This is a genomic window from Candidatus Woesearchaeota archaeon (assembly GCA_016214075.1).
GTDB lineage: Archaea > Nanobdellota > Nanobdellia > Woesearchaeales > DSVV01 > JACRPI01.
The window spans coordinates 56,778-146,453 of the sequence record JACRPI010000020.1; the positions used below are offsets into that span (position 1 = coordinate 56,778).

110 protein-coding genes, 2 tRNA genes and 1 other RNA gene (1 of these 113 cut by a window edge) are annotated in these 89,676 nt (G+C 38.7%); 61 read left to right on the forward strand and 52 right to left on the reverse strand.

Features of this window, described 5'->3' with window-relative positions; translation table 11 throughout:
* Positions 1–595, forward strand: the 3' end of a protein-coding gene (locus HZC31_04130; GenBank protein ID MBI5002549.1) for a hypothetical protein. Its footprint begins 1,055 nt before the window's first position; 595 of the gene's 1,650 nt are visible here — the last part of the coding sequence; its start codon lies off the left edge, out of view; the stop codon is at positions 593–595.
* 85 nt (positions 596–680) lie between these two features.
* Here HZC31_04130 and HZC31_04135 read toward each other — a convergent pair whose 3' ends face one another.
* Entirely contained in the window at positions 681–1,259 is a 579-nt protein-coding gene (locus HZC31_04135; GenBank protein ID MBI5002550.1) for a type II toxin-antitoxin system VapC family toxin, read from the reverse strand.
* On the reverse strand, positions 1,259–1,498 hold the full coding sequence (locus HZC31_04140) for a hypothetical protein (protein ID MBI5002551.1): 240 nt from the start codon (positions 1,496–1,498) through the stop codon (positions 1,259–1,261). The genes HZC31_04135 and HZC31_04140 overlap by 1 nt, the downstream gene beginning before the upstream one ends.
* A gap of 146 nt (positions 1,499–1,644) precedes the next feature.
* On the opposite strand from HZC31_04140, the gene HZC31_04145 reads away from it, so the two are divergent.
* The 4 genes from HZC31_04145 to HZC31_04160 are packed head-to-tail and all read left to right on the forward strand — an operon-like array spanning position 1,645 to position 3,702.
* Complete coding sequence (locus tag HZC31_04145; GenBank protein MBI5002552.1) at positions 1,645–2,163, forward strand: hypothetical protein; 519 nt, start codon at positions 1,645–1,647, stop codon at positions 2,161–2,163.
* Between the two features lie 56 nt (positions 2,164–2,219).
* Positions 2,220–2,639, forward strand: coding sequence for a hypothetical protein (locus HZC31_04150; GenBank protein MBI5002553.1), 420 nt, complete (start codon positions 2,220–2,222; stop codon positions 2,637–2,639).
* A complete protein-coding gene (locus tag HZC31_04155) occupies positions 2,639–2,989 on the forward strand; it encodes an EamA family transporter (protein ID MBI5002554.1) in 351 nt (116 codons plus the stop codon). The genes HZC31_04150 and HZC31_04155 overlap by 1 nt, the downstream gene beginning before the upstream one ends.
* Before the next feature lie 20 nt (positions 2,990–3,009).
* Positions 3,010–3,702, forward strand: coding sequence for a UMP kinase (locus tag HZC31_04160; protein ID MBI5002555.1), 693 nt, complete (start codon positions 3,010–3,012; stop codon positions 3,700–3,702).
* A 27-nt stretch (positions 3,703–3,729) separates the two neighbouring features.
* Here HZC31_04160 and HZC31_04165 read toward each other — a convergent pair whose 3' ends face one another.
* Positions 3,730–4,419, reverse strand: coding sequence for a CPBP family intramembrane metalloprotease (locus HZC31_04165; GenBank protein MBI5002556.1), 690 nt, complete (start codon positions 4,417–4,419; stop codon positions 3,730–3,732).
* A 107-nt stretch (positions 4,420–4,526) separates the two neighbouring features.
* Here HZC31_04165 and HZC31_04170 point away from each other — a divergent pair, with 107 nt between their 5' ends.
* Positions 4,527–4,934 carry a hypothetical protein gene (locus HZC31_04170; GenBank protein MBI5002557.1) on the forward strand — a complete coding sequence of 136 codons (408 nt, stop codon included), beginning with the start codon at positions 4,527–4,529 and terminating at the stop codon, positions 4,932–4,934.
* Between the two features lie 455 nt (positions 4,935–5,389).
* A complete protein-coding gene (locus HZC31_04175; GenBank protein ID MBI5002558.1) occupies positions 5,390–7,663 on the forward strand; it encodes a CDC48 family AAA ATPase in 2,274 nt (757 codons plus the stop codon).
* A 146-nt stretch (positions 7,664–7,809) separates the two neighbouring features.
* On the opposite strand, the gene HZC31_04180 is transcribed toward HZC31_04175, so the two are convergent.
* Positions 7,810–8,601 carry a hypothetical protein gene (locus HZC31_04180; GenBank protein ID MBI5002559.1) on the reverse strand — a complete coding sequence of 264 codons (792 nt, stop codon included), beginning with the start codon at positions 8,599–8,601 and terminating at the stop codon, positions 7,810–7,812.
* A 230-nt stretch (positions 8,602–8,831) separates the two neighbouring features.
* On the opposite strand from HZC31_04180, the gene HZC31_04185 reads away from it, so the two are divergent.
* From HZC31_04185 to HZC31_04245, 13 genes are all read left to right on the forward strand, one after another.
* Positions 8,832–8,937: transfer RNA gene (locus tag HZC31_04185), tRNA-Asp, on the forward strand.
* An 86-nt stretch (positions 8,938–9,023) separates the two neighbouring features.
* Positions 9,024–9,098 (forward strand) — tRNA-Lys (locus HZC31_04190).
* An 86-nt stretch (positions 9,099–9,184) separates the two neighbouring features.
* Positions 9,185–9,430, forward strand: a complete 246-nt coding sequence (locus HZC31_04195; protein ID MBI5002560.1) for a DNA-directed RNA polymerase subunit H — start codon at positions 9,185–9,187, stop codon at positions 9,428–9,430.
* Complete coding sequence (locus HZC31_04200) at positions 9,423–10,907, forward strand: DNA-directed RNA polymerase subunit B'' (GenBank protein ID MBI5002561.1); 1,485 nt, start codon at positions 9,423–9,425, stop codon at positions 10,905–10,907. The genes HZC31_04195 and HZC31_04200 overlap by 8 nt, the downstream gene beginning before the upstream one ends.
* 12 nt (positions 10,908–10,919) lie before the next feature.
* Positions 10,920–12,722 (forward strand): DNA-directed RNA polymerase subunit B, encoded by a 1,803-nt coding sequence (gene rpoB, locus HZC31_04205; GenBank protein ID MBI5002562.1) that lies wholly within the window; start codon positions 10,920–10,922, stop codon positions 12,720–12,722.
* 16 nt (positions 12,723–12,738) lie between these two features.
* The gene (locus HZC31_04210; GenBank protein ID MBI5002563.1) at positions 12,739–15,342 is read left to right on the forward strand and encodes a DNA-directed RNA polymerase subunit A'; all 2,604 of its coding nucleotides are present in this window, start codon (positions 12,739–12,741) and stop codon (positions 15,340–15,342) included.
* Between the two features lie 5 nt (positions 15,343–15,347).
* Positions 15,348–16,499, forward strand: a complete 1,152-nt coding sequence (locus HZC31_04215; protein MBI5002564.1) for a DNA-directed RNA polymerase subunit A'' — start codon at positions 15,348–15,350, stop codon at positions 16,497–16,499.
* 30 nt (positions 16,500–16,529) lie between these two features.
* Positions 16,530–16,811, forward strand: coding sequence for a 50S ribosomal protein L30e (locus tag HZC31_04220; GenBank protein MBI5002565.1), 282 nt, complete (start codon positions 16,530–16,532; stop codon positions 16,809–16,811).
* 15 nt (positions 16,812–16,826) lie between these two features.
* Positions 16,827–17,246: a NusA-like transcription termination signal-binding factor gene (locus HZC31_04225; protein MBI5002566.1), complete on the forward strand. Its 420-nt coding sequence runs from the start codon at positions 16,827–16,829 to the stop codon at positions 17,244–17,246.
* A 65-nt stretch (positions 17,247–17,311) separates the two neighbouring features.
* Complete coding sequence (locus HZC31_04230) at positions 17,312–17,731, forward strand: 30S ribosomal protein S12 (GenBank protein ID MBI5002567.1); 420 nt, start codon at positions 17,312–17,314, stop codon at positions 17,729–17,731.
* A gap of 27 nt (positions 17,732–17,758) precedes the next feature.
* Positions 17,759–18,349: a 30S ribosomal protein S7 gene (locus HZC31_04235; protein MBI5002568.1), complete on the forward strand. Its 591-nt coding sequence runs from the start codon at positions 17,759–17,761 to the stop codon at positions 18,347–18,349.
* Positions 18,350–18,636: 287 nt separating this feature from the next.
* Positions 18,637–19,254, forward strand: a complete 618-nt coding sequence (locus tag HZC31_04240) for a hypothetical protein (protein MBI5002569.1) — start codon at positions 18,637–18,639, stop codon at positions 19,252–19,254.
* Positions 19,255–19,332: 78 nt separating this feature from the next.
* A complete protein-coding gene (locus HZC31_04245) occupies positions 19,333–20,430 on the forward strand; it encodes a 50S ribosome-binding GTPase (GenBank protein MBI5002570.1) in 1,098 nt (365 codons plus the stop codon).
* A gap of 12 nt (positions 20,431–20,442) precedes the next feature.
* Here the strand turns inward: HZC31_04245 and HZC31_04250 are convergent, their stop codons facing one another.
* Entirely contained in the window at positions 20,443–20,787 is a 345-nt protein-coding gene (locus HZC31_04250) for a hypothetical protein (GenBank protein MBI5002571.1), read from the reverse strand.
* A 36-nt stretch (positions 20,788–20,823) separates the two neighbouring features.
* Complete coding sequence (locus HZC31_04255; protein MBI5002572.1) at positions 20,824–21,225, reverse strand: hypothetical protein; 402 nt, start codon at positions 21,223–21,225, stop codon at positions 20,824–20,826.
* Between the two features lie 120 nt (positions 21,226–21,345).
* On the opposite strand from HZC31_04255, the gene HZC31_04260 reads away from it, so the two are divergent.
* Entirely contained in the window at positions 21,346–21,564 is a 219-nt protein-coding gene (locus tag HZC31_04260) for a hypothetical protein (GenBank protein ID MBI5002573.1), read from the forward strand.
* A 1-nt stretch (position 21,565) separates the two neighbouring features.
* Here HZC31_04260 and HZC31_04265 read toward each other — a convergent pair whose 3' ends face one another.
* From HZC31_04265 to HZC31_04315, 11 genes are all read right to left on the reverse strand, one after another.
* A complete protein-coding gene (locus HZC31_04265; GenBank protein MBI5002574.1) occupies positions 21,566–22,006 on the reverse strand; it encodes a putative toxin-antitoxin system toxin component, PIN family in 441 nt (146 codons plus the stop codon).
* Entirely contained in the window at positions 22,003–23,205 is a 1,203-nt protein-coding gene (locus HZC31_04270; GenBank protein MBI5002575.1) for a tripartite tricarboxylate transporter permease, read from the reverse strand. Before HZC31_04270 ends, HZC31_04265 begins: the two co-directional genes overlap by 4 nt.
* Before the next feature lie 128 nt (positions 23,206–23,333).
* On the reverse strand, positions 23,334–24,716 hold the full coding sequence (locus tag HZC31_04275) for an amidohydrolase family protein (protein MBI5002576.1): 1,383 nt from the start codon (positions 24,714–24,716) through the stop codon (positions 23,334–23,336).
* Between the two features lie 53 nt (positions 24,717–24,769).
* Complete coding sequence (locus HZC31_04280; protein MBI5002577.1) at positions 24,770–25,300, reverse strand: GNAT family N-acetyltransferase; 531 nt, start codon at positions 25,298–25,300, stop codon at positions 24,770–24,772.
* 78 nt (positions 25,301–25,378) lie between these two features.
* Entirely contained in the window at positions 25,379–26,257 is an 879-nt protein-coding gene (gene pyrF, locus HZC31_04285) for an orotidine-5'-phosphate decarboxylase (GenBank protein MBI5002578.1), read from the reverse strand.
* A gap of 11 nt (positions 26,258–26,268) precedes the next feature.
* A complete protein-coding gene (gene pyrE / locus HZC31_04290) occupies positions 26,269–26,934 on the reverse strand; it encodes an orotate phosphoribosyltransferase (protein MBI5002579.1) in 666 nt (221 codons plus the stop codon).
* 24 nt (positions 26,935–26,958) lie between these two features.
* On the reverse strand, positions 26,959–27,894 hold the full coding sequence (locus tag HZC31_04295; GenBank protein MBI5002580.1) for a dihydroorotate oxidase: 936 nt from the start codon (positions 27,892–27,894) through the stop codon (positions 26,959–26,961).
* 45 nt (positions 27,895–27,939) lie between these two features.
* Complete coding sequence (locus HZC31_04300; GenBank protein MBI5002581.1) at positions 27,940–28,848, reverse strand: M48 family metalloprotease; 909 nt, start codon at positions 28,846–28,848, stop codon at positions 27,940–27,942.
* A 234-nt stretch (positions 28,849–29,082) separates the two neighbouring features.
* On the reverse strand, positions 29,083–29,631 hold the full coding sequence (locus tag HZC31_04305) for a LemA family protein (protein ID MBI5002582.1): 549 nt from the start codon (positions 29,629–29,631) through the stop codon (positions 29,083–29,085).
* Between the two features lie 43 nt (positions 29,632–29,674).
* A complete protein-coding gene (locus tag HZC31_04310; protein MBI5002583.1) occupies positions 29,675–30,448 on the reverse strand; it encodes a citryl-CoA lyase in 774 nt (257 codons plus the stop codon).
* A 61-nt stretch (positions 30,449–30,509) separates the two neighbouring features.
* Positions 30,510–30,668, reverse strand: a complete 159-nt coding sequence (locus tag HZC31_04315; protein MBI5002584.1) for a hypothetical protein — start codon at positions 30,666–30,668, stop codon at positions 30,510–30,512.
* Positions 30,669–30,744: 76 nt separating this feature from the next.
* On the opposite strand from HZC31_04315, the gene HZC31_04320 reads away from it, so the two are divergent.
* The gene (locus HZC31_04320; GenBank protein ID MBI5002585.1) at positions 30,745–31,122 is read left to right on the forward strand and encodes an NUDIX hydrolase; all 378 of its coding nucleotides are present in this window, start codon (positions 30,745–30,747) and stop codon (positions 31,120–31,122) included.
* A 6-nt stretch (positions 31,123–31,128) separates the two neighbouring features.
* Here HZC31_04320 and HZC31_04325 read toward each other — a convergent pair whose 3' ends face one another.
* The 7 genes from HZC31_04325 to HZC31_04355 all read right to left on the reverse strand — a co-directional run bounded on the left by HZC31_04325 (position 31,129) and on the right by HZC31_04355 (position 37,810).
* Complete coding sequence (locus HZC31_04325; GenBank protein MBI5002586.1) at positions 31,129–32,019, reverse strand: CoA-binding protein; 891 nt, start codon at positions 32,017–32,019, stop codon at positions 31,129–31,131.
* Positions 32,020–32,176: 157 nt separating this feature from the next.
* Positions 32,177–33,370: an acetate--CoA ligase family protein gene (locus HZC31_04330; GenBank protein MBI5002587.1), complete on the reverse strand. Its 1,194-nt coding sequence runs from the start codon at positions 33,368–33,370 to the stop codon at positions 32,177–32,179.
* Positions 33,371–33,483: 113 nt separating this feature from the next.
* Positions 33,484–34,536, reverse strand: a complete 1,053-nt coding sequence (locus HZC31_04335; protein MBI5002588.1) for a hypothetical protein — start codon at positions 34,534–34,536, stop codon at positions 33,484–33,486.
* Positions 34,533–35,612, reverse strand: a complete 1,080-nt coding sequence (locus HZC31_04340; protein MBI5002589.1) for a hypothetical protein — start codon at positions 35,610–35,612, stop codon at positions 34,533–34,535. Before HZC31_04340 ends, HZC31_04335 begins: the two co-directional genes overlap by 4 nt.
* Positions 35,613–35,622: 10 nt before the next feature.
* Positions 35,623–36,117, reverse strand: a complete 495-nt coding sequence (locus tag HZC31_04345) for a DUF3368 domain-containing protein (GenBank protein ID MBI5002590.1) — start codon at positions 36,115–36,117, stop codon at positions 35,623–35,625.
* Positions 36,117–36,413 carry a hypothetical protein gene (locus HZC31_04350; GenBank protein ID MBI5002591.1) on the reverse strand — a complete coding sequence of 99 codons (297 nt, stop codon included), beginning with the start codon at positions 36,411–36,413 and terminating at the stop codon, positions 36,117–36,119. The genes HZC31_04345 and HZC31_04350 overlap by 1 nt, the downstream gene beginning before the upstream one ends.
* Positions 36,414–36,445: 32 nt before the next feature.
* A complete protein-coding gene (locus HZC31_04355; protein ID MBI5002592.1) occupies positions 36,446–37,810 on the reverse strand; it encodes a hypothetical protein in 1,365 nt (454 codons plus the stop codon).
* 76 nt (positions 37,811–37,886) lie between these two features.
* On the opposite strand from HZC31_04355, the gene HZC31_04360 reads away from it, so the two are divergent.
* From HZC31_04360 to HZC31_04375, 4 genes are read left to right on the forward strand one after another with little or no spacing between them, the layout of a single operon-like run.
* Positions 37,887–39,296: an HIT domain-containing protein gene (locus HZC31_04360; protein MBI5002593.1), complete on the forward strand. Its 1,410-nt coding sequence runs from the start codon at positions 37,887–37,889 to the stop codon at positions 39,294–39,296.
* Complete coding sequence (locus tag HZC31_04365; GenBank protein MBI5002594.1) at positions 39,293–39,865, forward strand: HIT family protein; 573 nt, start codon at positions 39,293–39,295, stop codon at positions 39,863–39,865. The genes HZC31_04360 and HZC31_04365 overlap by 4 nt, the downstream gene beginning before the upstream one ends.
* Positions 39,866–39,875: 10 nt before the next feature.
* Positions 39,876–41,219 (forward strand): hypothetical protein, encoded by a 1,344-nt coding sequence (locus HZC31_04370; GenBank protein MBI5002595.1) that lies wholly within the window; start codon positions 39,876–39,878, stop codon positions 41,217–41,219.
* Positions 41,216–42,334 carry a hypothetical protein gene (locus HZC31_04375; protein ID MBI5002596.1) on the forward strand — a complete coding sequence of 373 codons (1,119 nt, stop codon included), beginning with the start codon at positions 41,216–41,218 and terminating at the stop codon, positions 42,332–42,334. The genes HZC31_04370 and HZC31_04375 overlap by 4 nt, the downstream gene beginning before the upstream one ends.
* A gap of 7 nt (positions 42,335–42,341) precedes the next feature.
* On the opposite strand, the gene HZC31_04380 is transcribed toward HZC31_04375, so the two are convergent.
* The 4 genes from HZC31_04380 to HZC31_04395 form a co-directional block, all read right to left on the reverse strand.
* On the reverse strand, positions 42,342–43,106 hold the full coding sequence (locus HZC31_04380) for an ABC transporter permease (protein MBI5002597.1): 765 nt from the start codon (positions 43,104–43,106) through the stop codon (positions 42,342–42,344).
* A gap of 7 nt (positions 43,107–43,113) precedes the next feature.
* Positions 43,114–44,043 carry an ABC transporter ATP-binding protein gene (locus HZC31_04385; GenBank protein MBI5002598.1) on the reverse strand — a complete coding sequence of 310 codons (930 nt, stop codon included), beginning with the start codon at positions 44,041–44,043 and terminating at the stop codon, positions 43,114–43,116.
* Positions 44,044–44,096: 53 nt separating this feature from the next.
* Complete coding sequence (locus tag HZC31_04390; GenBank protein MBI5002599.1) at positions 44,097–44,693, reverse strand: hypothetical protein; 597 nt, start codon at positions 44,691–44,693, stop codon at positions 44,097–44,099.
* Positions 44,694–44,758: 65 nt separating this feature from the next.
* The gene (locus tag HZC31_04395; protein MBI5002600.1) at positions 44,759–46,048 is read right to left on the reverse strand and encodes a hypothetical protein; all 1,290 of its coding nucleotides are present in this window, start codon (positions 46,046–46,048) and stop codon (positions 44,759–44,761) included.
* Between the two features lie 212 nt (positions 46,049–46,260).
* Between HZC31_04395 and HZC31_04400 the strand changes: the two genes are divergently transcribed.
* Positions 46,261–46,419 (forward strand): hypothetical protein, encoded by a 159-nt coding sequence (locus HZC31_04400; GenBank protein ID MBI5002601.1) that lies wholly within the window; start codon positions 46,261–46,263, stop codon positions 46,417–46,419.
* A gap of 7 nt (positions 46,420–46,426) precedes the next feature.
* Here the strand turns inward: HZC31_04400 and HZC31_04405 are convergent, their stop codons facing one another.
* From HZC31_04405 to HZC31_04435, 7 genes are all read right to left on the reverse strand, one after another.
* A complete protein-coding gene (locus HZC31_04405; protein ID MBI5002602.1) occupies positions 46,427–46,705 on the reverse strand; it encodes a hypothetical protein in 279 nt (92 codons plus the stop codon).
* A gap of 18 nt (positions 46,706–46,723) precedes the next feature.
* Entirely contained in the window at positions 46,724–47,656 is a 933-nt protein-coding gene (locus HZC31_04410) for a DMT family transporter (GenBank protein ID MBI5002603.1), read from the reverse strand.
* Positions 47,657–47,668: 12 nt separating this feature from the next.
* Complete coding sequence (locus HZC31_04415; GenBank protein ID MBI5002604.1) at positions 47,669–48,190, reverse strand: hypothetical protein; 522 nt, start codon at positions 48,188–48,190, stop codon at positions 47,669–47,671.
* Between the two features lie 62 nt (positions 48,191–48,252).
* Positions 48,253–48,696 (reverse strand): hypothetical protein, encoded by a 444-nt coding sequence (locus tag HZC31_04420; protein ID MBI5002605.1) that lies wholly within the window; start codon positions 48,694–48,696, stop codon positions 48,253–48,255.
* Positions 48,697–48,701: 5 nt separating this feature from the next.
* Positions 48,702–49,391, reverse strand: a complete 690-nt coding sequence (locus tag HZC31_04425) for a DUF2391 family protein (GenBank protein ID MBI5002606.1) — start codon at positions 49,389–49,391, stop codon at positions 48,702–48,704.
* 42 nt (positions 49,392–49,433) lie between these two features.
* Positions 49,434–49,799, reverse strand: coding sequence for a type II toxin-antitoxin system VapC family toxin (locus HZC31_04430; GenBank protein ID MBI5002607.1), 366 nt, complete (start codon positions 49,797–49,799; stop codon positions 49,434–49,436).
* Positions 49,792–49,986, reverse strand: coding sequence for a hypothetical protein (locus HZC31_04435; protein ID MBI5002608.1), 195 nt, complete (start codon positions 49,984–49,986; stop codon positions 49,792–49,794). The genes HZC31_04430 and HZC31_04435 overlap by 8 nt, the downstream gene beginning before the upstream one ends.
* A gap of 129 nt (positions 49,987–50,115) precedes the next feature.
* On the opposite strand from HZC31_04435, the gene HZC31_04440 reads away from it, so the two are divergent.
* On the forward strand, positions 50,116–51,417 hold the full coding sequence (locus HZC31_04440) for a hypothetical protein (protein ID MBI5002609.1): 1,302 nt from the start codon (positions 50,116–50,118) through the stop codon (positions 51,415–51,417).
* On the opposite strand, the gene HZC31_04445 is transcribed toward HZC31_04440, so the two are convergent.
* Positions 51,414–52,277 carry a hypothetical protein gene (locus HZC31_04445; GenBank protein ID MBI5002610.1) on the reverse strand — a complete coding sequence of 288 codons (864 nt, stop codon included), beginning with the start codon at positions 52,275–52,277 and terminating at the stop codon, positions 51,414–51,416. The genes HZC31_04440 and HZC31_04445 overlap by 4 nt on opposite strands.
* Before the next feature lie 162 nt (positions 52,278–52,439).
* Between HZC31_04445 and HZC31_04450 the strand changes: the two genes are divergently transcribed.
* Both HZC31_04450 and HZC31_04455 read left to right on the forward strand, forming a co-directional pair.
* Positions 52,440–52,883: a hypothetical protein gene (locus tag HZC31_04450; GenBank protein MBI5002611.1), complete on the forward strand. Its 444-nt coding sequence runs from the start codon at positions 52,440–52,442 to the stop codon at positions 52,881–52,883.
* Positions 52,884–53,008: 125 nt separating this feature from the next.
* On the forward strand, positions 53,009–54,190 hold the full coding sequence (locus tag HZC31_04455; protein ID MBI5002612.1) for an ATP-binding protein: 1,182 nt from the start codon (positions 53,009–53,011) through the stop codon (positions 54,188–54,190).
* On the opposite strand, the gene HZC31_04460 is transcribed toward HZC31_04455, so the two are convergent.
* Together HZC31_04460 and HZC31_04465 are read right to left on the reverse strand one after the other, a co-directional pair.
* Positions 54,180–54,968, reverse strand: coding sequence for a P-loop NTPase (locus HZC31_04460; protein MBI5002613.1), 789 nt, complete (start codon positions 54,966–54,968; stop codon positions 54,180–54,182). The two genes, HZC31_04455 and HZC31_04460, sit on opposite strands and share 11 nt — an antisense overlap.
* A 15-nt stretch (positions 54,969–54,983) precedes the next feature.
* A complete protein-coding gene (locus HZC31_04465) occupies positions 54,984–55,430 on the reverse strand; it encodes a hypothetical protein (protein MBI5002614.1) in 447 nt (148 codons plus the stop codon).
* 236 nt (positions 55,431–55,666) lie between these two features.
* Here HZC31_04465 and HZC31_04470 point away from each other — a divergent pair, with 236 nt between their 5' ends.
* From HZC31_04470 to rnpB, 9 genes are all read left to right on the forward strand, one after another.
* Positions 55,667–55,834 (forward strand): hypothetical protein, encoded by a 168-nt coding sequence (locus HZC31_04470; protein ID MBI5002615.1) that lies wholly within the window; start codon positions 55,667–55,669, stop codon positions 55,832–55,834.
* Between the two features lie 52 nt (positions 55,835–55,886).
* Positions 55,887–56,054 carry a hypothetical protein gene (locus HZC31_04475; protein ID MBI5002616.1) on the forward strand — a complete coding sequence of 56 codons (168 nt, stop codon included), beginning with the start codon at positions 55,887–55,889 and terminating at the stop codon, positions 56,052–56,054.
* A gap of 15 nt (positions 56,055–56,069) precedes the next feature.
* A complete protein-coding gene (locus tag HZC31_04480) occupies positions 56,070–56,240 on the forward strand; it encodes a hypothetical protein (protein ID MBI5002617.1) in 171 nt (56 codons plus the stop codon).
* A gap of 28 nt (positions 56,241–56,268) precedes the next feature.
* Complete coding sequence (locus HZC31_04485) at positions 56,269–56,442, forward strand: hypothetical protein (protein ID MBI5002618.1); 174 nt, start codon at positions 56,269–56,271, stop codon at positions 56,440–56,442.
* Positions 56,443–56,450: 8 nt separating this feature from the next.
* Entirely contained in the window at positions 56,451–56,633 is a 183-nt protein-coding gene (locus HZC31_04490; protein ID MBI5002619.1) for a hypothetical protein, read from the forward strand.
* Between the two features lie 66 nt (positions 56,634–56,699).
* The gene (locus tag HZC31_04495; GenBank protein ID MBI5002620.1) at positions 56,700–57,863 is read left to right on the forward strand and encodes a hypothetical protein; all 1,164 of its coding nucleotides are present in this window, start codon (positions 56,700–56,702) and stop codon (positions 57,861–57,863) included.
* Positions 57,864–58,224: 361 nt separating this feature from the next.
* Positions 58,225–58,551: a hypothetical protein gene (locus HZC31_04500; protein MBI5002621.1), complete on the forward strand. Its 327-nt coding sequence runs from the start codon at positions 58,225–58,227 to the stop codon at positions 58,549–58,551.
* A gap of 45 nt (positions 58,552–58,596) precedes the next feature.
* Positions 58,597–59,436: a hypothetical protein gene (locus HZC31_04505; protein MBI5002622.1), complete on the forward strand. Its 840-nt coding sequence runs from the start codon at positions 58,597–58,599 to the stop codon at positions 59,434–59,436.
* Between the two features lie 44 nt (positions 59,437–59,480).
* Positions 59,481–59,801, forward strand: an RNA gene (gene rnpB, locus HZC31_04510) — RNase P RNA component.
* Between the two features lie 7 nt (positions 59,802–59,808).
* On the opposite strand, the gene HZC31_04515 is transcribed toward rnpB, so the two are convergent.
* Positions 59,809–60,294 (reverse strand): hypothetical protein, encoded by a 486-nt coding sequence (locus HZC31_04515; GenBank protein ID MBI5002623.1) that lies wholly within the window; start codon positions 60,292–60,294, stop codon positions 59,809–59,811.
* Between the two features lie 95 nt (positions 60,295–60,389).
* Between HZC31_04515 and HZC31_04520 the strand changes: the two genes are divergently transcribed.
* Both HZC31_04520 and HZC31_04525 read left to right on the forward strand, forming a co-directional pair.
* Positions 60,390–60,563 carry a preprotein translocase subunit Sec61beta gene (locus HZC31_04520; protein MBI5002624.1) on the forward strand — a complete coding sequence of 58 codons (174 nt, stop codon included), beginning with the start codon at positions 60,390–60,392 and terminating at the stop codon, positions 60,561–60,563.
* A gap of 9 nt (positions 60,564–60,572) precedes the next feature.
* Positions 60,573–60,932 carry a nascent polypeptide-associated complex protein gene (locus tag HZC31_04525; GenBank protein ID MBI5002625.1) on the forward strand — a complete coding sequence of 120 codons (360 nt, stop codon included), beginning with the start codon at positions 60,573–60,575 and terminating at the stop codon, positions 60,930–60,932.
* Positions 60,933–60,996: 64 nt separating this feature from the next.
* Here HZC31_04525 and HZC31_04530 read toward each other — a convergent pair whose 3' ends face one another.
* Positions 60,997–61,269, reverse strand: coding sequence for a PRC-barrel domain-containing protein (locus tag HZC31_04530; GenBank protein MBI5002626.1), 273 nt, complete (start codon positions 61,267–61,269; stop codon positions 60,997–60,999).
* Between the two features lie 139 nt (positions 61,270–61,408).
* Here HZC31_04530 and HZC31_04535 point away from each other — a divergent pair, with 139 nt between their 5' ends.
* Positions 61,409–62,122, forward strand: coding sequence for a TraB/GumN family protein (locus HZC31_04535; protein ID MBI5002627.1), 714 nt, complete (start codon positions 61,409–61,411; stop codon positions 62,120–62,122).
* 8 nt (positions 62,123–62,130) lie between these two features.
* Here HZC31_04535 and HZC31_04540 read toward each other — a convergent pair whose 3' ends face one another.
* Complete coding sequence (locus HZC31_04540) at positions 62,131–63,027, reverse strand: hypothetical protein (protein ID MBI5002628.1); 897 nt, start codon at positions 63,025–63,027, stop codon at positions 62,131–62,133.
* Positions 63,028–63,123: 96 nt separating this feature from the next.
* Here HZC31_04540 and HZC31_04545 point away from each other — a divergent pair, with 96 nt between their 5' ends.
* From HZC31_04545 to HZC31_04555, 3 genes are all read left to right on the forward strand, one after another.
* The gene (locus HZC31_04545; protein ID MBI5002629.1) at positions 63,124–63,861 is read left to right on the forward strand and encodes a hypothetical protein; all 738 of its coding nucleotides are present in this window, start codon (positions 63,124–63,126) and stop codon (positions 63,859–63,861) included.
* Positions 63,862–63,866: 5 nt separating this feature from the next.
* Positions 63,867–64,205 carry a hypothetical protein gene (locus HZC31_04550; protein ID MBI5002630.1) on the forward strand — a complete coding sequence of 113 codons (339 nt, stop codon included), beginning with the start codon at positions 63,867–63,869 and terminating at the stop codon, positions 64,203–64,205.
* Between the two features lie 69 nt (positions 64,206–64,274).
* The gene (locus HZC31_04555; GenBank protein ID MBI5002631.1) at positions 64,275–64,943 is read left to right on the forward strand and encodes a hypothetical protein; all 669 of its coding nucleotides are present in this window, start codon (positions 64,275–64,277) and stop codon (positions 64,941–64,943) included.
* On the opposite strand, the gene HZC31_04560 is transcribed toward HZC31_04555, so the two are convergent.
* Complete coding sequence (locus HZC31_04560) at positions 64,944–65,423, reverse strand: NUDIX domain-containing protein (protein ID MBI5002632.1); 480 nt, start codon at positions 65,421–65,423, stop codon at positions 64,944–64,946.
* Positions 65,424–65,676: 253 nt separating this feature from the next.
* Between HZC31_04560 and HZC31_04565 the strand changes: the two genes are divergently transcribed.
* The gene (locus HZC31_04565) at positions 65,677–66,252 is read left to right on the forward strand and encodes an MBL fold metallo-hydrolase (protein MBI5002633.1); all 576 of its coding nucleotides are present in this window, start codon (positions 65,677–65,679) and stop codon (positions 66,250–66,252) included.
* A 44-nt stretch (positions 66,253–66,296) separates the two neighbouring features.
* A complete protein-coding gene (locus HZC31_04570) occupies positions 66,297–67,211 on the forward strand; it encodes a hypothetical protein (protein ID MBI5002634.1) in 915 nt (304 codons plus the stop codon).
* A gap of 17 nt (positions 67,212–67,228) precedes the next feature.
* On the opposite strand, the gene HZC31_04575 is transcribed toward HZC31_04570, so the two are convergent.
* Complete coding sequence (locus tag HZC31_04575) at positions 67,229–67,927, reverse strand: hypothetical protein (protein ID MBI5002635.1); 699 nt, start codon at positions 67,925–67,927, stop codon at positions 67,229–67,231.
* A gap of 77 nt (positions 67,928–68,004) precedes the next feature.
* On the opposite strand from HZC31_04575, the gene HZC31_04580 reads away from it, so the two are divergent.
* From HZC31_04580 to HZC31_04595, 4 genes are all read left to right on the forward strand, one after another.
* Positions 68,005–70,380, forward strand: a complete 2,376-nt coding sequence (locus HZC31_04580) for a DEAD/DEAH box helicase (GenBank protein MBI5002636.1) — start codon at positions 68,005–68,007, stop codon at positions 70,378–70,380.
* Positions 70,381–70,473: 93 nt separating this feature from the next.
* Entirely contained in the window at positions 70,474–71,565 is a 1,092-nt protein-coding gene (locus tag HZC31_04585; protein ID MBI5002637.1) for a hypothetical protein, read from the forward strand.
* A gap of 76 nt (positions 71,566–71,641) precedes the next feature.
* Positions 71,642–72,196, forward strand: a complete 555-nt coding sequence (locus tag HZC31_04590; GenBank protein ID MBI5002638.1) for an inorganic diphosphatase — start codon at positions 71,642–71,644, stop codon at positions 72,194–72,196.
* Positions 72,197–72,231: 35 nt separating this feature from the next.
* Complete coding sequence (locus HZC31_04595) at positions 72,232–73,323, forward strand: calcium/sodium antiporter (GenBank protein MBI5002639.1); 1,092 nt, start codon at positions 72,232–72,234, stop codon at positions 73,321–73,323.
* Positions 73,324–73,353: 30 nt separating this feature from the next.
* On the opposite strand, the gene HZC31_04600 is transcribed toward HZC31_04595, so the two are convergent.
* Positions 73,354–73,806, reverse strand: coding sequence for a hypothetical protein (locus tag HZC31_04600; GenBank protein MBI5002640.1), 453 nt, complete (start codon positions 73,804–73,806; stop codon positions 73,354–73,356).
* 147 nt (positions 73,807–73,953) lie between these two features.
* Between HZC31_04600 and HZC31_04605 the strand changes: the two genes are divergently transcribed.
* Entirely contained in the window at positions 73,954–74,148 is a 195-nt protein-coding gene (locus tag HZC31_04605; GenBank protein ID MBI5002641.1) for a DNA-directed RNA polymerase, read from the forward strand.
* A 111-nt stretch (positions 74,149–74,259) separates the two neighbouring features.
* Here HZC31_04605 and HZC31_04610 read toward each other — a convergent pair whose 3' ends face one another.
* Together HZC31_04610 and HZC31_04615 are read right to left on the reverse strand one after the other, a co-directional pair.
* Positions 74,260–74,643 carry a toprim domain-containing protein gene (locus HZC31_04610; GenBank protein MBI5002642.1) on the reverse strand — a complete coding sequence of 128 codons (384 nt, stop codon included), beginning with the start codon at positions 74,641–74,643 and terminating at the stop codon, positions 74,260–74,262.
* A 152-nt stretch (positions 74,644–74,795) separates the two neighbouring features.
* On the reverse strand, positions 74,796–75,242 hold the full coding sequence (locus tag HZC31_04615; GenBank protein ID MBI5002643.1) for an NUDIX hydrolase: 447 nt from the start codon (positions 75,240–75,242) through the stop codon (positions 74,796–74,798).
* Between the two features lie 64 nt (positions 75,243–75,306).
* Between HZC31_04615 and HZC31_04620 the strand changes: the two genes are divergently transcribed.
* Positions 75,307–76,413, forward strand: coding sequence for a class I SAM-dependent methyltransferase (locus tag HZC31_04620; GenBank protein MBI5002644.1), 1,107 nt, complete (start codon positions 75,307–75,309; stop codon positions 76,411–76,413).
* 79 nt (positions 76,414–76,492) lie between these two features.
* On the opposite strand, the gene HZC31_04625 is transcribed toward HZC31_04620, so the two are convergent.
* A complete protein-coding gene (locus HZC31_04625) occupies positions 76,493–76,915 on the reverse strand; it encodes an HIT family protein (GenBank protein MBI5002645.1) in 423 nt (140 codons plus the stop codon).
* A gap of 213 nt (positions 76,916–77,128) precedes the next feature.
* On the opposite strand from HZC31_04625, the gene HZC31_04630 reads away from it, so the two are divergent.
* Both HZC31_04630 and HZC31_04635 read left to right on the forward strand, forming a co-directional pair.
* On the forward strand, positions 77,129–77,983 hold the full coding sequence (locus HZC31_04630; protein MBI5002646.1) for a Bro-N domain-containing protein: 855 nt from the start codon (positions 77,129–77,131) through the stop codon (positions 77,981–77,983).
* A 22-nt stretch (positions 77,984–78,005) separates the two neighbouring features.
* A complete protein-coding gene (locus tag HZC31_04635; protein MBI5002647.1) occupies positions 78,006–79,622 on the forward strand; it encodes a hypothetical protein in 1,617 nt (538 codons plus the stop codon).
* A 42-nt stretch (positions 79,623–79,664) separates the two neighbouring features.
* On the opposite strand, the gene HZC31_04640 is transcribed toward HZC31_04635, so the two are convergent.
* A complete protein-coding gene (locus HZC31_04640; protein MBI5002648.1) occupies positions 79,665–79,892 on the reverse strand; it encodes a DUF1653 domain-containing protein in 228 nt (75 codons plus the stop codon).
* A gap of 213 nt (positions 79,893–80,105) precedes the next feature.
* On the opposite strand from HZC31_04640, the gene HZC31_04645 reads away from it, so the two are divergent.
* Genes HZC31_04645 through HZC31_04655 form a run of 3 tightly spaced genes read left to right on the forward strand, consistent with a single transcriptional unit; the run spans position 80,106 to position 80,840 of the window.
* The gene (locus HZC31_04645) at positions 80,106–80,342 is read left to right on the forward strand and encodes a DUF4258 domain-containing protein (GenBank protein ID MBI5002649.1); all 237 of its coding nucleotides are present in this window, start codon (positions 80,106–80,108) and stop codon (positions 80,340–80,342) included.
* Positions 80,339–80,668 (forward strand): hypothetical protein, encoded by a 330-nt coding sequence (locus HZC31_04650; protein ID MBI5002650.1) that lies wholly within the window; start codon positions 80,339–80,341, stop codon positions 80,666–80,668. The genes HZC31_04645 and HZC31_04650 overlap by 4 nt, the downstream gene beginning before the upstream one ends.
* A 7-nt stretch (positions 80,669–80,675) precedes the next feature.
* Positions 80,676–80,840 carry a hypothetical protein gene (locus HZC31_04655; GenBank protein ID MBI5002651.1) on the forward strand — a complete coding sequence of 55 codons (165 nt, stop codon included), beginning with the start codon at positions 80,676–80,678 and terminating at the stop codon, positions 80,838–80,840.
* Here HZC31_04655 and HZC31_04660 read toward each other — a convergent pair.
* The gene (locus tag HZC31_04660) at positions 80,818–81,798 is read right to left on the reverse strand and encodes a winged helix-turn-helix transcriptional regulator (GenBank protein MBI5002652.1); all 981 of its coding nucleotides are present in this window, start codon (positions 81,796–81,798) and stop codon (positions 80,818–80,820) included. The two genes, HZC31_04655 and HZC31_04660, sit on opposite strands and share 23 nt — an antisense overlap.
* Before the next feature lie 99 nt (positions 81,799–81,897).
* Between HZC31_04660 and HZC31_04665 the strand changes: the two genes are divergently transcribed.
* Positions 81,898–82,500 (forward strand): hypothetical protein, encoded by a 603-nt coding sequence (locus HZC31_04665; GenBank protein ID MBI5002653.1) that lies wholly within the window; start codon positions 81,898–81,900, stop codon positions 82,498–82,500.
* A gap of 3 nt (positions 82,501–82,503) precedes the next feature.
* Here HZC31_04665 and HZC31_04670 read toward each other — a convergent pair whose 3' ends face one another.
* Both HZC31_04670 and HZC31_04675 read right to left on the reverse strand, forming a co-directional pair.
* Positions 82,504–83,601 (reverse strand): DNA topoisomerase IV subunit A, encoded by a 1,098-nt coding sequence (locus HZC31_04670; protein ID MBI5002654.1) that lies wholly within the window; start codon positions 83,599–83,601, stop codon positions 82,504–82,506.
* A 26-nt stretch (positions 83,602–83,627) separates the two neighbouring features.
* Positions 83,628–85,340, reverse strand: coding sequence for a DNA topoisomerase VI subunit B (locus HZC31_04675; GenBank protein ID MBI5002655.1), 1,713 nt, complete (start codon positions 85,338–85,340; stop codon positions 83,628–83,630).
* A 222-nt stretch (positions 85,341–85,562) separates the two neighbouring features.
* On the opposite strand from HZC31_04675, the gene HZC31_04680 reads away from it, so the two are divergent.
* Together HZC31_04680 and HZC31_04685 are read left to right on the forward strand one after the other, a co-directional pair.
* Positions 85,563–86,675 carry a hypothetical protein gene (locus tag HZC31_04680; GenBank protein ID MBI5002656.1) on the forward strand — a complete coding sequence of 371 codons (1,113 nt, stop codon included), beginning with the start codon at positions 85,563–85,565 and terminating at the stop codon, positions 86,673–86,675.
* Between the two features lie 79 nt (positions 86,676–86,754).
* Positions 86,755–88,698: a hypothetical protein gene (locus tag HZC31_04685; protein ID MBI5002657.1), complete on the forward strand. Its 1,944-nt coding sequence runs from the start codon at positions 86,755–86,757 to the stop codon at positions 88,696–88,698.
* A 12-nt stretch (positions 88,699–88,710) separates the two neighbouring features.
* Here the strand turns inward: HZC31_04685 and HZC31_04690 are convergent, their stop codons facing one another.
* On the reverse strand, positions 88,711–89,454 hold the full coding sequence (locus tag HZC31_04690; protein MBI5002658.1) for a hypothetical protein: 744 nt from the start codon (positions 89,452–89,454) through the stop codon (positions 88,711–88,713).
* Positions 89,455–89,676 lie beyond the last annotated feature (222 nt).

Below are 89,676 nucleotides of genomic sequence, written 5' to 3' on the forward strand. Positions count from 1 at the left end.
TGCTCTTAACATGAAAAAACTTCAGACACTCCTTATTACAGGAAGCCTTCCAGTGAAATTAACCATTGTCAAAGTTGATTCTATTTCTCCAGCACTAGGAGAAGCATTTGTCAAGAATGTTCTTTCTGTTGTGCTCTACGCAATTCTTGCAGTGGGCATTGTTCTTGGCATTCGGTATAGACATGTTTCTATTCTTGGTTTGATTATGGCTACGATGCTTTCTGAAGTGTTTATTATCCTTGGTTTTGCAGCATTCATTGGCTGGAACATTGATCTTGCAGCTATCGCAGGTATTCTTGTCGCAGTAGGAACTGGTGTTGATGATCAAATCGTTATTACTGATGAGGTTTATGGACGAAAGAAAACAAGCCGACATCTTTCTTGGAAAGATAAATTGAAACGCGCGTTCTTTATTATTATGGCAGCGTATCTGACAACTGTTGTCGCGATGTTGCCTTTATTCTGGGCAGGCGCTGGCGCATTGAAGGGATTTGCACTGACGAGTATTCTTGGCGTTACTATTGGTGTCTTTATCACTCGACCAGCATACGCTGTCGCTGTTGAAGCGGTGCTGAAGGAAGAAGGAGATGAGTAAGAGATTTTCTGAAGCTTTTCCCTCTCTGAGAACCTCTACTCTTCAGGATTATTAAAAAGTGGGCAAGAAAACCACGACCTTCAGGTCAGTGGATGAATTGCTCACAGCACGCCCACTTTTTAATTCCACAGACGCGCCAACAAGAGTTTGCGAGCCGTAAAACCCATGCCTTCAGGCATGGGATAGGTGAGCATAATAACATTGGCGCGTCTGTGTTATATACATTTATTTTTTCTTTTTTTACTGCTTCAATAAACTGTTTATCAGAGCAGATAAACTCTTTTACAATCGATTTGTATGTTAACATTGTATGAAAATGTATGGCATCATTTATCGGAATGTGATATTTTTGAATTAATTCAAGAGATGATAATATAGTGAGATGATTTATTGTTTCTAAAATAAGTACATCATTCTCCGTTAGTTCAATAATATCATGGATAAACTCACTTATTATCTTTTTTCCTTCATCTTCATCAATAATCTTTTTTCGAATCCACTTGTCAAAAACAGAAATCGCTTCACCAACAAGAAATATTGAGGATATAAGAATTATTTCCCCTTTCTTTGCTTGTTCAATAACTTCTGCTACCTTTGTCGCACCTTTTTCAGTTTCTTCAGAAGCATAGTATTTTACAAAAGCAGAAGTATCTATATATTTCATTATGCTTCATCTCTTATTCCTCTTACTGCTTCTGAAAGACTTTGTTTTGCTACTTTTGATGCTTTTGTGACAATTTTTCTTACTTCTCTCTTTGTTGTTGTTCGTACCCCATATTTGAAGGCGAGTTGCCTAATTGCATCTCGCACTACTTCAGACTGTGATTTATACATCCCTTTTTTTACAAGCTCCTGTGTCAGGTGCTTGACTCCACTAGTGACATCAGCTGTTAAGGTTACCATAGTATTTGCCTCCATGCTCTAATAGCCCACTATTAGTATACTGTTATTTAAATTTTTCTCTGGTTTGTCAAATCTTATTGATCTTTTTTATTTTGTAGTGAGATTTGAACAGAAAATTAATAAACAAACACATTTGAATGTGGACAATGGAAAAAAGAAATGTCGCATATTTAATTGTCTTTTTACTTTTATTCTTGTCACTTATTGTTTCTCTTGTATATATCTCTTTATTAAAAGATACTCTTTATCGACAACGTACATTCAATAGTATCAATGAAGATATTCTTCAAGCAGAATTATCTGGACTTTATGAAACACAATTACAAGAAGATGGTTTTTATGTTTCTCCTACACTTGTTGGTGATGCTTCTACTGGTGTCAATGGAGTTATTCATTTCTATAATTTCTTTGATACTCCTAAAACTTTTAGCTTTCAACTTATTTCTGGTTCAACAACAGACTTTCCTTATGATTCTCTTGAAATTGTTGCTCTTTCTTCAGAAGTTATAGATCCTGGTGAAGAATCAAATGCATTTTTCGTGTTCCAGATAATTGACGAAGATTCTTTTCTTCAACGAAGGGAGTCTGGTCAATACACTGTTCAAATTATTGTTGATGGTGAAGTGATTGGGGAGGATACTCTTGAGGTTATTGTTGTAAATTGATACTTGCTATTCTCCAAACAACAACCTTTTAATATCCGCACGCTTTTTTGTTTCTTATGAATGTGCATACAACCAAAACACATCCGCTCGCGATTATTTCTGTCATGCTTGCGACGTTGCTCACCGCGACTGGACAGTTCTTGTTTAAACTTGGCACAGCAAATCTTACTCTTGGCTGGGACCTTCTTCACAACTGGTATCTCATTGGTGGGTTTGCGATCTATGGGATCAGCGCGGTAATTCTTGTGATCTCTTTGAAGTATGGAGAGCTTTCTGTTCTTTATCCTGTTATTTCTTTGAGTTTTGTCTGGGTTAACATTATTTCTTTTGAATTTTTAGGAGAACAATTGACCACATTCAAATGGGTAGGAGTCAGTCTTATTATTTTGGGCGTCACTTGCATTGGGTTTGGCAGTAAAAGTGGTATTGGAGATGAAGCTTCTAAAACAGTTGCCTCAATAAAAGGTGAGCAATAATGACCACAGCTCCTTTCGCAATAGGTCTTGTCCTTATCGCAACATTTATCGGCGCGTTTGGCGCGCTGTTCCTGAAATACGGCGCAGAAAAAATGACGCGGAAAAGCAAGCTTTCATTTTTGAACACACGATTGCTTTTTGGTACTTTTTTATATGGATTTAGCAGTATCTTTTTCCTTATCGCTTTAAAGAACGGAGAACTTTCTGTTCTTTATCCTATCACTTCCTTATCTTATGTTTGGATTAGTTTATTGTCCATCAAAATGCTTGGAGAAAAAATGAACTTTTTCAAATGGCTTGGCATTACCGCGATTTTGCTTGGGGTAAGTTTAATTGGATTTGGAAGTTAGTTGGAGTTTTGGTGAACACTATGATTGCAAATACAAATAATACCATTGTGCTTTCTCTTGGTGGGTCTCTCATTTATCCAAAAGAAATCGATGTTCCTTATTTGAAGAAGTTTCGCGCATTAATTCTTTCTTATATCGCGAAAGGAAAAAAATTTGGCATTATTACTGGCGGTGGCGCTATTTGTCGAGAATATCTTCATAAAGCAAATGAAGTTGTTCCTCTGCAGCCATTTCAGAATGATATGATTGGTATCTTAACAACTCGCACTAACGCGCAGCTTGTTCGCGAAATTTTTGCGGAGTCTGCATACAAAGATGTTATTATTGACTATAGCAAAAAAATAGAGACAGACAAGCCCATTATTGTTGGCGCGGGATGGGTTCCTGGTTCTAGTACTGATAAAGATGCTGTCCTTCTTGCGCACATGTATGGCGCAAAGACTATTATTAACTTAACTAATGTTGATTATGTCTATGACAAAGATCCACGAAAGAATCCTGACGCAAAAGCAATCAAAAAAATATCCTGGAAAGATTTCAAAGCAATTGTTGGTGGCGAATGGAAGGCAGGGATGAATCTTCCTTTTGATCCCATCGCAGCTAGCCTCGCGGAAAAAGAAAAACTTCGTGTTGTTGTTCTCAATGGAAATAATCTTGACAATTTAGAGAAGTATTTGGCTGGCAAAGAATTTGTTGGAACTGTTATTGAATAAATAAAATCTTTTTTTCTTGGTTATGCTTTAAAGAATTCCAAAAAGGTATAACGCAATTCCAATCTGCACGACATCAACCAACGCATGGATTATCCAACAAGTAAAAAGATCACGATATTTCTGGAAAATCATGCACATAAATAAAGAATAACAAAATAGTCCAATGCACGCAAGCGCAAAAAGCGCTGGATAAGAAAACCATTGATAAAAATAAACAACATGGTAGAGGGTAAACCCAATTCCTGTCAAAATATATCCTACAAACCATCCGCATAATGTATGCACTTCATCAAAAAAGAATCCTCTCCAGAAGAATTCTTCGAGCAGTGAATTTAGGAAAATAATATACAAGCCAATCCAAATGATGTTTGCCGGGGTAATCGCCGCAGCCGTGTTGAGTTGCGCGATAATTTCTTCAATAGGAAGAAAATCCTTGAAAAGCAAGAATGCTCCAGCATAGATTGCGGAGAATAAAAGTCCCCAGCCAAGCGCGTGGGTGATTGATTTCTTGAATTTTGTAAAAGAGAAGTCGTGTGTTACTGCATTTTTCCATGACTTTTTATAGAAAAAAACTCTGTACACTATTGGAAGCAGAAAAATTATTTTATAGAGCGAAGAAGTAATGTATGTCGCTTCAAAGAAATACTGGATCAAGAAGAGAATAACTGCGGGGAGAAATGCTGCGAGGAGTAAAAGGGATATTTTGAGTGGTTTCATTTCTTCTCTCATTAAAGTCAGGATAGATTTAAATCTATCGAAGGAAACCATTATTTTTATAAATCCACAGAAATTTCTCTTCTTTACATATATTGGAGGATGACACTATGGCAGTAGTAGGATTTAATTTTACAAAAATGATCGGCGAGAAGAACGCTGATCCAACAAAGAAGTTGAACATTGATCGATCAGTGAACATTCAGTCTGTTGAAGAAACACATCTTAATGTCGGGACACAAAAACAGCAGGCAATGATTGTTTCTTTTGTCTACGCAGTCACCTACGCGCCTGGACTCGGCAAGCTGGAATTACAAGGAAATCTTCTCTACATCGCGCCTGAAGAAAAACTTATGGACGCAGTCGCATATTGGAAGAAAAATAGTACCCTTCCTGTTGATGTGATGAATCCCGTGTTGCACTCTGTTTTTACACGATGCAACATTCAGGCACTTATCATGAGTAGAGATTTGGCATTACCACCACCATTCGCATTGCCATCTCCGAAAGTTAGATAAATTTATTTTCTAATTTTTTACTTTGCTTTTTTCTTCTATTTTTTCAATAATAAAAATTTTACACTTTCACAATAAAAATATCTGTGCGTCATTAATAGACGCACAGATCAGGCACATGCTCACCAAAAAAAGGTTCGCACGCGCCTGTTTCTAATTGCTCTTTACTTCACTACGCACCAGCAACACCTCATGTCAGGGGGACCCATTGCGGAGCAATGGGGTCTTTATTCTTTTTTTATTCATTGAATACTATTTTTCTAAAATAAGCTATAGTAAATAACATTAATTTTCGGATATATAACCAGAGAATGTAATGTTATTTCCTAATAAGTGAATCACTTTTTGCTAGGAACTAAGTTCCGATTATTAAAGTGATTCACTATAATATAAACTGACTCAATCCTCATGCACAAAATATTTAAAGCGACCAGCGTTTACCAGAAACTGTGGAACCCATGACAGGAAAGACAACCAAACTCAAAGTTGCGGAAGCTATCCAAGACGATGTTAACAAAGGAATTGTCAGAATCGATTCTAATTTTATGCATGAGCTAGGGATACGTCCAGGCGATATTGTTGAAATCAAAGGAGAGCGCATTTGCTATGGTATCGCAGATCGCGCGTATCCTGGTGACATTGGTTTGAACATTATGCGTATGGATGGTATCATGCGTCGAAACGCAAAAACAGGTATTGGTGAAATTGTTCATGTTAAACGCGGTATTGTCAAAGAAGCAAAACGCGTTACTATCGCTCCTGCACAAAAAGGAATTCTTATTCGCGCATCTCCTGCTATCTTCAAACAAGGATTGCTAGGACGACCTGTTTTGAAAGGAGATATTGTTTCTCTTGGCGGCACTTCCAGACGACGAAACACGATGAATAATTCTCCATTCTTCAACGATATTTTTTCTGTTCTTGATGAAGGTATGGCTGGCTTTGGTTTCAGCGATATTCGTTTTATTGTCATTGAAGCAGAACCAAAACAGGCTGTCATCGTTACTGAGGCAACAGAAGTTCGCTTTAATCCAGAAGCTGTTGAATTTGATGAAGAAAAAGTTCTTGATGTTACTTACGAAGATATTGGTGGACTTACTGATGAAATCAAAAAGGTTCGTGAAATGATTGAACTCCCTCTCAAATATCCAGAAATTTTTGAACGTTTAGGTATTGAGCCACCAAAAGGGGTCTTGTTACACGGTCCACCAGGAACTGGAAAGACGTTGCTCGCGAAAGCTGTCGCAAACGAAACAAACTCCCATTTTATTTTAATCAATGGTCCAGAAGTTATGAGTAAGTTTTATGGTCAAAGCGAACAAAATATTCGCAAGAAATTTGAAGAAGCAGAAAAGAACGCTCCTTCTATTATTTTTATTGACGAAATTGACGCGATCGCTATCAAACGAGAAGACAGTCATGGTGAAGTGGAGCGACGTGTTGTCGCGCAATTGCTTGCATTGATGGATGGTTTGAAATCTCGAGGGAAAGTTGTTGTCATTGCGGCAACAAACATTCCTGACGCGATTGATTCCGCGCTCAGACGACCTGGTCGTTTTGATCGCGAACTTGAAATTGGTGTTCCTGGTAAAGAAGCACGCCTCAATATTTTGAAAATTCACACGAGAAACATGCCGCTCACTAAGGGGTTTGATCTCAAACGCTTTGCAGATATTACGCACGGATTTGTTGGTGCTGATCTTGCATCACTCACGAAAGAAGCCGCGATGGTTGTTTTGCGTCGCTTGCTTCCTGATCTGAAATTAAAAGAAAATGAACCTATTCCAAAAGAATTTTTAGAAAAACTGAAAATTGGCACTGAAGATTTTATTGAAGCACTGCGAACTGTTCGCCCAAGCGCAATGCGCGAAGTGCTTGTTGAAGTGCCCAACATTAAATGGGATGATGTTGGTGGTCTCGGAAACGTCAAACAAGAATTGCGTGAAGCAGTCGAGTGGCCACTCAAATTTCCTGAAGCATATGGTAATTTAGGAGTAAAACCTCCACAAGGTATTCTCCTTTATGGTCCTCCTGGCACAGGGAAAACATTGCTCGCGAAAGCAGTCGCAAAAGAATGCGAAGCAAATTTTATTTTAGTGAAAGGTCCTGAACTGTTGAGTAAATGGGTTGGAGAAAGTGAAAAAGCTGTCCGTAAAGTTTTCAAACGCGCGCGACAAACAAGTCCCACTATTATCTTTTTTGATGAGATTGACGCACTTGCGCCAAAGCGTGGTCCAGCTTCTTCAAGCAATGTGACTGAGCGCGTTGTCAATCAATTATTGACGGAAATTGATGGGCTCGAAGACTTGACTAATGTTGTTGTTGTCGCTGCAACCAACAGACCAGATATTTTAGACACCGCGCTTTTACGCCCAGGGCGATTTGATCGAATTATTTTAGTTTCTGTTCCTGACCTTGAAGCAAGGCGAGCAATCCTCGGGGTTCACGCAAAAAATATGCCGCTCACTCCTGACGTTGATCTTGACGATATCGCGAAGCGAACAGAAGGATATGTTGGCGCGGACATTGAAGCTGTTTGTCGAGAAGCAGCAATCTTTGTTTTGCGCGAAGATATTAACGCGAAGAAAGTCACAATGAAAGCGTTTAATCAGGCGCTTGAAAAAGTGAAACCTTCTGTGACGAAAGAAATTGAAGAATCGTATAAACAAATGGAAGGCTACTTCAAACAAGCGCACGCGAAGGAAATGGATAAGCAGACATATTATGGGTAGTGTTTTATTTTGTTGTCTTAGATTCGCTTCGTTGCTTTTGAATCACTATTCTTTCTTTTTTAATAAAGTATTTTCTTTTAATAAAATAAAATGATAAGTTGTGTATGTGAACTTACTGGGCGATGTTTGTTTTGGAAGGTGCGTGTTTAGGGACAAACTGTTCTCTCTTTCATCTCAGCATATCTTCTTTCCACAATTTCTCTGAAGAAATCTGGAACGCCATCGCGGTTTGCGAAACGATATTGTGAACCTCTTTTTGTTATTCTTCCCATTGCTACAGCAAATCCTGAATTAGGTTTGTAGAAGTCTGCAAGTTCATGGCCTGTTCCCATAAATAAAATGCTTTTTTGAGCAGCATTTCTTTTCATATTCTGGTAAATATATCTATCTCGCATTCGTGCCGTAATCGGATAAACTCCTGTAACCATTTGCAGCCATGCTTCTATAACTACTATTGGTTGATATAATAAGCGTGTTATTTTAGGGTCTAATAATTCTGTTTCAGTTGCTTGCATTTTCGTTTCAATCTCTCTAAAATTACATTCTGCTAAAATTGCAATTATTGTAGCTGAACCCTCTTCTAAATCTGATTCTGTAAATGCTAATTCTTCTAAATCTTTGCCTTCTACACCTTCTTGGTAAAGTGCTTCGCATTTTCTTTGAATTTGTGGCGTTCTATAATTTAATGATGCGGCTCTTCCTCTTGTCATTCCGTCAGAATACATTTCTGTTATCTTTTCTCTTAAGATAATATCTTTACTTATTTGGTGTGCACATCTGAACATATCTTTTGCTTTTTCCTGTATTCTCTTTCCTCTTTTTATCATTTCTTCTGCTTCACTTCGATCTTTTTTTAGTCTAGAAAAAAATTGGTAAACCTTTTCTATATTCTGGTTTGGGTGATTACTTTGCACAATATACACTTCTCTTTCTTCCATTTTCTAGAGAATCACTTTTCTTCTTTTAAACTTTTCTAAAGTGTAGTCACTAAGTAGTGATTATGCTCTCGTCGACAAAAACGCATATCCCAACATAACATTTAAAAAGGAGGACAAATTCGTTCAATGAATGTGGATGCTGGCTCAAATACTTTCTTTTGGTTAAACTGTGTTAAACGACGTAGTTATAGCTATAAGAAGCCAATTTTAGCCTGCGTTTGCAAAACAATGCCTAGGTAGTGTAGTCTGGTCTATCATGAAGCCCTGTCGAACTGCCTTTTGCAAAAAAGGTGGTAAAGAAAGGCTTCGACCCGGGTTCAAATCCCGGCCTGGGCGTTTACACGCTAGCAGCGGGATTTGAACAGTTACGTTCAATTCCAACTTTGGCGTTTTAGCTCCTCGTCGGGGCGTCCATTCACATTGGGCCGTTAGCTCAGCCTGGCTAGAGCACAACACTTTTAATGTTGGGGTCACGGGTTCGAATCCCGCACGGCCCGTTTCATAATAATAGTAGGCGTGCGAGATATGAAGTCTGCACGGTGTCATATTAAAAAAACAGCATCACAATCGAAGGTGGGGAAGCATGGCAAAAAAAACATTTGATGTTAACACGCACGCACTTGTGCCAGAACATATTGTTCTTTCTGAAAAAGAAAAGAACCAAATCTTTGAAAAATATTCTATCTCTTTCAAAGAACTTCCGAAAATTCTTGCAAATGATCCAGTTATCAAACAGTTGAAACTTAAATCCGGCGATGTTATCAAGATCGTCAAAAAAAGCCCAACTGCAGGTATTGCAGAATATTACCGAGGTGTTATCAGTGAATAAATACTCCAAGCTTTTAATTGAAAAGTATTTCGAAGAGCACTCTCTTGTCGCGTCTAACATTGTTTCTTTCAATAATTTTATTGATTTTGAACTGCAAAATGTTATTGAACAAAACAAAATTGTCGAGCCAACAATTATTCCTCACAACATTGATGAATTTAAAATTCGCTTTGACAAAATCTGGGTCACAAAACCAGAAATTACTGAAGCAGATGGTTCCAAACGACCAATTTATCCTGCAGAAGCTCGCTTGAGAAAACTCAGCTACGCAGCCCCTATTTTTATTGAAGTTAGCGCACACATCAATGGTATTCAGCGAGAATCTTTTGTCACGCAGGTAGGAAGTCTTCCTATTATGCTTCGCTCTAAATATTGTCATCTTTCCGGATTAAGCAAAGAAGACTTAATCGCGAAAGGAGAAGATCCGAACGACCTCGGTGGTTATTTCATTATCAATGGAACAGAGCGTGTTCTTATTAACATTGAAGATCTTGCAGCAAACAAGTTTCTTGTTGAAGAAGATTCCCTCACTGCAAATAAATTTGTCGGAAAACTTTTTTCAGAGTACGGATCCTATAAAATCCCGCATTCTATTGAGAAACTCAACGATGGGCTCTTTTATATTACATTTACACGCGTCAAACGTATCCCTATAATTCCAATCATCAAAGCATTGGGCTTAACGAAGGATGAAGAGATCATGCGCCACATTACTGGTGGCGAACAAAGTGACGCGGTCTTCGTCAACCTCTACGAATTCGTTGACATCAAAAATGAAGAAGAAGCTCTTGATTATGTCGCGAAAAAAATAGGCATTACGCAGGCAAAAGATATTCGTATCGAGCGTATGAAAGAAGTTGTTGACAAATATTTATTGCCACATCTCGGCATCACGGAAAAAGACCGTCCTGCAAAAGCATACAATCTTTGCAAATACATTCGAAAATACTTGCAGGTCGCGGCAGGAGAATTGCCTGTTGACGATAAAGATCATTACATGAACAAGCGCGTTAAAATGAGTGGAGATCTTCTCGCAGATCTTTTCCAAGTGAATCTTAAAGTGCTTATTGGAGATCTTCTCTATAACTTCCAGCGCATTGTCAAGCGAGGAAAGTTCCCTTCCATTAAAGTGGTTATCAGAGAAAAATTATTGACGAGTAGAATTTACAGCTCCATGGCAACAGGATCTTGGGTTGGTGGACGAATGGGAGTAAGCCAGCGTATTCAACGTATTAACTTCCTTGAAACACTCAGCCACTTGCAGCGAGTTATTTCTCCGCTCAGCGCGAGCCAAGAGAACTTCGAAGCACGTGAGTTGCACGCAACACACCTTGGGCGATTATGTCCTATTGAAACTCCTGAAGGAACGAACATTGGGTTGCGTAAAAATCTTGCACTTGTTGCAGAGATTTCCCATGATTCAGATGAACAAGTAGTGCTCAAGCAGCTCAAGATGCTTGGCCTTAAGTCAGCGTAATGGTGATTAAAAATGGTTGATGTCTATCTTAACGGAAAATATGCAGGCGCAGTTGATAACGCACAGGACTTTATTGATCAAGTCATCTCTGAGCGAAGACGAGGAAAGCTTTCCGCAAATATTAATGTCTATCATCCGAAAGAATACAATCAGGTTTTTATTGAAGCATCCAAAGGTCGTGTGCGACGACCGCTTATTGTCGTGAAAGACGGAAAATCAACGCTTACTGAAAAACAAGTTGCACAGCTTGAGAAAAATGAACTTTCCTGGAGTGATCTTGTGAATCAGGGAGTTATTGAATATGTTGACGCAGCTGAAGAAGAAAACATTCTTGTTGCATTTAGTCCTGAAGATTTGACTCCATCTCACACCCATCTTGAAATTGCTCCAATGGCTATCTTAGGATTATCCACTTCTCTTGTTCCATTTGGAAATTACAACCAGAGCACGCGTCTCAACGCGGGAAGCAAAAACCAGAAACAATCTCTTGGTTTTTACGCAGCAAATTATCACGTGCGCATGGACATGGACGTCAACATTCTTGACAACCCGCATCAGCCACTCTGTAAAACAGTCATGCATGATATCGTTGGTTACAATGAACATCCTTCTGGACAGAACATTGTTGTCGCTGTCATGAGCTACCGCGGATATAACATGGAGGATTCGGTTATTCTCAATAAATCCTCTATTCAACGAGGATTTGGACGATCTACATACTTCAGACCTTGCGTGAGCGAAGAACTTCGCTACAGTGGCGGTCTTGTTGATCAGATTGGGGTTCCTGACAAAGAAGTCAAAGGATACAAATCAGAACGCGATTACCGCTTCCTTGAAGAAGATGGTATTATTTATCCAGAATCTCAGGTTGCTGAAGGCGATGTTGTTATTGGAAAAACATCCCCTCCTCGATTCTTGAGCAGCATGGATGAATTTAATCTTAACTCTAATCTACGACGAGAATCTTCTGTTTCCATCGCGCATGGAGATCAGGGAGTCGTTGACTTTGTTTTAGTTACTGAGAACGAAGAAGGAAACAAACTTGTTCAGGTACGACTCCGCGACCTTCGCATTCCGGAAGTAGGAGATAAATTTACCTCCAGACACGGACAGAAAGGGGTTGTTGGAATGATTGTTGAACAAGAAGACATGCCATTTAGCGCATCTGGAATTACTCCAGACCTTATCTTCTCGCCGCACGGTATCCCGTCTCGTATGACTATTGCGCATCTTATTGAACTTGTCGGCGCTAAAGTTGGCGCGCTTTCTGGACGATACATTGATGGTACAACATTTGAAGCAGAAACAGAAGAAGGATTACGTCATGAACTTGTTTCTCATGGATTCCGTGAAAATGGAACAGAAGTTATGTACAATGGTTTGACTGGTGAAAAATTCCAGGCACGTATTTATGTTGGAAATATGTATTATCTCAAACTCAGGCACATGGTCGCGAACAAATTGCACTCCCGTGCTCGTGGTCCAGTACAACTCTTGACACGACAGCCTACAGAAGGTCGCGCGAAAGAAGGAGGATTGCGACTTGGAGAAATGGAGAAAGATACTTTCGTCGCGCATGGCGCGGCACTCCTCTTGAAAGAACGCTTCGATTCTGACAAGACTGTGCTTGCAGTGTGTGAAGATTGTGGTCTTCTCGCAATCCATGATGAATACAAAAATAGATCCCATTGTCCTGTTTGCGGAGAAAACTCCAACATTTCGCAGGTTGAAATTGCGTACGCGTTCAAACTCCTGCTCGATGAGTTAAAAGGACTTTGCGTCTATCCTCGCATTGAATTAAAAAATAAATACTAACCAAAAGGTGAACTGCATGGATCAATACATTCACAAACAAGTAAAGTCAATTAACTTTGGCGTTTTGAGCCCAAAGATGATTATGAAAATGGCGAGCGCAAAAGTCGTTACTCCAGAACTCTATGATAAAGAAGGGTATCCTGTTGATGGTGGTCTTATGGATATTCGTCTCGGTGTTATTGATCCGGGATTAAGCTGTAAAACCTGCGGCTCCAAATTAAAGGAATGTATTGGTCATTTTGGATACATTGAACTTGCTCGTCCAATCATTCACATTAAATTTGTTGATTTGGTTGTGACGTTGTTAAAATGCACTTGCCGAGAATGCGCTCGTATTCTTATTCCGAAAAATAAAATGGATATTGCGCTTGCAGGGTTAGTTGTCGCTGAAGAAGAAGCAGGTCTTGCAGGACGACGGGAACAAATTCGTGAAATTATTGCTTCACTTAAAACCATTAACAAATGTCCACATTGTAAAGCACGCCAATTTAAAATTGGTCTTGAAAAACCATCCACTGTTATTGAAAATGAAAAACGATTAACACCTATCGAAATCCGAGCACGCCTCGAAAAGATTTCTGATGATGACTGCAGCGTGTTTGGTATTAATCCCGCATTCATGCGTCCAGAATGGGCAATCCTTACTGTTCTTCCTATTCCCCCTGTAACAATGCGTCCAAGCATTACATTAGAATCTGGTGAGAGAAGCGAAGACGATTTGACGCACAAATTGGGCGATATTGTTCGTATCAACCAGCGTCTTTTCGAAAACATTAACGCAGGAGCTCCTGAAATTATTATCGAGGATTTGTGGGACCTTCTTCAATATCACATCACGACGTACTTTGATAACGAAGTCGCGCAATTACCTCCTGCACGACACCGTTCTGGTCAGCCATTGAAAACACTTACTTCACGAATCAAGAGTAAGGAAGGACGTATTAGACACAATCTCGCAGGAAAAAGAACAAACTTTTCCAGCAGAACAGTTATCAGTCCAGACCCAATGATCGCATTGCATGAAGTTGGAGTTCCATTTGTTGTCGCGATGAAACTTACTGTTCCTGAAGTTGTTCAGCCATGGAACATGGAATATCTCAAAAAATTTGTCCAACGTGGACCAAAAGAATACCCTGGAGCGAATTACATTGTTCGACCAGATGGAAGAAGAAAAAAGATTACTGATGAAATGAAAGAACAGCTTCTTGAAGAACTTCAACCAGGATATTATGTTGAACGCCATCTTCTTGACGGCGATGTCGCAATCTTTAACCGACAGCCATCGCTTCACAGAATGAGCATGATGTGTCACCGTGTTCGTGTCTTGCCAAGCAAAACATTCCGCTTAAACCCAGCTGTATGTGTTCCTTACAACGCAGACTTCGATGGGGACGAAATGAACCTCCACATTCCTCAAACAGAGGAAGCTCGCGCAGAAGCAGAAATGCTTATGCAAGTTCACACGCAGCTTATTTCTCCGCGATATGGATTAAGCATTATTGGTTGCGTTCAGGACGCGATTTCAGGAAACTATATGTTAACTCGATACATGAAAATGTCTCGTGAAGACGCAGTTGAACTTCTTCTCTCTGCACGAATTTTTGACATTAGCAGATTACCAAAGAAAGAAGTTGTTACTGGTAAAGAAATTTTTAGTGTTGTTCTTCCACAGGATTTTAGTTTCGAAGGAAAAACACGTATGTACAGCGGCGATGAGAAAAAAGACAAAGCAAATGACGCTGTTGTCGCTATCAAAAACGGAAAACTTCTTTCTGGTGTCATGGACAAGGCAAACCTAGGAGAAGGTTCTGGACTTATGTTGAAGAACTTGCACCAGCAATATGGCGCAGAACAGACCCTTGACCTTCTTGGAAAAATGTTCCGTCTTGGTATTGAATCATTATTGAAATACGGATTCACGACAGTAATCTCTGATACAGATATTCCTGAAGATTCTCGAAAACGTATTCGAACTATCTTGGATGATTCTTATGCTGCAGTTGATGAATTCATTGAATCCTACAGACAAGGTAAATTCGAAGCATTCCCTGGGCGAACTATTGAAGAAACACTTGAACTTCGTATTCTTGAACGCTTGAACATTGCTCGTAACGAGACAGGAAATATTGTCCAGCAGCAATCCAACGAAGGAAGTCACACAGTTATCATGACCACTTGCGGATCCAGAGGAAACGCACTCAACCTTGCGCAGATGGCTGCGTGTGTCGGTCAGCAAGCTATGCGTGGAAAACGTATCCAAAAAGGATACAGAGGACGAACACTCTCCTGCTTCCAGCGCGGCGACTTATCACCGTCTGCACGTGGATTTATCCGAGGCAGTTTCAAATCAGGATTAGCTCCTGCTGAGTTCTTTTTCGGAGCAATGACAGGACGAGATTCGCTTATGGATACCGCGCTTCGTACACCAAAATCTGGGTACTTATACAGACGACTCGCAAACGCGCTTCAGGATATGCGTGTCGCGTATGATGGATCTGTTCGTGACGCGAATGGCACTATTGTTCAATTCAAATATGGAGAAGACAATGTTGATGTTTCCAAGAGTGAGAAGGGAAAACTCAATGTCCAGCGTCTATTCTCCAAAGTTATGGAGGATTAATTACCATGGAAGAACTTTACGCTGAATATAAGGACTTATTGCCTGTCTCTATCATTGAAGACGTTAAAACAAGCGCACCAAAAGGAATCGCGAAATCAAAACTCAAGAAAGTTCTTGACCTTGCAGTTGAAGAATATAATAACATGCAGGTTGAAGCAGGAGAATGCGTAGGCATTATCAGCGCTGAATCTATCGGTGAACCAGGAACACAGATGACGCTGAACACATTCCACTTCGCAGGGGTTTCTGAGATGAACGTTACGACAGGTCTCCCTCGTATTATTGAAGTTCTCGATGGTTCTCAATCTTTGAAAACACCGATGATGGAAATTTATCTTCAAGCACCATACAAAAATGGAACTGATATCAAAAAAGTTGCGCAGCTTATCAAAGAAACAACATTGCAAGATATTGCAGCAGAATTTATGATTAACATCGCGGATTCTGTTATTGAAGTCAAGCTTGATAACGCAAAAATGGATCCACTCAATCTTACCGCAGACAAAGTTCACAAACTTTTGGACGCAACATTGAAAGGCATTGGCGTTAAAATGAAAGATGGTTCTCTCATTGTCAAGCCGAAAGGAAAAGAGACTACTGTTAATGAACTTTACAAATTAAAAGAAAAAGCAAAGTCTATTTACGTTACAGGTGTTAAAGGAATTAAACAAGTTCTTCCTGTCAAACGAGGCGATGAGTTTGTTATTGTCACCGCGGGAACAAACCTGAAAACAGTCTTTGAACTTGAATTTGTTGACGCAACACGAACTATCTGCAACGATATTTTTGAAGTGTACGCAGTTCTTGGTATAGAAGCAGCACGAGAAGCAGTTGTTCGAGAAGTTTACAAGATTATTACAGAACAAGGATTGAACGTTGATGTTCGACACCTTATGCTTGTTGCTGACGCAATGTGCGTGACTGGAAAACTTCGCGGTATCACTCGATATGGTATTATTAGCCAGAAATCCAGCGTTCTTGCAAAGGCATCTTTCGAAACACCAATCAAACATATTTTCAACGCAGCACTTGTTGGAGAAAAAGATCACTTGAACAGTGTTGTTGAGAATGTTATGATCAATCAGCCAGTGCCTGTTGGAACAGGACTTTTGCGCCTTGTGACCAAAGAAGTCAAGAAAGCAGCAAAAGCTGAATAAAAAAGCATCACGATACGGAGTTGATTATGTATGGCAGTAAAAGAAATGGACGCAAACATTAGTGAATTAAAGAAACTACTCAAATCAGACAAGATTATTCTTGGAACAGATCGCACGCTCAAACTTTTGAAGCTTGGGACAACAGATCGTGTTTTTCTCTCCAGCAATTGTCCTGAAGAAGTCAAGAAGGATATTGAGTATTACGCAAAACTTTCCAATGTTCCATTAATTTATCTCAAACAGCCAAATGATGAATTGGGCATTCTTTGTAAAAAACCATATCCGGTTTCTGTCCTCAGCGTGACCCAATAATTTTTTGTGAATGTCATGGTAAAAATCACCTATACACAGGAACTCATGGGAACCATGGCTCTTTTTGATAAGATTACGCACGTTTCGCTCAAAGACTGCTTTGAAGACAAACACGGATTACTCACTTTTGTTGTTGATGCGCAGGATCTTGGGAAGGCAATTGGCAAAGGCGCTGTTTGTGTCCGACGATTAGAACAGCTCCTGAAACGGCGTATTCGTGTTATTGGATTTCATCCAGATCTTCTGGAATTCGTGAAATATGTTATTCATCCACTACAAGCTCTTGTCGAGCAGGAAGACACTGTTCTCATCCTCAAAAATGAGGACAGAAAAACAAAAAGTTTATTAATAGGCAGAAACGCCCAGAACCTACGCAATACAGAATCTATTATTCAGCGATATTTTCCAAATATCGTCGAAGTTAAGGTTGTTTGATTGTGATAATAACTGTTAAAACTGACAAAAAATAAATAAAAAAAACAAGATAAAAGTGAACAAACATGGGAAAAAAAGCACGCGGAATTAATGCAGGAAAAAAATTGAAAAAAAGACGACATACATTCAAAAAAATCAGTAGAACAGTTCTTCGACTTCGCTCTGATCCATTAGGAGGATCTCATCAAGCAAAAGCAATTGTTCTTGAAAAGCTTCAGCTTGAAGCAAAACAGCCAAACTCAGCAATGAGAAAGTGCGCTCGTGTTCAGCTCATCAAAAACGGAAAACAAGTTACCGCTTTCCTTCCAGGAGACGGCGCAACAAAGCTTGTTGATGAACACGATGAAGTACTCATTGAATGTATTGGTGGAAAATCCGGCCGAGCAAAAGGAGATATTCCTGGTGTTCGATGGCAGGTTATCAAAGTCAATGATCAGTCTCTTAACGCACTACGACGCGGTAAGCTTGAGAAAGCTCGTAAATAAAAATAGAAGGTATCGACAATGGCAGAAATCAAACTTTTTAACAAATGGTCTGTTCAAGGCATCACAGCACAGGATCCAGGATTGCAGTCTTACATTAGTCTGCGTCCAGTTTTCGCACCAAAGACCGGTGCACGCTACGCTGGCAACAAATTTCATAAATCCAAGATTAATGTTGTTGAACGACTCATTAACAAGATTTTGATTCCAGGTCATAAAGCAAGAAAACACTTTAAGTCCAGCGGGCACATTACAGGAAAAGCTTCTCACGCGTACACGCTTGTTGAAGAATGCTTCAATATCATCGAACAACGCTTGAAGAAAAATCCTGTAGAAGTGTTTGTCAAAGCAATTGAAAACGCAGCTCCTCGTGAAGAGATTATCACTATCGAATATGGTGGCGCTCGTTATCCAAAAGCAGTTGAGTGCGCTCCACAGCGACGTATTGACATTGCATTACGATACTTTACGCAAAGCAGCTATCAAAAATCGTTCAATACAAAGAAACCATTTGTTCAATATCTTGCAGATGAACTTATCGCAGCATACCAATGCAGCAGCAACTCTCTTGCAGTTTCCAAGAAAAACGAACTTGAACGACAGGCGGATAGCAGTAGATAGGGTTTGACTTTTTTTACTTCTTTTTTTAGTATATTTTTTCTTTTCTTTCATCCTATCTTTATTTTATCTTTTTTCTTTATTTGTGTTTGGCATAAACTTTACTAATAACCCCATTGCTGCGGCAATGGGTCCCCCTGACATTTCTTTTTCACTGAGCGAATATTTTATTTGTGGGTGCGTGTTGTTGTCCTTCGTTTCTTTGGTTGGTGTTGTAAAACTTATACTCAAAGAAGTAAAGTTGTTTCTATTTCAAAAACTATTTATACTCTAATGACTTACTTCATACCATGTGGACCTTCAAAAAATCGTGGAAACTTATTCTTGACAACCCTGAGCTTATTTCTTATGAACTTGCTTCAAAGGAACTTCGGGTTAGAATTGAAGCACGCCAGACAGACGAGAATATGTGGACTATTTTCAAGACATATCATGATGACGCCTCATTTACTTATACACAGGAATATCGCGCGTCAACCCGTGATGAAGCACAAAAAATAATTGCTTCTCTCCAAAATGAAAAGGTGTTGTCTAAAATAGAATTGCATGATCTCAAGCTTGTGCAGGCAAAAAAAGTTGCTGTCAAAGTTAAACGACAGTTTAAAGATTACAATGTTGAAAAATGGAACTTTGCAGTCAATGATGAAGCGTATGAAAACGTCGTGTACGTTCGTGACGCTGATGTGAGTGACGTGAGCATTATCATGCATGAAAAAAATAAGCAATTTGAAGCAAATATTCTGTATGAACTCAAAAATGTGTTAGGTTTTGAGACGTCTGATCTTGACATTAAGCAAGAGTTGTACTATTATTCGACAAAATCTGACGACTACAAGAAAAACAATAAATTCAGTTTTGTTTTTGGCAATGTTGAAATGGGATTTGACACGCCAAATGATGAGAAGTAGTTCTTTTGTCTTCTTTCTCTTTGAATAGTGCCTTTCAAGCCATAACCATTATAAATTTCCTCACACTTTTGTTCTTTTATGGCTGATTATTCGACGCAAATTTTAGATCTTGAAAAAGAACTTTCCAATACAAAATATAACAAACGAACGCAGGGACATATTGGACTTGTTAAAGCAAAACTTGCTATGCTCAAAGAGAAAGAGCGCGCGCGTTCCAGCGGTGGCGCAAAAGGGCAAGGTTTTTCTGTTCGTAAAACAGGAGACGCTTCTGTCATCATGATCGGTTTTCCTTCCGCGGGAAAATCGACGCTTCTCAACGCAATCACCAACGCAAACTCTCCTGTTGGCGCGTATGAGTTTACCACCCTTGATGTTATTCCTGGTTTGCTTGAACACAAACACGCAAAAATTCAAGTTCTTGACGTTCCTGGGATTGTCCGTGGCGCAGCAATGGGTCGTGGACGCGGGAAAGAAGTTCTCGCAGTCATGCAAAACGCAGACGCAGTGTTGTTTATCGTTGATGTTAATAGACCAGAAGCGCTCGCTGTTCTTCAGCAGGAAGTATACGACGCAAATATTCGAGTCAATCAACGAAAACCTGACGTGAAAATTGTTCGAAAAACACGAGGCGGTGTGAGTATTGGTAAGACTGTGCAGTGTCCTGATTTAGATAATAAAACCATTGAAGCGATTTTCAAAGAAATGCGTTTGAATAATGTTGATGTTGTTATTCGAACCCCAATTGGTCCTGATCAACTTATTGACATTATTGAGGGAAATAAACATTACCTGCCCGGCATTGTTATTTTGAACAAAATGGATATGGTTACTCTAGATGAGTTGGAGATTATTAAGAAAAATATCCACGCAGATGTTTGTATTAGCGCTGATAAAAAAATGAATACTGAACTCGTGAAGGATTTAATTTTTGACAGACTTGATTTGATTCGTTTGTATTGCAAGCAGATTGGGAAAAAGGCAGACATGGATGTTCCGCTCATTATGCGACGGGGAACAACGCTTCATGACATGTGCCAGAAATTGCACAAAGATTTTGTTGAGAAATTTCGCTTTGCGAAAATTTGGGGAACATCTGTTAAATTTAACGCGCAGCCTATTCTGAAATTAAAGCATACATTGCATGATAAAGATGTTGTTGAATTGCATATGAAGTAGATAATTTACTATTCATCTCTTCGATCTTGTATAGTAAGAAAATGGTACAACACCAATGACCCCAAAAATAATGAATCCCCAATGATAATTACTTCTTTCTGTATCTGCTTCTGTGATTTCAGGATTACTTTCTAATGTACTCTTTCTTGCTTCAAGCTGTTTCATTGCAGTTTCTCTTACCGTGTCATCTAGGTACTGCAATCCTTTAGTAGCGTTTAATGTTTCTCTCACTGCATAAAGTTCTCTCAAGTCTTCTCTTTGATCTAATTGTGTGACTTGCTGACCACAGTAATACGCACTGCCTAATCCTATAATTGTTGCTGCGACTCCTGCATACGTGAGTATTTTGCTTGTCATTGTTTTTCCCCCGTGGTTAGGTTGTTCTTTCCTGTTTTAATAGTTTACTGTTTTTTCTCTTCTTCTATACGCATTTTCATATTCTTTTATACTCAGGAGTGTTATAAATGGTCCAAATAAAGCAAACATTAATGCCAGTACTCCTCTATCTGTGTGGTAATCTAATTCTTCTCTCGCTTCTCTTATTTCTGCTTGCTCAGGATGAAGTTCTTTTAACTTTCCTTCAATAGAAGCATATAACTCTGCATTTCCTTGCGCAACACGATTTTGATACGCTCTTCTTTCTCTAATCCTTTCTAGCTTATTTATTTCACTTATTTCAGGATACCGTTCATGAATTCTTATTGTTTCAGCTATTTCATATGCAGCAAGGCTCGCACTACTTATTCCTACCATTGCCACTACCAGTAAACCTATATTTCTTACTGTTCTTGTCATTTTTCTAAGAGACTGCTCTCTCCTTTAATAGTTTTCTTGTTTCTTTTTTTTCTCTATTTCACTTTCGAAACATTTAAATACTTCTACATGTTAACACGTAGAATACGTGAGGTGTTGACTGTGGCTCATAATATGACTGTTACCGTTGAAGATAATTTATGGGGTGAGATGCAACAGCATCCAGAGATTCGCTGGGGTACTGTTATGAAAGAAGCAGCTCGGGAAAAATTAAAAGCGCTTTTCATCCTTCAAAGGCTTGCTGCGAAATCATCGTTTACTGAAAAAGAGATTGAGGAGATTTCAGTAAAGCTTGGAAAAAAAATAACTGGAAGAAAATAACTTATTTATTGTCTTCAATGAATTCATTTGTGTTCTTTGTCTTTACTATCTTTTGTTCTCTAAAATCTTTATCATTTGTCCATATAAAATTCGCATTTATTCTAAGCGCAGTTGCAATATACGTAGCATCTTTTATATCTCTCTTTTTCATTATTTCTTCTGCTTTGTTCATGCAGTTACCATAATCACTTTCATTTACAATGGTAACATATCTTAGCAATGCACGTATTTCATTCTCAAACTCTTCTGGCATCTTTCTTGCTTCTTTACAAATAGCTTCTTTATGTTTTCTTATCTCTTCTATAATATATTGCGGTGCATAAAAAGAGTAGTTTTGCGCTGTTAGAATTATTAGTGTTGCTCTTGATCCAAAGAGTGCTGCGATTATAATGTTTGCATCTACTACTATTCTTGCTCTCTTCGGTCTTATCCATCCTCTCATAAATAATACCCCAACGTTGGCACGAGCAAACAACCCATTGCCTGCGTTCTTGTGACTTTCACAATTCCTGGAATAATTCCTATCGCTGTTGTGGTTATGAGAACAAGAAGACCAAGCCATCCAGAAAAGAGGATGGTTAAAAGAATGATCACCGCGATAATGATTCCCGTGAGCAGTTTGTAATTTATCTTTGTCACTATTTTACAAAACATCTTTCCTGTTTTGAGTGTGATCATTGCTGCAATCGCTGCTGTGATAAGGATCGCTGCTGTAAAAAGGAATACTTCTTTCATTCCGATTGTGCCGAGGAGTTCTTCTATCCCAACAATTGCTCCATTTCTCGCTTTTTGGATTGTGTAGAGGGTGATAATGCTCATTAAGAACCCTGTCGCGTTGATACATCCTTGCAGAATCATATATCCATGATCTCCAATGTTCTTCGCGAACTGCATGCCAAACAACGCGCCGATGTTTGGGCTTAACCCAGGAAACAGCGAAATAAATGCTGCGCTGAGCTGCCCTGCAATAATTGCTTTTCCTGCTGCTTTTTTGTCTACGTTAATCATTTCTGTGTCATATTGCATAGGGATATTTTCTTTTTCAAACAAACTCATGATCAGTGTCGCAATTCCAAAAAGACCGCTGAGCAGCGGAAATAGTGGATCTTTGATAGGTAATGCAAAAACTAACAGTCCTGTTATTCCTGCAAGAAGAAACACCACTGCTGCCCATATTCTTTTTTTATTTTGTAGGAGCATCGCAATGATGATGAGAATCAGTAAAAATGCCATGTATTCTTTGATGATATTGTATATTTTTGGAATTAGATATATTAGTGGATACATACAGAGTACTCCACCTATAATTCCAAAAAAACAGCCAATAATACTGAGTTTTACTGCCATTAATCCATTTCCTGTAATAAGATAGCGATGTCCAGGAAGTACACTCAGTGCTGTTTCTGGATTTGGGCATCCTAAGAAAATACTTGGAATGATCTCTAAGAAAATATGCGTGACAGAGAGCGCGACAATGAAAACGCAGAGCGTTATTGGTTCTGCGTATTGAAGGAGTGTTGCTGCTATGGTGACTAAAAGCGTGACCACAAGATTGACGTGGATCCCTGGCGCAAGGCCTGTTCCAATGCCGCAGATAATTCCTGCAGTTATTGCAATGATCAGTTCTATGAAAAGTTCCATTGCTTTTTTTAGAACGTTAGTTAATAAATCTCTATCTTCTGTTTTTCCGAATATCTTTCGGACTATCCGAAAAAAATAGGAGAAATTGCATTATTTTTTCGGCAAAATCGCTTTTTTCCGAAAATCTTTCAGATATACCGAATGCCCTTTATGAATGTTCCAACAACACTTCCTGGGAATGTCACTCCTTCAAATGGAGACCATCCTCCTTTTGTTCTTAGGTCTTCGCGTCGCACTGTTGTTGGCTTTGTTGTATCGAGAAGCGTCAGTGAGCCATAATATCCTGCTTCTATTCTTCCAAACTTACCAAGACCTGTATGTAGTTGGTTGACAAAATTACCTGGATTTTCTGCGCAAACTCGCGCAATATCTTGTGGCATGAATCCATGCTCTTTCATGAGCCATGTAGCGATAAGACCATAGGTATCTAATTGCGGTGTTCCTGATGTTCCATCATGACATGCAAGCGCTCTACATCGTTCTAGATCAGTTTCTTTCAGATGCCTGTAATATTGTTCAGGAGTCATTCCCAATCCTTCTTGTTCTTCTGTTTTGAATTGTTTGAATTTTTCCTCTAATGTGTGCGGCGCGTGATCTGTCGCAAGATGTTGAATGAATCCGCTTTTGAGTGCTTGAATCAATGCAAGCCTGTGTTCTCTTCCTTGCAACGCAGGATTCATCTGTACATACGGCCAGAATTCTGGTCTTTCTTGGAGCATATCTGCGTCATAGAAGAGGTGGAGTGGAGAAACTTCTAACGCGGTGTTGTATCCTCTTGCTCGATGTTTTGCGATCATCTCAAAACTTTTTCCACCGACAGGCCAATGACAGAGTTTCGCGTCAAGTTCATACTCTTCGATAATTTGTAGGACATATTCCAACGCTTTTTCCACGCATGCTACAGGTCTTCTTGCTGCGTGTGTTGCTTGTGTTTTATGTGTTTCTAGAACATCAAAATCTTCTACATGAAAACTCACTCTTTTTCCCTTATAATGTTGGAGTGTGTTTCTTAGTTCTTGTTCGTTTCTAAAAAAAAGCGTTCCGACAGATGGACCTGTAAACACTTTGTACGCGACTTCTTCTTCTAATGGTCTTGTCTCTGGACCAATTCCTACATAATGGAACATGGTGACTTCGTACTCATTGCAGCGGTGCTGATGCCAGTGGAGTTGTGCAGAAGTGATCAGTGGCGCAGGGGTGTTTGGCATGTCACTTGTATGAACGACACCTCCATGAAGCGCTGCTGCGTTAACTGTTGCGTAGTCTTCTTTGTAGCATTGCTTTTCTGTTTCATCTTCTCGCGCGTGAATATGGATGTCTCCAAATCCTGGAAATATAAGAACGCTTTCAGGGAATATATAATCTGGCTTCCCTATTGATCTTTGTTCGAAAAGTCCTGCTCCTTTTTCTACTCTTGTAATAAGTCCTGTCTTTGCGTCAATTGCAATTTGTCCAAAGAATACGTCGTCAGGTCTTACTATTTGCCCTTCAATGATAACATTATTTACCATGCTTTTCGGTGTTTTTTTAGGAATTATAAAGCTATTCTTTCCTCTTTTCTGTCCTATTCTTTTTTTTCAAATTCGTTTTTGAGAATACTGTACATTCGTAAGTTACCATATTGATTGAGTCCATTTAACGCTGCCATCCGCTGTGTTCCTTCATAGACAAATCCACATTTCTTAATTACTGTTTGCGACGGGATGTTTTGCTCTAACGCGGTTATATCTATGCGCACGACCCCTTTTCTTCTGAAGCCATACTCAATCATCTTTTTTACTGCTTCAGTCATATACCCTTTATTTCGATAATCTCTCCCCAGCCAATATCCTATTGCTCCGCTGTTACTCTTTTTTCTATACAGAAAATTAATGGATCCCATAACCTCTCCTGTTTTGCTTTTTATTATGAAAATACTATCGTCATTCCTCTTTCCTTCGTGATAATACTCTCTTATTTTTTTCTTTGTTATAGGAAATGGAATTGTTGTCCAACTCGAGAGTTCTTTGTTTTCTTCTTTAATGATCTTGTACACTGCGTTGACATATTTTGGATGTACGGGAACAAGTTCTAGGTTTTTTGTTCTTATTTTCATTGTTATTATGATATTTTTTAGAAAGATTCTATATTAATGTTTTGGAAAATAAGAAAAAAAACAAAATCAAAAATGTTTTTACAATCGAACTGTCTCATTCATTTTTTGTAATGCCCGCACAGCTGCTCCTGCGTAGTCATTTGGATTTCCTTCTTTTTCATATGCCCAATTAATATCTGAGGATGCATTTATTCTATGGATTCTTAGATCTGTACCACTTCTTCTTAATGCAGCAACAACTTCTTCTAAGCTTCCTCCCTGTTTTCCGATTCCTGGAATTAAAAAGGGAACTTCTACTCTGCAGTTGACATAAAACCTACTTACTTCTTCCAGTTCTTCTGTGCCGCCTGTTCCGCCAAACACTGCGCCTATGCCTTGTTTGTACCACCGCTTTCCTATGAGTTCTGCAACATGTCCATATGTGTTGTTGACATCTTGAATATCTTTTCTTCCTGGATTTGATGTTCGCAAAAGAATGTAGACCCCTTTTCCTGTATCACAGTACTTTACAAAAGGCATTATGGAATCTTCTCCCATGTATGGCGCGACAGTAATTGCGTTAAAGTTCCATTCTTCAGAATTGAACAGCGCTTCTGCATACGCTTCACTTGACGCGCCAATGTCTCCTCGTTTCGCGTCTCCTATAATTGGAATGTTTAGTCTTCTGCACTCTGCGTTGATCGCATCCAATGCTTCAAGCAATCCGTAGCGTTTTCTTCCTCTCTCAAAATACGCGAGATTTGGTTTCACTGCCGCGGGGAAAATTCCTTGTCTTTCACATTCTTGTAAAATGTTGATATAAAATTCTTTTACTGCTCTTTGCACATCTTTGTCTTCTAATCTTTGATCGGGTTGGACTTTTGCTATCTTATCGAGTTGTGGATCAATGCCCATGCAGATGATTGATCTTGTTTCATCCGCACGCTGTTTCAGTTGGTCGAGGTAGTTCATTGTCATTGTTTCACCCTTTATTCAAAGCCGTGTTTTTTGCCCCAGCCTTTTGGGTCTGCTTTCCAGTCCATAACAATTGCTTCATGGTCAGCTGCTATTTTTTCTAATGCTCTCGCTTCTTCTACCATTGCAGTAAAGACTGTTCCTGTGTATAAACTACAGTTTGCTTCTCTAAATGCTTGTTCTGCTTCTGCCATTTCATAGGTTGAGATTGCTAAACATGCTTCGACAATTCCTCCTGCTTCTCGCACTGGTTGAATTGCTCGAACACTGCTTCCTCCTGTGCTGATGTGATCTTCAATGATCAGTACTCTCTGTCCTTGTTCAAATCTTCCTTCTATCTGATTCTTTCTTCCGTGCTCTTTAGGTTTTTCTCGAATGTAAATCATTGGTTTTCTTGTTCTGTCTGCAATGATTCCTGCCCATCCTATTCCCGCAGTTGCAATACCTGCAATTACATCATATTCTATTCTATGTTCTTGGATCATGTCTAGATATACTTTTACAATAGCTTCTCTTGCATCTACATTAGAAAGTAATGCTCTGTTATCGCAATAGATTGGGCTTTTAATTCCAGATGCGTAGGTGTATGGTTCTGTTGATCGAATAATAACGCATGCTGCTTCTAGTTGTACTCGTGCCACTCTTCTTTCTCTGCTTTCTGCTGCATACAATGTAGTCATAGTTTTCACCTTGTTTCTTCCTTCTTACAAAATCTTTAGTTTTCCTTTCGCGTCATCAATACTCGCGTATCCTTTCTTCTCTAAGAATAATCTTAATTCATTATCCAATCGTTCAAAACATGTAGGACCTTCTTTTTGCAATGTTGTGCCGACTTGCACTGCGCTTGCTCCCGCTAACAAGAATTCAAACGCGTCAACTCCTGTCTGAATTCCTCCAACGCCAATGATGTCGATGTCTGCTCTGAGGAGTTCTCTAAATTTTCTGACATTCGCGAGCGCGATTGGTTTGATATATGCGCCTCCTAAGCCACCGAACCCTCCTTTTGGTTTGATAACGACTGATTCTGTTTCGGGATCAATGAAGAGCGCGTTGCCGACGGAATTAATGCAGGTCACAAATTTTATGTTGTACTTATTTAGTATTGCTGCCATTTGTTCAAAGTGCACAAAATCAAAATATGGAGAGAGTTTAACGCCGAGCGGCTTTTTGCTGATCTTTGTTATTTCCCTCAGCACTACTTCTGTTTGTTCGAAATCATAACATACTTGTGGTTTTCCTACAATGTTTGGACAGGAAAGATTTACTTCATACGCATCAATTTCTGGAATAGTGTTGAGGTGATTAATGATTTTCATATTGTCTTCTAACTTTAATCCAGAAACACTCACCAAATATGGTTTTTTGAACTTGTTTTTTAGGATCGGAGCGAATTCTCCATACTTCATGTAGCCGAGATTTGGCAAACCCATAGAATTTATTGAGCCCAGATTGAGTTCTTTATATCGTGGTTCTGGATTTCCTTCTCGCGGTTCATATGTGCAGGATTTTGAAAGAATGACTCCGCTTTTTGACGCGCCTAGTGCTTCCAAATGTTCGATTGTTGTGCATTTTGGACCAGACGCGTTAAAGAAATAGGTTTCCAATGGAATTCCTCCAATGGTTGTTTTCAGGTTCGTCATTAAAAAAGAAGGAGAGGAATTCAGGTTTTAAATGGGTTGTGTTTTTTACATCGCCCGTAACTTACTAATTCTATCATTAATATCCGGATGCGTCGCAAATAATCCAGTCACAAAACCTTTTGTTTTTCTAAACGGGGTTGAAATAAACAAATGCGCTGTCGCTTTATTCGCTTTATCCACAAGCGGATCAGGATCTGCTTTGATCTTTTCGAGCGCGCTTGCAAGTCCTTCTGGATTTCTTGTCAGTAACGCCCCATTCGCGTCCGCGAGATACTCTCGTCTTCTGCTTACTGCTAACTTAATCATTTCTCCGATAATCGGCGCAAGAATCGCAAGCACAAACGCAACGACAATGAGTATAATTACCAACTGGCCACCATCTTTCCGATCTCTTCCTGCGCCACCCCACAAAAAGGTTCTGAAAATAAAGTCGCTGAGAAGAATAGTGATCCCTACGAGGACTGCGGTGATGAGCATCACCCGAATATCGTAATTTTTGATGTGCGACATTTCGTGGCCTATAACTCCTTCTATCTCTTGTCTGTTAAGCTTGTTCAGTAATCCTGTGGTAACGGTGATTGACGCGTTCTTTGGATCTGTTCCTGTCGCAAACGCGTTCAATGCTGTATCGTCAATCACATAACATTTTGGTGTAGGAATTCCTGCCGCAATCGCTACTCCTTCTACTGTGTGGAACAAATGAGGAAATTCTCGTTTGCTGACTTCTCTCGCGCCTGTTGTTTTGAGAATAATATTGCTTCCTTGAGCATACATGATGATGGTGTAGAAAATCGCGCCAAAGATTGCCATGCCAAACCCAAAGATTGGTGTTCCGTAGAGGATGCCTAAGAAATATCCAAGTATCGCGATGATGAAGATGAATACTGACATAATGAGATAGGTCTTTATTTTGTTCCATCGTACTTCTTCATGGATATTGAGTTTTGTTTCCATTTTATTCACTTTTCTTATTTTATTTGTTCTTCACATGTCCTTAAAATATTATTTCAAAAATACCCCATTGCTGACGCAATGGGTCCCCCTGACAATCTTGCTTTTGCAGGTGCGTGTTTCTGCTGCTGAGCGAATATTCGCCTTATTGCTTGAATCGCATCGCAGTCCTATTGAATCCCTATATCTTTATTATTTATTTTTTACTACTGCATACATAATTAAAAAAAGAAAAAACTAAAATTGAACCTTCACATTCTTGCGTTCTTCTTCTGGAACAGGATACATTTCTTTTTCCTTGAATCCAAATGATTTTGCAATCATGTTTGTTGGAACAGTTTCCACTTTATTGTTGTATTCCAAAACCATATCATTGTAATGCTGCCTTGCATACGCAATCTTGCTTTCTGTGCCTGATAATTCTTCCTGCAATTGGAGGAAGTTTTCATTTGCCTGCAATTTTGGATAATTTTCAGATACTGCGAACAGTGTCTTTAGTGTGCCTTCAAGCATATTTTCTGCTTTTGCTTTGTCTTTGACAGAACTTGCGCCCATAAACGCTGTTCGCGCTTTTGTACATTCTTCAAGCACTCCTTTCTCATGCTTTGCATACCCTTTGACTGTTTCAATGAGATTTGGGATTAAGTCAAATCTTCGTTTTAACTGGACGTCAATTTGCGCCCACGCGTTGTCAATTTGGTTTTGTAATCGCACTAAACCATTGTATAATACTATTCCTATAATGAGCAGCACTGCTGCGATAATTCCTACTATAAGCCATACCATTGTTGATCACCTGTTGATTTTACTTAGAATACTTTATTTGGCTTTAAAGTTTGCGCTCTTTTACTCCATTATAAGATGTTTCTTTATCTTCTAATCTTCTAAACGGTTTCTCTTTGCACGCTTCTTCATGAACATGCGCAATAATACTTGCAGTTCGTGGTAAGATGAAAAATCCTCGCCCAATCTTCCAGTCAAAACCCATTTCGAGTATGACTGCAGCGATCGCGCCATCAATGTTGATGCAGAGTTTTTTTCCTTTCTTCTTTTCTAAATAGGATTCTATTTTTTGCACTGTTTCAATATATTTTCCTGCATAGCCTGCTTTCTTTGCTTGCTGAAAAATCGCCTGCGCTCGTGGATCATGGTCTGTGTAGATTTTGTGGCCAAAACCAGGAATGCGCTGCTTTCTTTCCATCATGTTGTCCACAATATGTTTCGCAATCTCTTCTGCTGATTTGTTTTTCATTTCTTCATCGATATGCGAATGAAGGAGTTGCGCGCATTGTTCCATCGCGCCGCCATGATGCTGACCAATCGCTAATATTCCTGCCGCAACCGCGCTGTTCATTTGTCCTGAACCAGAATATGCGATTCGCGCAGCGGTGATTGATGGTGGAGTTATTCCATGTTCCATCGCGCTGATAAGAATGGTGTTGAACAATGCTTCTTCTTTTTTGTTTGGAAGTTCTCCTTTCCAAAGTAACCAAATTGCTTGGGTGAAATTGCATTTGGTCATCAGGTCTTCGACATTATAACCTCTGATGAGTGTCTTTTCTTCTGTCGCAACACTGATAGATGTTTTCCAGCCTTGTTCCATATCTCTTGCTGAGATACGGTTGTTTATATTGCTTGTGGAAGAAGAATGTGTTGTTGCTATTTTATAACTCTCCTTTTCTGTCTGCTATGATTGTATCATAAACAGACCATGCTTGACAACATCCGCATCCATTCTCATAATTTGGACAATGTTTTCCGTATAAGTTTTCTATTTTATGTTTCAGCCAATTTTCATAAACTCTTTCTTTCCTTTTTGTCATCACAAATGTTGTTATTCACTTCTATTTAACTCTTTCCTCAACAAAATATTTATACTCTTTTTTTATCCTTCTTTTTATGGTCATAAAAAATGTCGTTACTGTTTTTATTTTTCATAATAATAAACTTCTTTTACTCAAAAGAAAAAAACAACCATATTTAGATTGCTGGGCTCCTCCTGGCGGGAAATTGGATGGTGATGAATCTCCTGAACAGGCTGCAGTTCGAGAGATAGTAGAAGAAGTGAATCTTCATGTTACTCTTGAAAAATATCTTGGTTCGTATCTCAACCCAGAAACAGAAGTCCTCGATCATGTATTTACTACAACTTCTTTCTCAGGCACTGTGCATAACAACGAACCAGAGAAACACGAAACTGTTGCTTGGTTTTCCTTAGATGAAATCCCTCAAAACACGAGTTGGATAGTGAAAAGATGGCTGGAATTGAAGAAATGAACTAAATTATTCTAACAACTCCTTTACTCTCTCCACAATCTCATGATGCACTTCAACGACATGAACACCTGCAGAATTTAATGCAGCGACTTTCGCCGCTCGTGTTCCTTTGCCTTCTTCAATAATTGCTCCTGCATGACCTAATGTTGTTGAAGGGAGCATTTCTGCGAATTTTCCAGAAATAAACGCAATCACTGGTTTTGGATAGTTTGTTTTTTTGATATACTCCGCAGCGTCTTCTTCTGCTGTTCCTCCTATCTCTCCAAACAGAACAATTACTTTTGTTTCTTCATCGCTTTTGAACATTTCTAACAGTTCTACGTAATTTGTGCCCATGATAACATCTGCGCCACAACCCACTACTGTAGATTGTCCAATCCCTGCTTTTGTCAGAATAGATGCTGTTTCTGAAGACATACCGCCGCTCTTTGAAATAATTCCTACATTTCCTTTACTGAATTGTTCACTTGTTAATCCGCCAATCATCCCCACTTTTGCTTTTCCTGGACTAATGATGCCAATAGATGTTGGACCAATAATTGTTGCATGGTGTTTTTTTGCTAGCGCAACACAGTGTGCAGTATCTTTGATAGGAATGTTTTCTGTAATGACATTAATGAGCTTGATGTTTGCTTCGAGCGCTTCAATCACTGCGTCTTTCGCTCCTTTTGCTGGCACGATAATTATGGATATGGTGATGTCTGGATGCGTTTGCATTGCTTCTTTGCAACTATTGTAGACAGGAACTCCCTCTACTGTTTCTCCTCCTTTACCTGGACGGACTCCCGCAACGACATTTGTTTGGTAAGATTGCATAAACTGCGTTGCTCGAATTCCTTCTTTTCCAGTTATTCCTTGCACAAGGACTTTTGTTTTCTCGTTGATTAAAATGCTCATTTTTGTTTGCTCTCGTTGTTTTATTTTGTATTTTACTTCTTTTAATAATAAATACCCCATTCCCACTTCATGTGGGAATGGGTCCCCCTGATGTTTTTGCCTTTGTTGGTGCGTGTTTTTTCTTTACTTTGCATTTTTTTACTTCTTTATTTTTTTTCTAACAAGCACAGCGTTTTCTCTCCTGTATTTTTTCAGCCATTTTTTTTGCCGCAACAGTAATAGGTGTTTCATCGCCATACCATTCCATATCTAAGCAGAGTTCTTTTGCTGTTTGTTCGACTACTATTTTCGCTTCCTTATCTCCTGGTCCTGCGCGTCTGAAGATAATGGGATATTCAGGTTTTAATTCTTTGATGACTTTTATGATCGCAGCGATTGTTTCATGAATCTGCGTAAAATTCGCTTTTGCTCCGACGACAAATAATCCCTTGAGATTTGGTTTGTGCATCACAATTCTTGTCAACGCTTCCACTTTTTCTGGACTTGGATTTCCACTGTATTCTGTATAATTCGCAGGCTTTTGCTTGTAGCTGATCAGCGCGTCCACTGCTGTAATGCTTGCGCCGCCACCTGACGCGAGTATGCCAACATCTCCTTCTAATTCGATGTATGTTTTTCCCGCAATTCCTCTGTGATCGAGTTCGTTGACCTTGTTTGCCGCGATTTCTGCCTCTGTTTTTTCTCTGCCTATTCCTACTCTTTGTGGGAATTGAATATTTTGTCTGAACAACGCATCGTCGTCAAGAATTATTTTCGCGTCAGCCGCGATGAGATCGTTGCTTTCTGTTTCAATAAGTGGATTTATCTCGAGTAATTTCATATCTTTGTCTATAAATAATTTGTAGAGCTTTTCCAATAGTGGAATCATCTGCAGATTTGCTATTCCTGCTTTGTGAAGGATGTGCTTTGCTTCATGTTCTGTGATGCTGTTGAGGATGTTTACTTGTTCCACAATCACTTTGCTTGGATGGATATTTTTTGTTTCTTCAACATCTACTCCTCCTTGACTGCTTGCGATGATCACCGGATTTCTTGTCTTTGTGTCGTAGGTTATTGCGAGGTAGAACTCGTTTTTTATCTTGCACTTTGTTTCGATGAGGAGTTTTTTTACTGTTTCAAAGCTGTGGTGTTCGTGGAGGAGTTGTTTTGTTATTGTTTGAATCTCTTCTTTTGTTTTTGCGGATTTGATTAACCCCGCTTTTCCTCGCTTACCTTCTAATGTCTGCGCTTTGATGATTACTTCTTCTGTTGGTTCTTGGATTTCTCTTGTGTTTTCTATTATGTATCCTTCTGGAACAGCTATTCCTGCTTCTTTGAGGAGTTGTTTTCCTTCGAATTCGTAGAGTTTCATGAAGAATTGTCTCTTTGTTGTTCTTTTAAAGGTTGTGGAAGTTGGATGGAGAGGTTAGTATTTGTACCCCTACAAATTATTTTTTTTGATAGAATTGTAGGGGTACATTCTATTTATGGTATTTTGGATAAAATTTTTTTCACAATCCCTTTCTCTGCATCCACTTCAACAAGATCGCCGTCTTTGAGCATTCGTGTTGCATTCTTAGTTCCAATCACACAAGGGATTTTTAACTCTCTTGAGAGAATTGCTGCGTGACACACAAGTCCGCCTTCATCTGTGATAATCGCTGTTGCTTTCTCGATAAACGGCATGTAGATTGGACTTGTACTTACTGAAACTAAGATTTCTCCTTTGTTAAATATGACTCCTTTAATTGTTCGATCATTCACTATTCTGACTCTTCCCTTTACTATTCCAGGATATGCGCAGCGACCTTTGATCTCTTGTTCTTTTGTAATGGGTTCTAACATTTCAATGATTTTTTCTGCATCAGTTCTGAAAGAAATATATTCTTTCTCATCAATGACTGCATAAACATAATTTCCTTCTTGATTCTTTCTCTCGTTATACTTCTGCCACTCTTTTGCGAGAATTTCTTTATATGTCAGATAATTTACAGCATTTTCATTTACTCCTGCTTTTTTTGCTTCTTTTTGCGCAAGAGGGATAATTATCTCTTCAATTATTCTTGGATAATATGATATTGCTCGTAGCTGTTCTGTCTTTTTGATCACTTCTTTGTCTTTGATTTCATTGAGAAATTCTCCTGCTCTGTAGGGAAGCGCTGTTGCATGCAGACTCAAAATGATTAAAAATTGCACTGCCTCTTGTAATGTTAGCGTTTCTTTTTTCGCAAGAATCCTTTCTGCTTGTTTATTGAGTTGTTCTGCTTTCTCAAGAAGTGTTCGTATCTTTTTTGTGTTTGTATAGATTTCTTTTGCGCATTTGTTATATGCTTCTACTTGTTCTTTTGGCCGGTAGCATCGTGCAACGTCTTTCTTTTCTTCTAGAAATAACACGTCTGGAAATCGTGCACCAAGAACTCGTTTCCATTCTTCTGATTCATACCATGTATGCCATAATGATGCACCAAAAAGATTAAATGGGCGCGTTAAGTAGTACTGCCAGTTTCTTGCTTTTAGAATGATGTTTATTTTGTTCATTGTATCTTCCTTACAATTCCTTTCTCTGCGTCGACTTCGACAAGATCACCATCTTTCAGAATCTTTGTTGCGATTTTTGTGCCGATAATGCATGGTTTCTTGATTTCTCTCGCAATGATCGCAGCGTGACAGATCAAGCCCCCTTCATTTGTCACAATTGCCTTGCATTTCTCCAAAACAGGCAGTAATGTTGGATTTGTGTTTATGGAAACAATAATATCTCCTTCTTGAAATTTATCCATATCATCCACTGCATTAATGATGCACACTCTTCCCTGGACAATTCCAGCACATGCACTTCTTCCCTGCACTTCTGTTTGTTCTTTCACACTGTTCTCTACAATATTGAGCTTTTCTTTTATCTTTTCATCGTAAAGGAAGATTGCTTTTTCTCTTTCATCAAAATACCACCAGCAGCCATTTTTTCGCTTGGAAATCTCTTGAACATCTTTCTGTTTTTCAAATATTTCTCTGACTTCTTCTGTTGTGCAGTATGCGTAATCTTTGGAATCAGCTCTTTTTGTTATTTCTGCTGCTTGCTTCCATATTTCTTCAATCACTGGTTGAAGTGCTCGTCTTGTTTTTTTTCGGAATGCTTGAAACTCTTTTCTTATTTTTTCATATCTTCTTTGCTCTTCTTCAGTCATTCCTTGTTCCATCGCATATAATACATACCATGGAATGCAGGTGAGATAGAGAAAAATATGCTCCATTTCATCAATAATCTCTCTGTACTGCTTTTTGAACTTTATATTCTTCTCTGAAAATCTCTTCATTAACGTTTCTTCTCTCTTTTGATACTGCTTCCCTTTCTTTATCCATTCTTGCAGTTTTGGATTCTTCTCTTTGATTATTTTAAGGAAATGTGTCACTACTGCTTTCATCTCCGCATCTGAGCGATATGTTGTCGCAAATCCATCTTTATACCAACACAACTCTTTTCTAAATCTGAAGCCAGTCTCTTGTTCCATTAATGTACTATATGCTTTATAGAAAATAGAAACATAGAAAATATTGCTCTTTCTCTCTAAATGCAATATCCAGTCTATTTTTTTGAGCGTTTTGATGGAAGTCATCGTAGTTTTCTCACATATTCTCTATCTTCTTCATTACTTCTTTATACATATCAATAGAGAGATAAAAACCAGAAGAGATCATTCCATCAATATATTGTTTTGCTTCTTTTTTTGTTATTTTTTTCTCTTGCAATAAGAGTAATATTACATATACTGTTCCGTGTCTCTTTACTCTTAATGATTCTGCAACCTCTCGCGCATATATTTCATCTATAATCGCAATGGCGTTTTTCTCTCTTGCAAGAAAAATAACTTCTACATCCGCTTGGCTCAGGGGTATTTTTCTCTCTCTCTTTATTCTTGTTTTTTCTACAAGAAACTTCTTTTCTCTAATGAGGTTGTTCACATATGTCGCTTCAGTTTCTCTTCTTTCCAATCCTTTGAGAACAACTTCATCATACACACGTTGCGGTATGAATTTCCTTCCAGAAAGAAGTGAAACTTTCTCTAAAGCACGAACTTTTCCCAAATAGATAAGTGGTGATGCATCAAAGACATAATCCATCAGAATGCCTCCAGATCCTCCTGGACAGCTCTATCTTTCACCCACTGAATTTTTGCTTCTTTTATTTTCGCAGTCAATGACCAGATATCTATTCCCGCAATCTCTGCCGCTTTACTTACTGTTGTTTTTCCCTCAGATAAAAGCTTGAGCGCGTGTTCGAGTCTCCACTCTTCCAACGATTTGAAGAGAAGTTTTCGTAATGCCGCTGACTTTTCCAAATGCTCTTCTTTCATATATACTTCTAATTCTGCTTCCAGGACTTCTGGAATTCTTGCGGAGATATTTACTTCAGTCATAATGTATACATAGTATACCTTGTATATAAAGTTTACGGAAGTTTTCTGACTGTTCCTTTCTCTGCGTCTACTTCGATAAGATCACCGTCTTTCAGAATCTTTGTTGCGATTTTTGTGCCGACAATACAAGGCTTCTTCATCTCCCGCGAAACAATAGCTGCATGACTGATAATTCCACCTTCATTTGTCACAAACGCTGCTGCTTTTTGCATCGCAGGAAGGTATGTTGGATGTGTGGTGTTTGCAATGAGAATATCGCCGATCTCTACATTTTTGACATCATGGTACGATCGCACAATTTTGACTTTGCCTGTTATTTTTCCTTTAAAAGCAACAAGACCTTTTATAACTTCATTTTTCCCTTTATTCTCTATTTCTTCGATGCGTTTTTCATATTTTTCAGGAATATTTTTGTCTATAACTGTTATTTTCAGATCTTCTCCCAAACACGTAATAATGCATGGCTTTTCTTTTCTTGCAGCAATTATTTTACTTGGATTATTTTCTTTTTTTAATGCACTTTCTATCTCATCTAATGTCAGATATCCTACTTCTTCGTATTTTATTTTCCATGCTTTTGCTATTTCTTCAAACAAAAAAGTCCATGAATAGCAATGCATTCTTCTCAGATCATCTCTCCAATCTTTGAAGAAAATAATGTATGGCGCAAGTTCTAAGAACTTCTTTTCTTCAGGGGTTGGATTAAGGAGAGCAAACAGTTGTTTTTTGGTTAGTGCTTTTGCATCGTTGTGACTTTGAGCGGTGATATTTCTTACCCACGCTTCATCAAGGGGTCTATACCACACCACAGACCAGCTTCTGAGGAATTGATATTCTTCTGCTATCTTTTTCGGAGAAATACCCTTGCTTATCTTTTCTTGTATCTCATGAAGCGCAGTATTTTTCCACGGCTTGTATGCTGCGGTGAGAATTTCATCTTGTTGGTGTTCTACTTTATTTCTTTTGATAATCCCATTCAGGAGCTGCTCAAAATCTGCCTGCCATGCTTCAATTGCAAGCCAGGAGAAAATACTATACACATAGTTGATTTGCATGAACTGTTCTCTGAACTCACGAAACGCTTCCTGCGTCTTTGTTCTCTTCTCTTTTTCCCACTTCTCTGTTGTCTTCTGTATCTTTTTCAGAAGGACTTGTCCTTCGTTATAGTATTTTTGAATTTGTTCTGGAGTATTGAAATATTTTTTGTACAGAAATCTTCCTACTTCTTTCTGATCTACCCCAATATAGTGGGTGAAATTCTTTTCTTGAAAATGCGTGAAAAACAGTTCTTCTTTTTTTTGCGCAAATTGCCAGACCGCATCGTAAAAAACAATGTCTAAGCCAGAGATCGTTGTGATGTCCACGCCTTCTCTCGCTAAAAGTTTTTGCCAGGTCATGACTCAGATTCATTTTCTCTTCTTTTAATACTTTACCACCAAAACCATTAAATATTGCTCTTTCTAAAATCTCTTCATGCAGCTCTCTCCAGATCAACAAAAGGCAATTGACAGCCAAAAAGCGCAATGTCCCTTCTGCAAGATTGTCAAAGGAGAAATTCCTAGCAAAAAAGTCTACGAAGATGATCAACTCCTCGCAATTCTTGACATCAACCCTGCCGCGAAAGGGCATCTTCTCATTATGCCTAAAGAACATTATCCCATTATGCCATTAATTCCTCCTCCTCTTTTTGAACATCTTTTTACGCGAACAAAACAACTTTCCGCTGCGATGAAAGAAGGCATGCTGCTTTTTGGCAACACGCTTTTCATCGCAAACGGCTACGCCGCTGGACAACAGAGCAGCCACTTTATGCTGCATCTTATTCCTAGGGAAGCTCCTGATGATTTAGAGTTTTTTCAACCTAAAAAAGGAATTATCGATAAAGCGAAATTGCAGGAAACATTCAATCTATTGAAGCACAATCTTCCGATCATGCTTCGCCAGCGCTTTTCGCTTTATCCCATTCCTGGGCAGGAACAACCGCGTGTTGAAGCACAGCAAACACAAGTACGTTCCTCAGTTTCGTCTGTTGAACAAGAATACTCATCTCCTCCACAACCATCAGCACTGCAACAACCTTCGTCATCAGTCCGCTCACCTGCAGGTTACACAAAAGAAACAGTCATCAAATTGGTGGAATCTAATGATCAACTCAAACAATTTGTTATTCAATATCCTGAAGAATTCAAGAAACAAGTGCAGCAAAGCGGTCGCTTGAAATCTGTGTTCGCGAACATTGATGTTGATGACATTATCGCGCATTTCGCTCCTCCGAAAAAAGCAGAGTCTCAGTATTCTATGGATGAGCTTGTTGATTTGGTCAATGATAATCCAAAACTCAAAGAGCTTCTTTTGAAACAGACCTTCTTGTTCACAGAAAAAATTCAGCAGGTTTCGGAATTGAAGGAACTCTTTGAAGGCGTTGATGTTGAAGCATTAGAGCGCGCAGTGATTGCCCGCGATGTTCATCAGGAACAGGATGTGCAAGAAATTCTTGCTCCGTTTAAAGAGAAGACTGCTTCTGCGACACAGTTTGCAAGTAGTCTTGTTGATACAGAGACGCTCAAAAACCTTGCGCCGCATCTGGAGATTCCTGCCGCAGAGAATCCTGCGGAGATTCAGGATGAAGATGAATCTATTACAAACCTTCATGCTTTTGGGGAAGAGGAATCATCTTCTGAAGCTGGCGAAGAGTACTCTGAAGAACAACAAGAAGAAGCTAAAGAACAAGAGCAGCAAAAAAAATATGTAAAAAAACCGTTTTCAAAGAAACAGAAAGAAGGAAACGAAGCATCACCGGAAGAACCAGAAGAAAAATCAAAAAAAGGAGCAGATCTTGATCTGATTTCCCGCCTTCATCGGGAAATGTTACAACGACAATGACGTGCCCTCTTTGCTCCATCAGCCAGAAACATGTTGCGAGCCAGATTGTGTATGAAGATGCTGTTTGTCTCGCGTATCTTCCTTCTGACGCTGCCGCTGTTGGTCATATTCATGTCATCCCCAAAGATCACATAGAAACGTTGGAACAGCTTCCTGATTCTCTCGCGACGCAACTCTTCTATGTCGCAAGCTACGCCGCAAGCGCGATCTATGAAGGACTCGCATCACACGGAACAAACATTATTTGTAACAATGGCGCGGGCGCAAAAGGACATCTTTCTCTTCACATTATTCCCCGTTTTGAAAACGATGGCATTTCTTTGACGTGGCAGCCAAAACAACTTCCTCCTCCAGATTTTGAGGACGCGATGAAGAAGATAAAAGACAAAGCGGATTTTATTGATTACAAAGGCGCGAAGAAAGAAGCTCCTGCTCTGCAACAAGCAATACAGCCAGAAGCAGTTGCTGTTCCTCAAGACGTTGTTTCTGTAAAAGACGCTCCTAAAGAGATTATCACTACATCTGATGAAGAAAATTATATGGTCAAGCATTTGTATAGGATACCGTAGAGCTGATATTATGGGCAAATTTCCAGAATTAATGAAACTGAAAGAGGAATTCAAAAATAAGACTTTACTTGAGTATGTTCATGAGCATTTATTGAGAAAAAGAGAATTATTACCTCTTGATGTTGAAGCATATAAAGTATTTTGCAAGAACTTTAAACAAGATAATATTCGCAGGATTTCAACTGGTTCTCATATGGCTTTTTTACAATGGGAAGAATCATTCGGTCTTGGAGAAAACATTCTTGTTAATCTCCCCCATCTTCTTAACGAAAATGAAAATATTATTTCTTCTCCATGCAGTCGTATTACTTTTAAAAGCCAAACAAGGCCTGGTTCAGTTGATCTTTCACATATGGGTGAGAAGAGCATGAAGCTCTCTCGTTATACATTAAGAGGAAGAAGCAAAATAACTCTCAATAAAGCAGAGAAGATTACTGAACAGGAAATGGAAAACTTCTTACAATCTTTTTACAAGTTCCAGAAAAGCCCGTCTATGTTTAAATTCATCAATCAGGAGAAGTTATCAGCATTTATCAAATACGCAAAGCAAATGGTCAAAAAAGGAGAAACATTCAATGAACAAAGTAGTTGGTTTAGTAGTCAACTCTGGCCTCATCTTTTTAATGATTTTGAATCCTTTCCTCTTATCATTAAGCCCCTTGAAGATTTACAAGTTAAAAGAGAGAATCTGTTAGTAAATAAAAAATTACGAACCCTTCTTGAGAAGCATTTTAAAGACCATTATGGGGTATTATCTTCAACGTATTTTTATTATGGTTCATGCAAATGTGGAATTGAATTTCCTTTAGAAAAAAGAGAAGATGCAGAATTGGTTTATCTTGAGGGAAACTGCCTTGATAAAGATTGCCTGTATTTTGGAACTAAAAAATACAGCGTCGAAGGTAATAATATAATTAAAGAAGTGGAGAAGAAAAATCTAAATGAGACTCTTTTCATTACCTTCTATAATATTTGGGCATTAGCTGGCATTGATGTATTGGGAGGATTTAATCAAGCTGAATATCTGAAAGAATTTAGAGATAAGCTTTGTTTGATTTTTCAAGAGATTGGAGAAAATAAAAAAAGCGAAATTTTGAAGAAAAGAGCAACTAACTTATTAGACTTGGGCGTTTTTGCAGCATTCAATGCAGATGGAATACCTAAATCAGGCTCTCAAGTATTTTTAGAGGGAGGCTTAGATAAACAGTATGTTGAACAATTCTCTAAACTCAATTTTTCCAAGACAATTGATGTATCTTTACAGACTATTAACAGCTTATTTGGAGAAAAGCCAAATCATTCTTTAACAGTAAAAATGCTAAAAGATAACAAAATGGAGTTTATGATAAAATGATAGAAGCATACAAATTAAACTTCAAATTTGAAGAGCCTGTCAGGATTGCTTGGAAAACATTTCACCATAACGCAGGCGATCTTCTGATTGTCAAGAGAGATAATTTAATAGGTTATGGCGAAGCTGTTCCTGACCCCTTCATTACAAAAGACACCCAAAAATCAGTTTTTCGTTACTTAAAAGAAAATGCTTTCTTACTTCCAAAAGAAATCAATCTTAAAACAATTCAAGAAATTCATAAGAAGTTGCCAGTAGGTTCACCAACTGCTCGCGCGGCTATTGACTTTGCTCTTCATGATTTATGGGGAAAGCAAGAAAAATCAAAAATTTCAAACTTATATTCTAAGAATGTAAACATGCCTTTAAATTGTATAACCCTCTTTGGCAAAAATCCAAAAGAAACACAACTAGACGTAGAAAAAATTCTTAAAGCTTATCCTCATCTTAAAGTTATCAAAATAAAACTTATGGGAAAAAATGACATTAAAAGATGCGAGATGATAAAAGAAAAAATTGATGAAATGAAAAGAAAAATCTCTTATGTTCTTGATTGCAACCAAGCGTATAAAACAAGCGCAGAAGCTATAAAAATATTAAATCAACTTGGAAATATTCTCCAAGACGTCATACTTATTGAAGAACCAGTGCCAGCAAGACAATGGGATTTGATGAAAGAAGTTACAGATAATGTTAATATCCCTATATTTGTTGATGAATCAGCCGTAGATCTTGAAGATGTTAAAACAATCATAAAAAAACAATGCGCAAATGGAATAAACATCAAACTCCAAAAAACAGGAGGAATATGGCCAGCTAAAATTATCGCAGAAGAATGTGAAAAACATGGCTTAAAAGTGATGGTAGGATGCATGTTTGAATCATCCATAGGAATAGCTGCCGGAATCCATTTTGCGCAATCAACAAAAAATGTTATGTTAACTGATCTTGATTACGATTTACAGATGCCAGATATTTACAAATATAGGCCAACATTTGAGAATGGAGTTAGAAAATCTACAGACAAAGCAGGCTTAGGAGTTGAACTTGATTTTACAAAAATTGAAAATCTGAAAAAATCTTCTCAAGTGATATTTGAAAAAGTACTCTTTCAATAAATTCTTCTTAATTTAGTTTCGCAAACAATCCTTTCTTCATGGTATATTTCTTTGCCCATGCTAAAAACAACACCGCGCCCACGAGCCACAAGAGCATTGTGCCAATCAGCCATGGGATGTTGATTGTTCCCGCGCCTACTGACGCTTTCAAGATTTCAAAGCCATAATACGTCGGAAAGAAATGCGCGATGGCTTGCATTGCACTCGGGAACACACTCACTGGATAATACACTCCTGACCACAGGACAATGAGATCAGGTAAAATAAACGAAACCGCGAACGCGTTTTCATGATACATAAAACAGATTCCTAACGTGATTAATCCAAGAATGACTCCAAATACGCCGAGCACTAATAATCCAACAAAAATTAACCCCCAATTTAAAAATGTGTGATGGAACAGAAATTTCGCAAGAAGAAAATACAACCCCGCGACAAACGTAAACTTTAGCGTGCTCACAATGATATTCGCGATAATAGATTCTCCTAACGTAATTGGGGAAATAAGGTAATGTCCGCTCATTCCGGACCAATATTGATCCATGTAATTCTGTGAAAATTCTATCTGCGCATGATAGACGGCTCTCCAGCCTGTGACGCCAAGAATGACTGTTCCTAAAATGACTTCTCCCTGATCCAGATATTTGACAAACAGCGTGAGGGAAAGAAATAAAATAAGCGGCCACAGCGTAATATCAAAGAAGCGAAACATATTTCGTTTCATGATGACTGTACTCTGATACATCATTCCGTAGATTCTTTGTGGATTCATTTTTTCCTCATCTTCTTTGTTTCTTTCCTGTTAGTTGGATAAATGTTTCTTCCAATGTTGGCTCCATAATCGAAATACCATATACTTTTTCTTTTCTTGCCGCAAGTTTTTTCATTATTTCTTTGATATGCTTGTACTCTTTGACATAAATAATACAGCCCGTGCTCATGATTTTTACTTCAAGTGTATATGGTTCTTTCTCAAAGACACTTTTTATTGTCTTTGGATCTTCGCATTCTATCTCAATTCCATTTCTTTCCACAACTAATTTTTTAATCTCTTTGATAGTTCCTTCCGCAACAAGTTTTCCGTTGTTGATAAGCCCAATTCTATCACAGAGCTCTTCTACTTCCATCATATTGTGGGTAGTGAGAAGAATGGTATATCCCTGCGCCCGTAATTCTTTCATCAACGCTCGTATCTTGATCGCAATCTCTATATCGAGACCCACTGTTGGCTCGTCCATAAGAAGTAATTTTGGTTTTGAAAGCAGCGCTTTCGCTAAAAGTGCTCGCTGTTTATAGCCAGAGGAAAGTTCGTTGAGTTGGGTGCTTCTTTTGTCTTTGAGTTCTACTCGCTTGAGTACACTTTCTCTTTCTTTTTGCCAGTCTTTGACATTGTAGAGGTGCGCATACACGGCGAGAAATTCATCCACTGATAAAGAGCTGTTGACGTGACTAAATCCTGGAACAACGTTGAGTATTTGTTTTATTTCCTGTGGTTCTTTGTCAATGTCATAGTTGAAGACCGCAATTGCTCCTGTGTCTTTCGCGAGCAATCCCGCGATAATGCTGATCAATGTTGTCTTTCCCGCGCCATTTGGTCCGAGAAGCCCATAAATTTCTCCTTCTTTTATGCTGAATGAAACATTGTTTAGTGTTTGTTTCTTTGCTCCTGGAAATATTTTGCTGACATTTTCTATGTGGAGTGCGTTCATGAGTTTCTTGTTCTTTTTGTGGTATAAATTGCTTTGCTTTTTTTGTTCGCTTCTTAGAAGATGTACGAAATTATTGTTATAACTATTGCGCCCGCAAGCGGTATCCACAAATTATCGTCTATCTTGTATTTCCCCAGCTTCCATTCAATCGCTTCTGCGTTCATTATGACTAACGCCGCGCCAAACGCTGTTGCCGCTGGCATGAAAACTACTGCGCCTGCAAACGCCGCCATAATGCCCGCTATTATTCCTTCTGCTTTCTTTTTCTTGTTTAATGGATGTTTAATTTTGCCATAAAATCTTCCAACATAATGCGAAACGCTATCTCCTAACGCAAGCATGAGGATAGCCGCATATGCGGTGTTTGCATTGAAAAATAGAACGGTAAAAAAACATCCCCACGCATACGACAATGCGCCATGCCCTTCTTTTGCATGCTCTCTTTCAAAATGACGAAAAAACCATGTGAATATTTTGCTCGCTCCTTTTTCCCAGGTGAAGTAAATTACTGTGCCTGTAATATTGATGATGAAGAAAAGCCACAATGGAAGGATTTCAAAGTACAGAAGCAGCACTAGCAAGATTCCAATTCCTGCATGAAATGCTTGTCGCTTGATTTCTAGAATTTTTTGTTCTTTTAGTTCTTTCATCTTCCTTTCTTATCCTATTTTTCTTCTTCTTTATTATTCTATTCTCTCTTGTTATCGTATTCTTTTTACTTTATAATTGTCCACTTTTTTGCTTTTTCTTTAATTCTTTTATCTTTAAGAATTGCTTTGATCAGTTCTTCTGGTTTTTGGTATTTTCGTTTTATTTTTGCGTACAAGCGTTCGCCTTTGAAGAAGATTTCTTTATGCTTTGCGCGGAACGCTTTGACATCTTCTTGCAGTTTTAATGGTGGTCCTTGCTGCTCTGTGATTGCAGAGAGCTTCTTTTCTTTTACCACAATCCAAATGAGCGCAGCCTTTTCCTGTTCTTCTTCCCAATCCCAACCAGATTCTTCTGTATGAAACTCATTTCTCTCGAGTTCTTCTTTCATATATTCAAAGCTCTTGAAAATCTTTGTACCGATGGTGTCGAGTTTTCCATGTGTTGGCAATGCTTTAAGAATAATGCACGCCGCGTCTTTCTTTGCCGCGTCTTTTTTTATTTTCGCGATATCTGTTTTTGTGATACTCTTTCTTTTGAAAAATTCTATACTCGGTTTTGCGAGCAACGCTGTTGCTTGATTTTTGATGGTGTAGAATTGTTCAAAACTCACTGCAGCTGCCGCGTTTCTTTCTGGCTGTACTGGATCGATCATGATAATCGCGGATTGGAGCTTGTCAGGATTTAATGTGTTCATGTTTACCGCATGTGGTGTCATGTTGATGAGTTCTTTCTCCTGCCACTTTTCGATGTTTTCCAGCAGTGCTTTGAATGAGCCGTAGTAGACTGTTAGAAGGTCAACAACATGGCCAGAAAAGCCATTCATGTAACTTTCCGCGCCATAGACTTTTTGCGCTTTGAAGAAAAGTTTGGTGAGCAGGATTTGGTCTCTGATTTCTTCACTAATGTGTTGATTTAACCATTCGACGTGGAGCGGGCTCATGTCTGTAATATTCTTTGCCATGTTTTTGTTAGTGATATAGAGAACAGGGATGATTTCGTAATGCAGATCTTTCCATTTGCCTGTGAAATAATCTCTTGAACCATGGACTTTTTCGTATTTTACACTCTTTATTTTTTTTAGCGCAGTTTCTAGAATAGTTGAAAGATCTTTTTCTTTGTATTTGTCATATTGAAATCGCACGAAAATATCGCAGTCAAAGTCGTGTTTGATGAATGTTCCTTTTGCCGCGCTGCCTCCAAGCATGACATACGCTTCGATTTTCATGTGATCTAACGCAACTCGGATTTCGTGGAGAAATCCGTCTATTTTCTTTAAGATGATATCGTGTTCTTTCTTTGATGTTTTGTATTTCTTGAGAATTGTTTGCGTGACTTTGGTGAAGGTATCTGCCATGCTTATGTTTCTCTCTTTGTTGTATATAATGTTTTCGAAGATTGGTTCCCTCAGGAATTATTTTTAGTTTTTTCATTAACATGAACATAGGAAAGAGACGCTCGATAAGCGCTCGCGTCTCAACGCACAAGACCTCACAGCAACGTTCGGTCTTGTGCGTTTATACCCCATTCCTGACAACCTTTATATTTTCCTCTTACCTATTCATCTTTATGAAGAAGAAAATCGCTTCCTTAAAGAAAAAATATGCTTCAATGACTTCTGTGCAGCAGAAATTCATTCGTTATGTTGTGATTATCAAAATTGCGATCTTCATTCTTTGCGGTGCGCTGCTTGCTTTGGCGTGGCGCTTGCTCTTTGTAAAGAACTAGTTTTGTTCTACTTAATGAAGAGTAATGGATCCTGCACTGCTTCGATTTTACACTTCGGACACTTTGTTGGCGCTTTGAGCTTTGTTCGATCTTTCAACTGAAATCCACAACCATCACACGTTGCAGGAATCATCTCAATTTTCTTTGGTCGAATTGCTCGCTTGATCAGTTCTAAATCTTTAATTATATCTGCTGCTTCTACTTTGAAATAATTGGCGAGTTTATAGGCTGACCATGGTTCTAGTTCAAGCAGTTCTTTTATTTTATATTGCCTGTATTCGAGCATGATAATCACGCTGTTTCTTTAGTGATGACAAACATGATGATACTTTCTCTCTTCCTCTTCCCACTCTGCAACGGTGGTAATCACAAAACCAAAGATGATAAACCCCGCGCCGATATACATCGGAACTGTCATTGGCTCACTGAACATCCATGAAATTAATCCAATCCCTATAACATTTCCTAAAATTAACATGACGCTTATGACTGAGGACTTCAAATATACTGTCGCGTAACTCAAACACATATAGGGAATAAGTGTACTAATTACCCCAAACAGAAGGAGCCAGAGCCAGCTTATTGGGTTGAGCAGCAAAATTGTTTTTGGATTTCCTGTTATAAAGAACGCTATCATAAAGAAAAAGAAACAGAAAATGAACAGCCACGCAGTTCTCTTATAATATTCATAACAACGTCCTACTTCTCTGCTGAAAATGGAGTACACCGCAAAAAGCAATGTTCCTGTTGCCGCAAGCCCATACCCCAGCATGCTTCCTTCTTCTGTACTATTCATACCAAAGATGAAATACGCGCCAATGATTGTACAGACCATCGCAGCAATATCTGCTTTTGTTATTTTTTCTTTCAGAACGATCCACGCGAGAATACCATCAAACAACGGATACATCATGTAGATCAACATTGCTTTGTTTGCATGAATATAGAGAAAGGAACTAAATAATGACGCAATGCTTGCAAACAACAAAAATCCTAAAATACAAAACTCTTTGAGCTCGTCTCCTTTTGCATGCACTATTGCTTTGAGTTTATTCTTCTTGACAATCATCACAACAACTGGAAACAACGCTGCCGCGATCAAGAAACGAATGGTCAGTGTCCCAATAGGGGAAAGTTCACCCATCAGTAGCTTGACAAATATCGCTGGAAACGCAAAACAGAGAGCGGTGATTGCTGTTAAAAGTAATGAAAAATGCATTTCCTTGAGTTTGTTCATGAAGAATCCTCTTTATTGAAACTTATGCTTTCCCCGAACAATATCTATTATGTACGGAATGAGGAACGCGACGACAAACAGCACAATGATCAACGCATAATTGTACTCTGTTTGTACCTTTAAGACTTCTTTTATTTTTTCTAATAATGTAAAGAGAATAATGAGGTCTAATAACGCGAATGTTGGGACAACAATGCCCGCGATGAGATGATGCCTATCTCCAAGATGTTCTATTGAATGAATCATAAAATTGAAGATTAGACCAAACCCAATCGCGAACATTCCAACGATCGCGTATTGCGCGTTTCCCTCAAAGAATAATAAAAATGGGATTAGTACTACTGCACCGAGAATGTTGGTGAAGATTAATAAGAGCATCGCGGTCATTGCGACGAAACGCTCCATCTTTTGTTCGACGCCACTCTTCTTTTGCGCAATGCTTTGCATGATTGCTATTTCACTTTGCATGATTTGTGGACTTTTCTCTGCTCTCTGCGTACTATTTCCTGCTTTTTTCCTTATTTTCTTCTGCATAGCAGCATTATTGATCTAGGGGTTATTATACTTTGCGTCAAGAATACCATCCACTCTTTTCTTCACGCAGCGTTTATTCCTTCTGCTTTATCAAACGCCTGGACAAGTTTCACTTCCGTGGTATATATTGTCTCTAATCTTGTGATTATCGCATGTATTTTTGGCACTTCTTCTCTTGAATTCTGAACTGTAAATCGTGAAACCGCTCTATGCAATTCCACTAATCCCTTCACCTCTTCCTTCATCAGCTGGACTAGATTTATCGCTTCAGCATTTATTTTGTACAATAATTGTCCATTATGAAAATTTGTCTGCGAAAAGCGGATTAATCCTTCAAGGATATGCAAGTAATTTTTTCTTGCTTCCTCAAATTCAGGATCACCATGGCGAGTAACAGCAGCATGTGTCGTAAGATTCTGCATCATTTCTTTCAATTTTGGAAGCTGCGCTGCCAATCGTGGTGTCAATGCTTTTATTCCCTGTTCCAGTTGTACTCTTTCTGTCATTTTTCTCACTCCTTTCCCATGAGATCCGCAGTGCACGCGCCTAATATCGCAAGGATGCTTATCGCGGCGATTGTCTTGTATACCTCTTCAAAATTCGACTGCATGGTGATAATTCCAAACACAGCCAATACAATAAATGTGACAAAGATCGCGCTTGCGTAAATAACAAGAATGCGCAACGGAATTATCTTTAAAATGGTTTTGTCTTCCACTGAACGAAAGCCGGAAAAATAGAGAAAGGAAACGCCAATCAAAAAAGCGATGAAATAGAGCAACGACGCGCGAAGCATGGTAAAATTTTCCGCAACATCAAGCCCTTCAAGAAAAGAAAAATGCGCAACAATTCCAATAAACGCGCCGATCATCCCTTTTGTAAAATCACGATAGGTTATCTTCTTTAGCGGGCTTCTTTTTACTTCCTGTTTTATTTCTTTTTCGAGCTCTTCAAGCTGCTGCAATGTGCTTTCCTCTTCTTCGGCAACTTTTTCAATTCTTTCTTCTTCCTTCTTTTCCTCTATTTCAAGCGTTTCAATCTTTTTTTCTTTCTCTTCAATTCTTTTTTCTTCTTGCTGAAGAATATTTTGTTTTTCAAGGAGCAATTTCTGTTGTTCAAGAATGAGATCTATTTTCTTTTCTACACTTGATAACGCAGTGGTTCTCTTTTCAGTAGGTTTTTTTTGCTTCTTCTTTGGCATGGCGCTTTTATGGGAGAAGGGGTTATTATAGTTTTGCGTTTCCTATGAAATTATTTGTGTATTCTCAAATCCTCTGAAATCATTGTCTGCTGTTATTACCTGCGCATTTTCCTGCGTTGCTGTCGCGTAAATAATCGCATCTGCAAGTCCTACCTTTTTTTCATGTTTCAGAATTGCAGCTGCTTTCGCAATCTCATTTGTTACAGGAATACTAAAACTATATTGCAGGAGAATTTCATTCGCTCTTTCTGCGTCTGCTTTATTTCTCTTGCTCAGCACATGTCGATATATTTCTGCAATATTGATTGTACTTATCATTATCTTTTCTTCTCCTTCAATAAGTGCTTGCACTTTTTTTCCAAGAAGGGATCCAGAGAAATACTCTATCCACAAATTTGAATCAATCAAGACGGTCAAGTTCTTCCCTCTTGAATGTTCCTAATTTTGGAAACGCGCCAAAATACGATTTCTTTGGTTTTTTCGCTGCTAAAATCAGTTTCTTGATGACTTCATCAAAGCTTTCTGCTTCTTGCTCTGCTTTTACTTCTTGGAGCATATGAAACGTTTCTTCTTTTACTGCGACAGTTGTGGTCATGTTATAATTTATAAATTATAATTTATATTTAAATGTTTCGCTTGTTTTTCTTTCTTTGTCACTTTTTAGTGGTAAAATGAGGAAAAATATATAAAGGAGCGGTGTTAGGAAGTTACTGGGGAGAAATGAATGACTTATATGTTACGCAAAGATCTTAGCGGAAGAAATGGAAGAACTATCGCTCAAGCAGAATATGCTTTTATTCCGGGAGCAGAGCAGGAAGTGTTTCGTCTTATTTCTGGTCCACCTGGAGACTTTCGCGTTGTTGGTGGTTCGATCCGTAAATTTGTTACTGGTTCTGATAGAACTTTAGAGACTTTTTTACTTCGTGAGTATGCTCAACGAGGATTTTCTGTTCCTCATATTCGCTCTGAAGACGAAGAGGGTTTTGTTATGAATTATGTTCCTGGCACAACCTTTTTTGAAAAGATCTTTTTTGATTCTGCGTTGGATGTTCCTCATTATATTGCGCTTTTACGAGAGAAATATGCAGTTGCTTCTATTATGGATAGTGTCTTACCAGAGATATTACCTGAAGAACAGAAAGCTCGACTCCTCTTGAAAGAAGAAGAAAAAATCAAAGCGCTTGGAGCAACTCCTTTTGCTATAAACAATACTCCTTATACCGCAAAAGTTAAAGGAAGATATACTCATTTAGAAGGTATCGATGTGCCATCGACATTCTTTGATTTTCTTGCTACTTTTGAACAACGCTTTGCTCCTCTTTTACAATCTGAAAAACATTGGTTTATTGAAGCAAATGGTCGTAATTGGGTAGAAGATGTTCGTCTTGATCTTGGGGGCGTTTTTGAAGGACATCCCGATTCGTTTTTACTTGACACTCCGTATCTCTTTTCCAATACATATTGGCTTCGCAGAAAAGCAGAGGCAGACTTTTTCTTACCACGTTATAATGCAGTTGAAAAAGCAAAAAATGATATTGTTATGGAAAATGCAGTGAACGAAGGACGAGATCCTACTCGTGCTTTATTTGCGTATCAAATTTCTCGTGTGTATAGAAACCTTCTCGAACTTGCTTATTGTTATAATGATGCATGCAAAACAAAAGAAAATATTGCTGATGATCCTGTTCCTCAGGGTGCTCGTTTGTTGATGTATGCGTCTATGATTTTTGCGCATCAAGAAATGCAGAATTCTGGGGTTACAACAACTTTAAACACGCTCATTCAACAACAACCCGAAGCTGTTTCTGATTTGGTTCAAGAGTATCAGTCTTATAATTCAGCAGTTGATCATGTGGTTAGACAAATGATGGCAAAATTAGGGTTGATGGAGCCTGCAGTTCTTGCTCAGGTCTTTACTCATTTTGCGTTTATGCGCGATAATTATCGAACGTATGGTCCGGATAGTCCATTCTCTATTTTCTCCATGCATAATTCCTATGCTGATATTCGTTTGGTAGATTCTTAGATAAGGAGCGCCACTACATGCGATGAAAGCGCAAATAAATATTCTGAAATGGTGTGCATAGAAAGAGACATAGGAACACCTTTCAGTTCTTTTTTTCGCACATCAGAAAGCATTGTGTTTATGCGCATTGCTTCTTCGAGTTTGTTCGCAAAGAGTGCGGATTGCAGCGCAGCAAAAGCATCAGTTTTTTGCTTAAGAAGTTCATATTCATGGTTTGACCATACTTTTTTTGTTCTTCCAATATCCACATAACACCCTGCAATTTTCTCTGCAAGAAAAACAAGTGTATAATATTCATAGCATCTATCATTTTGGAACGTAGTTTTATTGATTATAAGTTGACAGTAATCTCTTAGTTTTAGGATAGATATTCTCAGATCTTCTGCTTCTTTTGTCGTTTTCTTTTCCTTGATGTTTTCTAAAACTTCTTCTTGAAGCACTGTAATTGACGTAAAAAACTTCTGTAATACTGTTGCAAGCGTTGCTGTGTCAATCTTTAGTATATTTTTGATAATTACTTCTCTTTTACTTTGCTTTACAATGACTAGGCCAAGTAAGGTATCGACAATGCGCTGCATTGATGCGTAAGAAAAGTCTTCAGTGCTTCTCAATGTTATTGTTGTATATCCTCTTCTATACGCAGAAGCAAGAATTGTTCTTATTCGTGAATCATTCTGATTCTTTATTTCAAACGTCGTTGCTCTCTCCTGTTTTTGATATTCTGCTGCAATAAGAAGATTTCCATGACGCTCTTCGATCGTCACTTCTTCCTCTCCTGAAAGATTGTGCGCTCTCACCCATTCGATAGGAAGCGTGACAGTAAACCCTCCCGCGCCTTGTTTGATGAGTTTTCGCTTCATCTCTCTTGGAGAGATGCTGTTTCTTTTATAGTTTTGCTTTTTATATTATTCATATTAATAATATAAGAAAAATATAAATACTTGATGGATAACTATTCTATAGTGACGAAAGTCATAGATTACAGAAACAACAAAAAAAGAGAAAACAAAGGTGAATGAAAAATGAGTGGATACAATGAAAGTAATAGTGGTTGGGCAATGTTTGGAAAAGCAACAGTGTGGGTAGTAGGATTAGGAGCTCTTGGGACAGGATTATATTTTGGCGGAAACTCGCTTTACCAAGAAGGAGTTAGTGATGGGAGAAATACGACATTACGAGAAACTTCCGCAGCATATGAGCAAAAACAAGCAGATCTCGTTGCAGCAGGTCTTGTTCTTCCTGAAAAAGGCTGTTTGCGTTATAAGAAAGAAGTGAACAGAGATGGCGATCCTATTAACGTAATTTCTTGCAGTGGTTCTTCTGCTACATTAGAACTTCGTCTTGTAAATGACACATTTGGGATTTTGACTTATACACAAGGAGCTGTTAAAAACACACTTACTCCTTTGTATGGTGACTTTTTATCCTTAAATAGGTATGTTACAAAAATAGAGCAAGTAAAATAGATAACAAATAATTTTTTCTTTTCTTCCATTTCCTTTATAAACTTTAAGCTGCTATCGTAAGAAAACAGTAAAATCTTACGATGCCATCGTAAAGTTTATAAATAATCATGCTTTTCTTATGATATATGGAAGAAGCATTCACATTAATGAATCCGTGGTGGAGTAATAATTCTCTCAATACAGGCATCAGAAGGGAAAAATATCTCGTTCCGCTCCTTTCTTCTCTTGACAAAAAAGAAATTGCCTTTTTGACAGGTTTACGAAGAGTGGGAAAAACAACGCTTCTTAAACAAATTATTCAGGAACTCCTCGCAAAAACTGAACCAAACACCATTCTTTATCTTACTCTGGACTTTATCACTTTTCATGGAATGACTATTCACGCGCTTATTGAAGCGTTTCGTAAAATGCATGGTCATACACGAGATAAAAAGATTTACTTATTTTTAGATGAGATCGTCCATGTTCCCTCTTTTGAACAAGAGCTTAAGAATTTTTATGATTTGGAGCATGTAAAAATTTATGCCTCCTCTTCTTCAGCGTCTCTACTTCGTTCAAAAAATAATTATCTTGTTGGAAGATCGCGCATTATTGAGATTCATCCTCTTGACTTTTCAGAGTATCTTCTCTTTAAAGGAATCATTGTAAAAAAAGAAGAAAGTTATCTTCTTGACAAACATTTTGAGCAATATGTACTTTATGGTGGACTTCCTGAATATGTTATTACAGGAGATCCTCAAACGATTAAGACAACAATAGAACAAATTATGTATAAAGACATTATTGCTGTTTATAACATTAAAGATAAGGAAACTGTAGAAAAACTCTTCTTGCTTCTCTGTGAGCGCGTGGGAAAGAGACTCAGTTATGCAAAGATTGCGCGTATCTTAGGATGTAGTGTTGATAGTGTTAGAAGATATATTGGTTATTTTGAGGAGACTTTTTTGTTTTATACTATTGAACGATATGCACGCTCTCTTAATGAACGCACTTTTTCTCCTAAAAAAGTATACATCGCTGACACTGGCATTCATACTGTCTTTGTCGGGGCAAAAGACAAGGGCGCTCTTTTTGAAAATCTTATTTTCATGGAAATAAAGGATAATTCTGTCCATTATTATTTTGAAAACGGAAAAGAAATTGATTTTATACTTGTGAAACCGAAAGAAAAGATTGCTATTGAAGTAAAATATAAAGAAAAAATAGAAAAAGAAGAGCTTTCTTTCTTTCATGAGTCTCCATTCTCAAAAAAAATACTCGTTCAAAATTACAAAGATTTGCAGAAGCTCTCTTCCTTCATCGCTTAATTATATTCCATCCCGCAAGAATATCATGCGTGAGAGAAGTATCTTTCTTTGGTCCAAGACCATCCTGAAATTCTTCGCCAATTACTTTTGCCGCGAGCTTTTTATAGGCAAGCGCGGCTTCACCGTCAGGATGCGTATACAGAACAGGACCTTTCAACTGATACGCAGCGCGAACACTGCTCTCTTCAGGAATAACACCAATCACAGGAACTTCAAGGAACGCTTCAATATTCTGGATGTCAATTTCATGCTCTTCACCACGAACTCTGTTGACAATAATTCCCACAACCTGTTTATTCAGTTCTCGCGCCATCTTGATTGTCTTTCTCGCGTCGCTCATCGCCGCTAAATCAGGCGTGGTGATTGGAAGAACAAAATCCACCGCGTCAATAATTGTCTGCGCTTCTGGGCTCACGCCTGGCGCTCCATCGACAATAACAAGCTCTGCTTTTCCATCGAGTTCATGGATTATTGTTTTGAACCCTGCAAGATTAATTGCTTTTGAACTTTCATACGCGATGTTTCCGGGAATAATGCGAAGTCCGCACGGGTGATAATACAAACAAGAACTTAATGGTACTTTTCCGTCGAGCGCGTCATGGATAGAAGATGGAAGTGTTGGAACGCCAAGATGAATAGACATATTTGGCGCAGTAAGATCCGCGTCAATCGCAATGACATTTCTGCCAAAAAATGACAGCGCGCTTGCAAGATTGATTGATGTGGTTGTTTTTCCCACACCCCCTTTTGCACTAATTACTGCAAAGTATTTTGTCATTACAGGTCACTTCTTTTACATCAACGCTTTGATATAATCAAAATATTCCTTCATATTCTTGTAAAACTCTGTTACTTTATCAATGTGCACATGATATTCTCCTTCATCAAGTTGCGCGATCAGCGTGACATGTCTTCTGTATTCGTTAATGCTGTTGTACTCCGCTTTGCTTAATGTCTTTATGAGAATATAAAATTCCAAGAAATTCATTAATGTCTTGTCGTCGGGATAGAGGCGCTTGAGCTCCTTGCATTTCATCATCGGATGCGGCGTCAAGCTTTTTACTTTTCCTGTGCTTTTCGCGTGCTCGCCGAGCGCGTTCATCATGCATTCGCATGTCGCGATCATTCTCTCGACAACATTCTTGAGCACGTCTGTTGTTCGTGTGTATTTTAGACTGACATAGATCAAGTGATCGACACGTTTCAATTCTTCGTATGCTTCTTCCAGTTGATCTCTCATGTTTTCACACACTCTCTGATACACACTTCTTTATATTTCCTTCTCTTCTCTTCGAGAACTGAATTTTATAATGATTATATAATCATCTTTATAAGGTTTGTGTGTCTTTTTTGTTTTTGCTCTTCATTCTTTGTTACCGAGAGATGCTCCTTTTCGCATTTTTGCTTTCTCTCATTTTCGCAAAGTTTATATACTATTCTTTCTGGTGAATGATGTTACACAAAAGAGGTGTTTAGATGGGAGATGCAAAAACAAGTTACAAAGTTGGTGGGAATCAAGCGAAAGGAAATCCAAAGAGTATTGAAGCGCAAAATAAAGTAGGGAATGTTCGCTCTTCAGGAACTATTAAAGGAACAACAGGAACACAACGTGGATTAGGCGCAGGATTAAAACGACGAAAATAATTTATTCATATTTATAACAATTTCATAACAATAAATAAAAAAAGGTGAGAATATGCCAGATAAAAGCAAAACAAACAAAATTAAACATGGTGGTTCAGTAAGTGCTGTGGGCGCTAAGGTTACAAAAAGGACTATTGGTGAAAATGACTTTGATCAAGGTCAAGCAAGCACAAAATTTACTTCAAAACGTCAATTTGGCGGTAAAGTGAAAAGAGAGTAACGAGAGGCGAATATCATGGTAGTTCGAGGACATACGCTTACTCAAGCACGGAAAGGATTTACTGATACATCTGAAAAAAATATAGCAAGAACTGTTAAAGCACAGTCTGGTTCAGGTCAGAAAGGTGCTAATGAATCAGGTGGATTTGCTGCTTCGCGTGGTCTTGGATTGAAAAAACGTTCATAATTTGATAAAAAAAAGGAGGATGATTTTAATGGGAGTAATACCACATGGAAAAACAACAGGTCAAGGAGTTAAAGGAAAAACAGCAGGTCTTAGCGCGACCAAAACAGGCATTGCAGCAGGTCACTCATTTACTATATCTCGTTCAGGAAAGACAGATAAAAAATCAGGCCTTGCAGCATTAACAGGACGAGGAAAACAGTAATCTTTTTTATGGCAATCAAAGGAAAAAGTACAGGACGCACTGCGCGTGAAAATGAACCAGCAGGTTTATGGCAGTCACGACAGCGCGCAGGAAAAGCGACGGGACTTAGTCGAGGATCCGCTAAACAGCTCTCTGGAAAATCTTCTGTTACTGTCAACAAACAGAAATATACCACAGATCAGTTTTCTTGATTTTGTTGTTTCTTTTTTCTCTTTTTTTGAGAAGTTTTAAAAGTATGTTCTTGTTTTTGGTTCTATATGAAAAAAACAGCTGTAAAAGCTTCGAAAACACTTTCTTCTCCTGCTCTCACACTCACGTTTCGCGGGTTTGAAGCGATTGCCGCCCTTGAAGTAAAAGAAATTCTTGGAAAAAAAGCTCTTGCTGCTGCAGAATATGTGACTTTCTCTGCAACAGATACAGAACTTGCGGAACTCTGCTATAAAACACAAGCAGCACGACGGGTTTTGCGGCTCTTTTGCACATTTTCTTTTTCTACTTTTGATTCTCTTGTCGCTTCGACAACAGCGCTTCTTGAAAAAGCAGATCTTTCGCTTCTTTCTGGAAAAACATTTCGTGTCGAATGCGAACGCTATGGCAACCACTCTTTTAGCAGTCAAGAGGTTGCTGCGACACTTGGAGGTGTTTTTCTCAAGCAACAACCACAAGCGTCTGTTGGTCTTGACGATCCAGACATTATTATTTATTGTTTTATTCGTGATGATCTTTGCATTCTCGGGCTTGATTTCGCAGGATTTGATCTTTCCAAACGAGAGTATAAAATTTACGCGCAGACTCATATGCTCAACGCGGCGTTTGCGTATTGCGTTGTTCGTTACACAGGGTATGCAGGGAAACAGGCGCTTGTTGATCCTCTTTGTGGCGTTGGTTTACTTCCTCTTGAAGCAGCGCTCTTTGCAACGCGCATGTCTCCACGCTTTTATCAGAAACAAATTTTTTTATTTCATCGTTTTTTGACAATTGATCTTGGAAAATTTGACAAAGAAGTTCCTAAAAAAGTGCTTGACACGATTTCTCTTCACGGCTATGATGTGCATCTTCGTAATCTTGAGGCGTCCAAGAAACACGCGAAACTTGCCGGCGTCGCGAAGCATATCACTTTCGCGCGAGGAGACATTGAGTGGATTGACACAAAAGTTGATGAGAAATCACAGGACATTGTTGTCAGCCAAATGCCTGTTGAAGGCCGCGCAGTTTCTGAAAAAGATATGCTTAAACTCTACAAAGAGTTTTTTTATCAGCTTGAGTTTGTCATGAAGGATACTGGTGTTATGGTTTTGCTTTGTCAGAAAACAGCGGTTTTGAAAAATGCTTTGGAATATTTCATGATTGTCAAAGAACATATTGTTTGGCAAGGTGAACAGCAGTTTATTTTGGTTACACTGAAGAAAGTGAAAACGTAAGTGCTATTGATCTTGCAAGTGAACTCGTTATCTTTCTATAAGAAGTAGAGGAAGTTACTCCTACTTATCGATACTTCCATAATACCCCAATGCTCTGTGGGAGCATTGGGTCCCCCTGACAATTTGCTTTTGTGGATGTGTGTGTATTGCTGGTGCGTGTTTTCTTCCTTGTTGAATAAAGCTTCGCTAAGCTTGTGTCTGAATCGCCTCATCGAATAAAGCAATCGCTCAGCAGTCCTTGAGAATCCCTCTGTCTTTATTAGTTATTTCATGTCTAAGGAAAAAAATATTTCCTCACCTGAAAGATCAGAGTGTACAAAAATTAGAAACTTATATATACCTCTCTTTCTAGGAATTTATCATGGGCGTTCAGATCGAAGAAAAGAGTCAAACTCTATATCGTAAATTAAATCTCTTTGAGATTGGTCTCTTTTTTGCAGGTCTTGGCGTTATCTTTGTCGGTTTCTTCCTTCTTTATAAACAATATAGTTTAGATGGCTATTTTTCCTGGGGTTTACTTCAAGGTGTCTTTCTCTGGTTGATTCTTATTGTTATTATTATTATCGCGGCGCTTCTTGAAAATGTTAAGGAAGAACTTTCTATTGTCATTAAAGAACATATTGCAGAGACGAAGTTATTACGTCAGGAAACTGTTTTATTGAAGGATTGCATTAAGAGAAAACGATAAGAATTTTTGATTACTTTTTTAAATCATGCTTCTTTTCTTCTGTTTATGGGTATTGAAGTTCTTATTTGGGATTTTGATGGAACAGCAACAAAGGTTGACGAGGAAGCTGTTAATTTTGTTGTTGGGTATAAAGAAGGCTTTGCGAAAGCAGTAAACGTTTCTCTGCGTACATTGAATCCTTTTTGGAATATTATGGAGAGACGTGTTCGTGAAAATCCCACACAACATGGCTGGACAGTTAATGGTAAAATCGTTGCTCCTGCGTATGCAGATCCTTTAGTGGAATGCAGAACTATTGGAGATTTTCTTCTTCTTGAGCATGGAGAGTATCAACATGATCCTCAAAAAAGAGATGCGCTTCTTTACAAACTCTTTAGAGAAAATTATCCCAAATGCACCATTGTGTTTAAAGAAGACGCGGCGGCAGCATTTAGGGCTTCACAAGATTTTACCCCAACGTATGTGGTCACCAACTCAGAAACAGACGCTGTTCAGGGAAAAATTAACCTGCTTGGCACAGATGTTTCTCGAATCACTGTTCTTGGTGGCGCAAAGAAATACGTCCTTGATGATGAATGGATAGCTCTTCCAGAATCTTTGGAAGAACCAGGCTTTGGACGACCTCTTTATCTTCGTCGAAAAAATTATGCAGACATTCTTTCTCGCATTATGAAGGAAAAAGGGGTTGCTCCAGAACAGGTGCTTGTCGCAGGAGACATTTATGAGTTAGATCTTCTTCTTCCACAGCAACTCGGTATGCATATTGCATTGCTTCCTCGTGAGAGAACTCCCGCGTATGAAAGAAGCGCAGTTACTTCATATGCTCGTGGTGTTGTTCTTGCAACACCCAGTGACGTTGTCCGGTATGCTCGGCAAGTACAATAATCTGGCACAAACTATTAAAACAAACAGCTCTTTTTCTCTCTTTTGTAGGGTGTCACGGTGTTATCGGAAACAACTCTGAAACGGGTTGTTCCTGAGGAAAGTCCGTCCATCACAAAAAGGCGACCTACGGAAGTAGGATCTTGAAAAAGATGGCAACCACACAGAAACGCACTCCTTTGCGATAATGGAATGACGCACGCGACGTCTTTGGTAACAGAGATAAGTAAGCTGCTGACGTCTCGCAGAGTGAAGATGAAACGGTGAGCCCTTGCTGATGCAAGTTCGTTTTGAACGCTGAGTAGAATACACTGACCACTTGTTCATGTTTCGTGAAAGTGCACAGAAGACGGCTTATGGCACCCTACTTTTTTTCTATTCTTTTCTAAAATTAGAAACAGTTACTGCTCCTTCTTTCCACCAGCACGCGTTCATTGTTTTTTCTGTACAGCATTCAGAAAATGTTGTTGCTCTCTTGACATCATCAATAGACCAGAGCGTGATGTCCTGTGTTCCGTCTTCTGCTTCCTCTCCAATATAATGATAATCTGTTATTTGAAATGGAGTTTCAAGATTATTTCTGAGTTCTTCAAGTACTTCTTCTGTCGCGACAAGGGTGTCTGCTTCTTTTTCTGCTCCAATAGCCATGCCTAAATCAGAACACGAAGTGCAGGTATCTTGGATGATGATGACGCGAAGATTATTATTTTCATCCATGACCGGGACGAAATAATCGTATTGGAATATATCTTCTGCATATGGTTCAAAAAACTCATTATAACGAATTTGCGTTGGACAGGATATTTCTGTACAACTTGAAACAAGGAAGAATAATACCAAGAGCAGGAGGAGTTTTTTCATTTATGGTTTTCTCTTTCTTTTGTTTACATACTTTTCTGTTCTTTATTGGCCACTCACTAATAAAATTTATAAACCTCCTTCTTCGCCAAGATGTTATGGCACAAAATAGAATCAACCTTCCTTCTGGGACTGGAGGACTTGTTCGTTATTTTGACGATTATAGAAGCAAAATCAGCATTCAGCCTGTTCATATTATCTTTCTTATTGTTCTTCTTATTTTTGTTATTATTTTACTTCATATCTTTGGCACGGCATTGCTCGGATTTTAGGTGATTTCTATGTTTCCTGGCGGTAAAATTGATCCACGCATGATGAAACAAGCAATGCGTAAAATGGGTATTGAAGAAAAAGAACTTGCAGGTGTTCAAGAAGTTATTATTCGTTTTTCTGACAAAGAAATTGTCGTTTCTCCTGTTGCTGTTTCTCAAATCAGCGCAATGGGTAATGTCAGTTGGCAAGTGCAGGGAAAAGCAACAGAACGGCCTCTTGACACAAAGCCTTCTATCTCTGACGATGATGTTCGTGTGGTGATGGAACAGACCGGCGCTGACGCAGAAGCTGCACGCGGCGCGATTGACGCTGCTGGCGGAGATCTCGCTGCCGCGATTCTTGAATTGAGCAAAAAGGATGAAGAGTAATTAGTTTGCATTTCTTTTGCACCTTAGAAAAAATAAATAAAAAAACCAAGAAAAAACAAAAAACTTATTCTCCGCCTTCATGAACATCTTCTGGATTGTAGTTTGGCACTGCTGCTTTGCTGACAATCATAATGTCACCCATATTCTTGACCAATGCATGCGGGACAATAACTCCTTTCGCGTTTCCAAGAATTTTGTTGAGGAAGGAATTTTTTGTACTGCGAATTCGCCAGCCAAAAATCTTGTTATTGGTCAGAATGGATTCTTCAACATCACCAAAATATTCTCCTGTATCGGTAAACACTTTCATCTCGTAGGTATCTGTTATTCGCTTCATTTTTAACATGGTCGCTCCCTCCTTTTTCTCTGTTTTCTTTACTGCTGAGATAGTGAATTTCTTGTTTTGATCACTCTTCTCTAATGGTAAATCTTATCAAACTACAAACTATATAAGTATATAAAGTTTTTTGATTTGGATGAAACTGAAATTTACGCAGGTTGGCAACGTTGTTCTTGTCGGAACATCGCACATTGCTTCGGAAAGCGTCAAAAATGTCGCTGCGGTGATCGATCATTTTGCCCTCGTAGGATCTTGCGTTGTGGGTGTTGAGCTGGACAAACAGCGGTTTTATTCTTTGGTTCATGAACAGAAAAAGACGTCCTCCTTTTCCTTTGAGAACATTCGTCGTTTTGGATTTAAGGGGTTTATTTTTGCAGTGATTGCTTCGACGGTGACTGAGCGGCTTGCGAAAATGGTTGGCGCAAAGCCAGGTGATGACATGATGAGCGCTATTAAGGCTGCAAAAAAACATGATTTTCTTATTGCATTGATTGATCAGCCGATTCATATTACACTTCGTCGATTTTCTCAGACATTGACTTGGAAAGAGAAATGGCATTTTATTGTCGATATTTTCTTCGGGTTCTTTTTTCCAAAACGCGAAATGAAGAAATATGGGCTTGCGTCGTTTGATTTGTCCAAAGTTCCTCCTGAAACATTGATCAAGAAGTTATTGCTTGGGGTGGAACAGCGGTATCCGAACATTTATCGTGTTTTGATTTCTGAGCGGAATGTGTTTATGGCTCGTAAGATTCGGCAATTTCAAGAGAAATATCCTGATCGTGTGATCATTGTGGTCATCGGCGCAGGGCATGAGGATGGGATTAAGGAGTTGTTGAGTAAAGGATAAGTTCTATTCTATTTTCTTTCTGTTATTTGTTCTTGTAAGGGGATTGGGATATAAAGTCGTGGTGCTACAAGCTTTCCTACTGCACAACCTCCTCCCAAATATGGTCCCTCATCAAGAAATCGTACTCTTGTTTCCCTCATTCTTTCCCCTTCTTTTCGTTCTATATTATCTAAAAAGACGTTTTCTTCTTCATCTGTGTTTGGCATTGGTTCTATCATTAAACCCGCAGGATGATATCCTTCGGGGTCTCTGTTTACCCATTCTAAAACAATTCCTGTTTTGATATATGGTCTTTCTATCATCGGTTCTGTTTGTGCAACTATTTCTTGAATCATTTTAGTAATTGGTTCCCATGGATTATGTTTTAGTTCTCTTTTGTACCACTCTTCTCCATATTCAAGTATTCTAAGAACTTCATCTGCTCGTGCAATTATTGCTGCTTTTTCTCTTCTTGAATATGTGCTTTTTCTGACAACATAAAAGTTTGTTCCATCTTGCCCCCTTACAACAGCATTATAGTGCGCAAATAATATATCCTCTTGATAGAATAAGAGGTTTTCTCTTATCATTGCTTTTCCTTTTTCAGTGTTTTTGTCTATATTATACCTTTCTCCTTCTTCTCCAAGTATATTTTCTAATACCCATAATCCTTCAAGATCTCTTTTTCCGAATGCTAACGCAAATACTCCTGTTAATCCCCCTGCTTCTTCATAATCTCTAAGAACACCCATTTCTCCGCCAGTACAATACTTAAATAATTCTCTTTGTAACCTAAAAAATGCTTCTTCTCTTTTTTCTTCTTCTCTAAACTCTTCTTCTGTGAGAACACGTTTTCTGTGTACTCTGTCGATAGGTCTTGTTGACGTTACTATCTCTGCAGTAATAGATTCTGGATCATCTGTCATTCTTAGTCAGGTTTGTTCTTTCTTTCTTAAATCTTCTTTCTCTTTTCCATCAAGAAAGCAAGTTTTATATATCTCATTTTCTCAAAAATCACATCTATGGTTGATTACGCTGAAATGAAATATAGAATCCGTGATTTCTTCGTCTTTTCTCCCCGAGAGTTACGCGACCTTTTTATCGCAATGGCTGTGGTGACGTTTGCCTTTGCCTACGATGATGGAACAGAGTCGTTTCAACTTGCTCATTGGATATTTAATTACATCAAGATTTTTATCATTGTTTTTCTTGCCTTCTTTTTCCATGAATCCGCGCACAAAATTTATGGCCTCTCTCTGGGGATTCGTACAGAATACAAGCTCTGGACGCTTGGAACCTACATCACCTTATTGTGCACATTTTTGTTTCAAGGTCAGTTCCCTGTTCTTCTTACTGGCGGTGTGACATTTTATCACATGGCTGTCCAGCGTCTTGGTCACTTTCGTTATGGATTAAACCTGCTCTCCTGCGGGCTCATCGGCGCAGCGGGACCACTTGCAAACCTTGTCATGGCAACGTTTTGGGAAACCCTTGCCATCAATGGTATCTTTCCAGATCTTTTTCATCAAATGACTTTCATTAACTTGTATTACGCGGTGTTCTCCATGCTTCCATTGCCGAATCTTGATGGGATTAGCTTACTCTTCGCGTCACGCATGAACTATGTCTTCTTTTTTAGTGTCTTCCTTTGTTACATTGTGCTCTTTGTTCTCGGCATATACTCGCTTATATGGGCATTGTTGCTTGCAGGAGTCATGTGGGGAATATATTGGTATTATATTGAGCGAGATCTCAGGTGACGATTATGGGCATTTTCTCTACAAAAAAAGGCGCAATGAACTTTATAGATAATTGGGTAGAATATGTTTCCTTTCTTTTTTTGATTCTCGGCGCGATCATGACGTTTATCGCAGGAAGTAAAGTGCTTTCTGTGCTTATTGTGTTACTTTCTAGTATGATCATTGGTCGCGCACTGTATATTCGTAAGTATAAACATCAAATGCGCTTTTGGTTTATGGCTGGCGCTTTTCTTATCGGCATGATTTTTGGCGCACGGTATTTATCATATAAAGCTGTTCTTGTCACTTTTGTTATTGGGACGTACGTGGGATATTGGTTGAAAAAACAGCATGTTTTGGATTGATTTGTTTTTTTTACTGTTCCCTCATTTGTGTCGGAGCATTTATTAATTCTGGATGTTTGTTCATTGTTTATGGGTTTACTTGAAGAAGCTCCTTCATTGGATGATTTTTTCACAGGGGTTCTTACTCCTGCATTACAGAAACGTGGTGTTTCTTTATCTCCTGATGCACGCGAGCATGTTGTGAGCGTTCTTGTTCGTTATGCCTCGAAACGTGGTGAGATTGATGATGTTGTTTCTCATGACGCAGCTGTTCCTGCTTCTGATCCTGTTTATATACAAGAAACATATCTCGCTGCTCAACGTAGTCCTGTAAGACTTCTTTCTTTGGCTGATACTTGTTTACTTCGTCAAGGTTTTTTTTATGCTCATGTCTATGATCGAAGAAGAAATTTTCGTTCTCCTTCTGAACATACCCATTTTGGTTCTGCTTCTTATGCTCGCGTCGCTCAGCTTCTTCTTGACTCCCAATTACCTGATGTCGCTTCTCCTTTTATTGAGCTTGCGGGGAATTTTGATCCTCTTACTCGCGCTTTAGCTGATGTACATCTTGCGTCCTTAACCGATCAACAGCTTCTTCAACTCTACGATAGAATGCTTGAGGTTCGTGACGCTCGGTATCGTCAATTATTTGAAGAGAATGGTATCGAGGTTATTGCACCTAAAGCTTCTTCTCCAGAAAAAGGAACTGACAGAACAAAGTTATACATTCCTGCTCTAGGTTCTCATGACAACAATTAATTATTCAAACTTTTTTACCATATAAGTACTTCCTTTCTTTTCCATCAGACATTCAAACTGCGCTTTTTGTTTTGTGAGAATCATTTTCTCTAGCATGAACGTGTCGCTTGGGACTAATTTTTCTTTTCCACTTCGCACATCTTCAAAATCAATCCACGCGACTTCTCCTTCACAGCCCTGCTTTATTTCTGTTGTTTTCGGATGTAATTTACAGAGATGAATTAAAAAATGATGCGTTACTTTTTCTGCTTCTATGACTCTTTCTGAGACCATGCCATAATGCTCAATAAATGAACTTGTCACTCCTGTTTCTTCTTCTATTTCTCTTATCGCAGTGTTGTGGACTTCTTCTCCAAACTCTATTTTTCCTCCAGGAAATGACCAATAACCTATGTACGGATCTTTGATTCGTTTGATCAGAAGTACTTTGTTATTATGAATGATGACGCCAACTGCAATGGGAAGTGGTTTTTCGGGCATAGCTATGGTACCTTTGCTTGTTTTTTAAATTGTTTGTTCTGCTTGATTTTCTGCAAAAAACAACAACAATGGCACAGACGGACAACTTTTTTGCTTTCTTCTCACTTGTTACGCCAAAAAGCTTGTCCTACTCCGCAAAATCTGTTTCACAAATTTTGCTCCGTCTGGCCATGTTGTTTTTTGCTTCCTAAACTATTCCTTGTCTCTCTTCTCATCCGAAACACTTAATTATATGTTTCTCTTCTTCTCCTTTATGGAGAAAATTGTGGAGCATGTTTACAAAATCTCGGCAGACAGCAACGTTTACTTTCTTGATTTTGCGAAAAAAATAATCATTGACGCAGGAAGACCACGAAACAAAGATCTTGTTCTCAAAGAACTTTCCAAACTAATTGATCCTGCGAACATTGATCTTGTTCTTTTCACGCACTTTCATTATGATCATATTGGCAATTTTCATTTATTTCCAAACGCAACATTTTACGCGTCGCAAGCGGAAATTGCCGCATGGAAAAACGATCCATTTGGCGCGATCTTGAATATGGAGGTTGTTGAAGCTGTTGAACAGTTTGCTCTTTGTGTTTTACCTCTTGAATCTCTTGATCTTTCTGTCTTTGGATTATCTGTCATCGCGACACCCGGGCACACGATTGGAAGCATTTGTCTTTATTACGAAAAAGAGAAGATTTTGTTTAGCGGCGATACGCTGTTTCATAATGCGCATGGCAGGGTTGATTTACCTACATCTGTCCCTAAAGAAATGATGCGCTCGTTATTGAAATTGAAGAAGATTGATTATACAATTCTTTGTTCTGGGCATGAGTATTGAATTTTGTAGTCAAATTTAAAAGATATTCTTCATTTGTTTGCTTTATGGAACAAACCTGGGAAATGGTTGTTGAACCGAAACATCCAATTGCAGTTTCTGAATTAGAACTCACTGTAACGCAGGGACGTAACCTTGAGATTCCTTTCGAGCGGGCTGCTCTTATTGATGAGATCAATGATTATTGGAACTCATTTATACAAGATATGGCTTTACGACAAAGAGAAAAGATACGTGACGCACTTGCTCGAGGGGATAACGCAGCATATACCCAAGCGATCCAACATATTGCAGGAATTACTTCAATGTATCGGTTAAACTACGCATCTCTTGATGGTTCTCAATTAGCTCTTAACATTGGCGTTACTGATTTTAAAGAATATATAGGAACAACACAACGCGCGTTATCTGACTCTGTGTTTCGTTCTCGGATAATAACTGCGGGGTTGGAAGATTGCGCTGATTCTAATTATTACTTTGCAAATCCTTTAGCGACATGCGCGGTTCTTGTGACTGCAGATGGTTATGTTCCTGTTGGACTTCGTGGGAACACTGTCGCCATTTATCCTAACACCTATCATGTTGTTGGAGGCTATGTTAAGATAAATGAAGAAAAAAAGGCAAATTTTTCTGTAGCAGATGTTGATCCGTTTGCAAATATGAAGAAAGAGCTTGAAGGAGAAATGGGTCTTGTTGATACCACTATGGCTTCTGCAGCATTTCTTGGGATCGCAAGAAACAAAATAACGCGAGGTCCTGAAGCGTTGTATGCAATACACCTCGCTTTCTCTAAAAATGATTTAATGGAAAGTTGGAGAGCTACTGCAAAAGACAAGTATGAACATAGAAATTTAACCTTTTATGCAACAGCTGATTTGTCCACATTTTTGACGAAAGAAAGAGGATGTATTGTTCCAAGCGGTGAGGCTGCTCTCACGCTTTTTGCAAGACATTATTCTTGAATACCCTCATATTTTTACTATATCTTCACCCCAAACTCACGTAATGCTCTTTTTACTTCAGCAAGAGAATTCGCTCTTCTTATGTTCTCATTTGTATATCCTGTATCACTATGACTCTTTCTTTGTGGTTCTGTCTCATCCGGATATTGTGTGTAATGAATTCCTTTCCATCCTCTATTAAGACCAACTTGAAGATATTTATCTTTGTCATCAATAAATATAATTGTTTCAAATCCACTTATTGCATCATATACTTTTTGATCTGGCTTCATTGCTTTCATTTGATACGATAAGATAGCAGGATTTCTTTTGTCATACACTGCAAAGATTTCTGGATATCTTTTGTTTAGTATTTTATGCGCTTCTTCTCCAATATTTGATAGCACTCCTACAGCATACCCTGCTTGATGAAGCTCTCTTTTTAAGTCAATCATCTCAGTGATTTCTCCTGGAAACTTATGTTCAACAATTTCCTCTAATTGTTCTTCAGTAATGCTTTTTGATAGTTCTAAGCAACTTCGTAGTTCATTAAAGAATTGTGCTGCGTTTATATCTCCTCTATTGGTTCGGTCATCCAATGAACTTTCTAAGAATGCTTTTTCAATCTCTTGCACATCCAACGCTGCATGCTTTGCGGCTTCTCTGTAAAAATCCCCATAACTTAACTTAATCAAAACTGCCCCTACATCAAAAAGTATTAACGTTTTTCTTCTCATTTTTTCAATGAATGCTCATGAACTTTTAAATATTTCCAGAGAATACATTAATAAACACTACTCCGTTCACATTTCTCATGTCAAACCCCCTCATCCAGAACTTTACTCCTCGTCTTTATCAGGAAACTATTTTCGCAACAGTGTCTCAGCATAATACTCTTGTTGTTCTGCCCACAGGGATGGGAAAGACCGCGCTTGCGTTGATGCTTGTCGCGCATCGATTAACGCAATATCCAAACAGCAAATGCCTTATTCTCGCTCCAACAAAACCGCTTGTCGATCAACACGCGACGACGCTCCGCAATCATCTTCCCACCCTCGCAGATAACATTATTGTCTTCACCGGGAATGTTTCACCTGAAAAAAGGGCACAACTCTGGACTACCGCGCAAATTATTGTGACGACACCGCAAGGATTAGAAAATGACATCATTGGGAATAAAATTGATCTGTCGAATGTTTCTTGTCTTGTTGTGGATGAAGCACACCGCGCAACAGGAGATTATAGCTATGTTTGGATCAGCCAACAATATCACCAGCGCGCACGCTCGCCACGACTTCTCGCGCTCACCGCCTCTCCAGGAAGCGATCTTGAACAAATTCAAGAAGTCATCACCAATTTAGGGATTGAACAAATTGAAGTGCGCACAGACACTGATCCTGATGTCGCGCCGTATATTCAAGATGTTAACCTGCACTGGGAATATGTTGATTTTCCTGCTGAATTTGCGACTGTGCAAAAATATCTGAAAGATTGTTTTGCAAGCAAAATTGAGGAAATCAAAAAACAAGGTGTTCTTGAACAAAACATGCAGATTGGAGACAGCAAAACAGATTTGCTTAAACTTCAAGGACATTTACAGGGAGAAATCGCGTCAGGTAATCGGGACTTTGGCGTGCTTCGTGGTCTTTCTCTCGCCGCAGAAGCAATGAAAGTACAACACGCGATTGAATTGTTGGAAACACAAGGACTTGATCCTCTCTTTATTTATTTAGAAGATATTATGAAGCAAGCTTCGACATCAAAAGTCAAAGCAGTGCAAAATCTTGTTGCAGATGTTAATTTTAAATCTGCATACATGAAGATGCAAGGGCTCCTTGAAAAAAAAGTAGAACACCCGAAAATCCCCCGGTTGCGCGAGATTTTGACTCAGCGATTTATCGCAGCGCATGAGAAAGGATATGCTGACTACAAACTGATTCTGTTTACGCAATATCGCGATACTGGCGCAAAACTTGTGGAGATTATCAATGGGTTGAAAATCACTTCGGAGATTCCTATTACCGCAAAACTTTTTGTGGGTCAGGCAAAAAAGCGTGGTTCAGGATTATCACAAAAAGAACAACTTGGAATGCTTGATGAATTCCGTAATGGCGCATTTAATGTTCTTGTTTCCAGCTCTGTTGGTGAAGAAGGGTTAGATATTCCACAAGTTGACGCTGTTTTCTTTTTTGAACCCATCCCAAGCGCTATTCGTCATATTCAACGAAAAGGAAGAACTGGACGACATGGTGAAGGAGAAGTCCTTATTCTTGTCACCAAAGGAACTCGTGATGAAGGCTATCGCTGGAGCGCGCACCATAAAGAAAAAAGAATGTACCGAAATCTTGCACAGTTGAAAAAAAATATTATTTTTGCGAAGACTCCTGTCCAGCGAAAGGAAATGCCGCTTCAGGCTTATGGATCATCAGCTTCTTCCTCTGCTTCTTTGTCATCCTTTTCTGGCTCTGCTTTCCTTGGTTCTTCGAACTCTTCTTCACCTTCCACTCTTTCATCCTCTTCTGTTCCAGTTCAGCAAGACAAGAAATACACTATTTTTGTGGATCATCGGGAAAAAGGAAGTTACGTTATCAAAGAACTTTTGAATTTAGGAATAGCCATTGATTTGCAGCAGCTTGAAGTGGGTGATTATCTGCTCAGCAGCAGATGCGCGATTGAATACAAAACGGTTTCTGATTTTGTGAATAGTTTAATTGATGGGCGATTGTTGCAGCAGGCGAAAGAGCTCAAAAAAACGTATGGTCGTCCTCTTTATATTATCGAAGGGATGGAAGATATGTACGCTGTTCGAAACATTCACGCAAACGCGATTCGCGGCATGCTTGCCGCGCTCACTGTTGATTTTGGGATTCCTGTTCTGCAAACCAAATCTTCTAAAGAAACTGCCGCATTGCTCGCGCAAATCGCAAAACGAGAACAAGATGATGAAAACAAAGGATTTAGTTTGCATGGTGATCGAAAACCTATTTCTCTTAAAGATCAGCAGGAATATGTCGTCACTTCGTTTCCTGGTGTTGGGCCAACACTTGCAAAACCTATTCTTAAAGAATTTAAGAGTGTCAAGAATTTTGTGAACGCGTCAGAAGAAGCGTTACGAAAAGTTCCACAGCTTGGAGAAAAGAAAGCAAAACAAATTAAAGATGTTCTTGATGAAGAATGGAAAGAATTTTAGTTCATTTCTTCGATAGGTTTATATATCTCTTTTTGCAAAAATCAATTCTATCTTTTAATTTTATTCAATTGTTCATAAAAAAGAGGTGTGATGATGGCAAAACAGAAATCAGATTTATACGCAACTTCCACAATCGGCGCAGCAGGAATTATTGGCATGCTCCTCATGATGGTTTTTGCAGATGGGTTTTCTTTTTCTTTTGGAGGGTATGATCTTTCTGGTCAGGCAATTGCGGGTGTTACTGAAAAAACTCCTTACGACGCAGGTTTGGAAGCTGGATATACCCAGTGTCTCAAAGACGATGGCAAATATACTGAAAAACAAGCAGTGAAGAAGATGGACACTTCTGCGATGAACAAGCAGGTTGCGCTTTTGACTGGTCTTGCTGTTGGAGATACCAATACTCCTTCATGTACAGATACTGATATGGATGTTCAAGGAGGAACTACTGTTCCTGTCAAAGGGTCTGTTACTGCAGAGGGTAAAACAATGTATGATCTTTGCAAAGATAAATCTATTATCACAGAATATTATTGTACAGCGGATGGAAAAGCAGCTTCTTATCCATTAACCTGCCCAACAGGAACAATGTGTAAAGACGCAACTTGTGTTGTGACTGATACTACTGGACAGACTTCTGGGCAGCAAACTGGTCAGACAGGAACTACAAGCGGTCAACAAACAGGGACAACGCAACAGAGTGGACAGCAGGCTGGTCAAACTACAACCGGTCAGCAAGGAACTGCTTCTGGTGCTGGTCAGACTTCAGGTTCTCAACAATCTGGTTCTCAGCAAACAAATCAAAATACGCAAGTCTCTGAAGCAGAGAAGAAAAAAGCTGAAGAAGAATACAAAAAAGGATACGAAGATGGATACAAAAAATGTATAGATGAGAAAAAAGCTGCAGCTACTAGTCAAAATACGCAGACAGGACAGACTCAAACATCTCAGACTACTCAAGCATTATGTACCGACAGTGATGGTGGCAATGAACCAACTGTTTATGGAGAGATTTATGATAAACTCCAAAACGTTATCCACACTGACAAATGTTCAACAACCAATGTAGGATATCCGTATCTCGCTGAATTGTATTGTGAGGATGATCAAGTCAAATCAGCTATTGTCGATTGCGCAGAACTTGGATTAGTATGTGATCAAGGAGCATGTGTTTCTAACACATAATTTTTTCTTTTTTCTTTTCTTATTTTCTCTCCTCAACTTCGATATGTTTATATAACTCCTTTTCCTAGAAATAGGTATGGTTCATCTCTGGCATGATCTTCCGCTCGGCAAAAAAGCTCCCAAAGAACTTCATGCTGTTATTGAAATACCTATGGGTTCTCGCTGTAAATATGAGCTCGATAAAAAAACAGGAATTATAAAACTGGATCGCGTTATCGCAAGCGCAGTGTATTATCCGGGCAATTATGGCTTCCTTCCGCAGACATTAGGCGAGGATGGAGATCCTCTTGATGTTCTTGTTGTTTCTCAAATCGCATTTCATCCGGGCATTTTTCTCGAAGCAGTACCTATTGGCGGCGTCCATATGCTTGATGGCCATGATGTCGATGACAAAATTATTTGTGTTCCTACTGGTGACCCCAAATTTCGTGACATTACAGAGCTCAAACAGCTTCCTAAAAATACCCAGCAGGAAATTCAGGAATTTTTCCGTGTCTATAAAAATCTTGAAGGCAAAAAAGTGCACATTAGCGGGCAGTTTGGCAAAGCAAAAGCACAGAGCATTATTCTTCGTGGCATTAAGAGTTATCAAAAGTCTTTTCCTCGCTCCTCAGATCCCCTTCTTAGATAACAAACTATATAATATCTGGACACCACACTTTTTTCATGGATGTTCGTGACCTTGAGCGTAAAAAAATAGGTATTTTTCGCAACGCATTGCCGATTGTTGGCCTTTTAGTTGTTCTTATTTTTGTCTTTCTTTTCCTTGGTTTGCAGCTTCCTTTGCAGATTTCCCTCTTTATTTTAGGGGTTGTACTCCTTGTTGAAGGAGCAGATTGGGTTGTTTCTACTGCAGGTTTTCTTGCACGAAGTGTTGGTATTCCTCCACTCTTGATTGGGCTTTTTGTTGTCGCGTTTTTTACGAGTATTCCTGAATTCGCGGTCAGCGGCTACGCCGCGTATACAGGCAATGAAGACCTTCTTTTTGGAAATCTCATTGGCAGTGTTATCGTTACATTAGGTCTTGTTCTGGGAACTTCCGCATTATTCTCTCCACTTGTTGTGCAGTCCTTTACTGTGCTTCTTGAAGCGCCATTTTTGCTTCTTGCGGCAGTTGTGCTTTTTGTTCTCTCCTTCCGTCTCTTTGACTTTGGCAGCGCAGACTATGTGATTGGATCTATTGATGGTGTTTTGCTGATTTTATTTTTCCTTTTGTTTCTTGGCTATACTTGGAGGCATACTGTGCTTCAAGAATCAAAAAAAGTTTCTGAAGAATTTTCTCAGGAATTCACTATAGGATATCCTTTTTTGCGAACCTGTATTGTTTTTCTTGTTGGTTTTATCGCGATTCTTTTTGGCGCGAAATTTGTTGTCAGCTCGAGCACTGCGATTGCGCACGCGTTTGGCGTGAGTGACGCTGTTATCGGCTTAACACTCGTCGCTGTTGGTACCGCGCTGCCTGAATTTGTTGTTTCTCTCGTTGGACTTATGAAAAAAGAATACGATCTTGTTGTGGGAAATATTTTGGGCGCAAATATCATTACCCTTTTACTTATTCCTGGAGTGATTTCTCTTTTTACTCCACTCCACATCGATCCACACATTCTCTTTATTGATATGATTGTCTTGATTATATTTGCGGCAATTTTCCAAGTGTTTATTACGACAGATAAAACAGTGACACGACGAGAAGGATTTGTTTTATTGCTTTTGTATCTTCTTTACTTTGGTTATTTGGTTTGGTACGCGTTGTTTTAATACTTGTCAGACTCATCTAAAATAGAGTAATCATATAAAATCCAATTCATCAGAACGAATGACTGTTTCTTTGCCTTTTCCCATTTCTCTTTCTACTTCCGGTAGTGTTTTTGGGCGAATGTAGACTTGTTGTTCTTTCTTGTGTACTTGCTGTGGTGTTTCACTCTTTGTTCCTTCTTTTGTCTGTACTTTGTATTGTGGCATTGTTGTTTCTTTTCCCACTGCTTTTTGTCTCTGTATATTGTTCATTTCCAACACTTTTCGCAGATTTAACGCGCCGCAATTGATGCAGGTAAAGAAAACACCAAACTTTCCTTCCCGCATATCAAGCCAAGAGCCGCAGACACATTTTACTTCTTGCAATTGCGTGTCTTTATGGTCTTTGCAGGTGGGAATCTTCTGCTTATTTTGCGAGAATGCATCCTTTTCACAGAACGGACATTTGTTTGTCTTTGATTCGCCGTATCGCTTGGGGATGTACATGCAATCTTTGGTTTTCTGGCTCTTTATTAGTCTTTCGTTCTCGAGGGTAGTCCGAAAACCACTATTCCATGAGAACCTTTTTAAACCCCCACTTATTCATAGAACTTGTAGCGTAGACACAAGGTCTATGCTCAGAGGAAAAAGAAAATGAGAGATTTTAACAGAGGCGGCGGAAACGGTGGAAATTTCCAAAGACGAGATTTCGGCGGACCGCGAGAAATGCACAAAGCAACATGTTCTGAATGCGGACAGGAATGCGAAGTTCCTTTCCAACCAAAAGAAGGACGACCTGTTTTTTGCAAAGAATGCTATTCTAAGAAAAGACCTAAAAGAGAATTTTAGTTTTAACTGAAGAAGCAGTATTTTCTATATTTTTTAATTTATTTTTTTCTTATTTTTTTATTTGTTATCTGATGTTTTTTGTTACTATTTTTTCAGTTACTCTTGTCTTCTTTATGCGATATTCTCTACATATGTATCCAATCCTTCTATTTGACTCACTTTAGTTCTTTTTTGAAAGAATTCTCTGTACTTTTTGTCGATTTTCATCCCTAATCGTTCACAATCTTTTATGATTTTGCCGTACAATTTCTTTCCTTCTTTGTCAAAATCTGTGAGAATAAGAATGTGTTTTTTTTGGTTCTTGTTTGCGATTTCTTCCAAGCGATTCCAGATGTCTTTGCCGTTGAGAATGAACACCTTTTCTTTTATGTCTAAATGCATGAGCGCTGCTTTGTCTTTCTTTCCCTCAACAAGAATGATAAGTCTGTCTTCTTCAATCTCTTCTTTTATCTTTTCAATAATTTCTTCAATTTCTTGTTTTGTTGCGAAAACCATATTCTCATATTTAATAAAAAATAACAACATCATTGGCACAGACGGTCGTGCTTCCGCACGCCCTATTTCGCAAACAAGAACCCCACACTTTGTGTGGGAACCTTGTTTGCTCCATCTGGCCAATGTTGTTATTTTTTAGACTATAAGACATCCTAATTCTCGTTTGCATCTTCATTGATATAATCCTGTAAAATTTTATTGTGGTCGAACGGCATTTTCGGCAATGGTTGGTCTAAAGAGAATACTTCCGCGTCTTTCGCGTCGTCTCCCGCTTTTAGCGTGCCTTTGCCATTTGCTATAATTGCGACAGTTATCGAATGCGTTCCTCTTGGATCTCGCTTTGGATCAGAATACACATGAAACTGTCGATCAATATTGATGTCAAGATTTGTTTCTTCTTTTGCTTCTCGGATCGCAGCTTGTTCCACTGTTTCTCCGAAATCCACAAAACCTCCAGGAATACTCCAACCAAACGGTTCTTTTGCTCGATCGACTAAGACGATTCCTCCTTTATAGCGGATGATAATGTCGACTGTTATGAGTGGCGCAATCCTTTGACTGAAGAGATCTTTCCAGGTATATTCTTTTGTTTCTGTCATTTTGTTTCTCTCTTTTCTTTAAATGATAGCATTCTTTTTAAAGACTCTTATACTTTTCCATTGCATGTCTCGCATTAAAACAACAAAGCAATTGATCGGAGAAGATGTTCTTGCTATTTCTCCTGAAAACAAACGCTTCGCTACTCCAGAAATTGTTGCCCGCTACCGCGCAGAACGATTAGCATGTGATACTATCCTCGATCTCTGTTCTGGATTTGGCTTTCAATCTTTTGCATTCGTAAAAACATGCAAACAGGTTATCGCTGTTGAAAAAAATGCTGACGCTGTTGGTCTTGCACGAAAATACGCGGAGAAGTTGGGGATAAAGAATATTACTTTTATCTGCGGCGATATTCTCTCACCAGACATCTATCGTAAAATTGCGCTTTTAGAGCATGCGCCGAATGTCATTTTCTGCGATCCAGAACGCGCTCCTGCTGAAAAAGAACGAACCATTGAAACAATTCAGCCGAACATTAAAGAATTTCTTGAACTGTATGGGAAACTTACTCCAAACATCGCGCTTGAATTACCGCCGCACATTTCGAATACTGCTTTTGACGCAGAATATGAATATCTTTCTGTCGATGGCGCTTTGAATCGTTTGACGCTTTATTTTGGCGCTTTGAAACAAGCGCAAAAAAAGCTTGTTTTACTGCCAGAGCATGTTCATATTGTTCGTTCAGAAACTTCGGATGGCGATCTGTCTTTATCTTTTGCGCAACTTCAGGAGCATGATGATACTTCTCGTTACACGCATCTTCTTGAACCAAATCCCGCGCTGACGTTAACAGGAATGGACGCAGAAGCGTTTGGCTCTTGTTTTTCTGAACAACAGCTTGCTCAACTTGTGCAGAGCAAAGAACTTGTACGGCTTGTTGTCGGGAAGAAAGTATTTTTCCTGAGCACTGTTCTTTGCGATTCTCTATTTTTTGTCTCTTACAAAATCGTGGAGCGCATTCCTGCTCGCGCAGGTGTTCTTGACAGACAGAAGACTTTGCAGGCGCTTCAGGAATTGCACGCAGAAAAAGTATTGCTTCGGTATACGATTGCTCCTGAACAGTATTGGAAAGAACGAACATACTTTGAAAAACAGCTCAAAGGAACTAAAGCATTCCACTTATTCTTCTTTGATGCCGCGTTGATTTGTGAGAAAATGTTGGAAAGGTGAAATTAACATCTGAAATTCCTGTTAAACTCTCCTAGTTGAAGGCGAGAGCGCAGCGTGGCTTGAGTTGATTTCTGGTGCGTCACTTTAGATATTTCTTAATGTCTTTTGCATATTTAGAACGAGCTTCATCACTTTCATCTGATCTTAGCGGACTCCAGTCTATCATATGCATATCTTTTTTGAATCTTGGAATAATGTGAAATTTGAAATGTGCCACAAGATTATATCCGCTTTCTGAGGTATCATCGTCAAAAAGATGACTAATTGCATCACATTTGCATATTTTTCTTACTGCTTTAGAGATTTTCTTAGCGATAAGAAAGATATGCGAAGCGAGTTCATTAGGAAGTTCTACAAAATCCTGATAATGTTTTTTTGGTATAACTAAAACATGATGTTTATTGATAGGATTTTTACTTATAACTGCGTAGCATAAACTATCTTCATAAAGTAGAACTTCTTTATCTTTAAAATTGCAAAAGATACACTCTTTTTTCTTCATACAATTAATAGAATTATCATAGTATATAAAATTTCGTCTTAGCGCCTAAAATCAATTGAATTTAACTTATCGGATTTTACGAAGTCACATCATGTTCTCATCCCCACTCGCCAAATCCCTTTGTCCAGTGCTTTTATTCTCAGTGATGATTGTTTTTTCTTCCACTGGACATGCAACCGTGAGGTATATAAAGAACAAAAATATACCAAGAGCATGACCAATGAGAATGCTCAATTAGTTGTTTTTCAGGATAAAAAAATCAGAAGGACATGGTTTAATGATGAATGGTGGTTCTCGGTAGTTGATATAATAGGAGCATTGACACAAACCGATAGAGCCAGAAAGTATTGGTCTGACCTAAAAATCAAGCTTCAAAATGAAGGATTTGAAGTGTCCGAAAAAATCGGACAGTTGAAATTAATAGCGGATGATGACAAATTAAGGCTTACAGACTGTTCCAATACAAAAAATATGTTTAGGATTATCCAATCAATTCCGTCTCCCAAGGCAGAACCATTTAAGCAATGGTTAGCTCAGGTTGGCTATGAAAGAGTTCAGGAAATAGAAAATCCAGAATTAGCTCAAAAACGCATGAAGGAGATTTACAAAGCAAAAGGCTATTCTGATGATTGGATTGAGAAAAGAGTAAGGGGCATTGCTATAAGAGATGAACTTACCGATGAATGGGATAAACGAGCAATAAATACTGAAAAGGAATATGCTATCCTCACCGCAGAAATCTCAAAAGCCACTTTTGGCATGACGCCCAGTGAATATAAAGAATTTAAGGGATTGAAAAAAGAGAATTTGAGGGACCACATGAATGATCTAGAACTTATTTTTACCATGCTTGGAGAAGCATCAACAACGCGAATTGCACGGAATAAAGATGCGCAAGGCTTTGAACAAAATAAAGAAGCTGCAGAGGAAGGAGGAGCTGTTGCAGGAATTGCCAGAAAAGAACTTGAAAAAAGAAGTGATGAAAAAGTAAGTACTTCTGAAAATTATCTGACAGAACCAGAAAAGAGGAAACGACTTTCTCAACATTTTCAGTCCAAAACAATATAAATCTCAAAAATACCCTCTTTTTATGCTCCACCTTAGCACTCTTCTCAAACATTACAAACGTCGGGATATTCAAGAAGCTATGGTTCTCGCCGCGCAAGATCGAGAAGTTTCTGTTCGATTTGGCGATGGTGGTTTCGGTAAACGACCAGACATTCTCTCTTATCCAAGCGATGTTCTTGAGTTCGCGAAAAAAGGAGCAACCTCATTCCACGTCAGCGAAGAACGCTGGCGCAACGTGATGCAAATTTCGACAGGTATGAAAAAACAAGAACTTGATGAGGCACGAAAAGGATGGGATCTTGTTCTTGACATTGACTGCAAACTCTGGGATTATTCAAAACTTATCGGTCATCTTATGGTGCAGGAATTGCGACTTCATGGTATCAGAAGTATCACTGCGAAATTCAGCGGCAATAAAGGATTTCACATCGCTGTTCCTTTTGAAGCGTTTCCCAAAGAAGTGCATGGAGAACCTATTCATCTTCTTTTTCCAGAAGGAGTGCGGCGCATCGCGGAATATTTGACTGTCCGCATTAAACCAAAATTGCTTGAGCATATCAAAGCGCATGATTCTCTCGCAAACGTTGCGCGTGATCTTGGCTTAAGGGAAGATGAATTTTCTAAAAAAATATGCAGCAATTGTAAAAAAGCGCAAAAACAAGAACAAGATAAAGTAGAATTTCATTGTCTTCATTGCGAAAACAAAGAAGAGGGGACTTCTACTGACAAATTCAAAGTTTGTGGCAAGTGTGGCAAAATTATGGAGAAGCTTGATGTTTCTTCTGTTGTTCGCTGCGTGTATTGTAAAAATACCACCTTTGTGGAAGAACTTGATCTTGGTCCACTCTTGCAGGTTGATACTGTACTGATTTCCAGTAGACATTTGTATCGTATGCCCTATTCGCTGCACGAGAAATCTGGGCTTTGTTCTATTCCTCTTGATCCTGACGCAATCTTGCAGTTTGATCGCTCACAAGCAAAACCAGAGCTCGTGACTGTCGCGCTTCCGTTTCTTTCTGCAGAAGATGTTGTTCCTGGCGAAGCAGCACGGCTTATTTTAGAAGCATTTGACGCGCTTCCAGATGATCATAACGCTGCTGATGAAAAAGAGAAGATTGTTAAAAAGTTTGGCACTGCGTTTGAAGAAGAGACCTTGCAGCACGCGATTCCTGCTGAATTTTTTCCTCCCTGCATGAAAATAGGATTGCAAGGCATGAAAGATGGAAAGAAAAGATTCTTGTTTATGCTCGTGAATTTTTTGCTTTCCACTGGTTATGATTACGCGGCGATTGACGCTGTGCTTGAAGAATGGAACAAACGAAATCCAGAACCACTTCGCGAAGTATTATTGAAAGGGCAGGTGCGGTACGCGGAACAGACGCGCAAGAAAGTCATGCCTCCAAACTGTGATAATACTGGCTATTACAAAGATATGCAGATTTGTCAGCCCGATGGTTTATGTGGTCGCATTAAGAATCCTGTCCAGTACGCGAAGAGACGTGCTTTTTTGGCAAATTTACAGAAAGAAGAATCTGAAGAAAAAGGTGTGAAAGGGATGCGTGCGCATTTGACTGATGAACAGAAAGAGATGCGGAAGAAGTTTAGGGACACTAAAAAAGAAAAGGTGGAAGAGGTTTAGGGATGGAAAGAAGGAGGATAATATAGTCAGTTTTTTTGCCTTTTACTCCACAAACCTAAATCTCGGCACTTCTTTTCCGTCAACAAAAACATTTTCCAGAAACATCTTCTTTGGGCGTACCCACAACGTATTCGCGTCTTTTCCTCTGACAGGATTGTCGTGTGTATAGACGACCATTTCTTCCATTGTTTCGCTATGAAAAGCAACGCCGAGAACTTCAACCATCATTCCTTTGAAATGCAAATACTTTCCTTTTTTGATTTCGCTCATAAAAGAAGAATAGGATAATTTTATTTAAATGTTACGGCAGCCATGTCTTCTGATTCTTCAGCTTTTAGTAACGGGCATAAATAAGACATACTTGTTGTCCGTTATTACAATAGCAAACGACATTATATTTTATGCGTCAATTGTGTCGTTTACTATTTTTCCAAAACATTTAAATAAAACAAGTTATAACATGTATATACGAGTGTAAAAAGAATGGTATCAAAAGAAGATTTGCTTATGACAAAGCACGCTCAAGATGAAGCGAATGATGATGGGATTTCAAGGATAGAAATTGCAGAAGCAATTATTCGAGGACCAAAAATAATTGAAGGAAACCATTTTATTACCATATATCGTCATTTTACTGTTGTTTATGAAAAATTAGAGGATGGGCGTTATAAGATAATAACTGTTCATTTAGGAAGACCAACAGGGTGGAAAGGAAAATGAAATGCACAAACTGTAATACTGGACAATATGTTAAGAAAAAAGTACCTTATAATTTCCTTGGAGAAAAGATTGGTATTTTTGACGCGTTAGTTTGTGATCGTTGTCAAGAAATATTATTTGAATCTGACGCTTCTGATAAAATTGAAGAACAAGTGAAGAAAAGAGGTTTATGGGGGCTTCGCGCGCGAAGTAAGGTATCTGAAGTTGGAAATGCACTCGATGTTCGAATTCCTAAGAATCTTGCTACATTTTTTTCCTTAAAAAAAGGGAAAGAAATTATCTTAGAGCCAATTGATAGAAATAGATTGCAGATTATTATTGAGTGAAAATATTATGGTACTACCAAGGAAGATAAAATCCGATTGTGGTCAAACACTCGAAGAAAAAGAGATTAAGGTAGAGCATATCCTTACTTATGCTATGGTTTGCCTAAAATGCGCCTTTACGACATTAACAAGAGAACAGGCAGAAGCGTTCATTCTAGTGGAAAATAATTAATCTTATGATCCATAAATATTGGAAAAAAATCAAATTCAATAATAATATCATTAAATTTATCTCGTATGTCTACTAATAGATCATGGAATTTACGCTCATTTTCTACTTCACATTCAAATGTAATTCTATACTTTCCAATATGTTTTACAGTAAAAATAATATTCGCACTCTTTTCTGCATAGGTTAATAACATTTTTTCTCGATCTTTCTTAAGATTATTAATATTTAGAAGAAGAAGATAAGAGTTATAGCCGAGTGTTGTTGGATGATATGATAATCTATATCCTAAGATGATTTTCTTCTTCTCTAATGAAAAGATTCTTTGCTTTACAGCATTTCTTGTTAATCCAATTTTCTCCCCAATCTCTGTATAATTTGCATTCGCATTATTAGAAATGAAACTCATTATCTTAAAATCTACTTTATCAAGAATGATCTCCTGTTTTGGTCTCATCGTATGGTAAAAAAGCGTTTCATCAGCTCCATACTTTTCATCAGAGATGATGTATTTACGAGGATAGTCGTGGATATCTATGTATGTTAATAATTCATATTGTTGTAAATATTCACCATATCTTGTTACAATCTCCTCAAATATATCATTAAAAGCAGCTGCATCTTCTGCTATAAAATTGATAATAACATCCCATCTCCCTCCAACAGACGCAACCCACCACGTATTCTTATGTTGGACAAGATAGTCCATTAAATTTTTCTTATCTTTAGGAGGAAGATGAAACAGTCTTAGAAGAAGACGAAATGATTGGTATCCAAGCACATGCACATCGAATACAGTATGTGCACCACTAATGACTCCTATTTTCCTGAGACGTTTTATTCTGTATTCTGCCACTTCTCTGCCTATTCCTACTTCTTTTGCTAATCTCTTCAAAGGCAAACGTGCATTCATATCGAGACATCGCAGGATTTTTCTATCTTTTCTATCAATTTTAATCATTTTTTTATTTAATGGCAGTTAAACCTTATATATTTTGCCTTTTTGTAAAAAAAATATTACGAAGTTTTATTTATCTGTTTGTTACTTTTTAGTGGTGTTATGAACCTCCTTGACTCACTTGAAAAACTTGTTACAGATAATACTGTTATTGACGCTGGTCATTATAGCTATAAGGTAACTCCAACAGTTTTAGATCTCTTTCTTTGGGAAAGAGGAGTAGAACTTTACGCGAAAACAAAAGATCTTTATCAAAATGTAGGATTATTGCTTCTCGTTGATGATGTTCGAGGTATGGCTTCAAATGAAGAGCGGCGATCTTATGATATAACTCAATTACCTGCTTGCTATCAAATGATTTTAGATAAACATGCTATTGCTTCATCAGATGTCATAATTGTCTCTCAAAGCAAACTTCGTGATAAAGGAAGACAGCTTCTTAGAGCGAAAAAGATTTCTCGGTCCAGTGTTCCAAGATGTCAATTAATTATTGCAACGCTCGTTCGCTACAAAGAAAATAGAGGATATGAAAGCACTATTGCATTCTATGATACTCTAAAAACTAATGGTGGTAAAACTCTTAGTGGTGGTACGGTATTATCATATGTTCTATTTGATACAACACTTAAGACCACGCTCATGATTTACGATAAAATAGGTGAATGCAAGCAGATGTATTTTAGCAATACAAAAAAAAGATTATGAACTTTACGGCAGCCACGTTTTCTGATTCTTCAGTTTCTGCGGCAAATAATCGCTGATGACGAAGTTTAACCCGTGCTGCGCAAGCGCCTGCTGTTCTGCACGTTTTCCCATATCCGCTAATTGTTTCAACGCTTTCTGCCACTCTTTACTATGAATACAGAATGGATCATTTTTGATGACATCCTTGATCTTTTTCTTGTCGACTTCTTTCAACGGATGTGTTGGTAATTTGTAGTCAATGATATCTTGCGGTGTAATGCCAATAAACTTTGCCTGCGGAACACAGAAATATTCGTTGATGTGCGCTGCGTTTCCAGATCCTACTTTCAATGTTCGATAAATACTAAAAAATCCATACGGATCGCCGTCTGTAAACACATAGACTGGTAATTTTTTATCATCTGCTAATCGCCTGATAAATCGTCTGCATGCTCGCGTTGGAACGCCGCCCATCGAAACCAAAATGCAGTTTGCTTTTTTCCAATAATTGTGTTTGACTAATCGCTGAAACATACCTGCTGTCTCAATCGCGAGAATAAACTCTGCTTTTGTTTCAAATCGTAAATGTTCAACAGAAACAGGAACAGAATACGCGCCAGAACCAAATTTAGTACAATCAATTTTCAACTCTTTTCCATTTTCATCTTTGTCAATAACAACGAGTTGTCCTGCAACTGCGCCGCCTTTTTCTTCAGGAACAAACCCAATTTGTTCTCTGTTGGTCATGAGCATTGCTTCAATGTCGTCCATGACGTTATCAGATTCTGGCTGTTCTAAAAACTTCGCGTCTCCCCAGTTTTTGCTGATGTAATACGCCTCTCTCTTTGTCGCAATGTCATCGCTTTTGATAAGATCTTTGGACATTGCCATCATGCGCAATGTCTGCGCGAATGTTTTTGCTGTTGACGCAGTGAGTGTTCGCTCTTTTTCTTTTCCAATCAATTCAAAATAGCCTTCTTTCTCGTCGTATTTAACATTGTTTAATGATCGTAATGGAATGTTGACAGAAGGGTTTTCTTTCTTGAGGATGGTGTTGTAAATTTTTACAGCAATATCTTGCATTTGTTTTATGATGTCTTTGCCGCTTTTCTCTCCCGCCATAGTGTCACCTAAATTTTTTTCATCGTCTAATCAGTATCTTCATCAGTGCTTTCTTCAGCTTCTTCGCCTTCTTTTTTTGGCTTCTTCTCTTTCTTTCCTATATTCGCAAACGATTCATCAAACTCTTGATTATCCGCTTCAATGTCTTCAATTTCTCCTCGCTTTCTTTCAAGTATTTCTTTCAAACTGGTCTCAACATTTTCTGTTTGATAATCTTTATTATCCACAAGTTCTTTGAGCGCTTCTGCAATATGCGGAATATATTTTTCAATATATCCTCGCTTTTTGAGTTCTTCCCCAATTCTTTTCTTTTTGTAAATATAACTGCTGAGTTTTCGTCCACATTCTTGCACCGCGAGCTTTACTTCTTTAATAATCTCAGGATAATGCGCGATCGCTTCTTTGCTCTCGCTGGTAAACGGAACCCAAACTGACGCAATGTGAATGACAATCGTGATCGGCGCCATTGGAAGCGCGCCAGTACTTTGCGATAACCCATAACTTCTCCAATTTGTCCCAATCAATGATTTTGTGACTGCGCACGCTCCTTGCTGAAATAATAATGGAACTTTATTCGCGAATCGCAACACTGTCATTGGCTCTTCCGCAGGCTGATCACCGCCATACGCAATCGCGCATTCGATGACAAACGGATTTCCCCTATACACACTTGCTGGGCGTGAGCACGCCGCATAAAATTCCGCGTTGACTTCTTTTTTTAATCCTTTTTCGAGCAGTTCTTCGCCAATCGGAACAATGCAATCTGTTGGTGGCGCAATTATTTTTGTCTTTTTTATTGCCGCAATTATTTTTTCCGCAGTTTCTCTTGAAACCTCATTTGGTTTCATGTTTGGCAATATTGCCGCGTTGGAACAAATTTCTTTTGCGGTGTTTGGACCAACTCTGCTGAACTCTGTGGTAAAAAATGCCTGCAATGTTCTGGTTTCTGTCGCGTGCATCATATCTAGTAATATTCCAAGTTCTACTCCATACGGATGCAGCTTAATTTCCTGCGCTTTTCTCGGTTTTACTTCTGTCGCTCTCGGGAAAATAATTTGTTCTGCTTTTGGATTTGTATAAATTATTGTCGTGTGTGGATTCACGATTGCTGTCTCTTTCAAATACTGATCCACAGACTGGTCTCCTTTTTGATAACTTCCTTCAATGTCCATTTCAATACGTGTTCCATGTTCTTTTTCTGGCCAGTCTTTCTCTTCTTCCGCTTTTATTAGAGGATTATTTGTTTTCGTATCCAGCATTAATTCCATATATGTTGCAGGTCTGTCTTTCGCGATTTTAGAGAGAATTTTTGCGGGTTTTCCTGTGGTGAGTTGCGCGTACATCACTGCTGCGCTAATTCCTATACCCTGCTGACCTCTCGATTGTCTTCGTTGATGGAACTTACTTCCATACAAGAGTTTCGCGAAGATTTTTGGAATTTGTTTCTTGACAATGCCTGGACCATTATCTTCAATAATAATTCTGAATTTTTCATCCGCGATTTCAATAATTTCTACTTGGATTTCTGGAAGAATTTCCGCTTCTTCGCACGCGTCTAAGGAGTTGTCTACTGCTTCTTTGATTGTGGTAAGAAGCGCTTTTCTTTTGTTATCGAAGCCAAGAAGATGTCTGTTTTTCGCGAAGAATTCAGCGACGCCGATCTCTCGTTGCGCTTTTGCGAGTTCCACTGCTTTGATTTTGTTGTCTTCAGTGTTTTCTCCCAATGTTGTCTGTGCCATAGAATTTTTGTTTTTGGAGAGATTTATATGCTTTGCGATTTTGGGAAAATTCTTTTCATTTATAAGATTAATTCTCTCTTCTTTGTGGTTCTCTCACTATTTCTTTATATCTTTATTAATAATCATAATAAAAGATAAATTCTGTTCAAGCAGCGGAGCGATTCAAAAAATGAGCTTAGCGATTTAACAACTTTTTTATAGTACTCCCTCTTAAAAACTCTCATGAAAAACTACTTTTTGATCCTTTCTTTACTATTTCTTTTATTTCTTACTTCCTGTGAAGACAAAGAGGATCAAGAGACTAAAGCAGAAGTAGGTTCTCTTCTCGCACAGCGCTGCGGTGATGGTGTTTGTGACGCAATTGAGCTCAAACGAGGTATTTGCGCAGAAGATTGTTCTCTTCCTTCATCAGGATCTTCTTCGTCAGATTCTGGTTCTTCTCCTTCATCATCATCTTACGACATGGACACCTACACTTACGAACCAGTTTCAGTAGAAACAGCATGGACAACTTCTATTTCCTCCACAAAAATTTCTGAAACAGAAGATTCAACGCGTGGCATTATTACTTCAAAATACACTGTCATAAATCCAACAACTGGTGCAGAACTTGCTGTTGTGGTGTATGCACCGAATGATGCATCTTCTTCAAATCAATATCCCGCAGTCATCTTAATTCCAGGAGGAATAGGAACAAAAGATAATTTTATTCTGGATGCGCAGAAATACGCGGTAAATGGTTTTATTGCTCTTGTTTTTGACGCAGATGGTCGTGGAGAAAGCACTGGCGAAGAAGATTATAACGGCTACGCGCAGCAGGATGGGTTGTATGAACTCTATCGCTTCCTCTCTGACTTTGAAGGCGTTGATCCAGACAATGTGGGACTTGTTTCATTTTCTTATGGCGTGACTATGGCAACAGGAATGCTTGGCAGATATCAACCTGACATGAAATTTTACATAGAATGGGAAGGACCTGTCAATAGATATTATACTTCTGTCGGCTGCGTTTCTGAAGGACATGGTGCTGTCAAATCTGGAATTACTTGCGACGATGAAGAGTATTGGGTTGAACGAGAAGCATTGCGGTATGTTCCATATCTTCCTGTTGATTATTTTGTGATTGTCCAGCGATCAGAAGATCATGTGCAGCCGACTGTACAACATTCTGTTGATATCAACAATCTTGCAACTGAATATCTTCGTTGGGTTCGCGTGAACGGACTAGATAACGCGATAAATACAGAATATACTGTTGACACACTTCCTGTTCTTGAAGGAACTTCGTATAAGACGGAAATTCTTGACTACATGATTGAGATTGCTGCTGAGTAAAAACAATTTTCTCTCAGAGATTTTCACCGGAGCCTATTGTTTAACAAGCTTTAAAAAACCAGCTCTGTTTTCTCTTCTTATGACCGACGTTGACTTTGGGATGCTCAAGAAAATCGCTGCGCACTTGCGCCATGAAGACATTAAAGCAATCGCGACTGCAGGTAGCGGACATCCTGGTGGCAGTTTATCTATCATCGAACTTCTCAGTGTTTTGTACTTTGGCAAGATTTTGAAATACAACGCAAAAGATCCATTATGGACTGATCGTGATCGCCTTGTGCTTTCTAAAGGACATACTTGTCCTGCGCTTTATTGTGCGCTTGCCTACGCAGACTTTTTTCCAAAAGAAGAACTCACAACACTGCGTAAATTTGGAAGCAGATTACAAGGACATACTGATTTGAATATGAAAACACCTGGCGTTGAAACCTGTGGTGGTCCGCTTGGACAAGGATTAAGTGTTGCAGTGGGTATGGCTATCGCCGCAAAATTAGATCAGAAAAAATACAAAGTCTATACAATTATTGGTGATGGAGAATCCGCGAAAGGCGGCATTACTGAAGCAGCAAAATCCGCTGGTGTTCTCAAACTTAATAACATGATTACTTTTTTAGATTACAATAAAGTGGATCAAGATGGCGCAGTTAAAGATGTTCTTCCCTGCAATTTTGTGCAGGAATGGCAAAGCTATGGCTGGGCAACTATTCATGTTGATGGAAGCGATGTCGAAAAATTGCATTGGGCAATTGCTGAAGCGCGCCAAATTCAAGAACAAGACCATGTTCCTGTGATGATTTTACTTGATACCATCAAAGGCGCAGGCATTACGTTTATGGCAGACGCTGCACGAAGAGGAGATTCTTCTTGGCATGGAGTAGCGCCAAAAGGAGCAGAGTATGATCGCGCAATACAAGAATGTCTTGCACAGATTTCTGTTCTCGACGCGCAATTTCCAGGGAGTGTTGATTCATACATTTCTTCTGCGCAATTGACTGCTGCGGAGAGAGAAAAATACACTGTTCCACTTGTGCAACACATCGGCGTTGTTCCAGAAATTGTTTCATTTGAACAACCAAGCGCAACACGCGACGCGTTTGGAAAATATATTGTCGCGTTAGGAAAAGCAGATTCTCGCGTTGTTTGTGTGACTGCAGGTGTTGGCGGTTCAGTGAAGATGGATGATTTCGCGAAACAGTTTGGCACATTCAGCGCAACAAATCCTCTCGGTCGATTTGTGCAAGTCGGTATCGCAGAAGCAAACATGGCTGGTGTCGCGGCAGGGCTCGCATATTCTGGAAAAAAACCATGGATGGCAACATTTGATATTTTTGTCAAAGAATGTTTGGGCGTGATTCGAAATTCTATTTGTTACGCAGAGGCGGATGTCAAAATTATTGGAACACACGCAGGTTTAGGAGTTGAATGGGATGGCGGTTCGCATCAATCAACCATTGTTCCTTCTCTCATGGCTGATCTTTTTAGAATGGAAAGTTACGAGCCTGCTGACGCGAATGAAACACAAGAAATTATGAAACTTGTTTATACAGAAAATAAAGCAGCATATTTGCGATTGACACGGCAGAAGTTGCCTTTGTATTCTCGCTCTGCGATTGTTCATGGAACAGGCGCTCGCGTGGTGAAAGATGTTGCTCATGATGTTCTTCCTTCTGTTGTTTTACTCGGTTCCGCAGCTGGGTTGGATTTGGCGATGCAAGCTGCTATTTTGCTTGAAAAAGAAGGTGTTGCTGCTCGCGTCATTGATGTGTTTAGTTTATCGCACTTGAATACGGATGCGTTCAGAAAACTCATTCCCTCTGGTGTACCTCTTGTGACTGTGCATGACGCCCATCACAAAATTTTGGGCAGAGAAGTTGCGTATTCTTTGTCTCAAGTTGGGCAAGGCAACAAAATTATTTCTGTTGGGATGCAAGAATTCGGAGAAACTGGATGTCTTGCGGATTTATATAAGAAGCATGGGATGGATGTTGCGAGTATTGTGCGCAAAGTGAAAGAAAATCTTTAGGTTTACCTGTTCTTATCTCTTATCATACAAGTCTTTCTTCTTTGCCCATACAACAAGCGCTGGTTTTCCTATTCTATTCACATATTCAAGCTCTTCTTCTGTTATTAGGGATTTTCCAGAGTTGAGAATTTTATCGACTCTTTCTTCTTTTGTAATTATTCTAAGATATCCGTCTGTTCCAAAAACTAAGAACGCTTTTCCTACTGCATACATATTTGTGAATACTACTTTTTCAAGCACTTGAACTGCCGCATTATACATCTCTCTCATTTTTTCTGTGGAACAATAATCTTGTTTTTTTCTGAATAAATCCATTCCTCCTGTCATATAATCTGTTGTTGCACTCAATGCCTGCGTTAATCTTTGCTCTGTTGTATAGTCTTCTTTTATTCTTGTTTCTTTTGTCTCAGAATCAACATATTTTCCAATGAGTAAGTCAAGAAAATAGGATGCCGCAAACTCTGCTTCTTCTTTATTTTGCGCAGTGCCTTCTCCAGGTCTTCCCCGTTTACCAAGGTAGACTTGCGTCATTGTATCGCGGATTTGGTCTAATCTCTCTTGTGATGTTCCTTTTTGTTCTACAGATCTTGCTTGAACTGCAACATCTAATGCTGGTTGTGCTCCATTTGTCGTATATCGCGCAAGAATTGCATCAAGTCCTTCAACAGTAAGTGATCCTCTTCCTGCTTGCGCTACAGCTTCAGTTAAACATGCTCTATATCTGTCTTGATCGTATTCGTGAACTATTTTTGTCATAGTGCTCAGAATCCCTCGTTTCTTTATATATTTTACTCCTTTTTGGTGGTATATTTACTCTTTTTCTTTTCTTCCCTCCTTCGGCTCTGGTGAAAATCTTTCGATAGATTAAAAAACCAAAAGCAGCCGTTAGGCTGCAGTTGGGGGAATCGTGAGGCGATTCCCATGAAAGAGAAGAAAGGCATAGTACAAAAAATTAACGGTTTGATAAGACAAGCAAGA

Excerpts from the sequence above, each read along its gene's own strand:
- HZC31_04560 (MBI5002632.1), bottom strand. The coding sequence starts at position 65,423 with ATGCCCGAAAAACCACTTCCCATTGCAGTTGGCGTCATCATTCATAAT.
- HZC31_04450 (MBI5002611.1), top strand. The coding sequence starts at position 52,440 with ATGAGTGGATACAATGAAAGTAATAGTGGTTGGGCAATGTTTGGAAAA.
- HZC31_04170 (MBI5002557.1), top strand. The coding sequence starts at position 4,527 with ATGGCAGTAGTAGGATTTAATTTTACAAAAATGATCGGCGAGAAGAAC.
- HZC31_04420 (MBI5002605.1), bottom strand. The coding sequence starts at position 48,696 with ATGACAGAAAGAGTACAACTGGAACAGGGAATAAAAGCATTGACACCA.
- HZC31_04530 (MBI5002626.1), bottom strand. The coding sequence starts at position 61,269 with ATGAAGCGAATAACAGATACCTACGAGATGAAAGTGTTTACCGATACA.
- HZC31_04155 (MBI5002554.1), top strand. The coding sequence starts at position 2,639 with ATGACCACAGCTCCTTTCGCAATAGGTCTTGTCCTTATCGCAACATTT.
- HZC31_04335 (MBI5002588.1), bottom strand. The coding sequence starts at position 34,536 with ATGAACAAAATAAACATCATTCTAAAAGCAAGAAACTGGCAGTACTAC.
- HZC31_04460 (MBI5002613.1), bottom strand. The coding sequence starts at position 54,968 with ATGACAAAATACTTTGCAGTAATTAGTGCAAAAGGGGGTGTGGGAAAA.
- HZC31_04455 (MBI5002612.1), top strand. The coding sequence starts at position 53,009 with ATGGAAGAAGCATTCACATTAATGAATCCGTGGTGGAGTAATAATTCT.
- HZC31_04245 (MBI5002570.1), top strand. The coding sequence starts at position 19,333 with ATGGCTGATTATTCGACGCAAATTTTAGATCTTGAAAAAGAACTTTCC.
- HZC31_04585 (MBI5002637.1), top strand. The coding sequence starts at position 70,474 with ATGGCAAAACAGAAATCAGATTTATACGCAACTTCCACAATCGGCGCA.
- HZC31_04645 (MBI5002649.1), top strand. The coding sequence starts at position 80,106 with ATGGTATCAAAAGAAGATTTGCTTATGACAAAGCACGCTCAAGATGAA.
- HZC31_04675 (MBI5002655.1), bottom strand. The coding sequence starts at position 85,340 with ATGGCACAGACAACATTGGGAGAAAACACTGAAGACAACAAAATCAAA.
- HZC31_04630 (MBI5002646.1), top strand. The coding sequence starts at position 77,129 with ATGACCAATGAGAATGCTCAATTAGTTGTTTTTCAGGATAAAAAAATC.
- HZC31_04600 (MBI5002640.1), bottom strand. The coding sequence starts at position 73,806 with ATGTACATCCCCAAGCGATACGGCGAATCAAAGACAAACAAATGTCCG.
- pyrE (MBI5002579.1), bottom strand. The coding sequence starts at position 26,934 with ATGACTACATTGTATGCAGCAGAAAGCAGAGAAAGAAGAGTGGCACGA.
- HZC31_04150 (MBI5002553.1), top strand. The coding sequence starts at position 2,220 with ATGAATGTGCATACAACCAAAACACATCCGCTCGCGATTATTTCTGTC.
- HZC31_04135 (MBI5002550.1), bottom strand. The coding sequence starts at position 1,259 with ATGAAATATATAGATACTTCTGCTTTTGTAAAATACTATGCTTCTGAA.
- HZC31_04610 (MBI5002642.1), bottom strand. The coding sequence starts at position 74,643 with ATGGTTTTCGCAACAAAACAAGAAATTGAAGAAATTATTGAAAAGATA.
- HZC31_04180 (MBI5002559.1), bottom strand. The coding sequence starts at position 8,601 with ATGGAAGAAAGAGAAGTGTATATTGTGCAAAGTAATCACCCAAACCAG.
- HZC31_04550 (MBI5002630.1), top strand. The coding sequence starts at position 63,867 with ATGGGCATTTTCTCTACAAAAAAAGGCGCAATGAACTTTATAGATAAT.
- HZC31_04355 (MBI5002592.1), bottom strand. The coding sequence starts at position 37,810 with ATGACCTGGCAAAAACTTTTAGCGAGAGAAGGCGTGGACATCACAACG.
- HZC31_04615 (MBI5002643.1), bottom strand. The coding sequence starts at position 75,242 with ATGACAGAAACAAAAGAATATACCTGGAAAGATCTCTTCAGTCAAAGG.
- HZC31_04330 (MBI5002587.1), bottom strand. The coding sequence starts at position 33,370 with ATGAAACTCTACGAATTCGAAGGAAAACAACTCCTCAAAGAAGCAGGA.
- HZC31_04395 (MBI5002600.1), bottom strand. The coding sequence starts at position 46,048 with ATGGCAGATACCTTCACCAAAGTCACGCAAACAATTCTCAAGAAATAC.
- HZC31_04480 (MBI5002617.1), top strand. The coding sequence starts at position 56,070 with ATGGTAGTTCGAGGACATACGCTTACTCAAGCACGGAAAGGATTTACT.
- HZC31_04670 (MBI5002654.1), bottom strand. The coding sequence starts at position 83,601 with ATGGCGGGAGAGAAAAGCGGCAAAGACATCATAAAACAAATGCAAGAT.
- HZC31_04390 (MBI5002599.1), bottom strand. The coding sequence starts at position 44,693 with ATGAAAGAACTAAAAGAACAAAAAATTCTAGAAATCAAGCGACAAGCA.
- HZC31_04475 (MBI5002616.1), top strand. The coding sequence starts at position 55,887 with ATGCCAGATAAAAGCAAAACAAACAAAATTAAACATGGTGGTTCAGTA.
- HZC31_04175 (MBI5002558.1), top strand. The coding sequence starts at position 5,390 with ATGACAGGAAAGACAACCAAACTCAAAGTTGCGGAAGCTATCCAAGAC.
- HZC31_04275 (MBI5002576.1), bottom strand. The coding sequence starts at position 24,716 with ATGGTAAATAATGTTATCATTGAAGGGCAAATAGTAAGACCTGACGAC.
- HZC31_04270 (MBI5002575.1), bottom strand. The coding sequence starts at position 23,205 with ATGGAACTTTTCATAGAACTGATCATTGCAATAACTGCAGGAATTATC.
- HZC31_04360 (MBI5002593.1), top strand. The coding sequence starts at position 37,887 with ATGCAGCTCTCTCCAGATCAACAAAAGGCAATTGACAGCCAAAAAGCG.
- HZC31_04555 (MBI5002631.1), top strand. The coding sequence starts at position 64,275 with ATGGGTTTACTTGAAGAAGCTCCTTCATTGGATGATTTTTTCACAGGG.
- HZC31_04540 (MBI5002628.1), bottom strand. The coding sequence starts at position 63,027 with ATGACAGATGATCCAGAATCTATTACTGCAGAGATAGTAACGTCAACA.
- HZC31_04580 (MBI5002636.1), top strand. The coding sequence starts at position 68,005 with ATGTCAAACCCCCTCATCCAGAACTTTACTCCTCGTCTTTATCAGGAA.
- HZC31_04375 (MBI5002596.1), top strand. The coding sequence starts at position 41,216 with ATGATAGAAGCATACAAATTAAACTTCAAATTTGAAGAGCCTGTCAGG.
- HZC31_04240 (MBI5002569.1), top strand. The coding sequence starts at position 18,637 with ATGTGGACCTTCAAAAAATCGTGGAAACTTATTCTTGACAACCCTGAG.
- HZC31_04250 (MBI5002571.1), bottom strand. The coding sequence starts at position 20,787 with ATGACAAGCAAAATACTCACGTATGCAGGAGTCGCAGCAACAATTATA.
- HZC31_04490 (MBI5002619.1), top strand. The coding sequence starts at position 56,451 with ATGGCAATCAAAGGAAAAAGTACAGGACGCACTGCGCGTGAAAATGAA.
- HZC31_04160 (MBI5002555.1), top strand. The coding sequence starts at position 3,010 with ATGATTGCAAATACAAATAATACCATTGTGCTTTCTCTTGGTGGGTCT.
- HZC31_04685 (MBI5002657.1), top strand. The coding sequence starts at position 86,755 with ATGACCGACGTTGACTTTGGGATGCTCAAGAAAATCGCTGCGCACTTG.
- HZC31_04410 (MBI5002603.1), bottom strand. The coding sequence starts at position 47,656 with ATGAACAAACTCAAGGAAATGCATTTTTCATTACTTTTAACAGCAATC.
- HZC31_04650 (MBI5002650.1), top strand. The coding sequence starts at position 80,339 with ATGAAATGCACAAACTGTAATACTGGACAATATGTTAAGAAAAAAGTA.
- HZC31_04380 (MBI5002597.1), bottom strand. The coding sequence starts at position 43,106 with ATGAATCCACAAAGAATCTACGGAATGATGTATCAGAGTACAGTCATC.
- HZC31_04515 (MBI5002623.1), bottom strand. The coding sequence starts at position 60,294 with ATGAAAAAACTCCTCCTGCTCTTGGTATTATTCTTCCTTGTTTCAAGT.
- HZC31_04500 (MBI5002621.1), top strand. The coding sequence starts at position 58,225 with ATGGGCGTTCAGATCGAAGAAAAGAGTCAAACTCTATATCGTAAATTA.
- HZC31_04195 (MBI5002560.1), top strand. The coding sequence starts at position 9,185 with ATGGCAAAAAAAACATTTGATGTTAACACGCACGCACTTGTGCCAGAA.
- HZC31_04440 (MBI5002609.1), top strand. The coding sequence starts at position 50,116 with ATGACTTATATGTTACGCAAAGATCTTAGCGGAAGAAATGGAAGAACT.
- HZC31_04405 (MBI5002602.1), bottom strand. The coding sequence starts at position 46,705 with ATGCTCGAATACAGGCAATATAAAATAAAAGAACTGCTTGAACTAGAA.
- HZC31_04310 (MBI5002583.1), bottom strand. The coding sequence starts at position 30,448 with ATGGAACAAGGCTGGAAAACATCTATCAGTGTTGCGACAGAAGAAAAG.
- HZC31_04680 (MBI5002656.1), top strand. The coding sequence starts at position 85,563 with ATGAAAAACTACTTTTTGATCCTTTCTTTACTATTTCTTTTATTTCTT.
- HZC31_04315 (MBI5002584.1), bottom strand. The coding sequence starts at position 30,668 with ATGACAAAAAGGAAAGAAAGAGTTTATGAAAATTGGCTGAAACATAAA.
- pyrF (MBI5002578.1), bottom strand. The coding sequence starts at position 26,257 with ATGACAATGAACTACCTCGACCAACTGAAACAGCGTGCGGATGAAACA.
- HZC31_04425 (MBI5002606.1), bottom strand. The coding sequence starts at position 49,391 with ATGCCAAAGAAGAAGCAAAAAAAACCTACTGAAAAGAGAACCACTGCG.
- HZC31_04545 (MBI5002629.1), top strand. The coding sequence starts at position 63,124 with ATGGTTGATTACGCTGAAATGAAATATAGAATCCGTGATTTCTTCGTC.
- HZC31_04620 (MBI5002644.1), top strand. The coding sequence starts at position 75,307 with ATGTCTCGCATTAAAACAACAAAGCAATTGATCGGAGAAGATGTTCTT.
- HZC31_04210 (MBI5002563.1), top strand. The coding sequence starts at position 12,739 with ATGGATCAATACATTCACAAACAAGTAAAGTCAATTAACTTTGGCGTT.
- HZC31_04640 (MBI5002648.1), bottom strand. The coding sequence starts at position 79,892 with ATGAGCGAAATCAAAAAAGGAAAGTATTTGCATTTCAAAGGAATGATG.
- HZC31_04140 (MBI5002551.1), bottom strand. The coding sequence starts at position 1,498 with ATGGTAACCTTAACAGCTGATGTCACTAGTGGAGTCAAGCACCTGACA.
- HZC31_04435 (MBI5002608.1), bottom strand. The coding sequence starts at position 49,986 with ATGACCACAACTGTCGCAGTAAAAGAAGAAACGTTTCATATGCTCCAA.
- HZC31_04565 (MBI5002633.1), top strand. The coding sequence starts at position 65,677 with ATGGAGAAAATTGTGGAGCATGTTTACAAAATCTCGGCAGACAGCAAC.
- HZC31_04255 (MBI5002572.1), bottom strand. The coding sequence starts at position 21,225 with ATGACAAGAACAGTAAGAAATATAGGTTTACTGGTAGTGGCAATGGTA.
- HZC31_04400 (MBI5002601.1), top strand. The coding sequence starts at position 46,261 with ATGAAGAAGAAAATCGCTTCCTTAAAGAAAAAATATGCTTCAATGACT.
- HZC31_04370 (MBI5002595.1), top strand. The coding sequence starts at position 39,876 with ATGGGCAAATTTCCAGAATTAATGAAACTGAAAGAGGAATTCAAAAAT.
- HZC31_04325 (MBI5002586.1), bottom strand. The coding sequence starts at position 32,019 with ATGAGCATTTTAATCAACGAGAAAACAAAAGTCCTTGTGCAAGGAATA.
- HZC31_04485 (MBI5002618.1), top strand. The coding sequence starts at position 56,269 with ATGGGAGTAATACCACATGGAAAAACAACAGGTCAAGGAGTTAAAGGA.
- HZC31_04660 (MBI5002652.1), bottom strand. The coding sequence starts at position 81,798 with ATGATTAAAATTGATAGAAAAGATAGAAAAATCCTGCGATGTCTCGAT.
- HZC31_04340 (MBI5002589.1), bottom strand. The coding sequence starts at position 35,612 with ATGACTTCCATCAAAACGCTCAAAAAAATAGACTGGATATTGCATTTA.
- HZC31_04655 (MBI5002651.1), top strand. The coding sequence starts at position 80,676 with ATGGTACTACCAAGGAAGATAAAATCCGATTGTGGTCAAACACTCGAA.
- HZC31_04320 (MBI5002585.1), top strand. The coding sequence starts at position 30,745 with ATGGTCATAAAAAATGTCGTTACTGTTTTTATTTTTCATAATAATAAA.
- HZC31_04280 (MBI5002577.1), bottom strand. The coding sequence starts at position 25,300 with ATGAAAATAAGAACAAAAAACCTAGAACTTGTTCCCGTACATCCAAAA.
- HZC31_04595 (MBI5002639.1), top strand. The coding sequence starts at position 72,232 with ATGGATGTTCGTGACCTTGAGCGTAAAAAAATAGGTATTTTTCGCAAC.
- HZC31_04535 (MBI5002627.1), top strand. The coding sequence starts at position 61,409 with ATGAAACTGAAATTTACGCAGGTTGGCAACGTTGTTCTTGTCGGAACA.
- HZC31_04385 (MBI5002598.1), bottom strand. The coding sequence starts at position 44,043 with ATGAACGCACTCCACATAGAAAATGTCAGCAAAATATTTCCAGGAGCA.
- HZC31_04665 (MBI5002653.1), top strand. The coding sequence starts at position 81,898 with ATGAACCTCCTTGACTCACTTGAAAAACTTGTTACAGATAATACTGTT.
- HZC31_04305 (MBI5002582.1), bottom strand. The coding sequence starts at position 29,631 with ATGGTATGGCTTATAGTAGGAATTATCGCAGCAGTGCTGCTCATTATA.
- HZC31_04635 (MBI5002647.1), top strand. The coding sequence starts at position 78,006 with ATGCTCCACCTTAGCACTCTTCTCAAACATTACAAACGTCGGGATATT.
- HZC31_04145 (MBI5002552.1), top strand. The coding sequence starts at position 1,645 with ATGGAAAAAAGAAATGTCGCATATTTAATTGTCTTTTTACTTTTATTC.
- HZC31_04445 (MBI5002610.1), bottom strand. The coding sequence starts at position 52,277 with ATGAAGCGAAAACTCATCAAACAAGGCGCGGGAGGGTTTACTGTCACG.
- HZC31_04265 (MBI5002574.1), bottom strand. The coding sequence starts at position 22,006 with ATGAGAGGATGGATAAGACCGAAGAGAGCAAGAATAGTAGTAGATGCA.
- HZC31_04470 (MBI5002615.1), top strand. The coding sequence starts at position 55,667 with ATGGGAGATGCAAAAACAAGTTACAAAGTTGGTGGGAATCAAGCGAAA.
- HZC31_04570 (MBI5002634.1), top strand. The coding sequence starts at position 66,297 with ATGGAACAAACCTGGGAAATGGTTGTTGAACCGAAACATCCAATTGCA.
- HZC31_04520 (MBI5002624.1), top strand. The coding sequence starts at position 60,390 with ATGGCACAAAATAGAATCAACCTTCCTTCTGGGACTGGAGGACTTGTT.
- HZC31_04415 (MBI5002604.1), bottom strand. The coding sequence starts at position 48,190 with ATGCAGAAGAAAATAAGGAAAAAAGCAGGAAATAGTACGCAGAGAGCA.
- HZC31_04365 (MBI5002594.1), top strand. The coding sequence starts at position 39,293 with ATGACGTGCCCTCTTTGCTCCATCAGCCAGAAACATGTTGCGAGCCAG.
- HZC31_04525 (MBI5002625.1), top strand. The coding sequence starts at position 60,573 with ATGTTTCCTGGCGGTAAAATTGATCCACGCATGATGAAACAAGCAATG.
- HZC31_04495 (MBI5002620.1), top strand. The coding sequence starts at position 56,700 with ATGAAAAAAACAGCTGTAAAAGCTTCGAAAACACTTTCTTCTCCTGCT.
- HZC31_04225 (MBI5002566.1), top strand. The coding sequence starts at position 16,827 with ATGGTAAAAATCACCTATACACAGGAACTCATGGGAACCATGGCTCTT.
- HZC31_04300 (MBI5002581.1), bottom strand. The coding sequence starts at position 28,848 with ATGGAAACAAAACTCAATATCCATGAAGAAGTACGATGGAACAAAATA.
- HZC31_04215 (MBI5002564.1), top strand. The coding sequence starts at position 15,348 with ATGGAAGAACTTTACGCTGAATATAAGGACTTATTGCCTGTCTCTATC.
- HZC31_04165 (MBI5002556.1), bottom strand. The coding sequence starts at position 4,419 with ATGAAACCACTCAAAATATCCCTTTTACTCCTCGCAGCATTTCTCCCC.
- rpoB (MBI5002562.1), top strand. The coding sequence starts at position 10,920 with ATGGTTGATGTCTATCTTAACGGAAAATATGCAGGCGCAGTTGATAAC.
- HZC31_04345 (MBI5002590.1), bottom strand. The coding sequence starts at position 36,117 with ATGGATTATGTCTTTGATGCATCACCACTTATCTATTTGGGAAAAGTT.
- HZC31_04690 (MBI5002658.1), bottom strand. The coding sequence starts at position 89,454 with ATGACAAAAATAGTTCACGAATACGATCAAGACAGATATAGAGCATGT.
- HZC31_04220 (MBI5002565.1), top strand. The coding sequence starts at position 16,530 with ATGGCAGTAAAAGAAATGGACGCAAACATTAGTGAATTAAAGAAACTA.
- HZC31_04230 (MBI5002567.1), top strand. The coding sequence starts at position 17,312 with ATGGGAAAAAAAGCACGCGGAATTAATGCAGGAAAAAAATTGAAAAAA.
- HZC31_04295 (MBI5002580.1), bottom strand. The coding sequence starts at position 27,894 with ATGACGAACCTGAAAACAACCATTGGAGGAATTCCATTGGAAACCTAT.
- HZC31_04350 (MBI5002591.1), bottom strand. The coding sequence starts at position 36,413 with ATGACTGAAGTAAATATCTCCGCAAGAATTCCAGAAGTCCTGGAAGCA.
- HZC31_04465 (MBI5002614.1), bottom strand. The coding sequence starts at position 55,430 with ATGAGAGATCAACTGGAAGAAGCATACGAAGAATTGAAACGTGTCGAT.
- HZC31_04625 (MBI5002645.1), bottom strand. The coding sequence starts at position 76,915 with ATGAAGAAAAAAGAGTGTATCTTTTGCAATTTTAAAGATAAAGAAGTT.
- HZC31_04605 (MBI5002641.1), top strand. The coding sequence starts at position 73,954 with ATGAGAGATTTTAACAGAGGCGGCGGAAACGGTGGAAATTTCCAAAGA.
- HZC31_04575 (MBI5002635.1), bottom strand. The coding sequence starts at position 67,927 with ATGAGAAGAAAAACGTTAATACTTTTTGATGTAGGGGCAGTTTTGATT.
- HZC31_04505 (MBI5002622.1), top strand. The coding sequence starts at position 58,597 with ATGGGTATTGAAGTTCTTATTTGGGATTTTGATGGAACAGCAACAAAG.
- HZC31_04590 (MBI5002638.1), top strand. The coding sequence starts at position 71,642 with ATGGTTCATCTCTGGCATGATCTTCCGCTCGGCAAAAAAGCTCCCAAA.